Annotated in this window: 101 protein-coding genes, 2 tRNA genes and 1 pseudogene (1 of these 104 only partly in view); 51 read left to right on the top strand and 53 right to left on the bottom strand. The window is 71.2% G+C overall.

All coding sequences use genetic code 11. The features are described from left to right. The first annotated feature begins 177 nt into the window (after positions 1 to 177). Positions 178 to 492: a hypothetical protein gene (locus ACF09E_RS30640; protein WP_392208825.1), complete on the top strand. Its 315-nt coding sequence runs from the start codon at positions 178 to 180 to the stop codon at positions 490 to 492. A gap of 155 nt (positions 493 to 647) precedes the next feature. Here ACF09E_RS30640 and ACF09E_RS30645 read toward each other — a convergent pair whose 3' ends face one another. The 3 genes from ACF09E_RS30645 to ACF09E_RS30655 all read right to left on the bottom strand — a co-directional run bounded on the left by ACF09E_RS30645 (position 648) and on the right by ACF09E_RS30655 (position 2,797). After that, on the bottom strand, positions 648 to 1,439 hold the full coding sequence (locus ACF09E_RS30645) for a hypothetical protein (protein WP_392208827.1): 792 nt from the start codon (positions 1,437 to 1,439) through the stop codon (positions 648 to 650). Beyond that, positions 1,436 to 1,993, bottom strand: coding sequence for a hypothetical protein (locus ACF09E_RS30650; RefSeq protein WP_356543042.1), 558 nt, complete (start codon positions 1,991 to 1,993; stop codon positions 1,436 to 1,438). The genes ACF09E_RS30645 and ACF09E_RS30650 overlap by 4 nt, the downstream gene beginning before the upstream one ends. A gap of 728 nt (positions 1,994 to 2,721) precedes the next feature. After that, positions 2,722 to 2,797, bottom strand: a tRNA-Arg gene (locus ACF09E_RS30655). 412 nt (positions 2,798 to 3,209) lie between these two features. On the opposite strand from ACF09E_RS30655, the gene ACF09E_RS30660 reads away from it, so the two are divergent. Beyond that, entirely contained in the window at positions 3,210 to 4,469 is a 1,260-nt protein-coding gene (locus tag ACF09E_RS30660) for a hypothetical protein (protein ID WP_392208829.1), read from the top strand. Here ACF09E_RS30660 and ACF09E_RS30665 read toward each other — a convergent pair. From ACF09E_RS30665 to ACF09E_RS30680, 4 genes are all read right to left on the bottom strand, one after another. Continuing rightward, positions 4,437 to 5,984 (bottom strand): hypothetical protein, encoded by a 1,548-nt coding sequence (locus tag ACF09E_RS30665; protein ID WP_392208831.1) that lies wholly within the window; start codon positions 5,982 to 5,984, stop codon positions 4,437 to 4,439. The two genes, ACF09E_RS30660 and ACF09E_RS30665, sit on opposite strands and share 33 nt — an antisense overlap. Continuing rightward, positions 5,977 to 6,930, bottom strand: coding sequence for a hypothetical protein (locus ACF09E_RS30670; RefSeq protein ID WP_392208832.1), 954 nt, complete (start codon positions 6,928 to 6,930; stop codon positions 5,977 to 5,979). Before ACF09E_RS30670 ends, ACF09E_RS30665 begins: the two co-directional genes overlap by 8 nt. 335 nt (positions 6,931 to 7,265) lie before the next feature. Further along, positions 7,266 to 7,943: a hypothetical protein gene (locus tag ACF09E_RS30675; RefSeq protein WP_392208834.1), complete on the bottom strand. Its 678-nt coding sequence runs from the start codon at positions 7,941 to 7,943 to the stop codon at positions 7,266 to 7,268. A 287-nt stretch (positions 7,944 to 8,230) separates the two neighbouring features. Further along, on the bottom strand, positions 8,231 to 8,755 hold the full coding sequence (locus tag ACF09E_RS30680; RefSeq protein ID WP_392208836.1) for a hypothetical protein: 525 nt from the start codon (positions 8,753 to 8,755) through the stop codon (positions 8,231 to 8,233). 364 nt (positions 8,756 to 9,119) lie between these two features. On the opposite strand from ACF09E_RS30680, the gene ACF09E_RS30685 reads away from it, so the two are divergent. Further along, positions 9,120 to 10,949 (top strand): zinc-ribbon domain-containing protein, encoded by a 1,830-nt coding sequence (locus ACF09E_RS30685; protein WP_392208838.1) that lies wholly within the window; start codon positions 9,120 to 9,122, stop codon positions 10,947 to 10,949. Here ACF09E_RS30685 and ACF09E_RS30690 read toward each other — a convergent pair. From ACF09E_RS30690 to metG, 13 genes and pseudogenes are all read right to left on the bottom strand, one after another. Then, on the bottom strand, positions 10,933 to 11,469 hold the full coding sequence (locus tag ACF09E_RS30690; RefSeq protein ID WP_392208840.1) for an HAD domain-containing protein: 537 nt from the start codon (positions 11,467 to 11,469) through the stop codon (positions 10,933 to 10,935). The genes ACF09E_RS30685 and ACF09E_RS30690 overlap by 17 nt on opposite strands. 15 nt (positions 11,470 to 11,484) lie before the next feature. Beyond that, a complete protein-coding gene (locus ACF09E_RS30695) occupies positions 11,485 to 12,180 on the bottom strand; it encodes a class I SAM-dependent methyltransferase (protein ID WP_392208842.1) in 696 nt (231 codons plus the stop codon). After that, positions 12,181 to 12,801: pseudogene (locus ACF09E_RS30700) on the bottom strand (phosphotransferase); the annotation flags it as partial. Between the two features lie 198 nt (positions 12,802 to 12,999). Next, a complete protein-coding gene (locus ACF09E_RS30705) occupies positions 13,000 to 13,947 on the bottom strand; it encodes a cupin-like domain-containing protein (protein WP_392208844.1) in 948 nt (315 codons plus the stop codon). A 32-nt stretch (positions 13,948 to 13,979) separates the two neighbouring features. Next, positions 13,980 to 15,179 (bottom strand): GNAT family N-acetyltransferase, encoded by a 1,200-nt coding sequence (locus ACF09E_RS30710; protein WP_392208846.1) that lies wholly within the window; start codon positions 15,177 to 15,179, stop codon positions 13,980 to 13,982. Between the two features lie 16 nt (positions 15,180 to 15,195). Beyond that, positions 15,196 to 16,113, bottom strand: a complete 918-nt coding sequence (locus tag ACF09E_RS30715; RefSeq protein WP_392208849.1) for a class I SAM-dependent methyltransferase — start codon at positions 16,111 to 16,113, stop codon at positions 15,196 to 15,198. Further along, positions 16,110 to 17,222: an LLM class flavin-dependent oxidoreductase gene (locus tag ACF09E_RS30720; protein ID WP_392208851.1), complete on the bottom strand. Its 1,113-nt coding sequence runs from the start codon at positions 17,220 to 17,222 to the stop codon at positions 16,110 to 16,112. The genes ACF09E_RS30715 and ACF09E_RS30720 overlap by 4 nt, the downstream gene beginning before the upstream one ends. Then, positions 17,219 to 18,112, bottom strand: coding sequence for a phytanoyl-CoA dioxygenase family protein (locus ACF09E_RS30725; RefSeq protein ID WP_392208853.1), 894 nt, complete (start codon positions 18,110 to 18,112; stop codon positions 17,219 to 17,221). Before ACF09E_RS30725 ends, ACF09E_RS30720 begins: the two co-directional genes overlap by 4 nt. A 15-nt stretch (positions 18,113 to 18,127) precedes the next feature. Beyond that, positions 18,128 to 19,420, bottom strand: a complete 1,293-nt coding sequence (locus ACF09E_RS30730; RefSeq protein ID WP_392209144.1) for an MFS transporter — start codon at positions 19,418 to 19,420, stop codon at positions 18,128 to 18,130. After that, on the bottom strand, positions 19,417 to 20,388 hold the full coding sequence (locus ACF09E_RS30735; RefSeq protein WP_392208855.1) for a YcaO-like family protein: 972 nt from the start codon (positions 20,386 to 20,388) through the stop codon (positions 19,417 to 19,419). The genes ACF09E_RS30730 and ACF09E_RS30735 overlap by 4 nt, the downstream gene beginning before the upstream one ends. Next, positions 20,385 to 21,635, bottom strand: a complete 1,251-nt coding sequence (locus tag ACF09E_RS30740; protein ID WP_392208857.1) for an aKG-HExxH-type peptide beta-hydroxylase — start codon at positions 21,633 to 21,635, stop codon at positions 20,385 to 20,387. Before ACF09E_RS30740 ends, ACF09E_RS30735 begins: the two co-directional genes overlap by 4 nt. 263 nt (positions 21,636 to 21,898) lie before the next feature. Next, a complete protein-coding gene (locus ACF09E_RS30745) occupies positions 21,899 to 22,030 on the bottom strand; it encodes a hypothetical protein (RefSeq protein WP_386569160.1) in 132 nt (43 codons plus the stop codon). A gap of 229 nt (positions 22,031 to 22,259) precedes the next feature. Then, the gene (metG, locus tag ACF09E_RS30750; RefSeq protein WP_392208859.1) at positions 22,260 to 23,978 is read right to left on the bottom strand and encodes a methionine--tRNA ligase; all 1,719 of its coding nucleotides are present in this window, start codon (positions 23,976 to 23,978) and stop codon (positions 22,260 to 22,262) included. Positions 23,979 to 24,913: 935 nt separating this feature from the next. On the opposite strand from metG, the gene ACF09E_RS30755 reads away from it, so the two are divergent. Continuing rightward, positions 24,914 to 25,894 carry a LuxR C-terminal-related transcriptional regulator gene (locus tag ACF09E_RS30755; protein WP_392208861.1) on the top strand — a complete coding sequence of 327 codons (981 nt, stop codon included), beginning with the start codon at positions 24,914 to 24,916 and terminating at the stop codon, positions 25,892 to 25,894. A 481-nt stretch (positions 25,895 to 26,375) separates the two neighbouring features. Here ACF09E_RS30755 and ACF09E_RS30760 read toward each other — a convergent pair whose 3' ends face one another. Both ACF09E_RS30760 and ACF09E_RS30765 read right to left on the bottom strand, forming a co-directional pair. After that, positions 26,376 to 27,203: an IS630 family transposase gene (locus ACF09E_RS30760; protein WP_392209146.1), complete on the bottom strand. Its 828-nt coding sequence runs from the start codon at positions 27,201 to 27,203 to the stop codon at positions 26,376 to 26,378. Positions 27,204 to 27,488: 285 nt separating this feature from the next. Beyond that, positions 27,489 to 27,998, bottom strand: a complete 510-nt coding sequence (locus ACF09E_RS30765; protein WP_392208863.1) for an endonuclease domain-containing protein — start codon at positions 27,996 to 27,998, stop codon at positions 27,489 to 27,491. Between the two features lie 899 nt (positions 27,999 to 28,897). Here ACF09E_RS30765 and ACF09E_RS30770 point away from each other — a divergent pair. Then, complete coding sequence (locus ACF09E_RS30770) at positions 28,898 to 29,215, top strand: helix-turn-helix domain-containing protein (protein WP_392209148.1); 318 nt, start codon at positions 28,898 to 28,900, stop codon at positions 29,213 to 29,215. A 69-nt stretch (positions 29,216 to 29,284) separates the two neighbouring features. On the opposite strand, the gene ACF09E_RS30775 is transcribed toward ACF09E_RS30770, so the two are convergent. From ACF09E_RS30775 to ACF09E_RS30800, 6 genes are all read right to left on the bottom strand, one after another. Next, complete coding sequence (locus ACF09E_RS30775) at positions 29,285 to 29,704, bottom strand: hypothetical protein (RefSeq protein ID WP_392208865.1); 420 nt, start codon at positions 29,702 to 29,704, stop codon at positions 29,285 to 29,287. A 325-nt stretch (positions 29,705 to 30,029) separates the two neighbouring features. Continuing rightward, a complete protein-coding gene (locus ACF09E_RS30780) occupies positions 30,030 to 30,845 on the bottom strand; it encodes an ABC transporter permease (RefSeq protein WP_392208867.1) in 816 nt (271 codons plus the stop codon). Next, complete coding sequence (locus tag ACF09E_RS30785) at positions 30,842 to 31,873, bottom strand: ATP-binding cassette domain-containing protein (RefSeq protein ID WP_392208869.1); 1,032 nt, start codon at positions 31,871 to 31,873, stop codon at positions 30,842 to 30,844. The genes ACF09E_RS30780 and ACF09E_RS30785 overlap by 4 nt, the downstream gene beginning before the upstream one ends. A gap of 345 nt (positions 31,874 to 32,218) precedes the next feature. Further along, entirely contained in the window at positions 32,219 to 33,088 is an 870-nt protein-coding gene (locus tag ACF09E_RS30790) for a hypothetical protein (protein WP_392208871.1), read from the bottom strand. A 68-nt stretch (positions 33,089 to 33,156) separates the two neighbouring features. After that, entirely contained in the window at positions 33,157 to 33,993 is an 837-nt protein-coding gene (locus tag ACF09E_RS30795; RefSeq protein WP_392208873.1) for a DUF4097 domain-containing protein, read from the bottom strand. A 120-nt stretch (positions 33,994 to 34,113) separates the two neighbouring features. Further along, positions 34,114 to 34,656: a hypothetical protein gene (locus ACF09E_RS30800; RefSeq protein ID WP_392208875.1), complete on the bottom strand. Its 543-nt coding sequence runs from the start codon at positions 34,654 to 34,656 to the stop codon at positions 34,114 to 34,116. A 211-nt stretch (positions 34,657 to 34,867) separates the two neighbouring features. Between ACF09E_RS30800 and ACF09E_RS30805 the strand changes: the two genes are divergently transcribed. Continuing rightward, entirely contained in the window at positions 34,868 to 36,607 is a 1,740-nt protein-coding gene (locus ACF09E_RS30805) for an AMP-binding protein (RefSeq protein ID WP_392208877.1), read from the top strand. Positions 36,608 to 36,689: 82 nt separating this feature from the next. On the opposite strand, the gene ACF09E_RS30810 is transcribed toward ACF09E_RS30805, so the two are convergent. Beyond that, on the bottom strand, positions 36,690 to 37,961 hold the full coding sequence (locus ACF09E_RS30810) for a M6 family metalloprotease domain-containing protein (protein WP_392208879.1): 1,272 nt from the start codon (positions 37,959 to 37,961) through the stop codon (positions 36,690 to 36,692). Between the two features lie 267 nt (positions 37,962 to 38,228). Here ACF09E_RS30810 and ACF09E_RS30815 point away from each other — a divergent pair, with 267 nt between their 5' ends. Next, entirely contained in the window at positions 38,229 to 38,891 is a 663-nt protein-coding gene (locus ACF09E_RS30815; RefSeq protein WP_392208880.1) for a TetR/AcrR family transcriptional regulator, read from the top strand. Between the two features lie 160 nt (positions 38,892 to 39,051). Next, entirely contained in the window at positions 39,052 to 40,581 is a 1,530-nt protein-coding gene (locus ACF09E_RS30820) for an MFS transporter (RefSeq protein WP_392208882.1), read from the top strand. Positions 40,582 to 40,789: 208 nt separating this feature from the next. On the opposite strand, the gene ACF09E_RS30825 is transcribed toward ACF09E_RS30820, so the two are convergent. Next, the gene (locus tag ACF09E_RS30825; RefSeq protein WP_392208884.1) at positions 40,790 to 41,278 is read right to left on the bottom strand and encodes a MarR family winged helix-turn-helix transcriptional regulator; all 489 of its coding nucleotides are present in this window, start codon (positions 41,276 to 41,278) and stop codon (positions 40,790 to 40,792) included. 124 nt (positions 41,279 to 41,402) lie between these two features. Between ACF09E_RS30825 and ACF09E_RS30830 the strand changes: the two genes are divergently transcribed. Beyond that, positions 41,403 to 42,209 (top strand): dioxygenase, encoded by an 807-nt coding sequence (locus ACF09E_RS30830; protein ID WP_392208886.1) that lies wholly within the window; start codon positions 41,403 to 41,405, stop codon positions 42,207 to 42,209. A 100-nt stretch (positions 42,210 to 42,309) separates the two neighbouring features. On the opposite strand, the gene ACF09E_RS30835 is transcribed toward ACF09E_RS30830, so the two are convergent. Next, positions 42,310 to 43,353 carry a questin oxidase family protein gene (locus ACF09E_RS30835; protein WP_392208888.1) on the bottom strand — a complete coding sequence of 348 codons (1,044 nt, stop codon included), beginning with the start codon at positions 43,351 to 43,353 and terminating at the stop codon, positions 42,310 to 42,312. Positions 43,354 to 43,849: 496 nt separating this feature from the next. On the opposite strand from ACF09E_RS30835, the gene ACF09E_RS30840 reads away from it, so the two are divergent. Beyond that, positions 43,850 to 44,851: an RNA polymerase sigma factor RpoD/SigA gene (locus tag ACF09E_RS30840; protein ID WP_148003791.1), complete on the top strand. Its 1,002-nt coding sequence runs from the start codon at positions 43,850 to 43,852 to the stop codon at positions 44,849 to 44,851. Positions 44,852 to 45,012: 161 nt separating this feature from the next. Here ACF09E_RS30840 and ACF09E_RS30845 read toward each other — a convergent pair whose 3' ends face one another. Then, positions 45,013 to 45,972 carry a helix-turn-helix transcriptional regulator gene (locus ACF09E_RS30845; RefSeq protein ID WP_392209150.1) on the bottom strand — a complete coding sequence of 320 codons (960 nt, stop codon included), beginning with the start codon at positions 45,970 to 45,972 and terminating at the stop codon, positions 45,013 to 45,015. 62 nt (positions 45,973 to 46,034) lie between these two features. On the opposite strand from ACF09E_RS30845, the gene ACF09E_RS30850 reads away from it, so the two are divergent. Further along, on the top strand, positions 46,035 to 47,567 hold the full coding sequence (locus ACF09E_RS30850) for an MFS transporter (protein ID WP_392208890.1): 1,533 nt from the start codon (positions 46,035 to 46,037) through the stop codon (positions 47,565 to 47,567). An 89-nt stretch (positions 47,568 to 47,656) separates the two neighbouring features. Here ACF09E_RS30850 and ACF09E_RS30855 read toward each other — a convergent pair whose 3' ends face one another. The 4 genes from ACF09E_RS30855 to ACF09E_RS30870 form a co-directional block, all read right to left on the bottom strand. After that, positions 47,657 to 48,499, bottom strand: coding sequence for a DUF6227 family protein (locus ACF09E_RS30855; RefSeq protein ID WP_392208892.1), 843 nt, complete (start codon positions 48,497 to 48,499; stop codon positions 47,657 to 47,659). 83 nt (positions 48,500 to 48,582) lie between these two features. After that, a complete protein-coding gene (locus ACF09E_RS30860; RefSeq protein ID WP_392208894.1) occupies positions 48,583 to 49,668 on the bottom strand; it encodes a P1 family peptidase in 1,086 nt (361 codons plus the stop codon). A gap of 26 nt (positions 49,669 to 49,694) precedes the next feature. Further along, on the bottom strand, positions 49,695 to 50,900 hold the full coding sequence (locus ACF09E_RS30865; protein WP_392208896.1) for a low temperature requirement protein A: 1,206 nt from the start codon (positions 50,898 to 50,900) through the stop codon (positions 49,695 to 49,697). A 12-nt stretch (positions 50,901 to 50,912) separates the two neighbouring features. Then, positions 50,913 to 51,632 (bottom strand): sirohydrochlorin chelatase, encoded by a 720-nt coding sequence (locus tag ACF09E_RS30870; protein WP_392208898.1) that lies wholly within the window; start codon positions 51,630 to 51,632, stop codon positions 50,913 to 50,915. A 658-nt stretch (positions 51,633 to 52,290) separates the two neighbouring features. On the opposite strand from ACF09E_RS30870, the gene nirB reads away from it, so the two are divergent. The 10 genes from nirB (at position 52,291) to ACF09E_RS30920 (ending at position 65,581) form a co-directional block, all read left to right on the top strand. After that, positions 52,291 to 55,068, top strand: coding sequence for a nitrite reductase large subunit NirB (gene nirB / locus ACF09E_RS30875; protein WP_392208900.1), 2,778 nt, complete (start codon positions 52,291 to 52,293; stop codon positions 55,066 to 55,068). A 149-nt stretch (positions 55,069 to 55,217) separates the two neighbouring features. Next, positions 55,218 to 56,642 (top strand): NarK family nitrate/nitrite MFS transporter, encoded by a 1,425-nt coding sequence (locus ACF09E_RS30880; protein ID WP_392208902.1) that lies wholly within the window; start codon positions 55,218 to 55,220, stop codon positions 56,640 to 56,642. A 166-nt stretch (positions 56,643 to 56,808) separates the two neighbouring features. Next, positions 56,809 to 59,079: a formate C-acetyltransferase gene (gene pflB, locus ACF09E_RS30885; protein WP_392208904.1), complete on the top strand. Its 2,271-nt coding sequence runs from the start codon at positions 56,809 to 56,811 to the stop codon at positions 59,077 to 59,079. Between the two features lie 98 nt (positions 59,080 to 59,177). Continuing rightward, positions 59,178 to 60,020, top strand: a complete 843-nt coding sequence (gene pflA, locus ACF09E_RS30890) for a pyruvate formate-lyase-activating protein (RefSeq protein WP_392208905.1) — start codon at positions 59,178 to 59,180, stop codon at positions 60,018 to 60,020. 100 nt (positions 60,021 to 60,120) lie between these two features. Continuing rightward, a complete protein-coding gene (locus ACF09E_RS30895) occupies positions 60,121 to 61,269 on the top strand; it encodes an MFS transporter (protein WP_392208907.1) in 1,149 nt (382 codons plus the stop codon). Next, positions 61,266 to 63,578, top strand: coding sequence for a molybdopterin oxidoreductase family protein (locus ACF09E_RS30900; protein ID WP_392208909.1), 2,313 nt, complete (start codon positions 61,266 to 61,268; stop codon positions 63,576 to 63,578). The genes ACF09E_RS30895 and ACF09E_RS30900 overlap by 4 nt, the downstream gene beginning before the upstream one ends. A gap of 7 nt (positions 63,579 to 63,585) precedes the next feature. Next, positions 63,586 to 64,185: a 4Fe-4S dicluster domain-containing protein gene (locus tag ACF09E_RS30905; protein WP_361857161.1), complete on the top strand. Its 600-nt coding sequence runs from the start codon at positions 63,586 to 63,588 to the stop codon at positions 64,183 to 64,185. Further along, entirely contained in the window at positions 64,182 to 64,841 is a 660-nt protein-coding gene (locus ACF09E_RS30910; protein WP_392208911.1) for a ubiquinol-cytochrome c reductase iron-sulfur subunit, read from the top strand. The genes ACF09E_RS30905 and ACF09E_RS30910 overlap by 4 nt, the downstream gene beginning before the upstream one ends. Next, positions 64,838 to 65,284, top strand: a complete 447-nt coding sequence (locus tag ACF09E_RS30915; protein WP_392208912.1) for a hypothetical protein — start codon at positions 64,838 to 64,840, stop codon at positions 65,282 to 65,284. The genes ACF09E_RS30910 and ACF09E_RS30915 overlap by 4 nt, the downstream gene beginning before the upstream one ends. Before the next feature lie 78 nt (positions 65,285 to 65,362). Next, positions 65,363 to 65,581: a hypothetical protein gene (locus ACF09E_RS30920; RefSeq protein WP_392208914.1), complete on the top strand. Its 219-nt coding sequence runs from the start codon at positions 65,363 to 65,365 to the stop codon at positions 65,579 to 65,581. 19 nt (positions 65,582 to 65,600) lie between these two features. On the opposite strand, the gene mscL is transcribed toward ACF09E_RS30920, so the two are convergent. The 6 genes from mscL to ACF09E_RS30950 all read right to left on the bottom strand — a co-directional run bounded on the left by mscL (position 65,601) and on the right by ACF09E_RS30950 (position 71,343). Then, on the bottom strand, positions 65,601 to 66,149 hold the full coding sequence (gene mscL / locus ACF09E_RS30925) for a large conductance mechanosensitive channel protein MscL (RefSeq protein ID WP_392208916.1): 549 nt from the start codon (positions 66,147 to 66,149) through the stop codon (positions 65,601 to 65,603). Positions 66,150 to 66,263: 114 nt separating this feature from the next. Then, positions 66,264 to 66,797, bottom strand: coding sequence for a hypothetical protein (locus ACF09E_RS30930; RefSeq protein ID WP_392208918.1), 534 nt, complete (start codon positions 66,795 to 66,797; stop codon positions 66,264 to 66,266). A 147-nt stretch (positions 66,798 to 66,944) separates the two neighbouring features. Then, a complete protein-coding gene (locus ACF09E_RS30935; protein WP_392208920.1) occupies positions 66,945 to 67,790 on the bottom strand; it encodes an S-methyl-5'-thioadenosine phosphorylase in 846 nt (281 codons plus the stop codon). A gap of 108 nt (positions 67,791 to 67,898) precedes the next feature. Next, complete coding sequence (locus ACF09E_RS30940) at positions 67,899 to 68,231, bottom strand: FmdB family zinc ribbon protein (protein WP_392208922.1); 333 nt, start codon at positions 68,229 to 68,231, stop codon at positions 67,899 to 67,901. 68 nt (positions 68,232 to 68,299) lie between these two features. Next, positions 68,300 to 69,571, bottom strand: coding sequence for an MFS transporter (locus ACF09E_RS30945; protein WP_392208923.1), 1,272 nt, complete (start codon positions 69,569 to 69,571; stop codon positions 68,300 to 68,302). A gap of 251 nt (positions 69,572 to 69,822) precedes the next feature. Then, positions 69,823 to 71,343, bottom strand: coding sequence for a potassium/proton antiporter (locus ACF09E_RS30950; protein ID WP_392208925.1), 1,521 nt, complete (start codon positions 71,341 to 71,343; stop codon positions 69,823 to 69,825). 292 nt (positions 71,344 to 71,635) lie between these two features. Here ACF09E_RS30950 and ACF09E_RS30955 point away from each other — a divergent pair, with 292 nt between their 5' ends. Further along, positions 71,636 to 74,395 (top strand): penicillin acylase family protein, encoded by a 2,760-nt coding sequence (locus tag ACF09E_RS30955; RefSeq protein ID WP_392208927.1) that lies wholly within the window; start codon positions 71,636 to 71,638, stop codon positions 74,393 to 74,395. Here ACF09E_RS30955 and ACF09E_RS30960 read toward each other — a convergent pair. Then, entirely contained in the window at positions 74,385 to 74,990 is a 606-nt protein-coding gene (locus ACF09E_RS30960) for a 5-formyltetrahydrofolate cyclo-ligase (RefSeq protein WP_392208929.1), read from the bottom strand. The two genes, ACF09E_RS30955 and ACF09E_RS30960, sit on opposite strands and share 11 nt — an antisense overlap. Positions 74,991 to 75,105: 115 nt before the next feature. On the opposite strand from ACF09E_RS30960, the gene galU reads away from it, so the two are divergent. The 7 genes from galU to ACF09E_RS30995 all read left to right on the top strand — a co-directional run bounded on the left by galU (position 75,106) and on the right by ACF09E_RS30995 (position 80,530). After that, positions 75,106 to 76,017 (top strand): UTP--glucose-1-phosphate uridylyltransferase GalU, encoded by a 912-nt coding sequence (gene galU, locus ACF09E_RS30965; RefSeq protein WP_392208931.1) that lies wholly within the window; start codon positions 75,106 to 75,108, stop codon positions 76,015 to 76,017. A gap of 199 nt (positions 76,018 to 76,216) precedes the next feature. Continuing rightward, positions 76,217 to 77,476 (top strand): gephyrin-like molybdotransferase Glp, encoded by a 1,260-nt coding sequence (glp, locus tag ACF09E_RS30970; protein ID WP_392209152.1) that lies wholly within the window; start codon positions 76,217 to 76,219, stop codon positions 77,474 to 77,476. Positions 77,477 to 77,533: 57 nt separating this feature from the next. Continuing rightward, entirely contained in the window at positions 77,534 to 78,019 is a 486-nt protein-coding gene (gene moaC / locus ACF09E_RS30975; RefSeq protein WP_361848628.1) for a cyclic pyranopterin monophosphate synthase MoaC, read from the top strand. Further along, positions 78,016 to 78,588 (top strand): molybdenum cofactor biosynthesis protein B, encoded by a 573-nt coding sequence (locus ACF09E_RS30980; RefSeq protein ID WP_392208933.1) that lies wholly within the window; start codon positions 78,016 to 78,018, stop codon positions 78,586 to 78,588. The genes moaC and ACF09E_RS30980 overlap by 4 nt, the downstream gene beginning before the upstream one ends. Before the next feature lie 14 nt (positions 78,589 to 78,602). After that, positions 78,603 to 79,196 carry a GNAT family protein gene (locus tag ACF09E_RS30985; RefSeq protein WP_361848713.1) on the top strand — a complete coding sequence of 198 codons (594 nt, stop codon included), beginning with the start codon at positions 78,603 to 78,605 and terminating at the stop codon, positions 79,194 to 79,196. 137 nt (positions 79,197 to 79,333) lie between these two features. Further along, positions 79,334 to 80,362: a gephyrin-like molybdotransferase receptor GlpR gene (gene glpR / locus ACF09E_RS30990; RefSeq protein ID WP_392208935.1), complete on the top strand. Its 1,029-nt coding sequence runs from the start codon at positions 79,334 to 79,336 to the stop codon at positions 80,360 to 80,362. Positions 80,363 to 80,456: 94 nt separating this feature from the next. After that, positions 80,457 to 80,530, top strand: a tRNA-Ala gene (locus tag ACF09E_RS30995). 164 nt (positions 80,531 to 80,694) lie between these two features. On the opposite strand, the gene ACF09E_RS31000 is transcribed toward ACF09E_RS30995, so the two are convergent. Then, positions 80,695 to 81,174 carry a GNAT family N-acetyltransferase gene (locus tag ACF09E_RS31000; protein ID WP_392208937.1) on the bottom strand — a complete coding sequence of 160 codons (480 nt, stop codon included), beginning with the start codon at positions 81,172 to 81,174 and terminating at the stop codon, positions 80,695 to 80,697. Positions 81,175 to 81,224: 50 nt separating this feature from the next. On the opposite strand from ACF09E_RS31000, the gene ACF09E_RS31005 reads away from it, so the two are divergent. Beyond that, on the top strand, positions 81,225 to 82,028 hold the full coding sequence (locus ACF09E_RS31005) for an exodeoxyribonuclease III (protein ID WP_392208939.1): 804 nt from the start codon (positions 81,225 to 81,227) through the stop codon (positions 82,026 to 82,028). Positions 82,029 to 82,047: 19 nt separating this feature from the next. Here ACF09E_RS31005 and ACF09E_RS31010 read toward each other — a convergent pair whose 3' ends face one another. Then, complete coding sequence (locus ACF09E_RS31010; RefSeq protein WP_392209155.1) at positions 82,048 to 82,683, bottom strand: MerR family transcriptional regulator; 636 nt, start codon at positions 82,681 to 82,683, stop codon at positions 82,048 to 82,050. A 377-nt stretch (positions 82,684 to 83,060) separates the two neighbouring features. Between ACF09E_RS31010 and ACF09E_RS31015 the strand changes: the two genes are divergently transcribed. The 5 genes from ACF09E_RS31015 to ACF09E_RS31035 all read left to right on the top strand — a co-directional run bounded on the left by ACF09E_RS31015 (position 83,061) and on the right by ACF09E_RS31035 (position 87,370). After that, positions 83,061 to 84,593 carry a flavin-containing monooxygenase gene (locus tag ACF09E_RS31015; RefSeq protein ID WP_392208941.1) on the top strand — a complete coding sequence of 511 codons (1,533 nt, stop codon included), beginning with the start codon at positions 83,061 to 83,063 and terminating at the stop codon, positions 84,591 to 84,593. Between the two features lie 8 nt (positions 84,594 to 84,601). After that, positions 84,602 to 85,495 carry an alpha/beta fold hydrolase gene (locus ACF09E_RS31020; RefSeq protein WP_392209157.1) on the top strand — a complete coding sequence of 298 codons (894 nt, stop codon included), beginning with the start codon at positions 84,602 to 84,604 and terminating at the stop codon, positions 85,493 to 85,495. Next, positions 85,492 to 86,382, top strand: coding sequence for an SDR family oxidoreductase (locus ACF09E_RS31025; RefSeq protein ID WP_392208943.1), 891 nt, complete (start codon positions 85,492 to 85,494; stop codon positions 86,380 to 86,382). The genes ACF09E_RS31020 and ACF09E_RS31025 overlap by 4 nt, the downstream gene beginning before the upstream one ends. 176 nt (positions 86,383 to 86,558) lie before the next feature. Continuing rightward, positions 86,559 to 86,735: a hypothetical protein gene (locus tag ACF09E_RS31030; protein ID WP_388806225.1), complete on the top strand. Its 177-nt coding sequence runs from the start codon at positions 86,559 to 86,561 to the stop codon at positions 86,733 to 86,735. A 128-nt stretch (positions 86,736 to 86,863) separates the two neighbouring features. Beyond that, a complete protein-coding gene (locus tag ACF09E_RS31035; RefSeq protein WP_392208946.1) occupies positions 86,864 to 87,370 on the top strand; it encodes a GNAT family N-acetyltransferase in 507 nt (168 codons plus the stop codon). Between the two features lie 18 nt (positions 87,371 to 87,388). Here the strand turns inward: ACF09E_RS31035 and ACF09E_RS31040 are convergent, their stop codons facing one another. After that, positions 87,389 to 90,700 carry a S41 family peptidase gene (locus ACF09E_RS31040; protein ID WP_392208948.1) on the bottom strand — a complete coding sequence of 1,104 codons (3,312 nt, stop codon included), beginning with the start codon at positions 90,698 to 90,700 and terminating at the stop codon, positions 87,389 to 87,391. A 181-nt stretch (positions 90,701 to 90,881) separates the two neighbouring features. On the opposite strand from ACF09E_RS31040, the gene ACF09E_RS31045 reads away from it, so the two are divergent. Together ACF09E_RS31045 and ACF09E_RS31050 are read left to right on the top strand one after the other, a co-directional pair. Continuing rightward, positions 90,882 to 91,454: a TetR/AcrR family transcriptional regulator gene (locus tag ACF09E_RS31045; RefSeq protein ID WP_388806219.1), complete on the top strand. Its 573-nt coding sequence runs from the start codon at positions 90,882 to 90,884 to the stop codon at positions 91,452 to 91,454. Positions 91,455 to 91,576: 122 nt separating this feature from the next. After that, a complete protein-coding gene (locus tag ACF09E_RS31050) occupies positions 91,577 to 93,763 on the top strand; it encodes an MMPL family transporter (protein ID WP_392208951.1) in 2,187 nt (728 codons plus the stop codon). A 55-nt stretch (positions 93,764 to 93,818) separates the two neighbouring features. Here ACF09E_RS31050 and ACF09E_RS31055 read toward each other — a convergent pair whose 3' ends face one another. Beyond that, positions 93,819 to 94,196: an SsgA family sporulation/cell division regulator gene (locus tag ACF09E_RS31055; protein WP_388806215.1), complete on the bottom strand. Its 378-nt coding sequence runs from the start codon at positions 94,194 to 94,196 to the stop codon at positions 93,819 to 93,821. 145 nt (positions 94,197 to 94,341) lie between these two features. Between ACF09E_RS31055 and ACF09E_RS31060 the strand changes: the two genes are divergently transcribed. The 6 genes from ACF09E_RS31060 (at position 94,342) to ACF09E_RS31085 (ending at position 100,058) form a co-directional block, all read left to right on the top strand. After that, positions 94,342 to 95,394 carry an energy-coupling factor ABC transporter permease gene (locus ACF09E_RS31060; RefSeq protein ID WP_392208953.1) on the top strand — a complete coding sequence of 351 codons (1,053 nt, stop codon included), beginning with the start codon at positions 94,342 to 94,344 and terminating at the stop codon, positions 95,392 to 95,394. Positions 95,395 to 95,426: 32 nt separating this feature from the next. Next, positions 95,427 to 96,188, top strand: coding sequence for a cobalt ECF transporter T component CbiQ (gene cbiQ / locus ACF09E_RS31065; protein ID WP_392208955.1), 762 nt, complete (start codon positions 95,427 to 95,429; stop codon positions 96,186 to 96,188). Then, positions 96,176 to 96,943: an energy-coupling factor ABC transporter ATP-binding protein gene (locus tag ACF09E_RS31070; protein ID WP_392208957.1), complete on the top strand. Its 768-nt coding sequence runs from the start codon at positions 96,176 to 96,178 to the stop codon at positions 96,941 to 96,943. The genes cbiQ and ACF09E_RS31070 overlap by 13 nt, the downstream gene beginning before the upstream one ends. A gap of 39 nt (positions 96,944 to 96,982) precedes the next feature. Continuing rightward, positions 96,983 to 98,218, top strand: coding sequence for a serine hydrolase domain-containing protein (locus ACF09E_RS31075; protein ID WP_392208959.1), 1,236 nt, complete (start codon positions 96,983 to 96,985; stop codon positions 98,216 to 98,218). A 233-nt stretch (positions 98,219 to 98,451) separates the two neighbouring features. Further along, a complete protein-coding gene (locus ACF09E_RS31080) occupies positions 98,452 to 99,516 on the top strand; it encodes an ArsR family transcriptional regulator (protein WP_392208961.1) in 1,065 nt (354 codons plus the stop codon). A 26-nt stretch (positions 99,517 to 99,542) separates the two neighbouring features. Further along, positions 99,543 to 100,058: a YbaK/EbsC family protein gene (locus ACF09E_RS31085; RefSeq protein WP_392208963.1), complete on the top strand. Its 516-nt coding sequence runs from the start codon at positions 99,543 to 99,545 to the stop codon at positions 100,056 to 100,058. Between the two features lie 29 nt (positions 100,059 to 100,087). Here the strand turns inward: ACF09E_RS31085 and ACF09E_RS31090 are convergent, their stop codons facing one another. Together ACF09E_RS31090 and ACF09E_RS31095 are read right to left on the bottom strand one after the other, a co-directional pair. Then, positions 100,088 to 100,705, bottom strand: coding sequence for a LysE family translocator (locus ACF09E_RS31090; protein ID WP_392208965.1), 618 nt, complete (start codon positions 100,703 to 100,705; stop codon positions 100,088 to 100,090). Positions 100,706 to 100,809: 104 nt separating this feature from the next. Next, positions 100,810 to 101,547, bottom strand: a complete 738-nt coding sequence (locus ACF09E_RS31095) for a 2OG-Fe dioxygenase family protein (protein ID WP_361846553.1) — start codon at positions 101,545 to 101,547, stop codon at positions 100,810 to 100,812. A 194-nt stretch (positions 101,548 to 101,741) separates the two neighbouring features. Here ACF09E_RS31095 and ACF09E_RS31100 point away from each other — a divergent pair, with 194 nt between their 5' ends. Together ACF09E_RS31100 and ACF09E_RS31105 are read left to right on the top strand one after the other, a co-directional pair. Further along, on the top strand, positions 101,742 to 102,524 hold the full coding sequence (locus ACF09E_RS31100) for an SDR family NAD(P)-dependent oxidoreductase (protein ID WP_392208967.1): 783 nt from the start codon (positions 101,742 to 101,744) through the stop codon (positions 102,522 to 102,524). Positions 102,525 to 102,834: 310 nt separating this feature from the next. Further along, the gene (locus tag ACF09E_RS31105) at positions 102,835 to 103,110 is read left to right on the top strand and encodes a hypothetical protein (RefSeq protein ID WP_392208969.1); all 276 of its coding nucleotides are present in this window, start codon (positions 102,835 to 102,837) and stop codon (positions 103,108 to 103,110) included. 4 nt (positions 103,111 to 103,114) lie between these two features. Here the strand turns inward: ACF09E_RS31105 and ACF09E_RS31110 are convergent, their stop codons facing one another. The 3 genes from ACF09E_RS31110 to ACF09E_RS31120 all read right to left on the bottom strand — a co-directional run bounded on the left by ACF09E_RS31110 (position 103,115) and on the right by ACF09E_RS31120 (position 107,636). Next, a complete protein-coding gene (locus tag ACF09E_RS31110) occupies positions 103,115 to 103,966 on the bottom strand; it encodes an EamA family transporter (protein WP_392208971.1) in 852 nt (283 codons plus the stop codon). A gap of 157 nt (positions 103,967 to 104,123) precedes the next feature. Further along, positions 104,124 to 105,776: a penicillin-binding transpeptidase domain-containing protein gene (locus tag ACF09E_RS31115; protein WP_392208973.1), complete on the bottom strand. Its 1,653-nt coding sequence runs from the start codon at positions 105,774 to 105,776 to the stop codon at positions 104,124 to 104,126. Positions 105,777 to 105,881: 105 nt separating this feature from the next. Continuing rightward, a complete protein-coding gene (locus ACF09E_RS31120; RefSeq protein WP_392208975.1) occupies positions 105,882 to 107,636 on the bottom strand; it encodes a dolichyl-phosphate-mannose--protein mannosyltransferase in 1,755 nt (584 codons plus the stop codon). A gap of 52 nt (positions 107,637 to 107,688) precedes the next feature. Here ACF09E_RS31120 and rsmI point away from each other — a divergent pair, with 52 nt between their 5' ends. The 6 genes from rsmI (at position 107,689) to ACF09E_RS31150 (ending at position 113,322) form a co-directional block, all read left to right on the top strand. Continuing rightward, positions 107,689 to 108,576 (top strand): 16S rRNA (cytidine(1402)-2'-O)-methyltransferase, encoded by an 888-nt coding sequence (rsmI, locus tag ACF09E_RS31125; protein WP_361846565.1) that lies wholly within the window; start codon positions 107,689 to 107,691, stop codon positions 108,574 to 108,576. Between the two features lie 139 nt (positions 108,577 to 108,715). Beyond that, positions 108,716 to 109,135, top strand: a complete 420-nt coding sequence (locus tag ACF09E_RS31130; RefSeq protein ID WP_361846567.1) for a hypothetical protein — start codon at positions 108,716 to 108,718, stop codon at positions 109,133 to 109,135. Between the two features lie 97 nt (positions 109,136 to 109,232). Further along, positions 109,233 to 110,105: a TatD family hydrolase gene (locus ACF09E_RS31135; RefSeq protein ID WP_392208977.1), complete on the top strand. Its 873-nt coding sequence runs from the start codon at positions 109,233 to 109,235 to the stop codon at positions 110,103 to 110,105. Positions 110,106 to 110,176: 71 nt separating this feature from the next. Continuing rightward, a complete protein-coding gene (locus tag ACF09E_RS31140) occupies positions 110,177 to 111,463 on the top strand; it encodes a ubiquitin-like domain-containing protein (RefSeq protein ID WP_392208979.1) in 1,287 nt (428 codons plus the stop codon). 72 nt (positions 111,464 to 111,535) lie between these two features. Further along, a complete protein-coding gene (gene rsmA / locus ACF09E_RS31145; protein ID WP_388806185.1) occupies positions 111,536 to 112,408 on the top strand; it encodes a 16S rRNA (adenine(1518)-N(6)/adenine(1519)-N(6))-dimethyltransferase RsmA in 873 nt (290 codons plus the stop codon). Next, entirely contained in the window at positions 112,405 to 113,322 is a 918-nt protein-coding gene (locus ACF09E_RS31150) for a 4-(cytidine 5'-diphospho)-2-C-methyl-D-erythritol kinase (protein ID WP_392208982.1), read from the top strand. The genes rsmA and ACF09E_RS31150 overlap by 4 nt, the downstream gene beginning before the upstream one ends. Positions 113,323 to 113,391: 69 nt before the next feature. Here ACF09E_RS31150 and ACF09E_RS31155 read toward each other — a convergent pair whose 3' ends face one another. Then, positions 113,392 to 113,775, bottom strand: the 3' portion of a protein-coding gene (locus tag ACF09E_RS31155; protein WP_392208984.1) for a Uma2 family endonuclease. Its footprint extends 243 nt past the window's final position; the window shows 384 of its 627 coding nt (coding positions 244-627); its start codon lies off the right edge, out of view — the gene reads right to left on this strand; the stop codon is at positions 113,392 to 113,394.

Genomic DNA, 113,775 nt, shown 5'->3' on the forward strand with positions numbered 1-113,775 from the left:
AGCGGCTCGATCCGGTCCCACATCGCATCAGTGATCACTAATCGGACAGACACATCCGATCAACTGATCAACTGATCAAAGAGACACGCTCTAGGGGTGCTGGCGTCCAGGGCCGTTGATGTCACCTCTGGATGTCAGAACGGTGCAACCATGCGCGCTCGCTGGCACGATGATCCCATGGTTGACCTGGAGCGAATCAAGGCGGAGAGCGTGGCGTACTTCCGATCCCTTGACGAAGGGGCCACCATGCGACACCACTTCCGCCACGTCGACGAGGAAGGCGGCTTGTGGTACTTCGAGGCCGTACCCGACCGTGGCGAGTTGGTCGCCATCAAGCAGGCCGAGCTGACTCCGGCCGGCATGCTTCATCGGTACAGCTGGGAGTGCCTGGAGGACGCACACGGCTTCCTGACGGACCAAGCGATTGACCCGGAAGAGGACCCGGTGGAAGCCATCCCGGCCCAAGAGTTCCAACGGGTGTGGAGTCGGTGAGTGCGCTGGACAACCACTTTAGGAGAGCGGGAGGGCGAGCCTGCACCTGACCTGCACCGATGCTGCGAGAGCTGACCGAGGTTCAGGGCCCGTAAACGCCCCTCGTTCCCCGTGGCTCCCCGCGCGTTTTGGCACGAAAGTGGCACGGCCACACCTCATTCAGCAGCAGCCTGAGCCCAAAGTCGCGGCGGCTCCTTGCCTTCCTTCAAGAAGAGATCCACCATCCGCATGTCTGAGGCGAAGCCCACGGGCGTGTTGTCTGCTAGAAGATCCAACTGATCTGGACTCCAGTCGTCGGCACTGCCGCTGAGCAAAACAAACCTCTGATCCGGCGAATAACGAGCGCGCGAGAGCTGCTGCACAAGTACGAGAGCGTGCTCGGCTGCCTGCTTACTAGCTGCCGCCTGCACGAGGACCTCGCGCCTGGGGGCGGTCACGCGTGCTGTCGGACGTACCTCTCCCCCTCGGGGAAGCCTTACAGACGGCCGTTTCTGGTACTTGAGGTGAGCAGAACTGAGGAAGGCGTAAAGAGACCTTTCCAGTGGGCTCTCACGGCCTCCTTGCGCCAACCACTTCAGGCTGTCTGTCGACAGAACAGCGCCCGCGATGTCGGCCACCAGAGCGCTAGCGCAGTGGATGGAACGTCGGCCTGTGATCCGCCCGTGGATCTCCTTGAGGTGGTAGCCGTCCAGGATCTCGTCCCATGCCTTGCCAGCACGTCCGGAACTCAGATCGACACCTGCGTCCATCAGACGCATGGCGGCTACGCCGGCATCACTCGCAAGGATCTCCTGGCCGACCACCCTCACCAGCACAGTGACCCCGTCCCCGTCACTCAAGAAGAGTCCACCAGTTAGTGCGACGGTTCCGGGCTTCCCGCCAGGTGCTATCGACCACCCAGGAAGTTGATCACGGACCTCAGAGGGCAGTAGGTCGTCCCTGATCACGGGTACTCCTCCAATCCCTCTAGCGGTAGCGTCTCGGGTGACGCTGGGGGGCTAACCCAGTTGTACCCGGCCTCGACGGTGATGTTGCACTCACCCATGAAATCGAGCAGTACCCGACGGTACTCCTCTTCCAAAGCCTCGAGCGTCGCATCAGCCGGGACCGCCGGATCGTGACGTATGTCCGTGGGCTCGTACACATCCTTGTTGCCTCTAGCCTCGCTCCAGCGATGCTTGTGAGTACGACAGATGTAGTCCTCACCCGTCCGATCCCTGTGGGTTCCTCGGACATCCAATCGCCGGACGTTCACACCGCTGGGCAGATGGCGCAAGATCAGCGTGTACTCCCACGCTAGATCGACTTTAATGCGAAAGAGCAGGTCAAAGCGGTCCGATAGATCGCTGCGCACAGGGACGTTGCCTTCGAGTTGCGATGCTCGGCCATCCTTGCGCACGCTCTTGGGCTTCCAGCGGATAGGTGCATTGAGCTGCGCGTTCACGGTCGCGCTCAAGATCTTTTCCGCAGCCTCGTCAGTGCAATCGCCCGCCCCCAGCATGTCGTGATCATAGAAGTAGACCGGACGTAAGGGAATGGCTTCGTTCAGTTACACCTTCCAGCCTTGACGCCAGACGGCATGGCCACCTTTCGCGACTACGGCTTCCGCCAACTCCCATCCCGTCTGCCGTCGACCCACACACCGTGGAGCAGGCCCGGTGCCGTGTCTGCTCGGCTCTGCCTGGGTCGACGGCAGGCGGGATGGGAGTCCCCACCACTACACCCCCACCGGCCGGCACCCGCGTACGGTCCTCTCCCATCCCGGAGCCTGAGCGCCCCCGCCGGAGGCATCGTCCTGAGCCGCGCTCGCGTACCACCTCGGCCGCATCGTGGGTTCGTCGCCCATCAACCCGAGCTGTCAGGCGTGCGGACGGCGGCCGGGCTGGAGCGGGGCGGAGACAGGAGCGCAGGCCCGGGCGACGGGCCGCGCGCGCCGCGCCGTGCGCGGCGGGTGCCTTGATGAAGTAGGGAAACTCTTACCGCGCCCCAGGGGCGTACTCGGCCTTGAACTCATCCAGAAGGGCGAAGAACAGCTCCACGGCGATCCTGTCTGTCGCCTCTGCTGCCTTCGTGATCTCGACGGCCCAGCCGAGCGGGCTGCCAGCGCGAGGCCCTCAGTCACATGGATCGGCTGCTCAAGAGGCGTCCCGGCCGTCCCTGACCGTTGCCGTTGATGTCAGGCGTGGATGTCAAAGGCCACCTACGGAGATCCGTAGGTGGCCTTTTCCCTGGTGCCCCCGGCAGGATTCGAACCTGCGACACCCGCTTTAGGAGAGCGGTGCTCTATCCCCTGAGCTACGAAGGCGGAGGCTTGGAGAAAACCTTGGAGAAAACCCAGCTAGTGGATCTTCGGCGAGGAAACCAAGCCTGCTGGTCAGATGCGGTGCAGACCCTGCTGGGCAACATTGCTGCCCGACAGGAGCGACGCCAACGGCCGACCAGGGAACAGGGTAGCGGATGGGCGTCCGTATGGGCTCTTGAACAGCCCCTGCAAGGTAGGGCGGGGTGAGGAGCACCCCGCTGACCTGTGGAGTTTTAGGGTTGGTGCTCGCTGAGCTCGTGCAGGGCGGGGTGCTGACAGCAGTCGTTTTGACCGTTCCGTTCCAAGGCGGGTCGGCGGGTACACGACCGCGAGCGGTTTCGGGCCTCTGGCGTCGCCTGAGGGCTTCGTGGGTTACGCGCCGTGCCGTGTCAGTGGCGGGAGCCAGAATGCCGGTATGGCGATCAGAGACATGTCCTTCTGGCGGCCCACGCTCTTCGGTGAGGCGGACCTCCGGCAGGTCCTCCATACGGAGATGGCCGCGCTGAAGAACGCGGTGCTCGACTGGCCGGCCGAAGCGTTCCTCCGTACATCGGTGACCGAGGTCGTCGACTACCTCGTCGACCGCCACGCTGTGTCCATGCCACGGCTGGACCGCGAGGCCATCCAGCAGCTGCCCGTCGATGAGACGACAACCCTCGTCGAGGACATAGCAGGGCGTCCCTACGAGCGCCGTCTCACGGTGTTGCAGATCACTGTTCCCTTCGAGGGCGAGTACCGCGTCTTCATGTTCCGGCCGAGTCGATGGACGATGCGTGATTGGTACACCACGGTCCTGGAGGACGAGCTCCGGATCGGCTGGACAGGGGCATCGGGCGACATCGCCGCCGCCCGCAGGCGGTTCGAGGAAGAGCTCGACGAGATCGAGAAGCACCTCGGCTGGGCCAGGGAGCTGATCGACCCCCACAACGCTGGGTTGAGGGAGAGGGCTCAGCGGCTCGTTGCGGAGCGCAGGGACAAGCTGGTCGCCGACAGGGACATGGAAGCGGCGCTGGGTTTCCCGGTCCGTAAACGGGACGGAGCGCCGCTGCACGGCGTTCCCGTTGCCCGGCGGAGGATCATCGCCCGTCCCCGGCCACAGGCAGCCGGGCCCTTCGCGTTGGAGCCGGAACTGTTGTCCGCGGACTATGAAGCGGCGCTGGAGATCATCGGACGCTTCCGCAACGGATTGGAACGGAGCCTGCCCACCGCCGCCAAGATGAGCGAGGAGGACATCCGCAACCAGCTGCTGTTCACGCTCAACACCCACTTCGAGGGGCAGGCGGCCGGAGAGGTTTTCAACGGGGGCGGCAAGACCGACATCCTTATCCGCGCAGGCGACCGGAACGTCTTCATCGCGGAATGCAAGAACTGGAAGGGGGCCAAGGCGATCACCAAGGCGCTGGACGAACAGCTCCTGGGCCGGTATCTCGTGTGGCGGGACACTAAAGCGGCCTTCCTGCTGTTCATCCGTGACGGGAACCCGGGCGAGATCATCCGTAAGGCGGCGGAAGAGATCGGCCGGTACCCCCACTGCCTTCGCGGGATGCCGGTCGAGGGTGACGGACGGTACGACTTCGTCTTCAGCTCAGCGCATGACGATGGCCGGGAGATCCGTCTGGCGTTTCTTCCCTTCGTGCTGCCGTCAGCACCTGGCGGCAGCGACGGGCCTGCCTGAGCGCTCCTTCGTGACGGCCCGTGTCAGGAGCGCGGGCGGCCGCTGTTGCGCCCGCCTGCCACCGGGTGGGGCTGATGGCGGTTCCTGGTGGATGCGGCGGCTCGTGGCGTTCTGAGCGAGGGCGAAGCCGAGCATGAAGACGTTCTGGCGTTCGAGGCCGTAAGAGATCATGCGTTCGTTCCACAGGCTCTTGTCGAGTTGGTTGTGGACGGACTCCGCATCGCTTCGGTACGGGTAGACCCTCTGGTGGGCGAGGGTGGGTTCCGGGATCTGCTGGAGGTGCTCGGCGCGGTGGAAGTCGCGTTCGACGTCGCTCTTGAGGCGGCGGCCGGTGTCGGGGTCGGTGCCGAGGCGGTCGTCGGGGGTGGTCGTGATGCCGACGGGGACGCGGTGGCTGTGGGTGCCGTGGCAGCAGGGGATGGCCAGCAGGTGGTACCAGCGTGACTTTCTGAGCCCTTGGCGGTGTTCGAGGCGGGTGACGGGTACGGGGATGAGGGTGCTGGTGCCGTCGTCGAGGAGGACGCGTTCGGCGATGCGGCCCTGGTCGCACCACAGATCGTGACGGCAGCGTCCGAAGCGGAGGAGCTCGTAGGAGCGGGGCTTGACCGAGCCGTGCTGCTTGTTGACGACGAGAAGGCCGAGGCGGGCGAGAGCGTCGCGGTGCGTGCCGCGGAACGCGCCGTCGTACACGACTCCCATGCAGCCGGGCAGGTCGCGGCTGAGTTCGCTGAAGGTCCGTACGGCGACGGCGGCTTCGTCTTCGTATTCGCCGCCGGCGACGTGGCGGACGGAGAGGATGACGCGCTTCCAGTAGCCGTCGTCGCGGGCTGAGGCGAAGAACCATTTGGTGCCGCGGGCGATACGTTTCTCCTTCTCGCCGTTCTCGTAGTAGATGCGGGCCGCGGGGTCGAAGTGGCGCCGGCGCATCTCGCCGGTGACGGTATCGGCGGTGTAGGCGTGTTCGGCTTTGGACGGCGCTTTGGGGACCGTGGCGTCGCCGACGAGCAGCTGTCGCCGCTCAGGCCTGGACCAGATGTGTGGGGCGTCTGGCGGGAAGAGGCCTTGATGGAGTGCTTGCCGGGTGGCGTACTGCTCGAAAAGCTCCTGGAGCGGCGCGATGCTGGGGGCCAGGAGATTCAGCTCGGCGTACTCGTACTGCTTGCGGCTGGGCGGGGTGACGGGCAGGAGCGCGGCGGCCGTCCGTCCGGCATGACGCCGGACGGAAGCGCGGACGGAGCGCCACTGCTTTCCGTCGAGGGTGCCGATGACGGAGCGCTTGGAGCGGGTCACGGTCATCAGCGTCGACATGATGAGGTAGATGAGGGGCGGGTACTGGCGGGGACAGCCGACGCGGCTCGGCGGGGGCAGCAACTCGGCCATCTCGTAGAGCAGCGGGTAGTCGAGGCAGTCCGTGATGCGCTGGTCCTGGTTGCGCTGGTTCTTGTCGCTGAGCTGGCGTTTCTTGCTGGTGCGCAGTTCCTGGGGCAGAGGATCGCCGAAGATGTCCTCAGGCACAGTCCGCCTCCTGGCCGTCCTCGCCGCCGGGGTGCGCTGTGCGCCAGGAGTAGTCGATCAGGGCGGCGACGCGGTCTAGTGAGCGCAGCCCGAGGAGCCGGGCGGCGTCCTCGACGCGACCGGTGCGTTCGTACTCGGCGACTGCGGCCCACGCGGTGATGGAGGCCGGTTTGACGTCTTCGTCGCCGCCGAGCCCGATGCGCTTGAGGAGGTCGGCCAGCGCGACGCAGGCCCGGGCCTGCAAAGAGGCGTCGGAGGCGTGGCGGTCGGAGACGGCGAGACGGGCGTTGGGGGCGGAGTCGGGCCGAACCTGGCGGGCGGTGACGAACGCCGCGCGGCTGGTCAGGACGTTGAGGCCCCAGGCGTCCAGCGGGCACCAGCGAGGATCGGTCTTGGTCGAGCCGTGCATCCACACGCGCCGCCCCGGCACATCGAGGTCCTTCACGCGGATGTGGCCGATCTCGCCGCTGTGTCCGCCGACGAGGGCGAGCGCGGCGGCGGCGCCGTGCCGGCTGGGACGGGTGATGAAGGCGGAATGGTGGCGCAGATCGATCACCTCGTCATCGGACAGCGGACGCACGCCGCCGACAGCGCGGGCCGGGAGTTCGATGTCCCGGGCCGGATCGGCGTCGGTCAGCTTCAGTTCGCGCAGCGTGCGGTAGGCAGTACGCAGGACGGAGCGCCGAAGGCGCATCGTGGCCGCGGCGGCGTTGCTCACATGGCCGTGACGACTGCGCCCGGGTGCGGTGACGAAGTCCTCCGCGAGGTCGGGCGTGATGTCTTCCAGGATCACGGCGCCGCGTAGCTGGGTGTAACGCTCGAAGCGCTTCAGGAGCAGCTCGAACTTGTCGAGCGTCTGCTCGGTGAACTCGCCGTGGGCGGCCATGGACTGCCAGGAGTCCTGGACGCGGTCGAGCGCGTGGGTGAGGGAGAGGTCACTGCCCACTATGAGATCCCTTCGCTGAGGAGGCGTCAGCGTGACGGGGGCGCACCTTCCTTCTGCAGGGCCTGAGCGCGGGCAGGGAGGGGTGACCGAAACGCTGATGTTCCATACATGCAACACCTTGGGCATGGGAGATCTCCTCGGCAACAGCAGAAGGGTGGAAGAGTGACGACGCCCAGGCAGGGCGGAGCAGCGCCACGGGCCGGCGCGCTGCGGCGCTCACGGGGCGATGGGTGTGGGAACGCGCGGCAGGGCCCTTGGCCGGCCGGAGCGTGGGCCGCGGACGCCTCAGGCGTCCGCGGCCACTTCGACGGCTCGGGAAGGGTGAGCGGCGCGCGTCAGGGCTGGGATGTCAGGGCCGCGAAGACGGTCCTGTAGGCGCCCATCAGGGCGATGAAGTCGTCGTCGGGCAGGGCCGCGATCTGCTCGTCGGGGGTCGTGAGCAGGGGATCGAGGACGCTGAAGGCCGTGACCTGTTCAGACTGGGGCGCGCGCGGAGGCGTGTCCCGTTCGACGGGGAGGACGAACCGCTGGTTCTCGTCCCGGTCCAGCAGGAGGGCGTAGGTCATCCACTCCGTCAGGAACAGCCCGCGCTCGACGGGGCCGGGCAGTCCGGCGGCCAGGGCGCTGGCCAGCTTCTGGTCCTCCATGGGACCTGACGACAGCTGCTGGAGGGCGAGCGTGTGGAACCAGCGCCCCTGCCAGTGGTCCCGCAGGAGGAGCCGGGCGCGGGCCGTATCGGCGATACGCAGCCTGGCCAGCTCGTGGCCGAGCTCGGTCAGCGCCCAGGACCGGTGCTCTGCTCGCAGCAGTCCGGTGTGCTGGAGGAACGAGGTCGACCGCGTGACGGTCTTGGTCGAGACCCCGACGAGGCCGGCGATGTCCTGCGGCGGCATGGCGGGCAGCGTGGTGCCGCCGGCCTGCGCCATCGCGTCGATCATCAGAAGCTGACGGCGCGGGATGAGCCGCTCGGAGGGGAGTATGCGTTCGGTGTCGCGCTGCGCGGAGGAACTCATCGCGTGCCCCCGTACGGTGCGGGTCGCGAAGCGGCGAGGCTCTCGCGGCCGGAGGCTGAGAAAAACATCATGGTGGGCCCTCGGTTTCATAGGGAAATCTGCTGAAATAGCCCCAGAGAGCCGACACATGGGCGAGGGCATGACGATGCGTGAGCGGTACGTCATGCTCTATGGTTTTGCCCGATGCGTGGGCCCTCAGCTGACGCGTCGCGGGCGCCGCAGGAAGACCGCCAAGTTATTCCTGCGGTGCCCCATTCGCGCGTCAAGAGGCTGATGCGTCTGATGGTTTACGTCGGCGCCTGGTAGCCCTCCGGGATCACGAGCAGTCGGTAGACGCCGCGGCTGACGATCTCCACGACGCCACGCCGGTTCAGGTTCGTCAGCTGCCCACGGATCGCGCCGCCCGACGTTCCGGGGCGCACGCGCTGCACTCCCTCGTAGATCGAGGCGAGAGGCGTGACCTGTCCCAGCTCCAGCACGTCGAGAATCAGATCGTTGACGGGACGTGCAGACGCGTCCGCGTTCCTGTCCCATTCCGTCGCCGACTCGGTAGCGCGGGCGTCGGACGGGGTGTCCTCCGCCGTGGTGCCGGCGGTGGCGGCGAGCTGAGTGAAGTAGTCCTCCGCGGCGGTGACCGCGGCTTCCGCGGCAAGGTGCCGTGTGGCCCTCACGCGCTGAGCCTCGCGAGCGTCCGCAAGGGCGCGCTCCAATTGGAGTGCCCGGGCGTCGGCCTGCTCCTTGCCGGCCTTCTCCGCGGCCGCCAGGTTCTTCAGCTTGGACAGGATCGGCTGGGCTTCGGTGCTGGTACTCAACACACCCTCCCCGGCCTGTGTTTGTCCACGGTTGCTGGCATCCGGCCTACGCGAAACGAGTGCCAGAAGGATCATGGCAGCAAGCGAAGCCGAAGCGCAATCGGCCAGCAAAATCGGCTTGTTGGGTGGCCACTTCGCGTCCGAAAGCTAGCGGAAGGTCCGAATGGCCGTGCCCGTGACGCAAGTTGTGTACAGGCAAGTTGCTTCGAACCGAGGAAAGTTAGCCAGCGAATAGCTCGGTAGCGTTGCGCTGCTGAAGCGGAAGCAACGAGCTTCGAGTGTCGTTCCGGCGGCGCGGGCGCGAGGCATCTGCACGGGTGCTCCGTATCGGAGCGAGGGATTCCTCGCATGGGAGGATTCGTACGTGAGTTCTCTTTCGCCCCGCACGCCGGTTCAGCTCTGCTCCGAACCGGACTGCCCGCAGCCGGCCGCCTACCGGACCCGTTCACGAGACGCCTGGTGCGACGCACACATCACGGCGATGCTGCGCACGGGCGGCCTGGAGCCCCTGGAGCCGTTCACCAAGCCGACCGCGTGGCGCGGTACGCGCTGCCTGGCCTGCGGGGTGGAGGCGCACTACCGGTTCGCGTACACCGTGGAGAAGAACGCGATCGGGGAGGCGACGTGCAGGGCCTGCTACTGGAGGCGGTGGGCCGAGGAGGACCGCCTGGTCAGGGGCGCGTACGCCGATCTGACCCCCGTACCGGAGGCGGTGGCGCGTGAGATCGCCGAGAAGAACGGGTACGACTACCTCGCGCCGTTGACCGTGCCGTCACTGGCAGAGGATCCGCATCACGTCCGGTGCCGGTACTGCGAGCGCCTGAGTGCCGAGCGCCTCGGGGACATCGCCTTCGGATGCCGGTGCCAGACCAATCCGAACCGCGCCCGGCAGACGACGAAGCCGGCCTCGACGCCGGCGCGCGATCTGCTGAAGGACTCCGGGCTTTCGGCCGTCGAGTGGTGGGACCACGAGCGCAACGCGTCCGCGGACTGGGAGACCGTCACGGTCAGGGCCCGCCGGGAGGTGTCATGGCGCTGCCCCGACTGCGGGCTGCGGTTCACCAAGAGGGTCCTGGACATGGCCGGAACCTGCGAGTGTCCCGACTGCGAGCTGAAGCGCCGTGCCGAGTGGCAGGCCGAGTACGAGCGGTACGAGGTGACGCCGGTCGCGGACATCCCGGAGCTGCTCGCTGCGTGGGCCGACGAGGCGGACCCGAGGATGGTGACGGTCGCCGGCTCCGGCCCGCTCCGCCGGTTCCGCTGCCCGCAGGGGCACCATCCCCGGCTGTCCCCGCACACCTACCTGTCGGCGGGCTGTCCGTCCTGCCGCGCCCAGGACACGCGCGAGACGCGGCTGGCCGCCGCCGAGGCGGATCCGACCGTCTACGGCATGGGTGCGGAGATCGCCTCGCAGTGGCACCCGTCGAAGAACGGGCGCGTCCAGCTGGCGAAGACGTCTCCCCGGTCGAGGAAGACCGTGTGGTGGCTCGATCCGGACTGCGGGCATGAGTGGCAGGAAACTCCGGCGCAGCGTGACAAGGGGCAGCGGCTGCGCTGCCCGGACTGCCGCACGATCCTGGACTCCCTGGGCTACCACTTCCCGGAGATGGCCGCCGAGTGGTCCCCGGCGAACCCGCTCTCCGCGTGGCACGTCCGCCCGACCGGGCAGACGCCGTTCGTGCCGGCCTGGATCTGCTCGACGAACCCCGAGCACGTCTGGACCGCCTCGCTGGCCTCGCGGACCGGCGGCAGCGGGTGTCCCGAGTGCCGGGAGCACGGCAAGTCACAGGTCGAGCTGGACCATCACGCCGCCGCGGTCCTCGCCTTCGGTGCGGCGGCTTCCGGGCGGTCCCTGCGGCACGACGCCTTCGTCCGGCGTACGCACTGGCTGGTCGACATCACCGTCGAACTCGACGCCGGACGGTCGCTCGTCATCGAGTACGACGGCTCCTACTGGCACGCCGACAAGCACGACATCGACATCGACAAGTCCCGCGACCTGCTCGCCGCCGGGTACCTCGTGGCCCGACTGCGCGAGCACCCGCTCGCCGCGCTGCCGATCGACCATCCGGCCTACGCGGAGTTCGTCGTGCATGCGACCGCGCCATCGCCGGACGCCACGATCGACCGCGTGAGGCAGTGGGCGATGGCCGAAGACCTCGCCGCCCAGGGGTTCGTCACGCGGCCTTCGTGACCACGAGCCGGGTGGCCCATGCGGCCGCCTGCTCCAGGTGCTCGGGCTCCAGACCGGCGTGCGGGTCCGGCTGGACGAGCAGCGTGGGGTAGCCGCGGGCGGTCCGCTCCGCGGCCCAGGCGTGGTCGAGAGGGGTGAAGTCGTCGTCGATCCACACGGCAGGGGCTTCACCGAGCCAGGCGTCGACGTGGTCGCGTTTCCAGAGGTAGCCGTCGGGGTGACTGGTGGTGATCTGGGGACGGGGAAGGTCGAGGTACGGGAACGCGGGTAGCGCGAGGAGCGGGCCGACGATGGCGGGGGCGTCCTGGCGCCAGCTGGTGCACCACATCGAGGTGACGAGGCCGGCGGCGAGGAGGCCGGTGAGCATCGGGCCGTGGGCGGGATTGAGCCAGACGGGCACGGGAGTGTGTCCGGTGGGCTGGACGGTGTGGCGGACGTGCGTGGGCGGGGTGGTGCCGTCGGCAGCCGGGAAGGGTATGAGGACGCCGTCGATGTCCAGCAGGAGGTAGGGCAGGGCCATCGGTGTCTCCGTCGGTCAGCTCTTGCGGGCGGTGATCAGGAGGGTGGTCGGCCACGCGTCGAGCAGTGGATGGCGCAGCTCGACGGCGGAGTCGATCCGCAGGCCGGTCCGTGACAGATGCGCAGCCCAGCGGGCGGCGTCGAACTCCCAGCGGGCGATCGGCATGTGGGTTCGGTCGGGCATGGTGACGTAGTCCTCGCGCGGCTGGTCGTCCGCGACTGGATGTCTTCCTGCCCGTGCCGGGTGAGGCACGGAGAAGGCCAGGACGCCACCAGGGACCAGGCGGCGGGAGACTTCGGCGAGCAGGAGTTCCGGGGCGGTCAGACCGACGGCGCCGAAGACCGAGTAGATGGCGTCGAAGCTCCCGCTCGCGGCCTGGAGGTGGTGCAGGGCATGCCCGGCGGCGAACGCGGCGCCGTCGATGTGGCCGTAGTGCGAGCGTGCGCGCTGTATCTGGAGTCCGACCAGGTCGATGCCGGTGACGTGGGCCTGGTGACGCTGGGCGAGGTGGGCGGCGTTGTGGCCGGGGCCGCAGCCCAGTTCCATCAAGCGTTTGCCGCTCAGGCAGTGGCCGAGGATCTCCGCGCCGGGGCCGAGGCCGCGGTGGGTGCTCCACTCCATCCGGCCGGGAGGTGCGAGGACCTGGGCGGGGTCGGTGGCGGCCAGGCGCTGGGCCGCGTGGGCGTACCAGGGGGAGACCTGGGCGTGCACCTAGACCTCCAGGAGATGAACCACGTCGTCCAGGTGGCGGTGGACGACGGCGATGTAGGCGGGGTCCTTGACGGGGGCGTTGATCCAGCGGATTGCTTGCTCCATGAACCACTCCACAGCCCACAGGCGGTGCCAGCCCAGGGCCCACGCCTCGGCGGCAAGGCCGTCGCGGGTGGCGAGGGTGTCCTTGTGCCCGCCGGCGCTGACGTACTGCTCCAGCAGTGCCCTCAGCCGGGCGGGGTCCGGGTCGCCGGTGGTGCCGTGGTACGAGGCGAGGTCGATCAGGCCGGGGCCGGTGAAGGCGCAGGCGAAGTCGAGGAGATGGAGGCCCTCTTCCGCGATGTGGATGCTCGTGGGGTGGAACTCGGAGTGGACCCAGCCGAACGGGCCGAGCGTGGCGCCCTGAGCCCGGGCCTCGGTGGCTGCGGAGACCTTCCCCAGAGCGGTCTCGATGTCGTCGCAGTCGGTCCACCGGCCGGCCTTCCGCAGCCGCCGCAGGTGATCGAGAGCCCGGCCGGGAAGAGCGGCTAGGCCCGTGCCGTCGAGGATCGGCAGACCGCCGACCGGGCGGACGGCGTGAAGCATGACGGCGGCGGCGACGCCGTCGAGGTCGTCGGCATCGCCGCGCCGATCACCACGCCCAGATGGTGTTGTGCGTCGCCGTGATCAGGCTGTCATGGCGCGTGGCTGGGGACGCCCCGCGCTGGCCGGAGAAACGCCCCGACCGACAAACCCGGGCCCCGGCTCGGGTGTGAACCGGCCGCTCTCCTCCCGCACCAGCCAGCCCCGCCTCTCCAGCGCGTAGGCACGGTGTTCTCGCTAGACCGTTCGGTCGACAAAGTCTTGGGGTGTCGTGATGACGGGCTCGAGGCCTGAGAGTTCGAGGATGTGCCGGGCACCCTCACGTGGGTCGGAGCTCAGAATCTTGTCGAGCTCGTCCCGGAGGCCAGGGAGAAGCCCAGCGAGTGTGTCGAGGGCTTTCTCCTGCCTGCCGTCTGTGGCGAAGACGTCGAGAGCGTAGGCGCGCCAGTCCGGCTGCGCGAGCAGGGTATTACGAATAGCCCTGGTCAGAACGGTCAGCCACATGGAGCGCTTGACGACGAAGTTGACTTGGAGGCACTCTCCGCGAGATTCAGTCTCATGCCACCAGCCTCGTGGTACGAAGACCAGGCCGCCCGCTGTCACCTCGATCTCCTCGGCGTCCTTGGGCATGGAGGAGGGGAACGGCAGGCGGTCCGCGAGCCTCCGACTGATGCTGTCGGGCTCCTCGAAGCCTTCAGGGAAACACTGCCCGACCTGGTTTCGTATGTGGTGGTTGGGAGCGAGTCGCCAGCGCTTGTTTCCTCGCACAAGCAGGGCGAAGTTGACGTCGTAGTCGCTGTGCATGGTGGCGCCGCTGTCGCCCTTGGAGCAGAAGATCTCGGTGTGCATGGATCCCTGGGGCAGGCCCAGGTCGGCGGTGATCTGATCGGTGTAGGCGGCGAGCTGCGGAATGTAGTCGCTGCGGATGAAGCAGGTGCGGCCGGCTTCGTAGTGGCTGATCGCCGTCTTGCCGCTCGGGACCGTTTGCACGTCGCCGTTCCCGAAGAAGACGCGGACAGATCCTGCGGACGTCAGCACATTGTGCGCGTGGGCAAGCTCTGGGATGTCTTCGAAGACTGCGGCTTGTGTCGGTGAGCTGTTCCTCCACCAGGCCTGCTCGGGCCATGGGCCTGCGAGAAATTCGCTGGTTGCGAGCGGTGTCACGAGATCAGCCAGATTGAACATATTTGTGTTGTCCGTTCTTGAGGGCAGGGCGGTCAGAACCAGGTGATGCCCCAGGGGGCGCGGCTTGAGCCGAGGGCGGTGGCGAGCCCGTCGAGTGCCCCTGCGGTGTGCTCTGTGACGCGGCCGGCTTGGGACAGGGCGTGCAGTCGTCCGGCGCCGAGGTAGCACGCCGCTACGTCGGCGGTGTCAAGCGTGATGTCCGGGCTCCCAGAGGTTCGGCTGAAGCCCTGTGGACCAAAAGCCCAGGTTCCCTCGTTCCAGGGACAGAGTTCATCGGTGATGGCGATCTTGAGATCGAGGCCGGGGCTGGACTGCCAGGTTCGTTTGCTGAAGGCTGCCTCGATGTCCACCACGCGCAGCCACAAGCCGTCTCGAGTAGTGAGCTGGGCTTGTCGGATGTCGGCCAGCATCCACGGCAGTGCGTCGTCAGTCGGGCGACGCTTCGCGATCACTGTGGATGTGAGATCGAAGTCGAGTGCGAAGCGCCAGAGGCTCGCTTCCGCATAGGCAGTGTTTGCAACGAGTTCTACGACGTGCAGCCGGTGGGACGGGCCCTTATCGGTCCATCCTTCCGCTTCGGTCTGGTATCCGAGGTATCCATCGATCCCATTGGGGCCCTCATGAACAACCCATTGGGTGGCTGGGTCTGAGGTGAGATGGCGCCACCAGCCCTCGTGTCGGCTGACCATTCCTGGGCGCTGTTGGCGCAACTGCTCGTAGACCGGTGCCAGTGTTCGTGCCACGAGGTCGTCCTGCGCCATGCTGTCGATGTAGGTCACGGGGCCGTGCTCTACACCCGTCAGGAACGGAGCACGCGGGGTGATGGTGGCGTCGATACTTGTGGTGGCCAGCCCGAATCCGTAGCGGCTGTAGACAGAGGCTTGAGAGGCCCAGAGCACAGCGACGGACTCACCGCGCTGACGGAACTCGTCGAACTGATGGCGGACCATTGCAGACAACACTCCGCGGCGCCGGTGGGTGGGCAGAGTGCTGACCCACCGGATGCCTCCGCAGGAAGTCTGGGAGCCTCCGGGAAGCGTGAGGTCGAATCCTGCCGCAGCGGCTGTTCCGACGACCTGCTCTCCGTCGAAGGCAAGGTGCATGCGGTCGAGTTCCATCGTCGGTCCGGGTTTGACCGACCGCCGCAATGGATGACCGAAGGCAAGCGCACGTGCCTGGTCGAAGGCGACCAGCTCGTCCGGGCCCGTAAGGGGCCTGATGGTGAAACCCATGTGTAGGCCAGCCTTTCTACACCAGGGTGGTGGCGCGGTCAGCTGCCAGGCCCGTCAGCGCGAAGGAGCGCAGGAGCTCGTTGCCGCACTCTTCCTCGACGTAGGCGCGGATCTCGTCCGCCAGCTGGCGTGCGGTGTCCTGCTCGAGGCCGCGGAAGCCGCCGTATGAGGAGAGGGCGGCGACGATGCCCTCTCCGGTGTAGCGGCGATCGTGCCGGTCGACGAGGACCGTGGCAGGCCCGAACCAGCGACCTATAGGAAGTTCGGTCACATGCTCGGGTGTGCCGAACTCGAGGTACTCCAGAGCTTGGGCGATGGATTTGCTGTTGCCCTTCAGCCGCGAGCGCAGTTCGTCCAACCGGCGGGTGCCGAACGGAGGAGTGAGCTGCGGGGCCAGGCGCCGGTAGATGACTCGGATGCGTTCGGCTTGCTCCTCCCAGATGTCGCTGCCGATGACATCGCTGTAAGAAACGAAGACCAGCCGGCCTGACGGCTTCAGCAGCGCGGCGGCCTTTTCGTAGGAGACCCGGGGGTCGGCCCAGTGAAACGCGGAGGCCGAGAAAACGCAGTCATGGCGGTCGGTGCCGCTCCAGTCTTCGAAGGTTGACTGATGTACTGCGACATGGGGATCGGAGACGTGCCGCTGGCTGGCTTCTTCGCACAGCTTGCGGCCCGGTTCCATGGAGGTGACCTGGGCGAAGAACTGCGGCAGAAGTTGAGTCGCCTGTCCGGTCCCTGCTCCCACCTCCAGGACTGTGCGATGTGTGTCTGTGCGGTCAAGCAGAGGCTGCAGCAGGGTCTGGACGAACTCGGCCGGGTAGGTGGGGCGGCCCGCCGTGTAGTACTCGGCAAGCGTGTCGAAGGACGCACCGAGCCGCTGGCGCCGGGCCGGGGCATGTACGGGGACCGGCGGTGCCTGGCGGGTTTGGCTCATGCGCTGATGTCCTTGTCCATATCGTCGAGTCGGGGCAGCAACAGATTTCCTGTGTGACGGGCTTCTTCTCGTAGTGGCCAGCCAGTGAGGACGAGCGCCGATATGCCCGTCTCGGCCTTCATGCTCTTGATGTCGTCGGCAATGTCGTCGGGAGAGCCGACAAAGTACACAGCGGCGGCTCCGTCTCCGAAGACATCAAGCGGTGCCCATGCGGCAAACCCCGCGTAGTGCGCACCGTGCAGATGCAGTTCGGTGAGTGTGGGAAGCCGCCCGGCGCTGAGTGCGTCCACCCACGACTGGCGTTTTGCGTCCGGGGCCACGAAGGTTTTGAGGGACTCGCGGCCTTGTGTTCGGCGTGCGATCGCCTTCTGTAGCTGCTCGGCCAGGATCTGCGGGCCGAGGTCCTCGAACATGCCGTAGAAGTGCGCCTGTGCTTCCTCACGGCGCCGACGCACGGTCACACCGGCCATGACGCCTGTCTCGGCGAAGGCCCTGCCGTGCTCGGCGGCCGCCCGGTGGGCGCGGGCAAGGCTGTCCCGGGTGCGTTGGAAGTCCTTGAGCATGGTCAGATACCCGTCGAGGACTGCTCCTGCGTGCGCGCTGCCGGCCGGGGAGTCACCCGCACCCCAGAGGGGCACGCCTTCTTCAGAGCGGGAATCGTGAAGGTCCGGAGTTCGCCCGAAGAAGTCATCTGCCTGGTAGTGCTGGCGGAAGTCCGCCCAGTACTGCTCGGCTGCCGTATAGCGCTCGTCGTGGGACAGGTTCAGACCGTAGGTACGCAGGATGTCGTCGCGGCCGTTGACGAGGTTGAACAGCAGTCGGCCGCCAGTGAGTGCGTTGTATGCGCGGGCCTGTTCTGCAAGGAGCTTAGCGGGGACGAGATTGGCGTACACCGCGGTCAGGACGCGCAGTCGAGTGGTGGCGGCGGCCACAAACGTGGAAGTCACCATGGCGTCGCTCGACCATGTGGCGACGAGGGCACCGTAGAAGCCGGCGTTTTCGACCTCGCGTGCGAGGGCCTCGATGCGCGTGCGGTCCAGAGAGGCCATGCCTTGGGGGTTCCATGGCATGGGTCCGTCGGCACGGGAGATATACCAGAGCGTCTTCACTCCTGCTCCTCCTTGGCACCGTCCCAGCTGTTCCAGTCTTCGTGGACTGCGAAGAACCTGGAGGGGTTGGGGCGGATGATCTGGTCCCACATGCCTTCGATCAGCTGCACTTCGGCCGGCACGGGGCGCCACCATGCCTCGTTGTGGAACCTGCGGGCGAAGAGTTCATCCGTGCGGTCGCCCTGGCCGAGGATGAACTCGCGACGCACCGGTTCATCGGTTCGCTGCCATCGGAAGTCGGCCGATCGCCTGAGCCCGTCGGTCTTGTTGGGCAGTGCGGCGTGTGCGGTCAGACAGTGGAAGATCACGACGTCGCCAAGTCGGTAGTCGGTCGTCGCCCAGCCCGGTTCGTCGTCATTGAGTACGCGCAGCGGTCGCGGCGGGCCGATCTGGCTGCCGGGCAGCAGGGCGAGTCCGCCCAGTTCGCGGGGGATGTCCATCAAGGGCATCCATGAGGTGAGCATGTCGTTGACGCCCCAGTACGAGAAGTCCTGGTGCACGTACCGGCCCGATTCCGTGATCCACGCGGCGGGGGGCGTGGCGCGCAGGACTTTTGAGGGAAGACTGAAGACGTCGTGTTCCAGAAGGTTCTGGATCAGACCGTGCAGCTGGTCGAGGTAGGGGATCCGGTTGAACGCCGGTGCTTGTGCTGCTGCACGGTATGCCGGGTCGCGCTCCTGGTACGGCGTTGATGCCGGCTCATGCTGCGCGTTGCCCTTCTCGTCGATCCAGCCGCCGTCCGTGAGAATCCTTTCCACGGCGTCGGCAGCTTCTCGGATTTCCACGGCGGGCAGGGCGGACCGCAACAGGAGGTAGCCGTCCCGGGCCATACGCTCTCGCAGCTGGTGGGGGTCTTTGAGCAAGGGAGTTGAGTCGAGCAGCTCTTCCATGTTTCGCCTCACTGTCTACTGGGTGGCCATTGCGGGCTGGGATCCGGAGCGTTCGCGCAGCAGGCTCCATCGGCCGAGCAGGCCGGCGATGATCGCTGCGGCGGCTCCGGCAGCCAGAGACCAGCGCGCTCCCAGAGCGGCGGCCACGTAGCCGATGGCGGGGCCGCCGATGAGCGTGCTCCCCTGGAAGCAGATGTGCCACAAGGACATGATCCGTCCCCGGAACTGGGGGGGTGCGTTCTCGAGGACTGCCGCGTTGGCCAGGGCCATGAACCTCACCGACGCTGCGCCGACGAGTACGAACGAGGCGACTGCTGCGATCGGGACCGGCATCCATGCCGTGATGAGCAGGAAAGCGCCGAGAACCATGGCCGCATTGGTCAGTGCTGTTCGGCCGTGATCTTTCTGGCCCGCGAGTCGGAGCCCCCATACTGTGGCTCCGACCCCTGCCGCAGCGAAGAAGAGGCCGTAGAGCGTGGGGCCGGCTTCAAAGCTCTCCCGGGCGAGCAGTGGCAGCGTGACGGGGAACTCATAAGTGAAGGTGCCCACCAGCGCCATCATCAGCAGGGCGTCGCGGATGATCGGTGTGCGGGCCACTTGGTGCAGCACCACGCCGAATCGCGCCGTGGAATCGTCTTGCGGCGATGTTTGCGGGTCGGTTTGCGCGATTCGCCCCTGCGGGCGCAGGGCGAGCAGAGCGCCAGCGACCACGGCGAATGAGATTCCGTTGAGGACGAAGCACCATGCAGCGCCGGCCCAGGCGACGATCAGGCCGCCGAGGGCGGGGCCGAGAAGCGAGCTGCCGTTCAGTGAGACGGCGTTCATGGCGATGGCATTGCTGATGTTGCGCGCGTCTACGATCTCGGGGAGCAAGGACTGTCGCGCAGGACTGTCGACTGCCAGCAGGGCGCCGAAAAGGAAGGACAGGATGAGGGTGGTGAGGTAGTCCAGTCTTCCGGTGAGCTGGAGCACGGCGAGCAGGACCACGATGGCTGCGAGTCCGCTCTGCGTGGCGACGGTGAGTCGTCGTACGTCGTAGCGGTCGACGACAGAGCCGGCGAACGGGCCCAGCAGCAGAACGGGAAGTGTCTCGACTGCGAGCACGAGGCCAAGCTTCGATGCTGAGCCGGTCATGTCTAGCACGACCCACGACAGCCCGGTGATCTGCATCCAGGTGCCGATGTTGGAGCCGAACTGGGCGAGGAAGAAGATGCGGAAGTCACGGCTGCGGCGCAGCGACGCAAACATGGCCGCGAACCGTTCTTTGGTGGTCGAGGTGTCCTGCCTCATCGGTTTCATCGCCGTCATCCGACTGGCCACGGCTGGCGCTTTGCCTGGGCCGGGTTGAGGGCGCCAGGGACCAGGACCCGCCACACCTCGGTTGCTGAGACTCGGGAGTGCTTGAGGGGGAAGTGCACCGCGATCGGCTCACTGCCCAGAGCCGACCGGACGCCCGCCGCAAGCGCGGACAGGTCCTCAGGGATGTGCGTGGGAGCGGTGTCTCGGGTCGCTTGCTTGGCGCGCAGTTCCTCTCGCAGGGCGGTGCTGTGGTTCGACGCCCACAGGATCCCGTCCATCTGCGGCGGTGGGGTGTCCATGCGCAGTGTGTGCCTGACCGTGGTTAGCATCATCACCCCTTCCAGTACGGCTCTGCTGATGGCGTCGTGCTCGGTGTATTTGCAGGCGGTTCCCACCGCTGCCGCGCCGGTGGACTGGCAGCGGACAAGGGCGACAGCAGTGGGGGGCAGCCCTGGCCGCTGGACGATCCATGCTTCTGCGGCGGCTTTCTGCCCGCGCAGAAGGCAGTGCAGTGCCTCGGGGATGGAGGACGTGCTGTCAAAAAGGGAGACTTCATGGCAGTCGAACAGGCGGACGACGCTGTCGCGTTCGATGACCTCCATCAGGCCATGAGCCACAATGTGGTGCTTGTCCGTCGCCGGTCCTGCGCAGTAGCCGCTGCCGTCTGGATCCTCCCCTGCTACTGCCATACCGGGCTGGAGGAGGCCGGTGTACGTCTGCCCGGTGCTTGTCCCCCGCCCGGTCAGCTCTGGTGAACCGGCGAGTTCCCATTCAAGGTGTGCCCAGCGCTCCAGTAGCTCCGAACGGCACCTTCGCCGGCTGAGCTCTTCGCCGAATCCGAGACTCGATCCCCGCAGGGAGATTTTGCGCCGGTTGATCGTGACGCTTACTTCTGCGTCGGCGAAGTAGATCCCTTGCTTTTTGCAGAAGGCGAAGACTGAGGTGGCGGCGGCCACGTGGGCGTCGTCGAGGCTCATACCTTGAGCAGCGGCAGATCGCCGTTGGCCTGGTCGTAGTCCCAGTTGAGGCGGTTGTAGAGCTTCGGGTCGGGCAGGCCGGCGAAGGCTACGAACTCTCGAGCGGTTTCGATCCAGCCGTCCAGTTCCTGGCGGCCCTCAGGCGAGTACACGCCGTGCTCGTCGATGATCGCGAGGCCCTGAAGCAGGCCGAGGAGGTGGCGGTGGAAACGGATTTCTGCCTCTTCGTGCCACTGGGTGTCAGAAGAGCGCAACACCGCGGCCATCAGCCGAGTCAGACGCAGAAAGACGAAGGTGGCGTGATACGTGCCGTACAGGGGCCGCGGGTCGGTCCGGATAGGCGAGCTCAGGCCCGTTTCGTCACGGTTGAGCAGCAGCGGATGGACTTCCTGCTTGGCGTGCAGCAGCTGGTGCGTCGACTCGTGTGTCAGGTGGTCGGCGAAGCAGAGAGGACTCCACGTGGGCTCCAGGCACAGGAACGAGGCGCCGAAGAGAACGATGTCGGAGCCGCCCACGAAATGCTCGCCTCGCAGGGGGGCGACGTACTCGGTGAGGGTGCGGATCTCCGCAGCCTGTTCCGGGAGCACCTGTTCGATGAGACGCAGCCCGGCGTCGTAGTTGCGTATGAGCGTCTGTGTGTCGTCGTCCGTGCCCGCGGCCACGGTCAGACCTGGATCGAGCTGTGAGATGTCCTTGGTCTGGTCGCTGTACTTGGCGATTTCCGTACGGACGACATCGGTTTCGGCACGCAGGCGGACTGTGCCGGGCTCGCTGGTAATCCACGAGGCGGCGGCAGCCTCGAGGATGGTGTGCTTCTCGTCAGCGAGGTGCTGCGGGTCGAGTACATCTGTGTCCGCAGGCAGCAGCCATGCGGAGTCGACCGGCGTGAAAGGCAGACGCACCGAACCGTGTCGGGCCGACCGCGATATGGGGAGGGGAGTCTGCACGCGGCCGTGGGCGGCGTCTTCCACCAGCACATTGCCGAGTCCCAGCACTGCTCGGGTCGCTGCATCGCGATCCTTCGCGGCGAACGCGTCGAGTGCCGCGAAGTAGGACGCGTAGAACTCGCTGCGGCGAGGGGCCTCAGCGGTGCTCTCCAGGGCCTGGCGCAGCAGCGCGATCTTCTCCGGCGCCACGATCTGCACCGACTGGGCAGCGTCGAGGACCTTCTGCCAGTCTGCGGTGATGGCTTCACCGAGGGAGCGGCGCAGCGCGGCTGCGTCTGCTCCATTGGGATCTGCGAGCAAGATGCTCTCCTTGTCGTCTGTCAGGCCCCCTTCGGCGAAGCAGTCCGGTTGCACGGCTGTGGTGCCCAGGGGGCGCCGATAAGCCCGGTAAACCGATGGCGCGACGGGAGTCATGGGTTGCATCACGCGCGGCGGATAAAAGCCGGCGGGGATATCCAGCTTTTCGGCTTCAGGTTTATGATCTGCGCTGAAAGTGGATGAGTGAAGGCCTGTGCACGGCCGAGAAGATCAAGCTTCTCGGCCGTGCACCAGGTGCGGCGGGTTTAGCGCTCGCCGTCGAACGAGGTGAAGGCGTCGTCGTCGAGCTCGGTGCTCACGCGGCCCTTCATCTGCATCATCGCGGAGCCGACAGCGCCACGGCCAACCTGGATGTCCAGCTCGTCGATCTCGGGCATGATTCCTCCTGAAGGTTTCTCTGATTCGAAAGGATTGAGCGCCTTAGCGCCCCTTCCGAGAATTATTCTGGCACGGCTGAAGGACGCATGAAATGCTTCTGGGGTGGCACAAGTTGACGTTGGCACAGTTATGTCACTCCTGCAGCCGAGTCAATTGGGAACGCATAGCAAAGGGGCCAGGAACCGTGTCGGTCCTGGCCCCTTTACGGGCGTCTGTGCGTCTGGCTGGTCAGATACCGGCGCCGAAGCGCCCGCGGTAGGACTCCAGGTCTTCCTCGGTGATCTTCGCGAAGAGCACCGGAGGCACCGTGAACGCGGTGCTGGCCGGGACTGTGTCCAGGGACTTGGCCTGCTCTGCGGTCACCCAGGTCGCGGTGTCGTTCTCCAGGGCGAAGGCCCTGCGCATGGCGGCCGACGAGGAGGGGATGAACGGCTCGGAGACGACCGCGTACAGGTGGATCAGGTTCATCGCGGTACGCAGGGTCAGCGCGGCGCCGTCGGCATCGGTCTTGATCTCCAGCCAGGGGGCCTTCTCCTCCAGGTAGGAGTTGCCTGCGGACCACAGCGCCCGCAGAGCGGCGGCGGCCTTGCGGAACTGCAGGGCCTCCATCTGCTCCTCGTACTCGCCGAGCAGTCGTGCGATCTCCTCGCCCAGCTTGGCCTCCGCCTCGCCGGCGGCGTGCCCGGCCGGGACCTCGTCGCCGAACCGCTTGCGGGAGAACGACAGCACGCGGTTGACGAAGTTGCCGAGGGTGTCCGCCAGGTCCTTGTTCACCGTGGCGGTGAAGTGCTCCCACGTGAAGGAGGAGTCGTCCGACTCGGGGGCGTTGGCGATCAGGAAGTAGCGCCAGTAGTCGCCGGGCAGGATCTCCAGGGCTGCGTCGGTGAAGACACCGCGCTTCTGGGAGGTGGAGAACTTGCCGCCGTAGAACGTCAGCCAGTTGAAGCCCTTGACGACGTCGACCTTCTTCCAGGGCTCGCGCACGCCGAGCTCGGTGGCCGGGAACATCACCGTGTGGAAGGGGACGTTGTCCTTGGCCATGAACTGCGTGTACCGGACAGTGTCGTCGGCCTCGTACCACCACGACTTCCAGTCTCGGGTCTCGCCGTCGGAGGCGGCGTCCGCCCATTCCTTTGTCGCGCCGATGTACTCGATCGGGGCATCGAACCAGACGTAGAAGACCTTGCCTTCGGCCGCGAGCTCCGGCCAGGTGTCGGCCGGGACCGGCACGCCCCAGTCGAGGTCGCGGGTGATGGCGCGGTCGTTCAGGCCCTCGGTCAGCCACTTGCGGGCGATGGACGTGGACAGGTGCGGCCACTGGTCGCTGACGGTGGCGATCCACTCCTCGACCTCGTGCTGGAGCCTCGACTGCAGCAGGAAGAGGTGCTTGGTCTCGCGGACCTCCAGGTCCGTGGAGCCGCTGATCGCCGAACGCGGGTCGATCAGGTCGGTCGGGTCAAGGACGCGGGTGCAGTTCTCGCACTGGTCGCCGCGGGCCTTGTCGTAGCCGCAGTGCGGGCAGGTGCCCTCGACGTACCGGTCCGGCAGGAAGCGGCCGTCGACCGGCGAGTACACCTGGCGGATCGCCCGCTCCTCGATGAAGCCGTTCTCGTTCAGCTTCCGCGCGAAGTGCTGGGTGATCTCGACGTTCTGCTGCGAGGAGCTGCGCCCGAAGTAGTCGAAGGCCAGCTCGAAGCCGTCGTACACGGCCTTCTGCGCGTCGTGGGCCTGCGCGCAGAACTCGGCGACGGTCAGCCCGGCCTCCTTGGCGGCCAGCTCGGCCGGCGTGCCGTGCTCGTCGGTGGCGCAGATGTAGAGGACGTCGTGGCCGCGCTGGCGGAGGTACCGGGAGTACACGTCCGCCGGAAGCATCGACCCGACCATGTTGCCCAGGTGCTTGATCCCGTTGATGTAGGGAAGCGCGCTGGTTACCAGGTGTCGAGCCATCCTTGGATGCTCCATTTCGTGTGTACGGCGCCGCCGGCGAGGCCGAAGCGGTCTTGAAAGTGCCAAAGCACGATCGGCCGCCCGAGGACAGGCGGCCAAGCGAGTCCACGAAGACGGCCGATCGTTGTTCATCCTACGTGAACGGGGTGTGGTGATCGGCTCGCTTACAGCAGGGGCCGATCACTGTCGCGCGGTCGTCTCTACTGCCAGCCGACATCGTCGTTGAGGGCCGAGGACGTAGTTGCGTGCGCGGTGACCGAGTCGGCCGCGAGGTCGTCGGCCGGCACAGGAGCACCGTGACCGACTCCAAGGAGCATGCTGACTCCCAGGACCGCTGCAGCAAGAAATCGAAGACCGAAACGCACGACAAGTGCTCCCATCTGGGCAGATCCATGTTGACGGATCCATGTTTTCCTTGCCGGCACGACACATCCAGAGGTCTTCGGTGGCACAAACAGACCGTGGCACAACCATGCCTGCGGGATGCTCGGTCGGAGTCATGCCATCGGCAGAGGGCTGCACTGCGAGAGCGCCCATGTGGACAGCATGGGTTCGTTGCGTATGGCTCGCTCAAAGAGGGCCTGGCCGTACTGCTGCGCCTGGTGCAAGTCAGGACCACTGAGAAAGAGCACGGCTACCGCTCCCCCACGCGATGGGTGGATCCGGGCGTGTTCCAGCCGCTTCTGCCCCATATCGGCCTGCTGCAGTGCTTTTACCAGCAGCTCCGGGTCTCTGAGTGATTGCCTCGTGGCGCATGTGGCCACGACGTGAAGCATGTACATAGGGAACCTTAGACTTGAATCCCATTTCTTGGACAACTTGGACTTGCGAAGTTCGGATCACCCGTCAAGAATCGATGCCCGATGCACATTGATTGAAGTCCCGTGGGGGGATCTACGTTGAAAACCGGAAAACTGGATAAATCAATCGAACCGGTGTATCTGCTCCTGCTGCGCCGACCAGGGATCACTGTCAGCGAGATCTCAACGACCTTGGCAATCTCAGAAGCCAGGGTCAAAGAGTGCCTCGATGCACTTGCCGATCTGGCCCTCATACGACGGTCATGGCAAGAGCCTGACGCCCTCATGCCCATGAACCCCGAGAAGGTATTCGAAGCCTTCCTGGCCCAACGGCAGGCGGACCTGGTCAAGCAACAGCAGGAGATGGAAGAACTCCGCGCGCTAGGAGCGCGTCTGGTCAATGAGTACGCAGTCGAGTACTCATACGGCCAGGGAGGACCGTTTGAGCGGCTGACCAGCCTCGAAGCAGTCCGGGCGCGCATGGACGAACTCGTCGCGGCAACCACCACGGAGACCCTGGCTTTCGCCCCCGGCGGCCCGCAGACCCCGGAGAACAGGGCAGCCAGCCGGCCCTTGGCGCAGTCTCTTCTTGCACGCTCGGTAGCCATGAAGACCATCTACCTGGACAGCGTCAGGAACGACCCGGGGAGCATGGGGCACGCCCACTGGCTCGCCGAGAACGGCGGCGAAACCCGCACCACGCCCGTGCTTCCGCTCAGAATCCAGATCTTCGACCGGCGCGCGGCTCTCATTCCCATCAACCCCGAGGACAGCTCACAAGGCGCAATCCTCGTAGAAGAACCTGGCATCGTAGCCGCTCTGTGCGCGTTCTTCGACCTCGTCTGGGAGATGGCTGTGCCGATCGCCGAGCCGAAGCGGAACCGAGGCGTGGACAGCGTCTCCCCCCAGGAGAGAGAACTCCTTCGGCTCCTTGCCCAGGGGCTCACCGACGAAGCTGCGGCTCGCAAAATGGGCATTTCCCTCCGAACTGAACGCCGCATAATTACCGAAGTGTCCGCACGCCTAGGGGCGAACAGTCGATTCCAACTAGGCCAGCGAGCTTCGGAAAGTGGACTGATCTCGCTGGATACAAGCTCCACGGCCAGTCTGACATGACATAGAGGCCATACCGTACTGGACAGGGTGGCAAGAATGTGGCAAAGGCGTAAACGTGTCAGGCGTGAAGCGAGAAACCACGAAAGCTGATGGACAACAAGGTCTGTCAGACCAGTCCCGTAAACGGAGCGACACACCACTACCGTGACGCCCCAATGTGTTGTGCTCGTACTGTCGGCGGAAGGCATCCAGCTCGATTGCCTCCAGCGGCAACAGCGGCTCCTCGGAGTTCGCGCTGCCCAGAACCGCCATCTGAGTGCGTTGTGGCGAACCGGATCTCGTACGAGGTGTGCGGCACGGGTGTCCATCTGGACAGAGGTACGGGTGCGGCCGCGGGCATGAAAGAACGGGCCCCTTGGTAGTGACGCGGTTACGACACCCAATACGACCAAAGAAGCCCGCTACCCGATCGGTTGAGCAGTACCTCTGTGCCTGCGTCCACCACGGTCACCCCTGGGTGCGTCACCTATTGATCAGAAACTCATGGGGTTCGCTCGTCGAGGGTGTAGCGGACGTGTGGGCCGCCGAAGTAGCCGCGGATGATGTGTGGCTGACGTTGTCGGCGGTGAAAGAACCTGCGGGTTTCGGCGGCGAGTTCGGCCTGGTTCCTGGCCTGATGGGTGTGGGGCAGGCTGCGTTTGAGGTCGGCGTTGACCAGCTCGTCCGGGTTCAGCTCGGGTGAGTACGAGGGCAGGAAGTGCAGCTCAATCTGGTCTTGGTGGTCGGCGAGCCAGGACCGGACGGTCTTCGAGCGGTGGGCCGAGTGCCGGTCGAAGACCAGGTGGACCTTGTGGTCGAAGTGCCCGACGAGCCGGGCGAAGAAGCGGCACATGACCTTCGCGTCGAAGGACTCGGCGAAGACCATGAAGTGCATCCGGCCGCGGGTGCTGATCGCGGACATTGCGTTCACGGAGAACCGGTTGCCGGTGCGGCGGATGACCGGCGTCACGCCTTCGGTACCCCAGGTGCGGCCGGTGACCTGGTCCGAGCGGATCCCGACCTGGTCGCCGAAGAGAACCTCGCCGTTCTCCGCCTTCGCCCTGGCCCGGATCGCCGGCCAGGTCTCCTCGTGCCAGACACGGACCGCTTCCGGGTCCTGCTCGACAGCCCGCTTGTCCGGCCTCTGAAAGGTCAGGCCCCACCGCCTGAGGTACTTGCCCACGCCGGGCTCGGTGAACCGGACCCGGTACAGCTTGAAGATCAGTTCATCTATCTGCCTCCGCGTCCACAGCTGACCCGAAAGTCCCAGGTCGGAGGGGATGTGATCGAGGACGGCCTGCCGGATGGCGGCCTGCTCGGCCTCGGACAGGACCTGATGCTAGGGCGGCGACCTCTACCCGGTCCCGGCTCTCCACCAGCGCGGACACCGCCAGCAACCGCACGGCCGCCTGCGCATCCGGCGACCACGCCCGCGCATCCCCCACCAGATCACTCACACACCATCAACGAGCCTGAGCTCAAAGAGTTTCGGATCAATACGCCGCCCTCGAAGTCGTCGCGGACGACAACTACTCCTAGGCGGGACGAGTGATGGGCGGAATAGCGGGCGCAGGGCTGTTTACCTGCCAGCAGCCCTGCCTTGCTGTCTCGGCCGTTACCGGCCCGGCTCTGCCGCTCCGAGGCGGGTGGCTGGCGGGTTGTCCAAGTAGTCGTCGAGCAGCGGGTACGCCGGCACGGTGCCGCGAAGACGCTCGTACCAGGTCACGACTCCCGCGTTGCAGCTCCAGCAGAGCAGGCCGCGTACGCACTTGCCGCACGACGTGCCGTTGTCGGAACAGCAGTTGTGGTAATGATCGAGATTGAGCCCGTCGACATCAGCGTGCTCGGTTCCACACAATGCGCACCGCTGATCCTGAAGAGCGAACAGCCGGTCCACGTCGGCGAAGGAGATGTTGAACTTCTTCGCCCGGGTCAGCTTGCCGCTACATGATCGGCACCGGCTCCGTGGGATGCCGTCGCGCTGGTTGTCGCGGACGAACCGGTCGACTGGGAGTTCCTGCTGGCAGACGGTGCACCAGTAGACGCCGCGGGCCAGCAGTACGGGCACCCGCTCGGTGGGTGTGCGAGTGATCAGCGGCGCCAGTTCCGATCCACGCCGCTGCATGACCCCATGAGACAGACACAGATCGTCTCCACGAGCCGCGTCCTCGGCCGTCTTGTGGCAGCCGGCCACCCGGCATGAGCCATCGGGCGCGGGGCGCGGAGCAGGAAGCAACGTCAAGGGTCGGCCTTCACTCTGCTGCTGGTAGTGCGTCCGACAAAGGGTCAAGCTGTACTGGGGACGATCGCACTCCAATGCCGTGCAGACCGCGCCCTCGGGGATCTTCCAGGCGTCCACTTCGGCGAGCGTCGATCCGCGCCTCGCCTGCTGGTAGTGCGCGTTGCACAGCCCCTTCGCGTAGACCTTCGTTGGGCACCCGTCGAACTCGCAGGGCCCATCCGTGGCCTGGCGCTGCTGAAGCGGCGGAAGCTGGCCCCTCCGCCGCAAGTAGTCGTAGTGGTACTGGCAGTACCCGCGCGTGTAGACACCCCTCGTACAGTCGGCAACCACACAGCGACCCTCCATCGGAATACGTCTCCATCTATTGGCTTGAGCGCCTGGCAAGTCGAGACAGTGTCATGTTCTGGCGTAGCGGTCTAAGTGGCATGAGGTCCTCCGGATCCATCCCCGGTGTACCGGCCTGCCCGAGGGTGCCGTACCGCTGGCCCTCGTCGCCCACGGTGTCGGCTCCCTTGCGGTGCGAACACCAGTGGCCGCCCCACTGGGCACCGCGCTGACCGCACGCCTCGCTGGGGCCGCCTCCCTCGGAGGCGTGGCTTGTGACTCCGGCATCGCGGCCGGCGTCTGGACCGGAGGGGACGTCGCTGGGAGGGGTGTCCAGGGGAAACGAACTTGATCGAGGCGTCGAACCGCTATCCTATGTTCCATACTTGCAACACCCTGCTAGTCGGAACTCGGTCGGGGAAAGGTGCGGGCCCATGGGTGCGTGGGATGATCTCGGCATGCCCCGGAGCAGTAACGACCAGGTCCCGCGACACTATGTAGTCGATGGCGCCTGGCCGCATGCCGCTCTGGCGCCGGATGCCCCGGTTAGTGCCTACTACGGGCAAGCGCTCGCTCGGAACCTCGAACGAGCCATGGCTTCCACGCCACACACGCTGAGGACCCTCGCAGATGCGACCGGGGTCACCCACTCGACAATCAGCAGGGTCCTTAACGGCAAGGTCATGCCGGACCTGGGGACGATTGCCCGGCTTGAGGTCGCCGTCGGTTTCCAGCTCTGGCCAGGGCCAGCCGCCCTCGACGGCCCCGCGGCCTGATTCCGACCGGACCGAACCTGCCGACGGCCGACGGGGAGGGGCTCGCGGGAGCCCCGTTCCGTAAGGGCGTCAGGCGTTCAGGGTGATCGGTCCGTCGGGAATCCACCCCTGGACGTAACCGGTCATCAGGAAGCCCAGCTCCTGAGGGAACACCGGGAGTGTTTCGAGATCCGAGATGGGCCACCAGCGGGCCTGAGGTGAGAAGCGAGCAGAGCGTGCTGGCTGAGGCAGCTTGAAGATGACCACCCGATAATCCGAGCGGACATGGCCGACCCTTGTCGCCATCCGAGCCGTCACGGACGCTCGGCGCATCCTGGGCTGCCGCCAGCGATGAACGACCTGTGCATACGAACGGTGTGACGGTACGTCGATGCTCAGCGGGAGCCAGGTGGACGCATCGGGCCCCCGCTCAAGGAGGATCGTTCTGCTGTCGTGCGACAGTAGAACGATCAGCAAGGTTCGACGTACTTCCGTGGCGGCGGCGTTCATGCGCTCACCGTTGCCCGCGAGTCCTTCAACGGCACAGTGGGAGCAGCCGCACGGGCGGTGCGCTGAGTGTCAGGGTGGATGCTTAACCGGTGGCATGAGGTCCTCGCTGACCAGCAGCGTTGTGCGGAGCGTTCCCGGATCGGCGGCCAAGCGTTTCAGGCTGGATTCGTAACCGCTCGCTGACCTGCGGTGATGGGGTTTTCTCCAAGCCCCACGAAGGCGGACGGGGACAGCGTAGCGGACGGGTGTGGGGGCTTGCTGCGGTGATGGGGCGTTGCGGCGGGCGGGCCCGGAGATTGCCGGGCCCGCCCGCCGCTCGTGGCGGTCAGCGGGTGACCTCGCGGTTGAAGACCGAGCGGGACCAGAAGTAGCCGAGGGCCGAGAGGCCCGTGCACCAGGCCAGGGCGATCCAGCCGGCGTTGCCGATGTCCGTGCCGAGCAGCAGGCCGCGCAGGGTCTCGTTGATCGGGGTGAAGGGCTGGTACTCGGCGAACCAGCGCAGGGCCGTCGGCATGGACTCCGGCGGGACGACCGCGCTGCCGAGGAAGGGGAGGAAGGTCAGCGGCAGCGGGGCGTTGCTCGCGGACTCGACGGTCTTGGCGCCCATGCCCATCGCGGCGGACAGCCAGGCCATGCCGAAGGCGAGGAAGAGGAGGAGGCCCGCGGCGGCCGCCCACTCCACGACCGAGGCGTTCGGCCGGAAGCCGATCGCGAGGGCGACGCCGGTGACCAGGACCAGGACCGCCGCGACCTGGAGGACGCTGCCCATGACGTGGCCCGTCAGGATGGAGCCGCGGGAGATCGACATGGTGCGGAAGCGGTTGACGATGCCCTCCGTCATGTCGGTGCAGACCGACACCGCCGTCGCGACGGCCCCCGAGGTCGCGGCCATCAGGATGATGCCGGGCACCAGGTAGTTGACGTAGTCGCCGCGGTCGCCGCCCGCTCCGATGCCGGCGCCGAGCGCGCCGCCGAAGACGTACACGAACAGCAGCAGCATCAGGAGCGGCATGACGAGGATCGAGATCGTCATCGACGGGTAGCGCTGCATGTGCTTGATGTTGCGGCGCAGCATCGTCAGGGAGTCGCGCAGGGCGTACGAGCGGGTGGGCTTGGCCGGGGTGAGGGTCGCGGTGCTCATCGGGCGGACTCCTTCTGCGTGGTGGTGGCGGGGGCGGGGACGGTGGGGGCGTTCTGCTTGCCCGTGAGGGTGAGGAAGACGTCGTCCAGGTCGGGGGTGTGCACGGTGAGCGACTCCGCCCGGGCCCCGGTGCCGTCCAGGGCGTCGAGGATGGCGCGGAGGTTGGCGACGGAGCCGTCGCTGGGGATCTGCAGCGCGAGCGCCTCGTCGTCCCTGGTCGCGACGCCGAAGACCGCGGCCGCCGCGGCGAGGTCGGCCTCGCCGGCGAACCGCACGCGCACGTGGCCGCCGGGGATCAGCCGCTTCAGCTCCTCCGCCGTGCCTTCGGCGACGAGCCTGCCGTGGTCGAGCACCGCGATGCGGTCCGCGAGGTGGTCGGCCTCCTCCAGGTACTGCGTGGTGAGGAAGATCGTGACGCCCTGGTCGGTGACCAGGTCCCGGATCAGCTCCCACATGTCGCGGCGGCTGCGCGGGTCGAGGCCGGTGGTGGGCTCGTCGAGGAAGATGATTCGCGGCCGGCCGACCAGCGTCATCGCCAGGTCGAGCTTGCGGCGCATGCCGCCGGAGAAGGTGGCGACGTTCTTGCGGGCCGCCTCGGTCAGGTCGAACCGCTCCAGGAGCTCGGCGGTGCGGCGCCGCCCCTCGCTGCGGTCCAGGTGGTAGAGGTCCGCCATCAGGAGCAGGTTCTCCTCGGCGGTCAGCAGGCCGTCGACGGCGGCGAACTGTCCGGTGACACCGATCAGGGTGCGTACGGAGCCGGCGTCGGCCCGCACGTCGTGGCCCGCGATCCGGGCCTCCCCGCCGTCGGCCGTGATCAGGGTGGAGAGGATCTCGACGGTCGTCGTCTTGCCGGCGCCGTTGGGGCCGAGCAGGGCGAAGATCGTGCCCTCGGGGATCCGCAGGTCGATGCCGTCGAGCACCACCTTGTCGCCGTACGACTTGCGCAGGCCGGTCGCGGAGATGGCCGTGGCGCGCTGGTCGGCGGCCGCTGTGGTCGCCGTGTGCGTGGGGTGGTTCGTGGTGCTCATGGTCTGCGGGCCTTTCTCTTCTGGGACGGATCGGGGAGAGCGGCGGACGGGGGCGGTGCGGTGAGCGGGGCTCATGGGCGGTGCGTCCGACTGTCTGGCGCTGAAGTGGCCCTGCTTGGCGCCACTCCGTGCCGTGCTTGCGCCATCATCGTGGCACAGGAGTGGCGCCATGTCGAGTCATTGTGGCGCCATGAATGGTTCGGTGGGGGAGTTGCGCGGCGATTCGAGCCTGTGAGCTGCGCTTTCATTGCGTAAAAGAATGTGGCGCCTCGTGGCGCCAGCCCTCTGGGGGGCGGTGCCAGGAGGCGCCGGTCTTCAGCCCTCGTATCCGAGGGCTCGGCTCCGTCAGGACGCGGTGGTGAGGGACTCGCGGCGGGTCCGGGCGCCCTGGAGGCCGAGGCCGAGGTCTACGGCGGGAGAGAGTGCGGCCGGGGGCGCGGGGCGCCTGCGGGTCGTGGTGAAGACGTACAGCCGCAGCGCCAGGAAGCGGCCGATGCCGGCCAGGCCCGAGGCCGCGAGGTACACGGTCTGCTCGACGGCGAGACCGGGCGTGCGCGCGACCAGGTGCAGGACGAGCACCGCGAGGGTGGTCGCGGAGTAGGCCGCCGCGGCCGTTCCGGCGGACTGCAGGTGATGGCGGAGGCCGCAGCGCAGCAGGCCCCGCCCGGTGGCGGGCCGGAGCCCCGAGCCGAAGGTGAAGCGGGCGTGCAGCTCGGTCGCGAGGATCGTCGAGACCACGCTGACCAGCGCGTTGGCGAGGGCGAACGGCAGGGCGCCGGCGAGCAGGGCGACGGCCGCGCCGGACGCGAGCCCTACCCCGCCCCCGATCCCGACGAAGCGGAGGAAGGAGGCCAGGGCGCCCGGGGTGGGGTCGTCGGGGGCGGGAGCGTCGGGGGTGGTGCCCGGGGTGGGGTCGTCAGGGGCCGGGACGTCGGGGGTGGCGCCAGGGGTGGGGTCAGGGGCCGGGGTGTCGGGGATGGCGCCAGGAGTGGGGTCAGGGGCCGGGGCGTCGGGGGTGGTGCCCCGGGTCGGGGCGTGAGCGTCCGGGGCGTTGCCCGGTGCGGGTGCGGGTGCGGGTGCGGGCGCCGGTGGCGCCAGTGGTGCCTCCGGTGCACCCGGGGCGGGGGGCCGGGCGGTGTCCGGTGCGCCCGTGGTGGCGTCGGGGGCGGCGCCGGGGCCGTCCGCGGTGGTGCCGGGCTGTGGGCTGCGTCTCATCGGGCTTCCGTCCCCCTTTCGCGTCGTCGGCTCGGACCGGGCGCCACCCGGCCCGGCCCGGCCGGTGCCTACGCGCGGCGGACCACGATGTCGCCGACGCTGGTGCGGCCGCGGACCTCGACCGTCTCCTCGGACTGGCCCGGACCCTCCGCCGCGCCCAGCTCGTTGCGTACGCGGCCGGCCGTGGACCGCACGTCGAGCCAGGCCGCGGTTCCCTCCGCGATGCCGACTTCGAGGCCGCCCGCGGCGGATTCGAGCGTGATGCGGCCGCGTACGACCTCGCCGAGGCGGATGGCGCCACTGGCGGTCTTCGCCGTGACCGAGGCCTCCGTCCGGCCCACGCCGATGGGGCCGTTGGACGAGTTCACCTTCAGCTCGCCGGTGATCTCGCCGACCGTGGTCTCGCCGTTCAGGTTCCGGATCGTCGCCGGACCGTCGATCCGGCCGATCCGGACCCGGCCGGAGCCGTGGATCTCGGTCTCGCCGCTCGTGCTGTCGACGAGGATGTCGCCGTGGGAGGTCTTGAGCCGTACGGACGCGGCCTCGTCCAGCTGGATGTCGCCGGCGGCGGTGGTGAGCCGGCAGTTCCCGAACACGCCCTCGCCGATCAGTTCGCCGAGGCCCGTCCGGCAGGTCAGCTCCGAGCCGGCGGGCAGCTCGACGGTGACGTCGACCGAGCCGGTCTTGCCGAAGAGCGAACGCTTCCTGGGGCCCTTGACCAGCAGCTTTCCACCCGTGCAGGTGACGTTGGTCTCCGCGGCGGCCTGGACGTCGAGCTTGTCGCCGGGGTCGCTCGGGGTCACCTCCACGACGGTGTCGGTGCGCTTGCCCGCGACGATCCGGGCCCGGCCGATCTCGATCTCGACGGTGGCGGAGAGGGGTTCGGGAGTGTCGAACGTAGGCATGGCTGTGCCGTCCTTTGAGTGAGGAGAGGTGAGTGCCGGGCTGACTGACGTGCCTCGGTGCGGCAGGGAGGGAGGGGCGCGGTCCCCCGGGAGCCAGGGCCCCCGGGACGTGCGGGCGGGCTAGCGGACCCAGCCGGTGAAGCCCTGGCCGACGGAGGGGCCCGTGCTCGTCGTGCCCTTCCGGGTCCGGCCCGGGGCGGCGCCCGGTTCGAGGGCCGCGGCCACGGCCCGGACCAGCCAGGCGTTGACCGAGAGCCCCTCGCGGCTCGCGGCCTCCTCGACCCGGATCTTGAGCTGGGCCGGGGGCCGGAAGTTGATGCGGGAGGTGGCGCCGTCCTCGCCCTCCACGGGGGGCGCGACCGGCGGCGGCGGGGCCGGCAGCGCGGCCTCGGTCTCGTCGGAGCCGAAGGGCTCGGCGGTGGGCGGCGCCGTGACCACGAACTCGGGGTTCAGGCCGCGCAGCCGCAGGTCGACCGAGCCGGGGGCGAGGTCACGGGTGATCTCGTCCATCGCGTCGGACAGGGCGTTGAGCAGGGTCAGCCGGGCGGCCGACTCCAGCTGCCCGGTGAGTCGGTCCGCCAGGGCGCGGGCTTCGTCGCCGCCCGCCTGGGCGGCCACGCCGAGCTCATGGCGGAGATTGTCCACGTACGGGGTGAGGTCCATGACGCAATAGTGGCACCATCATGGCGCCATGGCAAGTCATCTGGCGCCACGTTGCGCCATGCTGCGCCATCGTGCGCCACGGTGTGCCATCCGGTGCCGAGGTGTGCCACGCGGTGGCCCGGTGGCCGGTGACCCGCCGCTTGACCCGTTCCGGGGGTGCGCATAGCGTCGCCGCGCTGGGACGACGGGCGGATGCTCAGGGGGTTGTGCGGTGGCGGTGCCAGACGGATACGAGCGGCTCACCGCGGACGGGGCCCCCTTCGCCGTCGACGGCGGGGTGTACGCCTCCGGCCCGCGCACGCTGAGGGAGTTCGTCGAGGTCGTCTGGGGCTACGGCGACCAGGTCTTCCTCGTGTCCGAGGACGGGCGGACGACCTACCGCGAGTTCTTCGACGCCGCCTGCGGGCTCGCCCGGCGGCTCGTCGCGGAGTACGGGCTGCGGCCGGGAGACCGGGCCGTGGTCGCCATGCGGAACCATCCCGAGTGGCACGTCGCCTTCTGGGCCGCCCAGCTCGCCGGGCTCGTCGCCGTACCACTCAACGCCTGGTGGACCGAGGACGAGTTCGCGTACGCCCTCGACGACTGTTCTCCCGGCGTGCTGCTCGTCGACGGGGAGCGGGTCGGGCGGGTGCGGGAGTGGGCCGCCCGGAACCGCGTGCCCGGGATCGTCTTCCACGGGGAGGGGGAGTACGCCGCCGCTCCCGGTACGGACTCCGCGCAGCCCGCGTCCGACGCGGCCCCCGACGGCGCCCCCGTGCCGCGCGCCTCCGCCCACGATGCCCCCGCGTCCGCCTCCGCCTTCGTGCCGTACGTCCCCGACACCGATCCGTACCTCGGGCCGCCGCTCGTCGACGTCCTGCCCGAGCACGACGCCACCATCGTCTACACCTCCGGCACCACCGGCCGCCCCAAGGGCGCCGTCGCCACCCACCTCGCGCAGGCCGGTGCCGCCATGAACCCCCGGTTCTTCGCCGCCGCGGCCGCCCTCGCCCGCGGGGACATGCCCGGCGCCGGGCCCGTCCCGGTGTCGCTGACCACGTTCCCGTTCTTCCACGTGGCCGCGTTCACGTCCTTCTACGGGGTGATGGCGGCCGGCGGCACCCTCGTCATGATGCGGAAGTGGGACGCCGCCCGGGCCCTGGAGCTGATCCGGGAGCACCGCGTCACCCACTACGCGGGCGTTCCCACCACCGCTCTCCAGCTGCTCGACCTGGCCCGCGCCACCGGCGACCCGCTCGACAGCCTCACCCTGCTGAGCACCGGGGGCGCCGCCGCCCCGCCCGGCATCGTCGGCGGGATCACCGCCGCGTACGGGGATCGGCTGGAGCCCCGCAACGGCTACGGGCTCACCGAGACCAGCGGCGGTGTCCTCGCCAACGTCGGCGCCGAGTACCGCGCCCACCCGGGCAGCGTCGGCCGGCCCACGCCCGTCACCGAGGTGCGGATCGACCGGCCCGACGCCGAGGGCGTGGGCGAGCTGTGGCTCCGCGGGCAGTCCCTCGTCCGCGGCTACTGGCGCGACGAGGAGGCGACCCGCGCCGCCTTCGCCGAGGACGGGTGGTTCCGGACCGGGGACCTCGCGCGCGTGGACGCGGACGGGCGGGTCAGCATCGTCGACCGGCTCACCGACATGGTGGTCCGCGGCGGCGAGAACGTGTACTGCGTCGAGGTCGAGGACGTGCTCCAGCAGCACCCGGACGTCGTGGACGCCGCCGTCCTCGGGGTCCCGCACCCGCTGCTCGGCGAGGAGGTCGCGGCCGTCGTCCGGCTGCGGCCCGGTGCCGCGGCCGGCGCCGACGAGCTGCGCGCGCACGTGGGCGGCCGGCTCGCCGCCTTCAAGGTGCCCGCCCATGTCCTCGTACGCGAGGAGGAGCTGCCGCGGAACCCGACCGGGAAACTCCTCAAGCGGGAGCTGCGGGAATCCCTGACCGTCGGACCGCGGAGCGCCTGAGCCCCCCCCGCGAGCCTCCCGCGCCGCCCCCCGCAAGCCCCCTGCGCCGACCCCCGCGAGCCTCCCGCGCCGCCCCCGGCGCTCAGCTCCGGGTGATCCGTACCCGGTACGTTCCGCTCTCGTCCTCGTCCAGCACGCTGATCCGTATGCCGTTGGCCCGGTCCGTGAACGTCTCCCCGGGCTGGTACGGCGCGTCCGACAGCTCCGCGTGGACGTTGGCGCGGCGGGTGCAGCCGCCGCTCGCGTGCTCGCTGTCGGAGACGGTCACCGGTCCGTGGCCGGTGTCCACGTCGGCCTCCACCCGGTAGACCAGGACGCCGTGTTCGCAGACGGCCTCGTCGTTGCCGTCCTTGCTGCGGACCTCCAGCGCGTACCCCGACGTCTCGGAGAGCGGGACGAACGCGAGCTTGGGGCCGCCGGCGACGGCCAGCGGGGTGAGGGTGTAGTCGCCGGTGCCCGGGGCGGAGGCGCAGCCGATCTGGTCGTTGTCGAGCCAGCCCAGCTTCCACTTGTGCCAGCCGAGCAGGTCGTTGTTGGCGCCCCAGTCCTCGGACATGATGTCCCAGTGCCCGACGGTCCCGCCGCCGTCCGAGGTGTACAGGTCGGGCAGGCCGAAGACGTGCCCGTTCTCGTGGGGCAGGACGCGGTAGCCGGTCTCGGCGAAGCTGCCGGACCCGTCGTCCTGGCGGCTGTAGACGAAGGACGTGTTGGCCAGCGGCACGCCGTCCGCGTAGGGGGCGTCGTCGTTCCCGGAGAAGGTGACGGACAGGACGGTGTCGAGGGCGGACGGGCCGGCGTTCGGCGTGACCAGGATGTTGACCAGGTCGTAGGCGCTGAAGTCCACCTTCTGGTCGGCCGCCTTGATGATGTCCTCGACGAGGGTGCGGTAGCCCGGCTCGTACGGGGAGCCGCGCTCGATCCCGTACGCCGAGAAGGCCTTCGGCATCCGCAGCCAGTCGGGTATCGGGGCCTCGGCCTGGTAGTGCAGCCGGCCGTACGAGCTGACGCGGAACCATTCGGCGGTCTGCGGGAAGAACTCGCGGAAGCGGCCCATCGCGGTGCCGTCACCGGTCGCGTCGGGAAAGTCGATCATCAGGTTCAGGGCCCGGACCAGGCCGGTGGAGCGCACGTACCCGGGGGCCGTGGGGAGTCCCTCCGACATCTGCACGCCCATCGTGGTGGCGATGCGGCAGGGCCCCAGCTGCGCGCCGTCGGGCGCGGCGGCGACGGGTCCAGCCGAGGCGGGGGCGGGCCCGGGCAGCGTGCTGCTCGCGGAGGCGAGCAGCGTGAGGGAGAGCGCCGTGGTCGCGGCCATGGCGACGGGTCTGCGTATCCGTCGTCGGGGGTGCTGCATACGGTCGCCTCTCCGGTGGGGGCAGGTCGGCGGCGCGGCCCTCCCGTCGGCACGGGGTCGCGCTGTGCGATCAGCCTGTGACGAGAGGTCCTGGTACGCGCGTCGGGTGGCCCGATCGTGGGATTCCGCGACGGTGGGGGGCGATCCCGCCGTGCGTGACCGGGGTCACACGAGGGGCGGGAAATAACCGGGGACCGTGTCCCCGTTTACGACTGTGTTCGACGAAGTGGGGACTCGGTCCCCGGATGACTGTGAGGAGGTCGTGGCGTGACCAGCACCCCCGCCCCCGCGCCCGCCCGTCGCGTGCCCCGCCCGCGGGCCGACGCGCTGCGCAACCGCGAGCGGATCGTGACGGCGGCCCGCGAGATGTTCGTCGAGTTCGGGTCCCAGGTGCCCTACGACGAGATCGCGCGCCGGGCCGGCGTCGGGAACGCCACCCTCTACCGCAACTTCCCCGAGCGCACCGACCTCGTCCACGAGGTCGTCCTCTCGCTCATGGCCCGCGTCACCGAGGTCGCCGAACGGGCCGCCGAGGAGGAGGGCGACACCTTCGCCGCCCTCCGCCGGTTCACCCTCGGCGCCGCCGACGAGCGCGTCGGCGCCCTGTGCCCGATGCTCGACGGCGCCTTCGACAAGGACCACCCCGACCTGATCGCCGAGCGCGACCGCCTGGAGGAGGCCGTCCAGGGCCTCGTCCACCGGGCGCAGCAGGCCGGCCGGCTGCGCACCGACGTGGGTGTCGGGGACCTGATGGTGGCGCTCTCCCAGCTGACCCGCCCGCTGCCCGGATCGGGCTGCGCGGCCTTCGACCAGTTCGTCCGCCGTCACCTGCTGCTGTTCCTCGACGGCCTGGAGGCGCCCGCCCGCTCCGAGCTGCCCGGGAAGGCCGCGACCCTGGAGGACCTGCGACGCGACTCCTGCTCTTCCTGACCCCGAGGCCCTGAGCCTCCGCCGGGCCTCCCGCCCGGCACCACGACCTGCCCGTCGTGCCTGACCGGCACGCACCCACGATCTGCCCGTCGTGCCTGACCGGCACGCACCCACGTACGTCCCACTTTTCACCAGTACGCGCCAAGAGGTGGCTACCCCCATGCCGAAAGTCCCCGACAACACCCTGACCCCGCCCGACCCGGGCCGCTGGAAGGCACTCGTCTTCATCGCGCTCGCCCAGCTGATGGTCGTGCTCGACGCGACGATCGTGAACATCGCGCTGCCCTCCGCCCAGCAGGACCTGGGGATCTCGGACGGCAACCGGCAGTGGGTCATCACCGCCTACGCCCTCGCCTTCGGCGGCCTGCTCCTCTTCGGCGGCCGCATCGCCGACCTGTGGGGCCGCAAGCGCACCTTCGTCGTCGGCCTGATCGGCTTCGCGCTCGCGTCCGCCCTCGGCGGCGCCGCGACCGGCGAGGCCATGATGCTCGGTGCCCGCGCGCTCCAGGGCGCCTTCGGCGCGCTTCTCGCGCCCGCCGCGCTCTCCCTGCTCGCCGTGACCTTCACCGACGCCAAGGAGCGCGCCAAGGCCTTCGGCATCTACGGTGCGATCGCCGGCGGCGGCGGCGCCGTGGGCCTGATCCTCGGCGGCTTCCTCACCGAGTACCTGAACTGGCGCTGGACCTTCTTCGTCAACATCCCGTTCGCGATCGTCGCCGCCGTCGGCGCGTACCTCGTCATCCGCGAGCCCGCCGGCAGCCGCAACCGCTCCACGCTCGACATCCCCGGCGTGATCCTCTCCACCCTGGGCCTCGTGGCGCTCGTGTACGGCTTCACCCGCGCCGAGTCCGAGGGCTGGAGCGACGCCGGCACGATCGGCATGTTCGTCGGCTCCGCCGTGCTGCTCGCCGCCTTCGTGTTCACCGAGGCGCGGGTCAAGTCCCCGCTGCTGCCGCTGCGCGTCCTGACCGACCGCAACCGCGGCGGTGTCTACCTGTCGCTCGGCCTCGCCGTCATCGCGATGTTCGGCCTGTTCCTCTTCCTGACCTACTACCTCCAGGTCGTGAAGGGCTACTCCCCGGTCATGACGGGCTTCGCGTTCCTCCCGATGATCGCCGGCATGATCATCGGCTCGACGCAGATCGGCACCCGGCTGATGACCCGCGTCCCGCCGCGGCTGCTGATGGCCCCGGGCTTCCTGACCGCCGGCGTCGGCATGCTGCTGCTCACCCAGCTGGAGATCGGCACCTCGTACGCCGGTCTGATCCTGCCCGCGCAGCTGCTGCTCGGTCTGGGCATGGGCACGGCGTTCATGCCGGCCATGTCGCTCGCCACGCACGGCGTCGACCCGCGCGACGCCGGTGTCGCCTCCGCCATGGTCAACACCTCGCAGCAGGTGGGCGGCGCCATCGGTACGGCCCTGCTGAACACGATCGCCGCCTCGGCCACCACCGCGTACCTCACGGACAACGCGGCGGGCGCGACCACTCCGGCCGCGCAGAAGCTGCTCCAGCTCCAGGGCATGGTCGAGGGCTACACCGCGGCCATCTGGTGGGCCGTCGGCATCCTGGTCGCCTCGGCCGTGATCGCCTTCACCCTGATCAACACGGGGAAGCCGGACACCGGGATCGTCGCCGGCTCCGGCGAGGGCGCGGAGGACGAGCTGAGGGTTCCGGTCATCGCGCACTGACCCGCTGAGGCCGCACGCCGTGCTGTGCGCACCCTGCCCCGGTCCCGCCGTTCGTCGGCGGGCCCGGGGCAGGGGCGTGTCCGGGGGCTTCCGGGGTGCCGCGGAAGGCTGCCGGGGTGCCCCGGTGTGTCGTGTCTGTCGGTCGTCAGCGGGGCCGGGGTGGGCGTGCGGCCTCCGGCGGGTCGCCGGCGAGTGTCTCCGTCGTCCGTCAGCGGAGCCAGGGCAGGTCGGCGTCCGCGCCGGCGGGTTCGAGGCCCTCGGCCATGACGCGCATGATCGCGCCGAGCTGCTTCACCTGATCGGGGGACAGGCGGTCGAAGAGGGCCTGGCGTACGGCCGTCACGTGGCCGGGAGCGTTCCGCCGGAGGACCTCCATCCCCTCGTCCGTGAGCCGGGCGAACTGGCCCCGCTTGTCGGAGGGGCAGTTCTCGCGCCGCACCCAGCCGCTCTTCTCCAGGCGCGCGATCGCGTGGGAGAGGCGGGAGCGGGTGATCTTGGCGCTCTTGGCCAGCTCGGTCATGCGCAGCCGGCGGCGCGGGGCCTGGGAGAGCTGGACGAGGAGCCCGTAGTAGATGTGCGGCATCCCGGCGTCGCGCTGCAGCTGGCGGTCGAGGTGGTCCTCGAGGAGCGTGGTGGCGTGCAGGTACGCGCGCCAGACGTGCTGTTCCTCGTCGGTGAGCCAGCGGGGTTCGGTCATGTCTCCCATGGTGCCCAATCGTACGACTCGTTCTTGAAAGTTGAACTACATGGGTCTACGGTGTACGGCATAACGCTTGAAGTTTCAAGGACCTGCTGCGATCGAGAAACCGGAGGTGGCCGCCATGGACACCACGCTGGAAACAGGGGCCACACGCGCGCGGATGCCCGCCCTCTACCTCTCCCACGGCGCCCCGCCGCTCGCCGACGACCCGGTCTGGCCCGGTGAGCTCGCCGCCTGGTCCGCGGACCTCCCGCGCCCCACGGCCGTCCTCATGGTCTCCGCCCACTGGGAGGAGGCCCCCCTGGCCCTCGGCGCCACCGTGACCGTCCCGCTCGTCTACGACTTCTGGGGCTTCCCCGAGCACTACTACCGCGTCCAGTACGCGGCCCCCGGCGCGCCGCAGCTCGCCGAGGCCGTCCGCAAGCTGCTCCGCGCGCCCGGCACGCCCGTCCAGGACATCCCCGACCGGGGCCTCGACCACGGCGCGTACGTGCCGCTCGTCGAGATGTTCCCCGGCGCCGACGTCCCCGTGCTCCAGATCTCCATGCCCACGCTCGACCCGCGCCGCCTCATGGACATCGGCCGCAGGCTCGCCCCGCTCCGCGACGAGGGCGTCCTGATCGTGGGCAGCGGATTCTTCACCCACAACCTGGCCGCCCTCCGCCACACCGGCGGCGGGGTGCCGGGCTGGTCGGCCGAGTTCGACGCCTGGGGGCACGAGGCCCTGGCCGCGCAGGACGTGGACGCGCTCCTCGACTTCGAGCACAAGTCGCCGGCCGGCCGGCTCGCCCACCCGCGTACGGAGCACTTCGCCCCCCTCTTCGTCACGATGGGCGCGGCGGACGCGGCGGGCGACCTCGACACCGAGCGGTCCGTGATCGACGGGTTCTGGATGGGGCTCGCCAAGCGGTCCGTGCAGTTCGGCTGACCGGCCGGGCGGCCGGCTTCTCGGCCGGCCGGTCGACGGGACCGGTCCGCGAGCGGGCGTGCCAGGCCCCGCGAGCCCGGCCTGATCGGCAGGACACCCCCTAGAACGCCGGCGGGTTCAGTTCGATCGAGCGGGCGGCGGCGGCCAGCGCGAGCGGGTCGCCGACGTCCAGGGCCGTGTCGGTGAACTTGATCGTGTGGTCGTCGCCGTGGGCCGCGGCCCGCTCGAAGACCTCCTCGGGGGTGAGGCGGGTCGGCGTCCACACGGCGGCCTCCCGCGGGGTGTACGCCGCCGTCACCGCGGCCGCCGCGGCCCAGGCCGCCGCCAGGCTCGGCGCCCACAGCTCGCGGGGGAGCGCGGGCAGGGTGCGCAGCACCGCGTTGGGCGCCGTCGCCGCGTGGACCAGCATGACCGGCTCGCCGTGGCCGTGGGTCGCGTACCGGTGCGTGGCCGCCGTGACCAGCTCGACGAGCCGGTCCCTCGCGGTGTCGGGGTCCGGGGCCGCACCCCAGACGGGGAACGCCGTCAGCTGCGGGAGCCGGTCGCGGATCCCGCCCTTCTGCACCGGCACCGGCGGTACGGCGTCGAGCGCGGCGGCCGCCGACGGCGCCGGGGCCAGTGCGCCGAGCGGCGGCAGCGGTGCGCTGCGGGCCGCCCAGTAGCCGAGGGCGTGGGCGAGCTCGGCGACGCGGGGCGCGGTCGCCCCGCCGGCCCCGGATGTCTCCTCGGATTCCAGGAGGGTGCGTACGGCGTGACCGGTGCGGATGACGGGGTGCGTCGCCGAGGCCGAGATCCCCGGCAGCAGGCGGGGCCACCAGACGGCCAGGACCTCCCGCCAGGGGTGCTCGTCGAGCTCGCGGCCGAAGAAGCGGGTCCAGTCGGTGATCCGGGCCGGGTCGCCGAGCGCCTCGCGCCAGCCGGCGGCCGTCACCGGCCGGGACGGCGGGGGGAGCTCCTCCAGCTTGGGCGCGTAGTGGTCGAGCCAGCGGTGCACGGTCGGGGCCTGGCCGTTGCGGACGAGGGCCTCGACGGCCATCGGGGCGTGGTTGGTGAGCCAGCCTCTGCGCTCGGGGCCCGTGGTGTGGAGGCGTTCGAGGGCTTCGTCGAGGGTGCCGGATGCGTCGGTGCCGGATGCGTCGCTCATGAGGCGACGCTAGGGCGGGGGAGGGGCGCGGCGGAACGGCCCCGGGACCTAGTCCGGGAGGCCGAGCGGGACTCCGTCCCCGGCAGTCCGTCCGGCCCGGTCGGCCCTCTCTCCCGTGCCGTCCGCCGCCGCTCGCCGCCGGCCGATGCCGGTCGATGCCGGTCTGTGCCGTCCGGTGTCACCCGCTGTCACGGCGTGCGCAACCCGATGGCCCGTGCGTGCGTCTTGAGGGGTGACGCCGCATGTGATCGCGGTCTCACCGACGGTGTGGTCGGAGACCCCGCGAGCGACGTCGGATCACCCCCCCGTGCCCGGTCTGACCTGCACCTCCGTGGGTTTCGGAAGCATGTCCGCAGGGGCGGCGGCCGCGCAGGATACTGCATGATCGCGAAAATCCATGAGCCGGGTGGGAATTCTGTCCTGATTCCAGTCGTTGTTTCCGTCGGATGCAGGGCACCCGAAAAGGTGTCGCGACCTACTCAGCAAGGGAGCACGCATGGCAACCCGTGCCGTCGCCCGTCGTCAGACCTCCGCCCAGAGCGGGGCCGCACGGGCAAGCAGCGTTCGCGCCGTGGGCGGGGAGATCGCCGACCGCGACCTGGTCGGCATGTACCTCGACGAGATCGCGCGCACGCCCCTGCTCGACGCCGCCAAGGAGGTCGAGCTCTCGCAGACGATCGAGGCGGGCGTGTACGCCCGGCAGATACTCGACGGTGAGGTGGAGTCCGAGGCGGGAGGCGCGTCCCGCGAGGAGCTCGAAGCGCTCTACGAGGCGGGCGAGCGCGCCAAGGACCTCTTCATCAAGTCCAACCTGCGGCTCGTCGTGGCCGTCGCCCGGCGCTACCCGCGCAGCGGGCTGCCGCTGCTCGACCTGATCCAGGAAGGGAACGCGGGCCTGGTGCGCGCGGTCGAGAAGTTCGACTACGCGAAGGGCTTCAAGTTCTCCACGTACGCCACGTGGTGGATCCGCCAGGCCATCACCCGGTCCATCGCCGACCAGTCCCGCACGATCCGGCTCCCCGTCCACCTCGTGGAGGAGCTGGGCAGGATCCGCCGGGTGCAGCGCGAGTTCAACCGGGAGCACGGCCGCGAGCCGGAGCCCGCGGAGATCGCGGCCGAGCTGGACACGAAGCCCGAGCGCGTGGTGGACGTGCTCGACTGGGCGCGTGACCCGGTCTCGCTGAACATGTCGGTGGACGACGAGGGCGAGACGCAGTTCGGCGACCTCCTGGAGGACACGTCGGCGATCTCCCCCGAGCAGTCGGTGCTCACGCTGCTGCGCAGCGAGGAGCTCGACGACCTCATCGACAAGCTCGACCACCGGACCGCGTCGATCATCCGCATGCGGTACGGGATCGAGGACGGGCGCGAGCGGACGCTGACGGAGGTCGGCAAGCAGCACGGTCTGACGCGCGAGCGGATCCGCCAGATCGAGAAGCACGCCCTGCTGGAACTGAAGAAGATGGCGCACGACACGGGCTTCGACGCGGTGGCCTAGAGCGGCCGGCGACCGGGACCGGCTCTGCGGGCCGGGGTGAAGCCCCCGTCCCGCAGAGCCCGGTGGCCCGCGGCCACCCGACCGTGTGCGGCCGGGAGCCGGCGGACTTGGCCGGTCACGGCTCTACCGGGTCACGGCCCTCCCCGGTCATGGGCCTGCGGTCACGTGCGTGTCGCCGCCGTCAGGCGGGTCGCCAGGTCCTCCGTGTAGGCGCGGAGGGTCGGTGGGCTCTGGATAGTGAAGGGGGCGTCCACCAGGGCCAGGCGGATGGCCAGCCATTCGACCGAGTCCGCCGACCGTGCGCGGAGGCGGCAGGTCGTCGGTCCCGTCGGGGCCGGGACCAGGTGCGAGGGGAGCCGGGCCGTGACGAAGTCGGCCGGCGCCTCGAAGGTGACGTCCAGGTCGAGTTCCGGCTGCGCCCGCGACATCGAGCGGGCCAGGAGCTGCGCCGCGTCGCCCGCGGGAAGCTCCCGCGGGGTGAAGCGCGCCCCCGTGGCGAGCGGGTCGGTCACCCGGTCCACCCGGAACGTGCGCCAGTCCTCGCGCCCCAGGTCGTACGCCACCAGGTACCACCGGTGTCCGGTGGAGACCAGCCGGTAGGGCTCGACCAGGCGCTTCGACTCGGCTCCGTCGCCCGCCCGGTAGCCGAAGCGGAGCCTCTCCCGGCCGGTGACCGTGCCCGCCAGGGCGGTCAGGGTGGCGGGGGTGACCGTCGCGCCGTCTCCCCGGGTCAGCGGGATCGTCGCGTTCTGGAGGGTGGAGACCCGGTGCCGGAGCCGGGCGGGCAGGACCTGCTCCAGCTTCGCCAGAGCCCGTACGGAGGCCTCCTCCACCCCCTCGATGGCGTGCCCCGCCCCCGCCCGCAGGCCGACCGCGATGGCGACGGCCTCCTCGTCGTCGAGGAGCAGCGGCGGCATGGCCGTTCCGGCGACGAGCCGGTAGCCGCCGACGGCGCCGAGCGTCGCCTCCACCGGGTACCCGAGGTCCCGGAGCCGGTCGATGTCCCTGCGGATGGTGCGGGGGGAGACCGCGAGCCGTTCGGCGAGTTCGCTTCCGGGCCACTCGCGCGGGGTCTGGAGGAGCGAGAGCAGATTCAGGAGTCGTGCCGGGGTGTCCGTCATGTCGTCCAGGATGCGGGCCATCTAGGACATGTGCTGACCTAGATGACCTCTATCTTCTTCGTATGAGTGCACACGACCTCGACGCCGCCACGGACGCGGCCCCCACCGACACCGGTGACAAGCGGCGCTGGATAGCCCTCGCCATCGTCATGACGGCCGCCTTCATGGATCTGGTCGACGCCACGATCGTCAACATCGCGATCCCCAGCATCGAGCGGGACCTCGGCGCCAGCATCGGGGCCATCCAGTGGATCACCGCCGGGTACGCGCTCGCGTTCGCCGCCGGTCTGATCACCGGTGGCCGTCTCGGCGACATCTACGGCCGCAAGCGGCTCTTCCTCCTCGGCACCGCCGGCTTCACGCTCGCCTCCGCGCTCTGCGGGTTCGCGGCCAACCAGGAGATGCTCATCGCCTCCCGCCTCCTCCAGGGAGTGGCGGCCGCGATGATGGTGCCGCAGGTCCTGTCGATCGTCCACGCCACCTTCCCGGCGCACGAGCGCGGCAAGGTCTTCGGCCTGTTCGGCGCGATCGTCGGCCTGGGCGCGGTCTCCGGGCCGCTGCTCGGCGCACTGCTCACCCAGTGGAACATCGCCGGACTGGAGTGGCGCCCGATCTTCCTCATCAACCTGCCGGTCGGCATCGCGGGCCTGCTCCTGGGCCGGAAGTTCATCACCGAGTCCAAGGCGCCCAAGGCGCTCCGCCTCGACCTGGTCGGCGTGCTCCTGGTGACGACCGCGCTGCTCATGCTGATCTACCCGCTGACGCGCGGCCGCGAGCTGGACTGGCCGCTGTGGGGCTACCTGATGATGGCCGGCAGCCTGCCCGTCTTCGGCGTCCTCGTCGCGTACGAGAAGTACAAGACCCGCAAGGACGGTTCGCCGCTCGTCGAACTGTCGCTGTTCCGGGTGAAGAGCTTCGCGGCCGGCATCGCGGTCCAGCTCACCTTCGGCGTCGTGATGGGCATCTTCTTCCTGGTCTGGACGCTCTACATGCAGATCGGGCTCGGCTGGACCCCGCTGCGGGCGGGCCTCACCGGGGTGCCGTTCTCGATCGCGGTCTCGGTGGCCGCCGGCCTCTCGGTGCAGAAGCTGGTGCCGCGCTTCGGCCGCAAGGTGCTCCAGGCGGGCGCCCTGACGATGACGGCGGGCGTCCTGCTCTACATCGTCGAGGCAGGCCGGTACGGGACGGACATCGCGTCCTGGCAGATGATCCCGCCGCTGGTCGTCATGGGTCTCGGCATGGGCCTGATCGTGGCCCCGCTGACGGACGCGGTCCTCTCCGAGGTGCCGCGCGAGCACGCCGGTTCGGCCTCGGGCCTCATCAACACGACCACGCAGATGGGCAACGCGCTCGGGCTCGGCCTGGTGTCGGTGGTCTTCTTCGGTGTGATCGACGGGAAGCCCGCCCCCACGTCCCCGACCGAGGCGGGGCTGGCGTTCGCGGACGCCTTCCAGAACGCCATGGGCTGGGTCGCGGTCGTGCTGGCCGTGATCTTCCTGGTGATGTTCGCGCTCCCCGCGAAGCCCAAGCAGCACCTGGAGGGCGGCGGCGAGGAGCCGGAGCCCGTCGGGAAGGAGCCGGCGCTCACGCACTGAGCCGCCGGTCCTGACGGAGGGCCCCGCCCCGGACATCGTCCCGGAGCGGGGCCCTTCCCCCTGGGTCGGCGGGCCCCGGAGCCCGCGTGTCAGCGGACCCTGGAGCGGGACTCCATCGCGTCCCGGGCCGCGCGCTCGTCCTCGTAGACCTCGCACATGTGGCGTCCGTCCGGAGTCGCCGTGTGCTCGACCTCCCAGAGGCTGGCCTCGCTGCCGTCGAGCAGCAGGAACTGGTGCTCGTAGAGGGTGAAGCCGGCGTCCCGGCCCCCCTCCGCCGCGCCGTGGCGACCGAAGGCCTGGGTGATGTGGTGGGCGAAGGCCAGCCGGAGTCGGCGGGCCGTCGCCTCGCCCGGCCGGTCCGCGTTCTCCGCGCGGCGCAGGACGCGGCGCGCGTGGTCGGCGGAGTTGTCCGGCACGTACATCCGGGGCTGGGCGGGTATCGGGCGGGCGAGCAGCGCGCTCAGCAGGGCCAGGTCGTCGTCCTCGTCGAAGGCGCGGCCGTCGGCGTGCTCGGCCGTCCAGCCCGGCAGGGGACCGGCGGGGAGGCGGGAGGCGGCGAGCCGCGCCTCCGACTCCTCCGCGTACAGCTCGTGGTGCTCGGTGCCGTCCCGCCCGGCGTTGTGCGTGAGCTCCCAGAGACTGAGCGCGGAGCCGTCGCTCAGCAGGTACGTGTGGCGGTGGGTGGAGCGGCGCAGCGACGCGCTGTGGTGCGAGGAGTGCAGCGCGCTGGAGTGGGCGAGCGCCGTACCGAGGCGCTCGACGGTCGAGTCGGGCAGGTCGAAGGAGTTGAGCGCCCGGCCGAGGAGCCGCTCAAGGTGCGTCTCGGTCGTCTCGTACGGATCGTGAGGATCCTGCGGATCGTTCAAGAGGGTCTCCAGGCCGTCGCCGCATGTCACTTGGTGCTTGCTTAACGTAGTCCCTGGGTCCGACATCGCGTCCGGGGTTCGGGAAAACGAAGGGCGCCGGCGAGAAGTTCCCGGCCCGTCCGAGGGCGTCCCGCCCAACTCCCCTGCCGTTACCGGGAGTACGGGTCCGTGGTCCGTGTCTCGCCGTAGAGCTCGCGGTACGAGGGGAAGTCCCTGCCCGGCCCGCGCAGGCCGCCGGGGGCCGCCAGCACCGCCCGGACGATCGCCCGCGTCACCAGCTCCGCGCCGGCCGCCAGGACCTCGTTCAGGGCCAGCGGACCCGGCTCGTGGGGCAGTTCGCGGTCCCCGGTGGCGAGGGTGAAGACGGTGTCGCCGTCGTTCATCAGGTGCACCGGACGCAGGGCGCGCGCGATCCCGTCGTGCGCCGTGCCCGCGACCTTCTGCGCCTGCGCGCGGGTCAGCGCGGCGTCGGTCGCGACGACGGCCAGCGTGGTGTTCAGCGGGGGCGGGGCGGCCGCCTCCCGCGCCTCGGCGAGGCGCCGCACCGCGGCCTCGTGCACCGCCCGGTCCGGGAACACGGGCGGGCCGCCGGACTCTCCGTACGCCCCGTACAGCGCACCCGTGGCCGGGTCGACGGCGGAACCCACCGCGTTCACGACCACGAGCACGCCGACCGTGATCCCGGACTCCAGGACGGTGCTCGCCGTGCCCACCCCGCCCCGGAGGCCGCCGACGACCGCGCCCGTGCCCGCGCCGACCGCGCCCGTCTCCACGCGCGCGTGGTCCCCGCCCGCCTCGGCCGCCTCCACCGCGGCCCGCCCCGTCGCCGGTCCGGGCCGGGCGCCGAAGTCGCCGCCCCGGCCCAGGTCGAAGACGCACGCGGCGGGCACGACCGGCACCACGTGCGCGGGGTCGGGACCGACCCGCACGCCCCGCCGCCGCTCCTCCAGCCAGGCCATCACCCCGGCCGCGGCGTCCAGGCCGTAGGCGCTGCCGCCGGTGAGGACCACGGCGTCGATGCGCTGGACGACGTTGCGCGGATCGAGCGCGTCGGTCTCCCGCGTCCCCGGCCCGCCTCCCCGCACGTCCACGGCCGCGACCGCCCCGCCGGCCGGGGCGAGCACCACCGTCGTACCGCTCAGCGCCCTCTCCCCGGCCACGCGCGCGTGGCCCACGCGCAGACCGCGCACATCGGTGATCGAGTCCGTCGTCCCGTGCTGTTCGGGCTGTGTCATGACCCCTGCCTACCACGTGGACCGGCTCAGCCGGCCGCGGTGCCCGGCCCCGTCCCCGGGCCGGCCCCCGCGCGGGTCGCCGGGTTCCGCGCCGTCAGGGTCACGCCGACCGCGACCGTCGCCGCCGCGACGACTCCGGCGGCGAGGACCGCCCAGTGGCCCGCGAAGGAGCACATCAGGATCGCGAGTGCCGAGACCGGCAGGACGAGCTGCTGCGCGATGCCGACCTTGAAGTAGCGGGCGTGCAGGAGCCACACGGACAGCAGGAACACGGCGGACGGGATCGTCACCGCCGACGCGGCGGCGAGGGTCGAGATGTGGGCCTTGCCCACGGCCTGCTCCACGGCGATCTCCAGGCCCGCGCCGACGGCCGCCGCGGCCGCGAAGATCACGTAGTGGCCGTACCCCCACCGGAACGCCGCGCGGCTGGACGTCAGCCGGTCGTGGGCGGGGACGACGAAGTAGATCCACCAGGCGGCGAAGACGAGCAGCAGCCCGCCCGCGGCGATCGGCAGCACCTCGCCGAGGGCGTCGTTCTCGGCGATGCCGGTCTTCACCGCCACGGTCGCCGCGGCGACCGTCTCGCCCAGCACGATGATGGTGAACAGCCCGTACCGCTCGGCGATGTGGTGCGGGTGCCAGGTGCTGGGCGCGTTCCGCTCCGCGAACAGGGGGACGGACATCTCGGCCAGCGCCATCACGAGGAAGACCCACGGCCGGGCCGCCTCCGGCACCACCAGCAGGGCGATCCAGCCGATCTGCACGGCGACGACCCCGCCCGCGTACCGACGGCACATGCTCCGCTCGGCGGGGTCGGTGGCGTGGTGCGCCGCCCGCAGCCACTGCGTGGCGAGCGCGAGCCGCATCACGACGTAGCCGATGTAGACCACGAGGAAGTCGTGGTCGGCGAAGGCGCGCGTGACCCCGGCCGCGAGGACGAGGACGCCGGCGATCTGGATGAGGGTGACGACCCGGTACAGCACGTCGTCGTTGTCGTAGGCCGAGGCGAACCACGTGAAGTTCATCCACGCCCACCAGATCGCGAAGAAGATCATCGCGTAGTCGAGGATCCCCTCGCCCGCGTGGCCCTCGGCGACCGCGTGCACGAGCTCCGCGCCGGCCTGGGCGACGGCGACGACGAAACACAGGTCGAAGAACAACTCCAGCGGCGTGGCCGCCCGGTGCGACTCCTTGCGGGAGCGCGCGGTGAGGGGGAGGAACGGTTGTGTCATGCCCCCAGCACATCAGAGCGGAAGGGCCTCCGGCCCGCATGCCACGCGCAACGGGACCCGCGCCGCCTCCGCGTACCGCCCGGCCACGAGCCGCGCCACGCGCGCGTGGTCGGCGATCGGGTCGGCGACCGCCCACGTGCCGGGGACCGCGGCCAGCGCGCGCGTGAACCGGCCCGGCGCGAGGAGGTGGGCGGCCACCGAGACCCGGCGGAAGCCGCGGGCGCGCAGCAGCGCGACCGCCTCCGCCGGCGCCGGGGTGCTCGCCGAGCAGTACGCGGCCGTCACCGGCACCGGCAGGAGCAGGCCCAGCTGCCGGACCGCCGTCAGGGTGCCGTCGTCCCCGCCCGGCCGCGACGACCCCGCGCCGGCGACGACCACCGCGTCCGCCGCGCCCCCGGCCGCCCGTTCGGCGGCCCGCAGCCGGTCGTACAGGGCGAGCGCGACCGCGGGCTCGCCGCTCAGCCCGCGCGTCACCGTGCAGTCGAGGGGGCGGGCGACGGCCGGGATGTCGACGGTGCGGTGGTAGCCGTCGCCGAGGAGCAGCGGCACGACCACCGCACCCGGCCGCTCCGCGAGGACGCACGCGAGGGAGGGCGCCTGGTGGTCGAGGTGCCCGACGGCGACGGGCCCGCCGGTCAGCCCGCGCACGGACGCGGCGAGCCGGGCGATCGTCGCGCCCGCCGCCGGAACGGTGCTCCCGTGCACCGCGAGGACCAGGTCGCGTGCCGTCATCCGTGCCTCCACCCGCCCCCGGTCGTGCGGTCGGTGAGTGTCCCGTGCCCGTCGGGGCCGTGCGACGGATCGGGGTGTGTCTCGTGCCCGTCGGGGCCGTGCGACGGTTCGGGGTGTCCCGTGCCTGTCGGGGGCCGTGCGACGGTCGGGGTGTGTCCGGTCCCTGTCGGGGGCCGCGCGACGGTGTCGTGCGTCGGCGCGGCCCCACCCGTTCACGCTAAGCCCGCGCCGACGCCCTGCGGCCGCGCCGTTCGGCCCCGGCGGCAGGGTCCCAAGTCCCGGATCCTCGGGCCCTTCACGGCCCGACACGCCCGCCCGCCGCCCCTACGGTCGGAGGAGAACACACCCGGACGCGATCCGGACGCGAGCCGGTCGCGCCCGGGAGGAGACCAGTGAGCGAGCCGGTCGCCCGCCTCGGGAGGGACCCGGTCGCCCGCCTCGTAAAGACATTCGTAAGCGAGCCGGTCGCCCGGACGCGTCCCGGGCCCGTCCCCGGGCAGCCGCCCGTGAGCCGACCGTCGGCCCGCCGGGCAGCCGCCCGCACGCGAGCCGACCGCCCGTCCCCGGGCAGCCGCCCCCCCGCCCGTCCCCGTACCGCCCCGCCCGCCCCGCGCACCCACCCACCCGAACCCACCCCCACCCCCCCCCGGAGACCGCCATGGCCGCCCAGCGGACGCAGAACCTCGTGCTCATCGGCCACGGCATGGTCGGCCACCGCCTCCTGGAGGCGCTGGCCGAGCGCGGCGCGCTCGCCGACCCGGCCGCTCCCGGCGGTCCCGGCTGGCGGGTCACGGTGCTCGCCGAGGAGGACGTGCCCGCCTACGACCGGGTCCACCTGTCATCCGTCTTCACCGGCACCGACCCCGGCCGACTCGGCCTCTCCACCCCCGAGTTCCTCACCGGCCACGGCATCGACCTGCGGCTCGGCGACCCCGCCGAGCACATCGACCCGGCCGCCCGCACGGTCGCCACCACCTCCGGCGCGATCGTCCCCTACGACGCCCTGGTCCTGGCGACCGGCTCGTACCCCTTCGTGCCGCCGATCCCCGGCGCCGACGCCCACGGCTGCTTCACGTACCGCACGCTGTACGACGTCGACGCCCTCAGCCGGTACGCCGAGCAGGCCGGGACCGGTGTCGTCATCGGCGGCGGCCTCCTCGGCCTGGAGGCCGCCGGGGCGCTGCGCACCCTCGGACTCGCCACGCACGTCGTCGAGTTCGCGCCCCGGCTCATGCCGCTCCAGGTCGACGACGGAGGCGCGGCGGCCCTGCGCGCGACCATCGAGTCCCTGGGGGTGTCCGTGCACACCGGCGTCGGAGCCGCCGAGGTCGAGACGGACGCCGACGGGAGGGCCCGCCGGCTGAGGCTTTCGGACGGCGCACGGCTCCCCGCCGACGTCGTCGTCTTCTCCGCCGGGGTGCGGCCGCGCGACCGGCTCGCCCGCGAGGCGGGACTCGCGGTCGGCGACCGCGGGGGAGTGGCCGTGGACGAACGCTGCCGGACCACCGACCCGTACGTGTACGCGATCGGCGAGTGCGCGCAGACCTCCGACGGCCGGGTGTACGGCCTGGTCGCCCCCGGCTACCAGATGGCGGAGACGGTCGCCGACCAGCTCGCGGGCTCCGGTGCGACGCTCTTCACCGGCGCCGACACCTCCACCAAGCTGAAACTGCTCGGCGCGGACGTGGCCTCCTTCGGCGACCCCTTCGCCGACGGCCGGGACGGCGGGCCGCGGGCCACCGAGATCGTGTTCTCGGACGGACGCGAGGGCGTCTACAAGAAACTGCTGCTCGGCCCCGAAGGACAGCTCCTCGGCGGCATCCTCGTGGGCGACGCCGAGGCGTACGGGTCCCTCAAGCCGCACGCCGGCCGCCGACTGCCCGGCCCGCCCGAGGCGTTCCTGCTCCCCGCCGGCGCGGCGGGTGCGGAGCCGCCCGGCGCCGAGGCCCTGCCCGACGACGCCGTCGTCTGCTCCTGCCACAACGTGACCAAGGGAGCGGTGGCCGAGGCCATCGCCGGGCACGGGCTGACCGACGTCGGCGGCGTCAAGCGCTGCACCAGGGCCGGCACGGGCTGCGGCGGCTGCGTGAACACCCTCCAGGCCGTCCTCGACGCCTCGGGAGTGGCCCGGCCCCGCGGCCTGTGCGAGCACTTCCCCGAGCTGTCCCGACCCGAGATCTACGCACTGATCCGCGCCGAGCACATCCGCTCGTACACCGAGCTGGCGGAGCGGTACGGCTCCGGCGGCGCGGGCTGCGCCGTCTGCAAGCCCGTCGTCGCCAACGTCCTCGGCACCCTCGCCCCCGAACTGGGCCTGCGGCACGTCCTCGACGGCGAGCAGGCCGCGCTCCAGGACTCCAACGACCTCTTCCTCGCCAACCTGCAGAAGGACGGCACCTATTCGGTCGTGCCGCGCGTCCCGGGCGGCGAGATCACCGCCGGCCAGCTCATCGCGATCGGCGAGGTGGCCCGCGACCACGGCCTCTACAGCAAGATCACCGGAGGGCAGCGGATCGACCTCTTCGGCGCGCGGAAGGAGGAGCTCCCCGTCATCTGGCGCCGGCTGCTCGCGGCGGGCTTCGAGTCCGGGCAGGCCTACGGGAAGTCCCTGCGCACGGTCAAGTCCTGTGTCGGCTCCCGGTTCTGCCGCTTCGGGCAGGGCGACTCGGTGCAGCTCGCGATCGACCTGGAGCTCCGCTACCGGGGCCTGCGCGCCCCGCACAAGATCAAGGGCGGGGTCTCCGGCTGCCTGCGCGAGTGCGCGGAGGCACGCGGCAAGGACATCGGCGTGATCGCCACCGCCGGCGGCTGGAACCTGTACGTCTGCGGCAACGGCGGCACCCGCCCCCGGCACGCCGACCTCCTCGCCTCCGACCTGACGGCCGCCGCGCTCTTCACGCTGGTCGACCGGTTCCTCATGTACTACGTACGGACCGGGGAGCGCCTGGAGCGCACCTCGGCCTGGCTGGAGCGGATCGCCGACGGGGGCGACGGCCCGGCGCACCTCCGGGACGTCCTGGTCGAGGACTCGCTCGGGATCTGCGCGGAGCTGGAGGCGCAGCTGGACCGGCACGTGGCGGCGTACCGCGACGAGTGGCGGGCCGTCCTCGACGACCCGGCGGCCCTGGCGCGCTTCGAGCCGCACGTGGCCGGGGTGGAGTTCCTGGAGCCCGGCCGCGGCCGCGCCGCGGTCCTCGCGGACGGCACGGAGGCCGCGCTGTTCCGGGACGGGGACGGCACGGTGTACGCGGTGGGCAACCGGGACCCGTTCTCGGGCGCCGACGTCATCGCGGACGGGATCATGGGCAGCCGGGACGGGGTGCCGGTGGTGGCATCGCCCCTGCACAAGCAGGAGTTCGACCTGCGGACCGGTGCCTGCCTCGACGATCCGGCGGTGGCCCTCCCGGTCCTTCCGCTGCCCACGAGCCGGCCCTGACGGGCCCCGGGCCCTGTCGTAGGGCCCGTGCGCGGCCCGACCTTGGCCCTCCGGTCCGGCGACCATCGGCACTGACCCGGCCCGGGTGGCGCGGCGCAGCCTGGAAGGGCAAGGAAGTCCCCGAACGCCAGGGAAGTCAGGGAAGCGCCATGAGTTCCGTAGTCCAGGACAGCAGAAGGACGGGCGGCGACCCCGCCGTCTCGTACGACACGGAGCAGTACCGTCCCGGCAGGCCGATCACGGACTGGGAGCCGGAGAACGAGCTCTTCTGGAAGTCGATCGGACGGAAGGTCGCGAACCGCAACCTGTGGATCGCCGTGCCGGCGCTGCTGGTGGCCTTCGTCGTCTGGCAGGTCTGGTCGGTCACCGCGACGAACCTGAAGGACGTCGGCTTCGGCTTCTCCACCTCCCAGCTGTTCTGGCTGACGGCCATCCCCGGTCTGACCGGCGGCACGGCCCGGATCCTCTACACCTTCCTCGGCCCGATGGTCGGGCAGCGCCGCTTCACCGCCCTGTCGACGGTCGTGCTGATCGTGCCGCTGATCTGGCTCGGCGTCGCCATCCAGGACCCGACGACCCCGTACGCCGTGATGGTCGCCATCGCCGCCCTCTGCGGCATCGGCGGCGCGAACTTCGCCTCCTCCCTCGCCAACATCGGCTTCTTCTTCCCCAAGGCGAAGAAGGGCAGCGCGACCGGCATCAACGGCGGCCTGGGCAACCTCGGCGTCTCCGTGGTGCAGCTGCTGACCCCGATCGTCATCACCTGGTCGACCATCGCGATCGGCTCGGCCCAGCACAAGGCCGACGGCACCCCCGTGTACTTGCAGAACGCCGCCTTCCTCTGGGTCCCGGTCCTGCTGGTCCTCGCGGCCGTCGCCTGGTTCGGGCAGAACGACCTGAAGGTCGCCTCGACCCCGTTCAAGCAGCAGAAGGTCATCTTCAGGCGGAAGCACAACTGGCTGATGACCTGGCTGTACGTCGGCACCTTCGGCTCCTTCATCGGCTTCGCCGCCGCCCTGCCGATGCTGATCAAGACCACCTTCCCGGACTATTCGATCGCCACCTACGCCTGGATGGGCCCCGCCGTGGGCGCGCTCGCCCGCTGGGGCGGCGGCTGGATCGCCGACCGGTGGGGCGGTGCCCGGGTCACCATCCTGTCCTTCGTGGGCATGGCCGCGGCGATCATCGGCGTGATCGAGTTCCTGCCCTCGGGCAGTGACGGCGGCTCGTTCTACGGCTTCTTCCTCTGCTTCCTCGCCGCCTTCTTCTTCTCCGGAATCGGCAACGGCTCGACCTTCCGCCAGATCCCGGTCATCTTCCGGGGGACCCACCTCAAGGGCCTCGAGGAAGGCACCCCGGAATACGACAGGGCGCTGAAGCAGGCGGAGATGGAGTCCGGCGCCGTCACCGGATTCACCTCGGCCATCGCGGCCTACGGCTTCTTCTTCATCCCGGCCCTGTTCGGCTCGGTGGCCGTGACCAGCGCGATGTGGGGATTCGTCGCCTTCTACGTCAGCTGCATGGTCGTGACCTGGTGGTTCTACGCACGGAAGAGCGCCGAGGCCCCCAGCTGAGACACCCCGGAAAAAGACCCCGCGCGGCGGGGTCTTTTTGCGTACCCGGAACAGGACCTAAGGCCGCCCGGAGGTGACCATTGCCGACCGAGATGATCGATCGGAAGCGGTGCAATGGAAGCAGGCAGAAACGCGACCGAATGAATCGAAGAAGGCGGTGCGGGCAGTGACTGCGACCCCTGCTGAAGCAACGGTGAACGAGCGGGCCTGGAAGGGCTTCAAGGGCGGACTGTGGCGCGACGCCGTCGACGTCCGCGACTTCATCCAGCAGAACTACACGCCGTACGAGGGCGACGACTCCTTCCTGGCCGGACCCACCGAGCGGACCACCGCCGTGTGGAAGGCCATCACCGACCGGTTCCCCGAGGAGCGCGCCAAGGGCGTCTACGACGTCTCGTACGACGTGCCGTCCACCATCACCGCCCACGCCCCCGGATACATCGACCGGGACCGGGAGCTGATCGTCGGCCTCCAGACCGACGCCCCGCTCAAGCGCGCGATCATGCCCTACGGCGGCTGGCGCATGGTCGCCGGAGCCCTGGAGACCTACGGCTACCCGGTCTCCGAGGACCTCGAGAAGATCTTCACCGAGTACCGCAAGACCCACAACGCCGGCGTCTTCGACGCCTACACCCCGGAGATCCGCGCCGCCCGCAAGGCCGGCGTCGTCACCGGCCTCCCCGACGCCTACGGACGCGGCCGCATCATCGGCGACTACCGCCGCGTCGCCCTCTACGGCGTCGACCGGCTCGTCGAGGTCAAGCGGGAGGAGAAGGCGGAACTCGACGCGCTCCCCGCCGGGCACCGCTCGATCGAGGAGACGATCCGGCTCCGCGAGGAACTCGCCGAGCAGATCCGCGCCCTGGGCGAACTCAAGGCGATGGCCGCCTCCTACGGCCACGACCTCTCCGGCCCCGCCACCACCGGCCACGAGGCCGTCCAGTGGCTCTACCTGGCCTACCTCGCCGCCGTGAAGGAGCAGAACGGCGCCGCGATGTCCCTCGGCCGCACCTCCACCTTCCTCGACGTCTACCTCCAGCGCGACATCGAGTCCGGCCTCCTCACCGAGGAGCAGGCGCAGGAGCTCGTCGACGACTTCATCATCAAGCTCCGCATCGTCCGCTTCCTGCGCACCCCGGAGTACGACCAGGGCTTCTCCGGCGACCCGACCTGGGTCACCGAGTCCCTCGCCGGCATGGGCGAGGACGGCCGCCCGCTCGTCACCCGGACCTCCTTCCGGTACCTCCAGACCCTCTACAACCTCGGCCCGGCCCCCGAGCCGAACATGACCGTCTTCTGGTCGCCGCGCCTCCCGCGGGGCTTCAAGGAGTTCTGCGCGAGGGTCTCCATCGACACCTCCTCCGTCCAGTACGAGTCGGACGAGCTGATGCGCCCCCGCTTCGGCGACGACACCGCCATCGCCTGCTGCGTCTCCGCGATGCCGGTCGGCAAGCAGATGCAGTTCTTCGGCGCCCGCGTGAACCTCGCCAAGACCCTCCTGTACGCGATCAACGGCGGCCGGGACGAGAAGTCCGGCGCCCAGGTCGGCCCCGACACCGGCGCCCTCACCTCCGACGTCCTCGACCACGACGAGGTGATGGCCAGGTTCGACGAGCAGATGGAGTGGCTCGCGCGGGTCTACGTCCACTCGCTGAACGTCATCCACTTCATGCACGACAAGTACGCCTACGAGCGCATCGAGATGGCGCTCCACGACCGCGACGTGCGCCGCACCATGGCCTTCGGCATCGCCGGCCTCTCGGTCGCCGTCGACTCGCTGGCCGCCATCAAGTACGCCAGGGTCACGGTCCACCGCGACGAGACCGGCCTCGCCACCGACTACACCGTCGAGGGCGACTACCCGGCCTACGGCAACAACGACGACCGGGCGGACGAGATCGCGGTCTGGCTGGTCGAGGAGTTCATGAGGAAGGTGCGCAAGCACCCGACCTACCGCGGCGCCGAGCACACCCAGTCCGTCCTGACCATCACCTCCAACGTCGTCTACGGCAAGAAGACCGGCAACACCCCCGACGGGCGCCGCGCCGGAGAGCCCTTCGCCCCGGGCGCCAACCCGATGAACGGCCGCGACACCCACGGCTACGTGGCCTCGGCCCTGTCGGTCGCCAAGCTCCCCTACGAGGACGCCGAGGACGGCATCTCGCTGACCAACACCGTCACCCCCGACGGCCTGGGCCGCACCCCCGAGGAGCGGATCGGGAACCTCGCGGGCATCCTCGACGGCTACATGGCCAGCGACGGCTTCCACATGAACGTCAACGTCCTCAACCGCGACACGCTCATGGACGCCATGGAGCACCCGGAGGACTACCCGCAGCTGACCATCCGGGTCTCCGGCTACGCGGTCAACTTCGTCCGGCTCACCCGCGAGCAGCAGCTCGACGTCCTGAACCGCACCTTCCACGGCTCGCTGTAGACGGCCCCTCCCCGCGCCCGGGGCCGGTGGCCCTCACCGCCGGCCCCGGGGCCGCACCCCTCCGCACCGCCCTAAGGCCCTCCTGAGGAGGCCCCGCCATGACAAGCCCCGCCCTCGCGTCCACCCCGGCCGCACCCCCCGCCCACGCGACCGCCGCCGCGACCCCGACGACCCCCGCGGCCACCCCCGCCGCCGCCGCGAGCCGGCGCCCCTCCGAGGGCTCGGTCCACTCCTGGGACCTGTCCACCGGCGTCGACGGACCCGGCACCCGCTTCGTCACCTTCCTCTCCGGCTGCCCCCTCACCTGCCTCTACTGCCACAACCCCGACACCTGGCGGATGCGCAACGGCCGGCGCACCTCCGCCGACGCCGTGATCGCCGAGGCGGGCAAGTACGTCCGCTTCATCTCCGCCTCCGGGGGAGGCACCACCGTCTCCGGCGGCGAACCCCTCCTCCAGCCCGTCTTCACCGGCGAGCTGCTGCACCGGCTCAAGCACGAGCTCGGCCTCCACACCGCCCTCGACACCTCGGGCTTCCTGGGCGTCCGCGCCACCGACGCGCTGCTGCGCGACACCGACCTGGTGCTGCTCGACATCAAGGCCTGGAACCCCGACACGTACCGGAAGGTCACCGGCCGGCCGCTCGCGCCGACCCTCGACTTCGCCAGGCGTCTCGCCGACCTCGGCCAGGAGGTCCACGTCCGCTTCGTCCTCGTCCCGGGCCTCACCGACGACCCGGCCGACGTGGAGGGGATCGCCGCCTTCGCCGGGGGCCTCGGCAACGTCTCCCGCGTGGACGTCCTCCCCTTCCACAAGCTCGGCGAAGCGAAGTGGCAGGCACTCGCCATGCCGTTCACCCTGCACGACACGCCGTCCCCGGCACCCGAGCGGGTCGCCGAGGTGCGCGAGGTCTTCCGCGCCCACGGCCTGAACGCGGTCTGAGGCGACCGGACCCCACCGGCCCGACCCGTCCGGGCGACGCCCTCACTCCAGAGCAGTGCAAAACAGGGCAGAACGTCGCATAGGGCCTTACCGTGGCCGCGTGACCGAGCCACCGCAGACCGCCGAGCCGACACCACCCCCGGGCGATCCCACACCAGGCGCCCCCGTCCCCGGCGACCCCGCCCCGGGAGAACCGGCCGGCGGCCTCCCCCCGCAGACCCCGGCCGCCGTGCGCCGCCGGGCCTCCCTCGCGGGCGCCGTCGTCTCCGTCCTGCTGATCCTCGCGATCGTCTTCGGCAGCCGCCTGCTCCGCGACTTCGACTCGGCCCTGCTGCCCTACGCCGTCGCCACCGTCTTCCTCGCCTTCGGCGTCGCCTACCGCTACACCGTCTGGATCTCGGCCCCCGGCGCCCGCCGCCTCTTCCACAAGGGCTGGGGCTCCTTCTTCTCCGTCGCCAACTTCCGCCGGGCACCCACCGCACTGCCGAAGATGATCGCCACCTACCTCGGCTTCCAGAAGTTCCTCGGCGCCCGCTCACACGCCCGCTGGGCCGCCCACCAGCTCATCTTCTGGGGCTGCCTGCTCGCCGCCGCGATCACCTTCCCCCTCACCTGGGGCTGGTTCACCTTCACCTCCGCCACCGGCTCCGGCCCCGGCTACGAGATGCGGATCTGGGGATTCAAGGTCATCGGCTTCGACGCGCTCGACATCGTCGGCTGGCTGATGTTCCACGGCCTCGACATCGCCGCCGTCCTCGTCATCCCCGGCGCCGGCTACTTCCTCTGGCGCCGCATGAAGGACCGCGGAGCCGTCACCGGCCAGCGCTTCGCCTACGACCTCGTCCCGCTGCTCGCCCTCATCGTCATCTCGGTGACCGGGCTGCTGCTCACCTTCTCGTCGATCTTCCTGCACGGCGGAGGCTACGAGTTCCTCGCGATCCTCCACATGGTGTCGGTCGTCTTCACCCTCATCTACATCCCCTTCGGGAAGTTCTTCCACATCGTCCAGCGGCCCGCCGCCGTCGGCATGCAGCTCTTCAAGTACACCGCCCGCCGCAAGGACGAGGAGGTGCTCGCCTGCCGCCGCTGCCACGAGCCCATCGACACCGCCCCGTACGTGGAGAACCTCAAGGGCACCATGCGCGACCTCGACCTCGGCTTCGACGACTGGGCCGAGTACTGCCCCCGCTGCAAGCGCGTCCTGCGCGGCAACGCCTACCTCGACCACGTGAAGAAGGGGTTCAAGTGACCGCGACCGACCCCCGCCGGGAGCTGCCGCTCGATCCCTCCCTCGCCCCGCCCGGCACCCGTAACTTCCGCGACGCCGGCGGCATCCCCGCCGACCGCTGGCACGCCGACCAGAACGGCGAGACCCTCGTCCCCACGCACTGCTGCTTCTGCGGCGTCCAGTGCGGCATGTACCTCCGCGTCGACCACGCCGGCAAGGTCTTCGGCGTCGAACCCCGCAACCACGACATCAACCGGATGCGGCTCTGCCCCAAGGGCATCAACGCCTACCAGCAGGTCAACCACCCCGACCGGCTCACCGCGCCCCTCATGCGCCGCAACCGCGACGAGGAGTTCCGCGAGGTCAGCTGGGACGAGGCGCTCGACCACACCGTCGCCGAGATCCGCCGCATCCAGGGCGAGTACGGCAACGACGCCTTCGGGCTCCTCGGCGGCGCGAGCCTCTTCTCCGAGAAGACCTATCTCGTCGGCAAGTTCGCCAGGACCGCGCTCCGGACCCGGCACGTCGACTACAACGGCCGCCTCTGCATGGTCTCCGCCGCCGGTGCCAACAAGCTCGCCTTCGGCATCGACCGGGCCGGCAACCCCTTCTCCGACATCCTCCTCACCCAGTGCCTCCTCATCGCCGGGTCCAACGTCGGCGAATGCTTCCCCGTCATGACCCAGTACCTCTGGGGAGCCCGCGACCGGGGCGCCACCCTCATCGTCGTCGACCCGCGCGAGACCGCGATCGCCCGCACCGCCGACGTCCACGTCGCCCTCAAGCCGGGCACCGACTCCGCCTTCTTCAACGCGGTCCTCCACGTCGTCGTCGCCGAGGGACTCGCCGACGAGGCCTACCTCGCCGCCCACGCCACCGGCTGGGAGGCGGTCAAGGAGACCGTCGCCGCGTACCCGCCGGCCAGGTCCGCCGAGATCTGCGGCGTCCCCGCGGAGCAGATCGTCCAGGTCGCCCGGATGTTCGCCGGCGCGGACCGGGCCATGGCCTGGCACGCCCGCGGCGTCGAGCACCACTCCCAGGGCGTCGAGAACTGCCTCAGCATCATCAACCTGTGCGTCGCCGCCGGGCACATCGGCCGGCCCGGCGCCGGATACGGCACCATCACCGGCCAGGGCAACGGCCAGGGCGGCCGCGAGCACGGCCAGAAGTCCGACCTCCTCCCCGGCGGCCGCTCCATCACCAACCCCGAGCACCGCCGCCAGATCTGCGAGATCTGGGGCATCGACGAGGCCGATCTCCCGCTCGCCGGCACCTCCATGATGGAGATGGTCTGGCAGATGCAGCGCAAGGAGATCCGCGGACTGATCGGGATCTGCAACAACCCCTTCGTCTCCCTCCCGAACTACGCCACCGTCAAGGACGGCTACGACACCCTCGAATTCCACGCCCAGTTCGACTTCTTCCTCTCCGAGACCGCCGCCAACGCGCACGTGGTCTTCCCCGTCACCGTGTGGGCCGAGGACGACGGCGTCATGGCCAACGCCGAGGCCCGGGTCGTCAAGCACAACAAGGCCCAGGAACCCCCGGCCGGGGTCCGCACCGACACCTGGGTGATCTGCGAACTCGCCCGGCGGCTCGGCGCGGGGGACAAGTTCGACTTCGCCGACTCCCGCTCCGTCTTCGAGGAACTCCGCATCGCCTCCGCCGGCACCGTCAACGACTACTACGGCATCACCTACGAGCGCCTGGAGGAGACCGGCGGCATCGCCTGGCCCTGCCCCGGCACCGACCACCCGGGCACCCCCCGTCTCTTCGAGGACGGACGCACCTACCACCCCGACGGCAAGATCCACCTCCAGGTCGTCGAGTGGCACCCGCCCATGGACCCGTACAGCGAGGAGTTCCCGCTCTCGCTGACCACCGGCCGCACCGTCGCCCACTTCCTCTCCGGCAACCAGACCCGCCGACTGGGCGCCCTCGTCGAGCAGACCCCCCGCCCCTGGGTCGAGGTCCACCCCTCCCACGGCTTCCGCAACGGAGACCCCGTCCGGGTCGTCACCCGCCGCGGCAGCGAGGTCTTCCCCGCCCTCGTCACCGAGGCCATCCGCCCGGACACCGTCTTCGTCCCGTACCACTGGCCGGTCCCCACCGCGGCCAACGCCCTCACCATCGACGCCCTCGACCCCCGCTCCAAGATCCCGGAGTACAAGGTCTGCGCCGCCCGCATCGAGGCCGCCCCGCAGATCGACGAGGTGCCCGCACCCCCCACCGCACCCGGCCACCAGGCCTACCCCGAGACCCAGGTGTCCCGTACCGACCCGCTGCCCCCCACCTCCCCCCAGGGGCGCGGCACCGCGGAGAGGAGCTGACCCGCACATGATGGGCCGCACGATCTTCATCGACCCGGGCCGCTGCATCGGCTGCCAGGCCTGCGTCTCCGCCTGCCGTGAATGCGACTCCCACCGCGGCAAGTCGATGATCCACCTCGACTACCCCGACGAGGGCCACTCCGTCGCCTCCCTCCCCACCGTCTGCATGCACTGCGAGGACCCCGTCGCCCCCTGCGCCGAGGTGTGCCCCGCCGACGCGATCCTCGTCACCGCCGACGGCGTCGTGCAGCAGGCCGACACCACCCGCTGCATCGGCTGCGCCAACTGCGTCAACGCCTGCCCCTTCGGCGTCCCCAAGATCGACCTCCAGGCGAAGCTCCAGATGAAGTGCAACCTCTGCTACGACCGCACCGCCTACGGCCTCGCCCCGATGTGCGCCACGGTCTGCCCGACCGGCGCCCTCTTCTACGGAACGCTCGAAGAGCTGCGGGCCGAGCGCCCCGGCGTCCAGGTCGCCGACTCCTTCACCTTCGGCTCCACGACCGTCTCCACCGGTGTGGCGATGGTCGTCCCCGCGGACAAGGTCCAGTGGCCGGTCCCCGGCGGCCTTCCCGTCGTCGAGATCAATGGAAGGGATGTCCGTTGAGCGTCACCGACCCCGAGCGGCCCGCGTCGGACCCCCACTCCGACGCGGCCCAGGAAGCGCTCCACGACCGGATCGCCGCCGACTCCCTCACCACCCGCCGCGACTACCTGCGGATCGTCGCCACCGTCTCCGGCGGCCTCGCCGTCGGCGGTGTCGCCGTCGCCGCCGGCATCCTGCACCGGCACGGCGACGGTGCAGGGGCCCCCGAGCCCAAGAAGATCGCGGACGGGCTCCTGCCCGGGGAGTCCCTCGCCTTCCGCTACCCCGGCTCCGAGGACCGCGCGGTCGCCGTCCGCCTGGAGGACGGCACGCTCGCCGGCTACTCCGCGGTCTGCACCCATCTGGCCTGCGCCGTGCTCTGGCGCAAGGAGCGCGGCAGCGAGGGCGAGCTGTACTGCCCCTGCCACGAGGGCGTGTTCGACGCCCGTACGGGGGAGGTCACGGCCGGTCCGCCGCCGCGGGGCCTGCCCAAGGTGGTGCTGGTGGAGGAGACCGACGGAAGCGTCTGGGCGATCGGCACGGCCCGCTCGGGCGAGAGCGCCCGCGAGGGCCTCTGCCGTCAGCTGGCCGACGACCGTCCCGAACTCGCCGACCGGCTGGGCTGTCCCGGCGCCTCGGCGCGGGGCACGGCACCGCAGAGGAGTGAGCGCACATGACCGAGGAGGCCTTCCCCCGCGACCCGGAGGCCCCGGAGCCGCCGAAGCACCCCGCCGCCCCCGGCTCCGGCTCCCCGACCGCGCCCGACGCCCCGCGGCCGCCGGCGTACACCCCGGGCAGTGCGCAGCGGCGGCTGAACCGCCCGGTGCGTGAGCGGTATCCGCAGATCCGTCCCACCAGCGGGTACGGAGACCCCCGGATCACCCGCACCGGGCCGGGGCCGGGAGCCGGCACGGAGCAGGAGCCGGAGCGCTCCTCGAAGCTGACGGCCCGCCTCACGCTGGCGCTCACGGTCGTCATCGGCCAGCTCTGGGGGCTCACGATCGTGGTGGACGAGTGGATGGCGGGGGACACCGGGACCGCGTGGTGGGGCGCGGGCTTCCTCTGCCTGTCGTTCCTGGTGGTGCTCGGTCTCTGGATGCTCGACCCGAAGGACCGCTGAGCGGGACGCGGCCGCGCGGGGCGGTGGGACCGCGGATCAGCGGGGTTCGGGGCGGGAGGTCGGGCGTACCCTGGGGGTATGAGCACCGCCCCCGCCCATGGACCGCGAGACGCGAAGCGGCCCGGTGTAGGTCCCAGCCCCGAGAACAGTCCCCAGCCGGCACTCGTCTTCGACGATCCGCTGGACCAGCAGTCCGCGGACGACACGGACCGTGGATGGGGCGAGCGGCCTCCCGGCGGCGACAGCGCCGCCGACCTCGCGCGCTTCCTCGACGAGAAGCCGCCGCACCACCTCTGACTCCGGCACGGGGTGCCGGTCAGGAGGTGGGGTGCGTCCCCGTACCGCCGGAACCCGTACCGCCGGAACCCGTGCCCGTCCCGGGGCCCGTGCCCGTGCCCGTCCCGGGGCCCGCGACGGGGCCGCGCTGGGCGACCAGGTGGTCGCGGATCTCCTTGAGGACCTCCAGCTCGCTGATCTCCATGGTCTCGGCGACGCCCTCCTTGGCCTTCTCGTGCGCCGCGCGCTTCGCGAGGATCTTCGCCATCGGCAGGACCATGAGGAAGTAGACGACGGCCGCGGTGATCAGGAAGCTGAGGATCGCGCTGAGGACCAGGCCCCACTGGAGCTGGATGCCCTGCACCTCGCCGTTGACGACGGCGCAGGTGTCCTTGATGCAGGTCGAGTAGCTCTCCAGGTCCTTGGTGCCGAAGGCACCGACGATCGGGTTGATGATGCCCTTGACCACCGAGTTCACGATGTTGGTGAAGGCGGCACCGATGACGACGGCCACGGCCAGGTCGATCACGTTGCCACGCATCAGGAAGGCCTTGAAGCCCGCCAGCAAACTTTCCTTCTTCTCGGCCACCAAGGTGCCTTTCGTCGCTTGTGCTGCTGTGTGCCGTGCCATTAGGCCGCGAACGGAACAGAATCGTCCAATCCGTACACACGGAACGGTGAATTGACAGGGTGTCAGTGCGAATCAGCACAATGCCACCGCGAGTTGCGAGGTGACACCGGCTCCTGCCAGCGCGGTGGCCGTGGCGCGCGGCACGGACAGGACGACGAGCGCCCCTCCGTCGGCGCCGGTCGCGTCCGGCCGGGGGACCTCGGCGACCAGGGCGCCCGCGGCCACGACCCGGGCCCGGCCGTCCCCGCCGAGGTGCGGGCCGGGCGCGGCGATCACGTCGACCCGGTCGCCGGGGCGGAGCAGCCGCACGGTCGCGGCGTCGGCGATCCGCACCGGCGCGGACACCAGCCGGACGGCGACGGACGGCCGGACGGGCGCGGTGCCGGAGGCGGTCCGGTCGCCCGGGGGTGCCGCGGCGGCGCCGGGCGGCGGGCCGCCGCCCGCCACGGCGAGGGCGGCCGCCACGAGGGCGAGGACGGTGGCGGGGGCCCACCGGCCGCGGCGCAGTGCCCTGCGCAGCCGGAGGCGGGGGCCGTGCACCCGCAGGGGCTCGAAGGGCGGCACCACGCACGGTGCCGGAACGGGGGAGGGGAGGGTGCGGTTCATCGGAGGGTGCCGCCGTCCTGGTCGGGAAAGGGATCGGCTCCCACTCTCCGGTCCGCTCCGCTTCCCCGCTCCGGCCTGGGGACCGCCCACCGTCTGTGGACGACTCCCTCACCCTTCCGGGGGGTTGCGGTCCTCCGGCGGGCCGGGTCAGGGCAGTTCGATCCCCAGGTTCCAGCCGTCGTGGGCGTGGGTGCACAGGCAGTCCCGGTCGACGGTCGCGGGCAGCGCGGCCACCGCGTCGAACAGCACCTCCCGCAGTCGGCCGACGTTCTCGCCGAACACCCGCAGCACCTCGGTGTGGGAGACGCCCTCGCCGGTCTCGGCGCCCGCGTCCAGGTCGGTGACGAGCGCGAGCGAGGTGTAGCAGAGGCCCAGTTCCCGGGCGAGGACGGCCTCGGGGTGGCCCGTCATGCCGACGACCGACCAGCCGGCCGCGGCGTGCCAGCGGGACTCGGCCCGGGTGGAGAAGCGGGGCCCCTCGATCACGACCATGGTGCCGCCGTCGACCGGCTCCCAGCCCTGCCCGCGGGCGGCCTTGACCGCGACCCGCCGCCCGTCGGGGCAGTAGGGGTCGGCGAAGGTCACGTGGACGACGCGGGGCACGGCCCCGTCGGCCCGCCGCTCCCCGTCGAAGTAGGTCTGCGCGCGGGCCTTCGTGCGGTCGAAGAGCTGGTCGGGGACGACGAGGGTGCCCGGTCCGTACTCCTCGCGGAGTCCGCCGACGGCGCAGGGTCCGAGGATCTGCCGGACGCCCACGGACCGCAGGGCCCAGAGGTTGGCGCGGTAGTTGATGCGGTGCGGCGGGACGCTGTGGCTCCGGCCGTGGCGGGGGAGGAAGGCGACCTGCCGGCCGGCGATCTCGCCGAGGAAGAGGGAGTCGCTGGGGCTGCCGTACGGGGTGTCGACGGTGACCTCCGTGACGTCCTCCAGGAAGGAGTAGAAGCCGGAGCCGCCGATCACGCCGATGTCCGCGTACGCGTGTGGGTTCGCCATGCCGGTCACCCTATGCGGGGTTCCGGGGAACGCCGAGGGCCCCGTCGTGAACGACGGGGCCCTGGCGAGGAACGTGCGGACCCGCCCTGAGACGGGGCGGGCGCAGGGTCAGGCGGCCGAGCTTCCGGTGCTCGACGAGGACGTCGAGGCGGAGGAGGTCGACGCGGCCGGCTTGGCGTCCGACGTCGAGGACGACGACGAGGAGGCGGCGGGGGTCGACGGGGTCGAGGACTTCGACGCGGCCGGCGAGCTGCTGGACGACGAGCCACGGCTGTCGTTCCGGTAGAAGCCGGACCCCTTGAAGACGATGCCGACGGCCGAGAACACCTTCTTCAGGCGGCCCTTGCACTGGGGGCACTCGGTCAGCGCGTCATCGGTGAACTTCTGCACCGCCTCGAGGCCTTCGCCGCACTCGGTGCACTGGTACTGGTAGGTCGGCACTTGTCTTCCTCCTGGCACTCACACTCATCGAGTGCTAACGACAATCCATACTGACGTATTCCGCCGGTTCAGTCCACCGCCACCGCGACGCGGTGACCGATACCACGCGCCGCGACGCGGCTCGCCTCGCGCGGCTTGAGGCGCGAGCGCAGGGCGAGGAGCGTGGCCAGGGCGAGCGCGGTGCCCACCATCGGGACCAGGAATCCGGTGCTCGCGCCGTGGGCGTCGGCGAGTCGGCCGGCGACCGTGACGGCCGCGGCCTGGCCGAGCGCGACGGCGCCGGTGAGCCAGGTGAAGGCCTCGGTGCGGGCGGAGGCCGGGATCAGGGTCTCGACGATGGTGTAGCCGGTGATCAGGGCCGGGGCGATGAACAGGCCGACGACGAGGCCGAGGGCGCCGAGGAGCAGCACCGAGTGCGTGGTCCAGAGCAGGGAGGCGGCGACGGTGAGGCCGGCGTAGCCCAGGATCAGGCGACGGCGGGGGCCGGTCTTCCAGGCGACGGCGCCCATGGCGATGCCCGCGAGCATGTTGCCGGCGGCGAAGACGCCGTACAGCAGGCCGTTGGCGCCGGGGTTGCCGATCTCCTCGGTGAAGGCGGTGAGCGAGACCTGCATGCCGCCGAAGACGGAGCCGATGCCGAGGAAGGCGACGACGAGGACGCGGACGCCGGGGATGGAGAGTGCCGAGCGGTGGGGCTCGGAGGCGGCGGCCGCGGAGATGCCGAACGCGGGCTGGGTGGCGCGCTGGGCGGCGAAGAAGAGTCCGCCGAAGAGGGTGAGGGCGGCCTCGGCGATCAGGCCGGCGGCGGGGTGGACGCCGGTGCAGAGGGCGGTCGCGAGGACGGGTCCGACGACGAAGGTGAACTCGTCGGTGACGGACTCGAAGGCCGCGGCCGTCGGCATCAGCGGGGTCCCGTCGAGCTTGGCGGCCCAGCGGGCCCGGACCATCGGCCCGACCTGCGGCACGGAGGCGCCGGCGGGCACGGCGGCGAGGAACAGCGCCCACAGCGGGGCGCCGCTCAGCGCGAGCACCACGAGCAGGGAGACGGACGCGGCGTGCACGAGGACGCCGGGGACCAGGACGGCGCGCTGGCCGAAGCGGTCGGCGAGCTTGCCGCTCTGCGGGGCGAACAGCGCCATCGAGACGCCGGTGACGGCGGCGACCGCGCCGGCGCTGCCGAAGGAGCCGGTGGTGTGCTGGACGAGCAGGACGATGCCGATGGTCAGCATCGCGAAGGGCTGCCGGGCGGCGAAGCCGGGGAGCAGGAAGGACAGCGCACCGGGGGTGCGCAGCAGCTGCCCGTAGCCGGGCCGCTTGTCCGAGATGACCGTGGACGCCACGGTCCTGGCCTTTCTGCCGCCTGGTAGCGCGTCCCGGCACGGTGGTGCGGGTGTCGCCGAGAGCTGTCCTCATGCGCGTCACTGCGGTAGATACCGGGCCGGCCCCACTGCGGAGGGGCGCCACGGCCGCCATACGGTCGCGCCAGCTCTGCGTCAGGCAGAGTTGGTTCGATCAGGTGTGCCTTCATGGTACAGGGAGGAGCGTCCTCCCGCCTGGGAAAACGCCCCCGACCCCGAAATAATGCCTGGGATTAACCGGATGTTCGCTTGTGGTGCTCCGGTCGGTGGAAGCGCATCTCGGTGCCGTGCGGCCGGCTGACCGCCGTGGCGCCTCCGGTGCCGAGCCAGCCGGCGAGCTTGCCGCCCTGGCCGACGGCGCGCAGCCGTCGTTCGGTGGCGTCCCGCACCGGGTCGGTCGCGACGACGAGGAGCTCGTCGCCGCGCCGCAGGACGGTCGCCGGCCCCGGGACGAAGCTCGACTCCTCCCGTACGACGAGGGTGACGGCCGCTCCGGCCGGCAGCCGCAGCTCGGCGACCTCGACGCCGTGCATCCGGGAGTGCTCCGGGATGGCGACGGAGAGCAGGTGGCCGCGGAGCCGCTCCAGGGGCGCGGACTCGACGCCGAGGTCGGCGGCCTCCCCGGAGTCGCCGAGCTTGAGGGCCTTCGCCAGCCAGGGCAGGGTCGGTCCCTGGACGAGGGTGTAGACGACCACGAGCACGAAGACGATGTTGAAGATCCGCTCGCTGCCGGCGATGTCGGACACCATCGGGATGGTGGCCAGGATGATAGGGACGGCTCCGCGCAGGCCCGCCCAGGACATCAGGGCCTGCTCCTGCCAGGGGATGCGGAAGGGCAGCAGGCTGACCAGCACCTCCATGGGGCGGGCGACCACGGTCAGGACCAGGCCGATGACGACGGCGGGCCAGAAGTCGTGGACGAGCTCGTGCGGGGTGACGAGCAGGCCGAGCAGGACGAACATGCCGATCTGGGCGATCCAGCCGAGGCCCTCGGCGAAGCCGCGGTTCGCGGGCGCGTGGGGCAGCTTGGCGTTGCCGAGGACCATCGAGGCCAGGTAGACGGCGAGGAAGCCGGAGCCGTGGGCCATGGCGCCGGCCGCGTACGCGACGACGGCGATGGCCATGACGGCGATCGGGTAGAGGCCGGAGGCGGGCAGGGCGACGTGCCGCAGCCCGTACGCGCCGAGGAAGCCGACGGCGAGGCCCACGGCGGCGCCGATGGCGAGTTCGAGGATGATCGTGCCGACGAGGACGTACCAGTCGTCGATCGGTCCCGCGGTGGAGAAGGCGATGACGAGGATGACGACGGGGGCGTCGTTGAAGCCGGACTCGGCCTCCAGGACGCCGGTGACCCGTGACGGCAGGGGCACCTTGCGCAGGACGGAGAAGACCGCGGCGGCGTCGGTCGAGGAGACGACGGCGCCGATGATCAGGGCCTGCCGCCAGTCCAGGCCCACGAGGTAGTGGGCGGCGGCGGCCGTGATGCCCACGCTCACCGCGACGCCGACGGTGGAGAGGACGACCGCGGCGGGCAGGGCCGGCTTGATCTCCTTCCACTTCGTGCCGAGGCCGCCCTCGGCGAGGATCACGACGAGGGCCGCGTAGCCGATGACCTGCGTCAGTTCCGCGTTGTCGAAGGCGACGTTGCCGATGCCGTCCTGGCCGATGGCGATGCCGATGCCGAGGTAGAGCAGCAGGCTGGGGAGCCCGCTCCGGGACGAGATCCGTACGGCCGCGACCGCGATCAGCAGCACGAGGGAGCTGATGAGCAGGAGTGCGTTGAGCTCGTGGACAGTCAGTGGCCGTTCCTTCCCCTCACAGGCGGCTGGAGCGGTCTTCCAGCGGCCGTCGCGTGCGGCTGGATCGTTCCTCCAGCGGCCGACACTTCGTTACCTTACCTAATCTTTAACGTTTTCTTGACGCCTCCTTTGCACCTCCTCGCTCGCCCGTACGGTTCTGTTCCGGACACCGCGTCCGGGGCCTCCGGACGCTGCGCCTAAGGTTGCTCCCGTACTCCAGGACCACCCTGCCCCTCGAAGGACAGCGATGCCCTCCAACACGACCGCGCCTCCCGCCAAGAAGAAAGGGCGGCGCGCCCGCCTGATCCTCCTCGTCCTGGTCCTCGCCCTGGTCGCGGGCGTCGGATACGGCGGGTACTGGGGTGTGAGCACCGTCCGGGCCTCGTTCCCGCAGACCACGGGCGAGATCCGGCTCGACAGTCTGTCCGGCGAGGTCGAGGTGAAGCGCGACGCGAACGGCGTCCCGCAGATCTACGCCGACAACGAGGCGGACCTCTTCCGCGCCCAGGGCTACGTCCAGGCGCAGGACCGCTTCTACGAGATGGACGTCCGGCGGCACGTGACCGCGGGACGGCTCTCCGAGATGTTCGGCGAGACCCAGGTCGAGACGGACTCCTTCCTGCGCACGCTCGGCTGGCGCCGGGTCGCGCAGCAGGAGTACGACAAGGTCCTGTCGCCGGAGACGAAGAAGTACCTCCAGGCCTACGCGGAGGGCGTCAACGCCTATCTGAAGGACCGGGACCCCGCGGACGTCTCCGTCGAGTACGCGGCCCTGGCCCTCACCAACGACTACGCGATCGAGCCGTGGACGCCGGTCGACTCGGTGGCCTGGCTCAAGGCGATGGCCTGGGACCTGCGCGGCAACATGCAGGACGAGATCGACCGCTCGCTGATGACGAGCCGGATGAGCGCGAGCCAGATCAAGCAGCTCTACCCGGAGTACCCGTACGCGCTCCACCAGCCGATCGTCGGGCAGGGTGCGGTGGACGGGTCCAGCGGGAAGTTCGACCCGAAGGCGAAGGCCGGCGAGGACGACGACCTGAGCACCGGCGAGACCCCGGCCGCCGACTCTCCCGGCTCCTCCGGCTCCTCCTCCGGCTCCTCGCAGGGGATCGGCACCCAGCTCGGCGCGCTCTCCGAGGTCCTGGACGGCATCCCCGCCCTCCTCGGCCCCAACGGCAACGGCATCGGCTCGAACTCCTGGGTCGTCTCGGGGCAGTACACGACCTCCGGCAAGCCGCTGCTCGCCAACGACCCGCACCTCGCGCCCCAGCTGCCGTCCCTCTGGTACCAGATGGGCCTGCACTGCCGCTCGGTCTCGGCGACCTGCCGCTACGGCGTGTCCGGCTACACCTTCTCCGGCATGCCCGGTGTGATCATCGGACACAATGACAAGATCGCCTGGGGTCTCACCAACCTCGGTGCCGACGTCACCGACCTCTACCTGGAGAAGATCGGCCCCGACGGCTACCTCGTCGACGGCAAGGTCAAGCCCTTCACGGTCCGCGAGGAGACCATCAAGGTCGCCGGCGGCAGCGACCGGACGATCACCGTCCGCTCCACCGACCGCGGCCCGCTCGTCTCGGACCGCTCCTCCGAGCTGGAGAAGGTCGGCCAGAAGGCCCCCGTCGGCAACGCCGCCCCCGACCGCGGCACCGGCTACGGCGTCTCCCTCCAGTGGACCGCGCTCCAGCCGGGCCGCTCGATGGACGCGATCTTCGCCCTCGACCGCGCCAAGGACTTCGACCAGTTCCGCGCCGCCGCGAAGAACTTCGAGGTCCCCTCGCAGAACCTGGTCTACGCCGACACCGAGGGCCACATCGGCTACCAGTCCCCGGGCAAGATCCCGCAGCGCGCCAAGGGCGACGGCACCCTGCCCGCGCCCGGCTGGGACTCCTCGTACCGCTGGAAGGGCTACATCCCCTTCGAGCAGCTGCCCTACGAGTACGACCCCGAGCGCGGCTACATCGTCACCGCCAACCAGGCCGTGATCGACCCCGAGGGCTACCCCGACCTGCTCACCAAGGACTGGGGCTACGGCTCCCGCAGCCAGCGGATCAACGACCTCATCGAGTCGAAGACCAAGGACGGCGGCAAGATCTCGCCGGACGACATGCGGACCATGCAGACGGACAACCGCAGCGAGATCGCCACGCTGCTCAACCCGCTCCTGCTGAAGATCGACATCTCGGACCCGCACGTCCGCGAGGCGCAGAAGCTGCTGGAGGGCTGGGACTACACCCAGGAGCCCGACTCGGCCGCCGCCGCCTACTTCAACGCGGTCTGGCGCAACGTCCTCAAGCTGGCCTTCGGCAACAAGCTCCCCAAGGAGCTCCGCGCCGAGGGCGACTGCATCAACGTGCTCCCGGCCGACGCCACCGGCCCGGTCGACGAGCAGAACAAGCTCGTCCGCGAGTGCGGCCAGCGCGACCCCGACTCCGCCCAGCCGGACGGCGGCGACCGCTGGTACGAGGTGGTCCGCCCGCTGCTCAAGCAGGAGAAGAGCGAGTGGTGGGTCACCCCGGGCAACCGCACCGACCAGGCCACCGAGACCCGTGACCAGCTGCTCGCCCGCGCCATGAAGGACGCGCGCTGGGAGCTGACCGCGAAGCTCGGCAAGGACGTCTCCACCTGGAGCTGGGGCCGGCTGCACCAGCTGACCCTGAAGAACCAGACCCTCGGCACCGCCGGTCCCGGCGTCGTCCAGCGGCTCCTCAACCGCGGCCCGTGGAACCTGGGCGGCGGCGAGGCGGCCGTCGACGCCACCGGCTGGAACGCCGCGGGCGGCTACGAGGTCATCTGGGTCCCGTCGATGCGGATGGTCGTCAACGTCGGCGACTGGGACAAGTCCCGGTGGATCAACCTCACCGGCGCCTCCGGCCACGCCTTCAACTCGCACTACACCGACCAGACGGACGCGTGGGCGAGGGGCGACCTGTACGACTGGGCCTACGGCAGGGCGGCCGTCGACGCGGCGACGAAGGACACGCTCAAGCTCAGGCCGTAGCGCCTGCCGGGAAGCGGGTGATCCCCTCCGGGGTCACCACCGCGTGCACGGGGTGGTCGTGCGGTTCCTCCGGGACCCGCGCGACCACCTCGTCCGCGTAGAGGAGCACCACCAGCGACGGATCGGCGCCCGCGCGCCCCAGCCGGGCGAGCACCCGGTCGTACGAGCCGCCGCCCCGTCCCAGCCGCATCCCGCGGCCGTCGACCGCGAGGCCCGGCAGCAGGACGGCGTCGGCGCCGCACACTGCCCCGGGACCCAGCCGGGGTCCCGCCGGTTCGAGCAGGCCCCGCCCGGCCTTCACGAGCCGCTCGGGGCCCTCGTACGCCGCCCAGTCCAGGTCGTTGTCCGGGAGCAGCACCGGGAGCAGGACCCGCACCCCGCGCGCGTGGAGCGCGTCGAGCAGGGCGCGGGTGCCCGGTTCGCGGCCCACGGACACGTACGCGGCGACGGTGGACGCCTCCGCGAGTTCGGGGAGTTCGAGTCCCCGGCGGGCGAGGGACGCGGCGGTGCGTGCCAGGGCGTCGGCGTCCAGTGCGGCGCGGGCGCCGAGAAGTCGGCTGCGCAGCACGGTCTTTTCGGACATCTCAGGTGTCATGTCGTTCCCTGTGTCGTTCCCTGTGAATTCACGAAAGTCTCGAACCTGCCTTTATGTGGAGGAAGTTAATCGGAGCACCATCTTTCTCTCATTCCTAACGACTAAAGTGCTCGGCATGAATCACTCGCTCCCCAGGTCGGGCCGGATCAGCAAGGCTGTCATCCCGGCCGCCGGCCTCGGCACCCGCTTCCTCCCGGCGACCAAGGCGACGCCTAAGGAGATGCTGCCGGTCGTCGACAAGCCGGCCATCCAGTACGTCGTCGAGGAGGCCGTCGCGGCCGGCCTCTCCGACGTGCTGATGATCACCGGCCGGAACAAGCGTCCCCTGGAGGACCACTTCGACCGGAACTACGAGCTGGAGGAGGCCCTGACCCGGAAGGGCGACGCCGAGCGCCTCTCCAAGGTCCAGGAGTCCAGCGACCTCGCCACCATGCACTACGTGCGCCAGGGTGCCCCGCGCGGCCTCGGTCACGCGGTGCTCTGCGCCGCCCCGCACGTCGGCGACCAGCCCTTCGCGGTGCTCCTCGGCGACGACCTGATCGACCCGCGCGACCCGCTGCTGGCGCGGATGGTGGAGATCCAGGAGCGGGAGGGCGGCAGTGTGATCGCCCTCATGGAGGTCGACCCCTCGCAGATCCATCTGTACGGCTGCGCGGCGGTCGAGGCCACGGGCGACGCGGACGTCGTGAAGGTGACGGACCTGGTCGAGAAGCCGGACCCGGACGAGGCCCCCAGCAACTACGCGATCATCGGCCGGTACGTGCTGGATCCGGCCGTCTTCGGGACCCTGCGGGAGACCGAGCCGGGCCGCGGCGGGGAGATCCAGCTGACGGACGCCCTGCAGACCCTCGCCTCGGACGAGAAGATCGGCGGCCCGGTGCACGGAGTCGTCTTCAAGGGCCGCCGCTATGACACCGGCGACCGCGGCGACTATCTGCGTGCCATTGTCAGACTCGCGTGCGAACGTGAAGATCTGGGACCGGACTTCCGGGCCTGGCTCCGGAGATACGTCAGCGAGGAGATGTAGCACCTTGAGCAGCAGCGCGACCCCGTCGCCGTCCCACGACGACCACGACGACCACGATCGCGGAGACCACGCTCACGAGCACGGCGGCCACGGGCCCTCCGGCCGTGCGCCCGGCGCCGAGGCGCACGGCGGGCACGGGCACGGCGGGGAGACGGGCGCCGCGGACCCCTGCGCGGGGCCCGCGCGCGGTCTCTGGTCGGTGGACGAGCACCTCGCCGACATCCTCGCGACGGTCGGCCCGCTCGAACCCATCGAGCTGCAGCTCCTGGACGCGCAGGGCTGCGTCCTCGTCGAGGACGTGACGGTGCCCGTCGCGCTGCCGCCCTTCGACAACAGCTCGATGGACGGGTACGCGGTCCGGGTCGCCGATGTCGCGGGCGCCACCGAGGAGTTCCCCGCCGTCCTCACCGTCGTCGGCGACGTCGCGGCGGGCGCCGGCGGACTGCCCGAGGTCGGCCCCGGCCAGGCCGCCCGGATCATGACCGGAGCCCCGCTGCCGCCCGGCGCCGAGGCCGTCGTCCCGGTCGAGTGGACCGACGGCGGTACGGGCGGGGGCGCGGCCACCGGCATGACCGCCGCGAGCGCCGCCCCCGAGGGCGCGTCGGGCGAGGTCCGGGTGCACCGCGCCGCGGCGGCCGGCGCCCACGTCCGCGAGCGGGGGAGCGACGTGCGGGCCGGTGAGCTGGCCCTGTCGGCCGGCACGGTGCTCGGGCCGCCGCAGATCGGGCTGCTCGCCGCGATCGGCCGCGGCACCGTCCGGGTGCGGCCGCGCCCCCGGGTGGTCGTCATGTCCACCGGCAGCGAGCTGGTCCAGCCGGGCGAGCCGCTGGCCGAGGGGCAGATCCACGACTCCAACAGCTTCGCGCTCGCCGCGGCCGCGCGGGACGCGGGCGCCCTCGCCTACCGGGTGGGGGCCGTCGCCGACGACGCCGAGTCGCTGCGCGCCACCATCGAGGACCAGCTGATCCGGGCCGATCTGATCGTGACCACGGGCGGGGTGAGCGTCGGCGCGTACGACGTGGTCAAGGAGGCGCTGACGGCCGACGGGCAGGTCGACTTCCGCAAGCTGGCCATGCAGCCCGGCAAGCCCCAGGGCTTCGGAGCGATCGGCGCCGAGCAGATCCCGCTCCTCGCGCTGCCGGGCAACCCGGTCTCCTCGTACGTCTCCTTCGAGCTGTTCGTCCGGCCCGCGATCCGCGCCCTGATGGGGGTGGAGGACCTGCACCGGCCCGTGGTGCGGGCGGAGCTGGCGGGTTCCGCGGCGCTGTCGTCGCCCGCCGGGCGCCGGCAGTTCCTGCGCGGGACGTACGACCCGGAGGCGGGCACCGTCACTCCGGTGGGCGGTGCCGGATCCCATCTGATCGCCGCCCTCGCGCACGCGGACTGCCTGCTCGTGGTCCCGGAGGAGACGGAGAGCGTGGAGCCGGGCGCCGAGCTGGAAGTGGTCCTCCTCGGCTGAGAGGGCGAGGGTGGGGGTACGGTGTCGTCCCACACAGCGACCGGGAGTGTCACGGCGATGAGCACGCAGCAAGGTCTCACCCACATCGACGAGGCGGGCGCGGCCCGCATGGTCGACGTCTCGGCGAAGGACGTCACGTCCCGCACGGCGCGGGCCAGCGGGCGGGTCCTCGTCTCGCCGCGCGTGATCGAGCTGCTGCGCGGCGAGGGCGTCCCCAAGGGCGACGCGCTCGCCACGGCCCGGATCGCCGGGATCATGGGAGCGAAGAGGACCCCGGACCTCATCCCGCTCTGCCATCCGCTGGCCGTGTCGGGCGTGACCCTGGACCTGGCGGTCGCCGACGACGCGGTGGAGATCCTGGCGACCGTGAAGACCACGGACCGGACGGGCGTCGAGATGGAGGCCCTGACCGCGGTCTCGGTGGCGGCCCTCACGGTGGTCGACATGGTGAAGGCGGTCGACAAGGGCGCTGTCATCTCCGACGTACGGGTGGAGGAGAAGACGGGCGGCAAGTCGGGCCACTGGACGCGGAGCGGGTCGTGACGCGCGCGGGCCGGGAGCCGGGCGGGAACGACCACGCGGATCCGCCGGCGGCGCTCGGCGACGACGTCGGCGGGGCTCCGGCCTCCCCGTACGCGGCGCTCGTCGTCACGGCGTCGAACCGGGCGGCCGCCGGGGTCTACGAGGACAAGGGCGGCCCGCTGATCGCGGAGGCCCTGCGCCGGACCGGCTTCGCCGTGGACGGCCCGCAGGTCGTCCCCGACGGGGCGCCGGTGGAGGCCGCGCTCCGGGCCGGGGTCGCCGCCGGGTACGACGTGATCGTGACCACCGGCGGTACGGGCATCTCGCCCACCGACGAGACGCCCGAGGTGACCCGGCGGGTCCTGGAGCGGGAGATCCCGGGCATCCCGGAGGCGATCCGGGCGTACGGCCGGGAGAAGGTGCCGACGGCGGCGCTCTCGCGGGGCCTGGCCGGGGTCGCGGGCGGCACGCTGATCGTGAACCTGCCGGGCTCCTCCGGCGGTGTGCGGGACGGGCTGACCGTCCTGGAGCCGATCCTGCGTCACGCCGTCGACCAGATCCGCGGCGGCGACCACCCGAGACCGTCGTGATCCCGAGCTGGCCGGTGGTCCTGGTGGACGGAGACGTGCTGCTCCGTCCGATAAAGATGCGCGACCACGCGGCCTGGCGCGAGGTGAACCGGCGCAACCGGGAATGGCTGAGGCCCTGGGAGGCGACGGTTCCGCCGCCGCCCCCGGGCGGGCCGCCGGCCCAGCGGCCGACCTACCGTCAGATGGTCCGCCATCTGCGGTCGGAGGCGAACGCGGGGCGGATGCTGCCGTTCGTGATCGAGTACCGGGGGCGGCTGGTCGGGCAGTTGACCGTCGCGGGCATCACCTGGGGCTCCATGTGCTCCGGGCACGTGGGCTACTGGGTGGACAGCGAGGTGGCCGGTCGGGGCGTCATGCCGACGGCGGTCGCGCTGGCGGTCGACCACTGCTTCCGCGCGGTCGGCCTGCACCGCATGGAGGTCTGCATCCGTCCGGAGAACGGGCCTTCGCGCCGGGTCGTCGAGAAGCTGGGATTCCGCGAGGAGGGGCTGCGGCCCCGCTATCTCCACATCGACGGCGCGTGGCGGGACCATCTGGTCTTCGCGCTGACGGCGGAGGAGGTGCCGGAAGGACTGTTGAAACGCTGGCACCACGCGAGAATAAGATAAGTGTTCGAATTCAATCGGTAGTTGGCGGTCAATCGATCTGAACAATCACAAAAAAGTTCAGTGATATCAGCCAGATCGTGCGACACACCGGGCCAATTGGCCGATGCCTTCGCGCGAACCCCTCTACCGTGTGAGGCGTGAGCAGCAGCGGCCTCATCTACGCAGTCATCGTCGGGGCCTGGGCCGCCTACTTGGTACCGATGTGGCTCCGCAGGCAGGACGAGCTCAACGAAGCGCGTCCGACGGAACGCTTCAGCACCGCCATCCGGCTGCTTTCCGGACGGGCGGGCATGGAGCGCCGTTATGCCAGGGAGCTGAAGGAGCGGGACCGTACGGCGGAGGGTCCGACGCCCGACGTGGACCCGGACGTGGAGACCGAGCACCTCAGCTCGGTCGACGTCCGGGCGTTCTCCGCGCCCGCGGCCAGAACGGAAGCACGTCTGGAACTCCCCGAACGGGAGCCGAGGGACCCGGCGGCGCACGCCGCGCCGGCCCGCCCCGCGTCCGGAGCCGCCGAGCGCGCCCGCCGCGGGAAGGTACTCGCCCGCCGCCGGCGCACCACGACGCTGCTCTTCGCGGCCTTCACCCTCGGCGCGGTCGTCGCCGCCGTCGGCGGGGTCCCCTTCCTCTGGGCGCCGGCCGTGCCCGCCCTCCTCCTCAGCGCGTACATCGTGCACCTGCGGATCCAGGAGCGGCGCCGCTTCGTGTACGTGATGGACCGGCGGCGCGCGGAGGCGGCGGCGGCCCGGCTGCGGGAGAGCCGGCGCCCGGCCCCCACGCCCGAGCCCTCGCCCGAGTCCGCCCAGCCCCCCTCCCCGCAGGAGGCGGACCGGCGGGCCCTGGTGGAGCAGACCGACCACGCGGAGTGGGTCGACCAGCAGCGCGAGCGCGGCCCGGCCCGCGGCGACAGCTGGGACCCGGTCCCGGTGCCGCTGCCCACGTACGTCACCGCCCCGGTCGCCCCGCGCGCCACGAGCGGCGTCGACGTCACGGACCCGGAGACCTGGAGCGCGGCGCGCTCCTCCACGGCGGCCGACCCGACCCCCGCCCCGTCCCCGGCCCCGCGCCAGCGGACCACCCCGCCGCGCCGGGACCGCGACCACGGCCGGACCCCGCTCTTCGACCAGTACGCGGACGACGACCGCCCCCGGGCGGCCAACGAGTGACCCCGCCGGGGGCCCGCGACGGCCCCCGGCTGACCTGCGGGGCAATGGATTTTTGTCTGAGCCGGTCGGGGTGCTAATGTTTCACACGTCGCAAGGGCCTGTGGCGCAGTCTGGTAGCGCACCTCGTTCGCATCGAGGGGGTCTGGGGTTCAAATCCCCACAGGTCCACAAACGACAGTTCGCGAGTAGCTCTCGGGAACGGTGACGAGATCCCGTCCGATCGAAAGATCGGACGGGATCTCGTCGTTGTGGGTCCCGACACGTCTCCGCCCCGGCCGTGGGATCCTGCGGGACCGGCCGGCGGCCGGTCCCGGGTGCGGGATGAGGGGACGTCAGGTCAGCGGCTTGGCGAAGCAGCGGCTGTTGTCGTGGGTGCGGTACAGGCCGAACTTGGTGCAGGGTTCGTAGCCGCTCGACGTGTAGAGGGCGATGGCCTCCGGCTGGGCCGTGCCCGTCTCCAGGACCATCCGGGTGCGGCCGGCGTCGCGGGCGTCGGACTCCAGGGCGGAGAGGATGCGGCGGGCCAGGCCCAGGCCGCGGGCCTCGGGGATCACGTACATGCGCTTGAGCTCGGCCTCGCCGTTCTCGTAGCCCTCGTCGTTCTCGTCCTGGGTCCGCCAGCCGCCGGTGGCGAGCGGGGCGCCGTCGGGGTCGTAGGCGAGCAGGTAGAGGCCCCGCGGCGGGGCGAACATCCCGGCGTCCAGCGGTGTGGCGTCGCCCTCGTCGCCGTAGCGGACGGCGTACTCCGCCTGGACCGCGTCGTTGAGCGCGACGGCGTCGGGGTGGTCGTAGGGCGTGGGCTGGATGTTCATGCGTTTCATCGTACATGTATGCGACGGTGGGGTGTCGGTATTCTCCCGGGATGCTCACTGTGACGTCCGTGAATGTCAACGGCCTCCGTGCCGCCGCGAAGAAGGGCTTCGTCGAGTGGCTCGGCGAGACCAACGCCGACGCCGTCTGCCTCCAGGAGGTGCGCGCCGAGGAGGCCCAGCTGCCGCCCGAGGTGCGCGCCCCCGAGGGCTGGTTCACCGTCCACGCGCCCGCCGCCGCCAAGGGCCGGGCCGGGGTCGCCCTCTACACCCGCCGCGAGCCCGACCGGGTCCGCGTCGGCTTCGGGTCGAGCGAGTTCGACACCGCCGGCCGTTATGTCGAGGCGGACCTGCCCGGCGTGACCGTCGCCAGCCTCTACCTGCCCTCCGGCGAGGTCGGGACCGAGCGCCAGGACGAGAAGTACCGGTTCATGGGGGAGTTCCTGCCGTACCTGAAGGAGCTCCGGGAGCGGTCCGCCGCCGACGGCCGCGAGGTCGTCGTCTGCGGCGACTGGAACATCGCGCACCGGGAGGCCGACCTCAAGAACTGGAAGGCCAACAAGAAGAACGCCGGCTTCCTGCCCGAGGAGCGGGAGTGGTTCGGGCAGGTGCTCGACGAGGGCGACGGCGGGTACGTGGACGTCGTCCGCGCCCTGCACCCCGAGCAGGAGGGGCCCTACTCCTGGTGGTCCTACCGGGGGCGCGCCTTCGACAACGACAGCGGCTGGCGCATCGACTACCAGCTCGCCACCCCCGGGCTCGCCGCCAGGGCCGTCAAGGCGTACGTCGAGCGGGCCGCCACCCACACCGAGCGGTGGAGCGACCACGCGCCCGTGACGGCGGTCTACCAGCCGTAGGGGTCCGCCGGGACGCCCTCTAGGGGGTGTCCCGCGGCGTTCCCGGGCCGAGCCGGCGGTCGAGCGCCATCGACAGCTCCGCCTCGACCACGCTCTTCGCGAGCGGGCGCAGCCGCCGCAGGTCGTCCTCGGCCGCGTGGGTGCGCAGCAGGTCGGTGAAGAGTTCGGCGAGGGCGTCCGCGTGCTCGCGGACGCGGGCTCCGGCCTTGAGGACCTCGGCGAGCGGGACGCCCTCCCGGACGAGCGCGGCGGAGACGTCGAGCAGCCGGCGGCTGATGTGGATGATCTCCTCGCCGTCGGTGACGAGGTAGCCGAGGTCGAGGGCGGCGGCGAGGTTCTCCGGGGTGACCTCGCCGGCGAAGTGGTCGGCGAGCTCCTCGGGGGTCAGCCGGACCGGCTCCTCCTCGCTGGGGGAGCCGAGGGCCAGGACCTCCCGGACGTTGCGGCCGCTCTCGAAGGCGGTGGTGAGGTCGGCGATGCCGTTGAGGGTGTGGCCGCGCTCCAGGAGGGCGGCGATCGTGCGCAGCCGGGCCAGGTGCTGCTCGTCGTACCAGGCGATCCGGCCCTCGCGGCGGGGCGGCGGGATCAGGCCGCGCTCGCGGTAGAAGCGCAGGGTGCGGACGGTGATGCCCGCGGCGGCGGCGAGCTCCTCCATGCGGTACTCGCGCAGGCCCTCGGGTTCAGGGGTGGTCTCGGGCGCGTGCGTCCCGGTCCCCGGCGCGGCCTGGGGCGCGGCCCCGGTCTCGGGCGCGGCCCCGGGCCCCGGTGCGGCCCCGGCGTCGGGCGAGGCCCGCCGCGGGTCCGCGCCCGTGCCGGCCCGCGGGTCCGCGGAGCCGCCCGCGTGCGTCACCGGGCCGGGTCCTGATCCGTCGCCTGTCCCTTTGCCTGATCCTTCAGCCACGGACGCCAGCCTATGTTGTACCGCCGGTAACTTTCCCTCGTCCGACCCCTACCGCTCGGTATGGAGCTGCTCTACAGTCCCGACTGTGCCAGTGATTGCTGGCGCGATCGGCTGGGCGCTCGGGAGGCGGCATGGCGAAGCACGAGCAGGTACGTGTGGCGGTGATCGGATCGGGATTCGGCGGCCTCGGCGCCGCCGTCCGGCTGCGCCGCGAAGGGATCACCGACTTCGTCGTCCTGGAGCGGGCCGACTCCGTCGGCGGCACGTGGCGGGACAACAGCTACCCCGGCTGCGCCTGCGACGTCCCCTCCCACCTCTACTCCTTCTCGTTCGCGCCCAACCCCGACTGGCCGCGGACCTTCTCCGGGCAGCGCCACATCCGCGCCTACCTGGAACACGTCACGGACACCTTCGGCATCCGCCCCCACCTGCGGCTCGACCACGAGGTCGTGCGGATGGAGTGGGACGCCGAGGCGCTCCGCTGGGAGATCGAGACCGGCCGGGGCTCCTTCAGCGCCGAGGTCGTCGTCTCCGCCACCGGGCCGCTCTCCGACCCCAAGATCCCGGACGTCCCCGGCCTCGCCGACTTCCCCGGCAAGGTCTTCCACTCGGCCCGCTGGGACCACGACTACGACCTGACCGGCAAGCGCGTGGCCATGGTCGGCACCGGCGCCTCCGCCATCCAGATCGTGCCCGCGATCCAGCCGCAGGTCGGCCGGCTGACCCTCTTCCAGCGGACGCCCCCGTGGGTCATGCCCCGCATGGACCGCGCCATCTCCGGCCCCGAGCGCTGGCTCCACCGCGCCCTGCCCGTGACCGGAACCCTCCGCCGCGGCCTGCTCTGGGGCATCCGCGAACTCCAGGTCGGCGCCTTCACCAAGCACCCGGGCGAGCTCGGGATCGTCGAGAGGCTCGCCAAGGCCAACATCGCCAAGTCCGTCAAGGACCCGGCCCTGCGGGCCAAGCTGACCCCCTCGTACCGCATCGGGTGCAAGCGCATCCTGCTCTCCAGCACGTACTACCCGGCGATCGCCCGGCCCAACGTCGACGTCGTCGCCTCCGGTCTGCGCGAGGTCCGCGGCTCCACCGTGGTCGCCGCAGACGGCACCGAGACCGAGGTCGACGCGATCGTCTTCGGCACCGGCTTCCACGTCACCGACATGCCGATCGCCGAGCGGATCGTCGGCTCCGAGGGCAAGACCCTCGCCGAGTCCTGGAAGGGCGGCATGGAGGCGCTGCGCGGCGCCACCGCCGCCGGATTCCCCAACTTCATGACGGTCATCGGCCCCAACACCGGCCTCGGCAACTCCTCGATGATCCTCATGATCGAGTCCCAGCTGAACTACATGGCCGACTACCTGCGCCAGCTGAACGTGCTCGGCGGCCGCGCCGCCCTCGCCGTCCGGCCCTCCGCCGTCGGCGCCTGGAACCGCAAGGTGCAGGCCCGGATGGAGCGGACCGTCTGGAAGGCGGGCGGCTGCGACAGCTGGTACCTCGACGCCAACGGGCGCAACACCACCCTGTGGCCCGGCACCACCGGGGAGTTCCGCCGCGAGACGCGGCAGGTCGACCTCTCCGAGTACGAGGTCGTCCGCGCCCCGAAGCCGGCGAAGCCCGCCGCCGCCAAGACCCGCGGCACCCGCGCGAAGGAGACCGCCAAGTGAGCCGGCACCTGACCCCGCTGCCCACCTCCCGCGAACTCACCGCCGTCTCCGCCGACGGAGCCCGCGTCCACGTCGAGGTGTACGGCCCCGAGGGCGCACCCGCCGTCGTCCTCGCCCACGGCTGGACCTGCTCGATCGCCTTCTGGGCCGAGCAGATACGGGCCCTCGCCACCGACCACCGGGTCATCGCCTACGACCAGCGCGGCCACGGCCGGTCCCCGGTCCCCGCCGGACCCTCCGGCTACGCCACCCGGGCCCTCGCCGACGACCTCGAAGCGGTCCTCGCGAGCACCCTGGCCCCCGGCGAGAAGGCCGTCCTCGCCGGCCACTCCATGGGCGGCATGACCGTGATGGCGGCGGCGGACCGGCCGGGCTTCCGGGAGCACGCGGCGGCCGTGCTGCTCTGCTCCACCGGACCCTCGCGGCTGACCGCCGAGGCCACCGTCGTGCCGGGCCGGGCCGGGGCCCGGCGCACCCGGCTCACCCGGGGCGTCCTCGGCGCGAAGGCGCCGCTCGGGCCGGTCAACGCCGTCTCGAAGAGGATCCTCAAGTACGCCACGATGGGCCCCGGGTCGACGCCCGAGCGGGTGGACGCCTGCGCCCGGATCGTGCACGCCTGCCCGCGCGGCGCCCGCGTCGGCTGGTCCAGGGTGCTCTCCGAGCTCGACCTGGAGGCCGGCCTGCGGTCGCTCGACCTGCCCGTCGCCGTCGTCGTCGGCACCGCCGACCGGCTCACCCCGCCCGTCCACTCCCGCGCCATGGCCGAGGCGCTCCCGCAGTGCGTGGGGCTGCTCGAACTGGCGGGTATGGGACACATGACACCGGTGGAGGCCCCCGAGGCCGTCACCGCGCGGATCCGCGAACTGACCGACACGTACCTGGAAGTGAAGGAGAAGGCATGAGCCGGGTGAGCCTGGAAGGACAGGTCGCGGTCGTCACCGGCGGCGCCCGCGGCGTCGGGGAGCTCCTCGCCCGCAAGCTGTCCGCGCGCGGTGCGCGGATCGCGCTGGTCGGCCTGGAGCCCGAGCAGCTCAAGGAGGTCGCCGGCCGGCTGCACACCGAGGCCGAATGGTGGCACGCCGACGTCACCGACCACGAGGCGATGGCGAAGGTCGCGGCCGAGGTCAAGGAGCGCTTCGGCAAGGTCGACATCGTCGTCGCCAACGCCGGTGTCGCGGCGGGCGGTCCCTTCGTGGAGTCCGACCCGGCCGCCTGGCGGCGGGTCATCGAGGTCAACCTGATCGGCGGCGCGGTGACGGGCCGGGCCTTCCTGCCCGTCCTCATGGAGTCCCGCGGCTACTTCCTCCAGATCGCCTCGCTCGCCGCGATCACCCCCGCGCCGATGATGACCGCGTACTGCGCCTCCAAGTCGGGCGTGGAGGCCTTCGCGCACAGCCTGCGCGCCGAGGTGGCCCACAAGGGCGTGCGGGTCGGCGTCGGCTACCTCTCCTGGACGGACACCGACATGGTGCGGGGCGCCGACCAGGACGACGTGATGAAGGAGCTGCGGCAGCGGCTGCCGTGGCCGTCGAACCGCACGTACCCGCTCGGCCCGGCCGTCGACCGGATCGTCGCCGGCATCGAGCGGCGCTCCCCCCACGTCTACGCGCAGTGGTGGCTGCGTGGGATGCAGTCGGTCCGCGGCTACCTGCCGGGCCTGATCGCGACGGTGGGACAGCGCGAGATGCGGCGCTTCGAGCCGCGTCTCGGCACGGTCTCCAAGGGCCTGGTGGGCGCGGGCGGGGCGGCCGACGAGGAGGAGCGGACGGGCCGTTCGGCGGCGCGCTGACCCCGGCGCGGCGGCCCGGCGGGAGGGGACCCCGCCGCGCCGCCGCCGGGCCGCTCCGGGCCCGGTAGCCGTCCGTGATCGATCGACATGCGTGGAATGTGCGCCCGTGCAAGGCTGGTCGAGGCCCGGCAGGCACCTCGCCCCGGCCCCTCCCACCCTTCGAGGAGTGAACGTTCATGGGCAAGGCAGAGCAGTTCGAGGACAGGTCGGAGCAGCTGAGGCGGCAGGCCATGGGCAAGGCGAGGGACGAGGCGTCCGAGCGCGCATCCCGGGGCCGCGGCCGTCCCGACGAGGAGACGCGCAGGGCCCAGCAGGAGGCCCAGGACCGTCTCGACCAGGACTACGACGCCTGACACGCCCCCGCGCGTGCCGTGTCGAGCGAGGCGCACCCGGTCCGCCGGGTGCGCCTCCGCGTGTGTGTGATCACGACGGGCCGAAAAGTCGTACGCACCCGGCGCCGGTTCTTCGTACGGTGGCGCCCATGGCCGTACTTGAGCGACTGCGATCCGACCACGCCCCCGCCCTGCTCGTCTTCGAGCGGGAGAACCGGGGGTACTTCGCCGCGTCCGTGCCCGACCGGGGGGACGCGTACTTCACCGACTTCGAGGAGCGGCACCGGGCGCTGCTCGACGAGCAGGAGGCCGGGGGCATCCACTTCCACGTGCTCGTGGGGGAGGACGGCGAGATCCTGGGGCGCTTCAACCTCGTCGACGTCGGCGACGGTTCCGCGGAGCTGGGGTACCGGGTCGCCGAGCGGGCGACCGGGCGCGGGGTGGCGACGGCCGGGGTGCGGGAGGTGTGCCGGCGGGCGCGGGAGGAGTACGGGCTGAGCCGGCTGACCGCCGTGACGACCCTCGACAACGACGGTTCGAGGGCCGTGCTGGGGCGCGTCGGCTTCGGCGCGGTCGGGAGCGTGACGCTCGACGGGCGGGCGGGGACGTCGTACGAACTGGACCTCGCCGACTCCCTCGGACGGAGCGCCGCCTGAGGGAGCCGGCGGCCCCCCCTACGGGGCATCCTCCGGGCGCGGGGGCAGTTTCGGGCGGGAGCGGTCGGGGAGGTCCGTGTAGCCCGGGGGGCTCGACGCCGGGGTCTCGGCGAGGAGGGCGAGGGCCACCTCGACCGCGTCGTCGAGCTGGGCGTGCCGGCCCTCCGCCCAGTCGAGGGGGGTGCGCAGGACCGCGAGGTCCGGCTCGACGCCCTGGTTCTCCAGGGACCAGCCGTACTCGGGGAACCAGGCCGCGTTCATCGGGACGGTGATCTGGGTGCCGTCGCCGAGCCGGTGGCGGCCGGTCATGCCGACGACCCCGCCCCAGGTGCGCTGGCCGACGACGGGACCCAGGCCGAGGAGCTTGAACGCGGCGGTGATCATGTCGCCGTCGGAGGAGGTGGCCTCGTCGGCGAGGGCGACGACGGGGCCGCGCGGGGCGTTGGAGGCGTACGAGACGGGCTGGGCGTTCCGGGTGAGGTCCCAGCCGAGGATCCGGCGGGTGAGCTTCTCCATCACGAGCTCGCTGATGTTGCCGCCGGCGTTGCCGCGGACGTCGACGATCAGGGCGGGCCGGGAGACCTCCATGCGCAGGTCCCGGTTGAACTGGGCCCAGCCGGAGCCGCCCATGTCGGGGATGTGGAGGTAGCCGCAGCGGCCGCCGCTGAGCTCGCGGACCACGGCCCGGCGCTTGGCGACCCAGTCCTGGTAGCGCAGCGGACGTTCGTCGACGAGCGGGACGACGGCCACGCGGCGGGCCCGGCCCTCGCCCTCGGCGGGGGTGAAGGTCAGCTCGACGGTGGTGCCGCCGGTGCCGGAGAACAGCGGGTACGGCCCGGCGACCGGGTCGACGGGACGGCCGTCGACGTGGGTGAGGACGGCGCCCTCGCGGATGCCGGTGCCGGCCAGCGGCGAGCGGGCCTTGGAGTCGGAGGACTCGCCGGGGAGGATCCGCTTGACGGTCCAGCCGGCCTCCCGGTGCACGAGGTTGGCGCCGAGCAGGCCCATCGGACGCTGGTAGTGCGGGGGGCCCTCGTTGCGCCGGGCGGGGGTGACGTACGCGTGGGAGGTGCCCAGTTCGCCCATGACCTCGCGGAGCAGGTCGGCGAACTCGTCGGGGGAGGAGACCCGTTCGACGAGGGGCCGGTACTGGTCGAGGACGGCCGTCCAGTCGACCCCGCCCATGTCGGGCTCCCAGAAGTAGGCGCGGACGATCCGCCCGGCCTCGTCGAAGGCCTGCCGCCACTCGGCGCCCGGCTCGACCTCGTGGAGGATGCGCCGCAGGTCCAGGTAGACCGTGGAGTCGCCGTCCCCGGACTCGGTGGAGGGCACGGCCCGCAGGTCGCCCTCGTCGGCGACGACGAGCCGGGTGCCGTCGCCGCTGACGGCGAACCAGTCGAGGTCCTTGGCGAGTTCGCTCTTGCGGGCCTTGACGATGGAGAAGTGCTCCAGGGTGGGCCGGCCGGAGGTGTCGGTGGGGTTGGCGAAGGTCTCGCCGAGCGCCCCCGAGATGGGCCACCGCAGCCAGACCAGGCCGCCGCCGCTCACCGGGTGCAGGGCGGAGTACTTGGAGGCGGAGACCGGGAAGGGGGTGACCCGGTCGGCGAGCCCCTCGATCTCGACGGTGACCGTGCCGTCGGTGGTGGCCTCCGTGTCGTCGTCGGCCGGGTCGAGGCCGCCGGCGGCCGGGCGGCCGTCGGGGAGCAGCGCGAAGGGGGACGGGGTCGCGGAGGAGAGCGGGACCAGGTAGGGGCGGCAGCCCAGCGGGAAGGACAGGTCGCCGGTGTGCACGTCGTACACCGGGTCGAAGCCCCGCCAGGAGAGGAAGGCGAGGTAGCGGCCGTCGCGGGTGAAGACGGGGTTCTCGTCCTCGAAGCGGCCGTTGGTGACGTCGACGACGGTCCGTGCTCCGGGGCCGGAGATCCGGGCCATCTTGATCGAGCGCAGCGAGCGGCCGATGCCCGGGTGCGACCAGGTGAGCCAGGCGCCGTCGGGGGAGAAGGCCAGGTCGCGGACGGGCCCGTTGACGGACCGGATCAGTTCGGTGACCTCGCCGTCGGCGTCCTCGGCGGTGTCGACGAGGAGCAGCCGGCCGTCGTGGGAGGCGAGGGCGAGCCGCTCGCCGTCCGGGTCGGCGATCAGCTCCTCGACCCGTCCGAGGTCGCCGGAGGCGAGCCGGCGCGGCGGCCGGTCGCCGCTGGCCCGCGGCAGGTAGGCGACCTCGACGGCGTCCTCGCCCGCGGCGTCGGTGACGTACGCGACCTGGCCGCCGCTGCCGAGCATCTCGGGCAGCCTGACCCGGACGCCGGGGGTGTCGACGATGGTGCGGGCCGGGCCGTCGCGGTGGGTCAGCCAGTAGAGGCTGCCGCGCACGGAGACGGCGCTGGCCCGGCCGGTCTCGTCGACGGAGACGGCGTCGATGTGGTGGGCCGCGGGGACCTGGTAGGGGCGCCGGCCGACGCGCTGGCCGCCGAGCCGCACCTCCAGCCGCCGGGGGCGGGAGTCGGGGGTGAGGGCGTCGACGATCCACAGGTCACCGGCGCACTGGTAGACGACGCGGTGGCCGTCGCTGGAGGCGTGGCGGGCGTAGAACTCGTCGTGGTCGGTGTGCCGGAGCAGTCCGGTGCCGTCGGGCAGGCAGGAGTAGAGGTTGCCGACGCCCTCGTGGTCGGAGAGGAACGCGACCCGGCCGCCGACGGCCATCGGGCAGTCGAGGTGGCCGCCGATGTCGGGGAGCAGCCGTTCGCCGTGCAGCCAGAGGCGGCCGGTGGCGCCGCCGAGGTAGCGCTTCCAGGCGGCGGGCTCGTGCGGCGGCTTCCCGGTGAGGAGGAGGGTGCGGCGCTCGGCCTCCTGCCCGTCCGCGGCGCCGTGCTCGGTGACGGCGATGTCGGAGACGGGGCCCCAGGGCAGCCGGCCGCCGGGGGAGCCGTCGGTGGGGACGTTGTAGGCCCAGGAGAAGTAGGAGAAGGGCTGGCCGTGGGAGGAGACGGCGAGGATGTCGGAGCGGCCGTCCCGGTCGGGGGGAGTCCAGCCGCAGACGCGGGTGTCGGTCGAGCCCCAGTAGGTGAGCCGCCGGGCGGGCCCGCCGTCGATGGGGACGAGGTGGATCTCTGGGTCGAGGCTGCGCCAGTTCGTGTACGCGATCTGCCGGCCGTCGGGGGAGAAGCGCGGGTGCCCGACCCGCGTCCGGTCGACGGTGAGCCGCCAGGCCCGGCCGGGGCGTCGGCCCTCGGGGACGAGCGGGGCGATCCAGAGATCGTCCTCGGCGGCGAAGCACAGCAGGTCGTCGTGGAGGTGGGGAAAGCGGAGATACGCGACGTCGTCACTCACCTCTTCATGCTTTCCGCGCGGAGGGGGTGCGGCAACTCGTACGTACTTGCGGGCGTCTTCGAGGTCGGGGCGGCGCTGCTCCGGTGTGGCCCAGGACACGTACGAAACGGTTTCGTTTCGTTGAGGGCGGGGGTATCTTCGTACTGTACGAAACCGTTTCGTTCGGTCCGGAGGTTCGGCCATGGCCCGCAGCAGACTCACCCCGGAGCGGGAGTCCGAGCTGTACGGAGCCGTGCTCGACCTCCTCCGCGAGGTCGGATACGACGCCCTCACCATGGACGCCGTCGCCGCCCGCACCCACTCCAGCAAGGCCACCCTCTACCGCCAGTGGGGGAGCAAGCCCGAGCTGGTCGCCAGGGCGCTGCGCGCCAACAAGCCGGCCGACCTCTCCGAGATCGACACCGGCTCGCTGCGCGGCGACTTCCACGAACTGATGGCACGGACCGACGACTGTCAGATGGAGAAGGACTCCGCGCTGATGCGGGGCCTGGCCCATGCCGTCCACGCCAACCCCGAACTGCACCGGGCGCTTCGCGAACTGCTCATCGAACCCGAGATGAACGGCCTCGACGAAGTGCTGCGCAGAGCGGTCCGCAGGGGTGAGGTCGACGCCGGGAACCCGGCGCTCAAGCTCATCCCGCACATGCTGATCGGTGCGTTCGTCGCCCGGCCGCTGATCGACGATCAGCCGGTCGACCGCGCGTTCCTCAGCGCGTACGTCGACGCCGTCGTGCTCCCCTCACTCGGCGTCTGAACCCCGCAGTACCCGCACAGCCCCTCACCACCTTCCCCACCCTCTCCACCTGACGTCGAACCGCTCACGCCGTCGGGCCGGCTCCCCATGCCCTGTCCCACCAAGAATGGGAGTACGCCCCCGTGGCCACGTTCCTGTACAAGCTGGGCCGTTCCGCCTTCCGGCGCCGACGGCTCGTCGCCCTCCTGTGGGTGGCCCTCCTGGCGGTCGCCGGGATCGGTGCCGCCACCGCACCCGTCGCGACCTCCAGTTCCTTCTCGATCCCCGGCACCGAGGCCCAGCGCGCCTTCGACCTCCTGGAGGAGCGCTTCCCGGGCGCGGGCGCCGACGGAGCCACCGCCCGCGTCGTCTTCAAGGCCCCCGAGGGCCAGAAGATGACCGACCCGGCGCACAAGGCCGTCGTCGAGGACACCGTCGCCGCCCTGAAGTCCGGCTCGGACCAGATCGTCTCGGTCACCGACCCGTACACCGGTCAGGCCGTCTCCCGGGACGGCTCCACCGCCTACGTCTCCGTCGCCTACAAGGTCAACGCGATGGAGCTGACCGACGGGACGCGCGAGGCGCTCACCGAGGCCGGTCACGACGCGCAGGGCAAGGGGCTGACCGTCGAGGTCGGCGGCGACGCCCTCCAGACCATGCCCGAGACCGGCGCGGGCGAGATCGTCGGCGTGGTCATCGCCGGCATCGTGCTCGTCATCACCTTCGGCTCGCTCGTCGCCGCCGGACTGCCGCTGCTCACCGCGATCATCGGCGTCGGCATCGGCGTCTCCTCGATCACGGCGCTCGCCAACGTCCTGGACCTCGGCTCCACCACCTCCACCCTCGCGATGATGATCGGCCTCGCGGTCGGCATCGACTACGCGCTCTTCATCGTCTCCCGCTACCGCGCGGAGCTGGCCGAGGGCCGTGAGAAGGAGGACGCGGCCGGCCGCGCCGTCGGCACGGCGGGCTCCGCCGTCGTCTTCGCCGGTCTCACCGTCGTCATCGCCCTGGTCGGCCTGGCCGTCGTCAACATCCCGATGCTGACGAAGATGGGCTTCGCCGCCGCCGGCACGGTCGTGATCGCCGTCCTGATCGCGCTCACCCTGATCCCGGCCCTGCTCGGCTTCGCCGGCGACAAGGTCGTCGGGCGCAAGCAGCGCAAGGCCGCCGCGGCCGGTGCCGGCGACGGCGCCGCCGACGGCGGGAAGGGCGCCAGGCCGAACGGCGGCACCCGCTGGGCCCGCTTCGTCATCCGCCGCCCCGTCATGGTGCTGCTGGTCGGCGTCCTCGGCCTCGGCGCGATCGCGCTGCCCGCCGCCTCCCTGGAGATGGGCCTCCCGGACGACGGCGTGAAGCCGACCTCCACCACCGAGCGCCGGGCCTACGACACCCTCTCCGACGGCTTCGGCCCCGGCTTCAACGGCCCGCTGCTCGTCGTCGTGGACGGCGACAAGGCGACCGCCGACCGCACGGTCTCCACCATCAAGCGCCTCGACGGCTGGGCCGCCGTGACCCCGGCGACCCCGAACAAGGCCGGCGACGCCGCGATGATCACGGTCGTCCCCAAGGACCGCCCGTCCTCGGCCGCGACCGAGACCCTCGTGCACGACATCCGGGGCGCCACCGGCGACGACGTCCTCGTGACCGGCGCCACCGCGATGAACATCGACTTCTCGCAGAAGATGAACGACGCCCTGGTGCCGTACCTGGCCCTCGTCGTCGGCCTGGCCTTCCTGCTCCTGACCGTGGTCTTCCGCTCGGTCCTCGTCCCGCTGAAGGCGGCCCTCGGCTTCCTGCTCTCGGTGGTCGCGGCCCTCGGCGCCGTCGTCGCGGTCTTCCAGTGGGGCTGGCTCGGCAGCCTCTTCGGGGTGGAGCAGACCGGCCCGATCATGTCGATGATGCCGATCTTCATGGTGGGTGTCGTCTTCGGCCTCGCGATGGACTACGAGGTCTTCCTCGTGACCCGCATGCGGGAGGCGTACGTCCACGGCGAGCGCCCCGGCGAGGCCATCGTCACCGGCTTCCGGCACAGCGCCCGGGTGGTCACCGCCGCCGCGGTGATCATGATCGCGGTGTTCTCCGGCTTCATCGGCATGACCGACCAGATGATCAAGATGATCGGCTTCGGCCTGGCCGTCGCGGTCCTCTTCGACGCCTTCGTGGTCCGCATGGCGATCGTCCCGGCCGTCCTCGCGCTGCTCGGCCACAAGGCCTGGTGGCTGCCCAGGTGGCTGGACCGGATCCTGCCCAACGTGGACGTGGAGGGCGAAGGACTCGCCGCCGACACCAGCGGCGGCACCCCGAAGCCGGACCTCGTGAAGGTCTGACCCGAGGGCCGGGCCTCAGGGCATATGCCCTGAGGCCCGGCCCGTCCGTACGCCGTCAGCCCGTCGTCACCGATGCGCCGGCGGCGTACGTGTGCTTCAGGAACCGGGTCAGCGCCGTGGTGTCGAACTGGACGACGGTCACCACGCCGTCGTCCTTGTGGAGCTCCACGACCGTCTGGACGCGGCCGCAGGGCCAGACGCCGATGTCGCCGCGGCGGGTCGGCGCGCGCAGCCCGGTCTCCAGCAGGACGCGGGGGAAGGACCACTCGACGTCGCCGGGGAAGACGAAGCGGACGGTGGCGGGCGAGAACTCCGGATCGAAGCGGAGGTCGACGGGGACGGGCCGCGAGAGCGGGGCGTCGCTGATGATGCGTCCCTTGGCGTGGTCCTCGACCGCGTGGTCGAGGTCCGAGTCGTCTGCGGCGGTGGCCATCGTGGGCTCCTTCACAGTTTGTCCTCTTGTCGACTTTATCGGCTCATGCACCCCTCCTGCCCGGCGAGAGCGGGAACCATGCGCCGCCGTTCTGTGACCTGTGCGCTCTTGCGAGCACTTTGCAGGAGCGCTCATCATTCAGGACGTGCATGTACCTGACGGATTCATCAACGCCCCCGTATCGGTCGCCGCCGGTGTCGTCGCCGCCGGCGCCGTCGCCGTGAGCCTGCGCGGGGCACGGCGGGAACTCGGCGAGGGCCACGGGGGGGAGCGCACGGCCCCGCTCGCCGGGCTCGTCGCGGCCTTCATCTTCGCCGTGCAGATGCTGAACTTCCCGGTCGCCGCCGGGACCAGCGGACACCTCCTCGGCGGCGCGCTCGCCGCGATCCTCGTCGGACCGTGGACGGGCGTGCTCTGCATCGCCGTCGTCCTGCTCATGCAGGGCATCCTCTTCGCCGACGGCGGCCTCACCGCGCTCGGCGTGAACATCACGGTCATGGGCGTCGTCACCGTCCTCGTCGCGTACGGCCTCTTCCGCGGCCTCGTCCTGCTGCTGCCCCGCACCCGGGCCTCGGTGACCGCGGCCTCCTTCGTCGCCGCCCTGGTCTCCGTACCGGCCGCGGCCACCGCCTTCACCGCCCTCTACGCCGTCGGCGGCACCACCGACGTCCCCGTCTCCAAGGTCCTCACGGCCATGGTCGGCGTGCACATCCTCATCGGCATCGGCGAGGCCGTCATCACCGCGCTGACCGTCGGCGCGGTCATCGCCGTCCGCCCCGACCTCGTCCACGGCGCCCGCGGCCTCGCCGCCCCGCTCAAGCTGCGCGTCGGCGGCGAGCTGGTCGACGCGGCCCCGGCCGACCGTCCCGCGCCCGCCCGCTCCCCGAGGAAGCTGTGGATCGGCGGCCTCGTCACCGCGCTCGTCCTCGCCGGGTTCGTCTCCTTCTACGCCTCCGCCGACCCCGACGGCCTGGAGAAGGTCGCCGCCGACAAGGGCATCGACAGCAAGGTCGAGGACCACGCCGCCGCCGACTCCCCGCTCGCCGACTACGGCGTCAAGGGCATCGAGGCGCCCCGCCTCTCCGGCGGACTGGCCGGCGCGATCGGCGTGGGCGCGACCCTGGCCGTCGGCACCGGGACCTTCTGGGTCGTCCGCCGCCGCCGCGCGCACGCGGAGACCGCGGAGACCGCGGCCTGACATGGGTCCCGCGACCACGGCAGGCGCCTGACATGGGCGCCGGGCACGCCCACAAGCTCTACCGGCACGCACGGTCGCCGGTCCACGAGCTGCCCCCGCACACCAAGCTCGCCGCGGTCCTCGGCTTCGTGGTGGTCGTCGTCTCGACGCCCCGCGAGGCCGTCTGGGCGTTCGGCCTCTACGCCCTGCTCCTCGCGGCCGTGGCGGCGAAGGCCCGCGTCCCGGCCGGCTTCCTGCTGAGGCGGCTCCTCATCGAGGTCCCGTTCGTCGCGTTCGCGCTGCTCATGCCCTTCGTGGTGCCCGGCGAGCAGACGACCGTCCTCGGGGTGTCGCTGAGCGTCCCCGGACTGTGGGGCGCCTGGAACGTCCTCGCCAAGGGCACCCTCGGCGTCGCCGCCTCCGTGCTCCTCGCCTCCACCACCGAGCTGCGCGCCCTGCTCCTCGGCCTCCAGCGGCTCAGGCTGCCCCCGATGCTCGTCCAGATCGCCTCGTTCATGATCCGGTACGGCGACGTCATCACCGACGAGATGCGCCGGATGTCCGTCGCCCGCCGCTCGCGCGGCTTCGAGGCGCGGGGCGTCCGCCACTGGGGCGTCCTCGCCAAGTCGGCGGGCGCCCTCTTCATCCGCTCGTACGAGCGCGGGGAGCGGGTCCACCTCGCCATGGTCAGCCGTGGCTACACCGGCACGATGCCGGTCATCGACGAGGTGACCGCGACCCGCGCCCAGTGGGCCCACGCCGCGACGCTCCCGCTCACCGCACTGCTGATCTGCCTCCTGGGATGGACCCTGTGACCGCCGCCCCGACGCCCGCCCCCTCGCTCGACGTGCGCGGTCTGGCCTACGCGTACCCCGACGGCCACCAGGCCCTCTTCGGCGTCGACCTGACCGTCGCGCGCGGCGAACGGGTCGCCCTCCTCGGCCCCAACGGCGCCGGCAAGACCACCCTCGTCCTCCACCTCAACGGCATCCTCACCGGCGGCGCGGGCGGTGTCACCGTGGCCGGGCTGCCCGTCGGCAGGAAGCACCTCGCCGAGATCCGCCGCAAGGTCGGCATCGTCTTCCAGGACCCCGACGACCAGCTGTTCATGCCGACCGTGCGCGAGGACGTGGCCTTCGGGCCCGCGGCGGCCGGCCTCCGCGGCGACGCGCTGGAGGCCGTCGTCCGCGAGGCCCTCGACCGGGTCGGGATGGCGGAGTACGCGGACCGGCCCCCGCACCACCTGTCCTTCGGGCAGCGCCGCCGGGTCGCCGTCGCGACCGTCCTCGCCATGGAGCCGGAGATCCTCGTCCTCGACGAGCCCTCGTCGAACCTGGACCCCGCCTCGCGCCGCGAGCTCGCCGACATCCTCCGCTCGCTCGACGTCACCGTCCTCATGGTCACCCACGACCTGCCGTACGCCCTGGAGCTCTGCCCGCGCGCGGTCATCCTCAGCGAGGGCGTCATCGCCGCCGACGGGCCGACCGGCGACATCCTCGCCGACGCGGAGCTGATGGCCCGGCACCGCCTGGAGCTGCCGTTCGGCTTCGTACCGCAGTCGGTGGCCTGACCGACCCCGGAATCGGCCCTCCCCCCTCCGCGTTGCACCATGGGGGTCGGATCGACGACGGAGGAGTGGGACGTGGACGTCCAGGGCACGGTGGCGGCGGGCTGGGAGCCGGTCAGGGACGCGTTCCTGCGCAACTTCGAGCAGCGCGGCGAGCGCGGCGCGGCCGTCGCCGTCCACCACGACGGAGCCCGGGTCGTCGACCTCTGGGCCGGCACCAGGGACGTCGACGCCGGGGCGGCCCACGGCGAGGCCGACGGCCCGGCGCCCTGGCGCGAGGAGACCGCCCAGGTCGTCCGCTCGGCCACCAAGGGCGTCGCCGCCGCCGTCCCCCTGCTGCTGCACCAGCGCGGGCTCCTCGACCTGGACGCCCCGGTCGCCGCGTACTGGCCCGAGTTCAAGGCCGCCGGCAAGGACGGCGTGACCGTGCGACAGCTCCTCGCGCACCGCGCCGGCGTCCCCGTCCTCGACCGCCCGCTCACCCTCGCCGAGGCCGTCGACCTGGAGACCGCGACCGGCGCGATCGCCGCGCAGGCCCCCGTCTGGGAGCCAGGCACGGCCCACGGCTACCACGCCCACACCTTCAGCTGGCTGCTCTCCGGACTGGTCCACCGGACCACCGGCCGCACCATCGGCCGCTGGGTCGCCGAGGAGATCGCCGACCCCCTCGGCCTCGACCTGTGGATCGGACTCCCCGACGCCGAGGCCCACCGGGTCGGCCGCCTCGGCCCCGTCGAGGAGATCGAACCGCCCGGCAGCGGCGCCCTCCGGCTCCGCCCCAAGCGCTCCGTCACCGAGGCCTACCAGGACCCGGACTCCCTGACCCGGCGCGCCTTCGGGGTCATCGACCCCAAGCCCGACGAGAACGACCCGGTCTACCGGGCGGCCGAACTGCCCGGATCCGCCGGAGTGGCCACGGCCCGCGCCCTCTCCCGCTTCTACGCGGCCACCCTCGGCCCGGTGGACGGCGCCGAGCGCCTCTTCGCCCCCGACACCCTCGCCCTCGCCGGGACCGAGCAGTCGGCGGGCGCGGACCGGGTGCTGCTCGTCGGCACCCGCTTCGGCCTCGGCCACATGCTCCACGGCCCGGCCTCCCCGCTCCTCGGCCCGTCCTCCTTCGGCCACCCCGGCCGGGGCGGCTCCCTCGGCTTCGCCGACCCCGACTCCGGCATCGCCTTCGGCTATGTGACGAACGGCATGCGCAAGACGGTGACGGCCGATCCACGGGCCCAGTCCCTGGTGCGGGCCGTCGGATCGGTGCTGGCCCGGACGGGGTGAACCGCTCCTCTACAGGGCGGACGGCGGATCTTCCCGCCGGTCCCGCGCGGGAGGCCCGGCGGGCCTCGCGGCGGCCCCGCAGCCCGGGTCCTCCCCGACCTGACATTCCTCCGCGCGCGACCTGACATTCTGCGCTTCCGGGCCGCGGAGGGGTGATCATCCGAGCGCTAGCGTGTGCCCGCTCCACCGCCCGGTGGACCGGGCGCACGGGGGCGCATGTGATCGAGATTTCGTTGACGACGTCCGAACACGGGATCCACGCCGGAGCCCTCAGGATCGCCGACAGCCGGCTCTGGGAGGCGTTCGGCAGCATCGGCCTGCTGTCCGCACACCGTGGGCTCGCGCCCTGGCCGTACACCAACTGGGGCCGGGCGGCCCGCCGTTCCCTGCTGCGGTCCGCGGTGACCCTGCCGGGCTGGCTCGTCCACCTCTTCCGGGCCGGCGGCGGCACCCTGCCGTCGTTCCTCCTCCCCGTCCCCTCCTCGGCCCGGCAGCCCGACCTCGCCGACGAGATCGCGCTGCTCCGCACGGTGTCCCCGGCGCGGGTGCGCGAGGAGCTGGAGCGCTGGTTCCCGCAGGGCGTCCCGGCCGAGGTCCGCCCGCTGTACGCGGATCCCGCCGCGCGGATCGCCGACCTGTGCGCCTTCCTGCCGCGCTACGTGCGCGCCGCGCTCGCCCCGTACGAGGCGTCGCTGCGGACCGTGACCGACGACGACGTCCTGCTGCGCGCCCGGGTGCTCGCCACCCAGGGCCCCGACCGCATGCTCGGCACCCTGAACGGGGGCGTCTCGCGCCGCGGCGACGTGCTGCGGCTGCACGCCGGGCCCCCGGGCCGGATCGCGGCGCGGACCGACGTGTCCCGCATCGTGCTCGTCCCCCTGGTGTTCGGCCGGGGCGCCTCGCTCCTGGGCTTCGCCCCGCACGGGGTGACGGCCGTGTCGTACCAGGCGGAGGGGGCCGCCGTGCTGGCCTGCGAGACCCGTCCCGGGCGGCGGGCCGGCGCCGGGGCGGACGAACCCGCGCGCGGCGACCGGCTGGAGATCCTGCTCGGCCGCAGCCGGGCCGGCGTCGTCCGCGGACTCGTCGCCCCGACCACCACCTCGGACCTGGCGGCGCTGCTCGGACTCGCGCCGAGCACCGTCTCCGAGCACCTCACCTCCCTGGTGGCCGCGGGCGTGGTGCGCCGGCGCCGGGCGGGCGTCCGGGTGCTGTACGAACTCGACGCCTCGGGTGTCGCGCTGCTCAGGCACCTGGACAACAGGCGTAGGGTCAACGCGCCGTCATACGAAACCACTTGAAACATGCCGCAACGAGGAGGAACCCCATGACCGCCGACGCCGTCACCGACGCCGCGACCGACCGCGGGACGTACGAGAAGCTGCTCGCCCTGCTGGACGAGCGCGGGGCCGCCTACCGGGTCGTCGAGCACGCCCCGGAGGGCGGCACCGAGGCGGTCAGCGCGCTGCGCGGGCACTCGCTCGCCGAGGCGGCCAAGTGCATCATCGCCATGGTCAAGATCGGCAAGAAGGAGAAGCGGTTCGCGCTGGTCGTCGTCCCCGGTGACCGGCGGATCGACCTGAACGCGGTGAAGGCGCTGTACGGCGGCACCTACGTCTCCTTCGCCTCCCCGGAGATCGCCGAGGACCTCGCGGGGTCGCCGAGCGGCACCATCCTGCCGTTCGCCTTCGACGAGCGGCTCGAACTCCTCGTGGACCCCGCTCTGCTGACGCACCGGGAGTTCTGGTTCAACGCCGCGCGGCTCGACCGCTCGATCGCTCTGTCGTCCGAGGACTACCGGGCGATCGCGGAGCCGCGCGTGGAGCGGGTCTCCACGGACTGACCCGCGGCGGGCGGGGCCGGAAGGGCGGATCAGGCCATGGCGGGGGTCAGCGCGAGCAGCATCCCCAGGCCCACCAGGACGGCCCCGATCACCTTGTTGAGCACGGTCTGCCGCTGCAGCAGCCGGGACCTCAGGGCCTGGTTGGAGAAGAGGACCGCGGCGAGGGCGAACCAGACCAGGTGGGCGAAGGACATGAAGAGTCCGTAGCCGACCTGCTGGAAGACGGGGGTGTCCGCGCTGACCACCTGGGTGTAGGTGCTGAGCACGAACAGCATCGTCTTGGGGTTGAGCGCGTTCGTCAGGAAGCCGGTGCGCAGCGCGCCGGCCTTCGAGAGGCCGCCGTCCTCCGAGAGGTCGATGTCGACCTGGGCCTTGGTGACGAACGTCTTGTAGCCGATGTACACCAGATATGCGGCGCCGATGAGTTTCATCGCCGTGAAGAGCATGGGGGTCCGGGAGACCAGAAGTCCCACGCCGAGCATGGTGTAGGTGACGTGGACGAGAACACCGAGTGCAATTCCGGCGGCCGCGAGAACTCCGGCGGTTCTTCCGTACAGATAACTATTGCGGACGGTCATCGCGAAATCCGCGCCGGGGCTGATGACAGCCAGAATGGTGATGACCGCCACGGCGATGAGCTGACCCATGTTCCCGACTTCCCGCCTTCTCGCTCACGTGCTCACTCAAGGGGTGGGCGGGTGGGAGGGCCCGGGCTCCCGCGGAGCCCGTCCCCTCCCACCCGCCCCTGGCATCACGGCTTGTGACGGTAGGTGATGACCAGCACGTCGCGCGAGGCCGGGGCGGCGGGGTCGATCTGCTCGATCGGCGAGACGCCGTGGTAGACCCGCTCGTCGTTGACGAGGGCCACGTCCAGCGGGTCGGTCAGGGAGAACTTCTCGACCGGCTGCTTGTCCAGGTTGAACACGGTGCTCTCGCCGCCGGTGGCGTTCGCGCGCCCGACCATCGCCATCAGGACGAACGTGACGCCGTCGCGGTGCACGCCCTCCGGCGTGGGCAGGCCGACCTCCTCGCCGTTCACCTCGATGCGGAACTGGTGGGCCTCGATGTGCCAGCCCGAGTACGGGGCGAGGCGGCCGAAGATGTCGCAGCCGAGGGTGAGCAGGCTGTCCATGGTCCGGCCGCGCAGGATCTGGTCCTCGAACGGCTCGTAGTGCCGGGCCACGCCGCCGTTGAGGGTGTTGTAGTCGAGCCCCTGGTAGTGCGGCTGGTGCTCCTCGACGCGGTAGTCGGTGCTCGCGCGGGGCGCGCTGAGGGTGGCGTGCCGGCGGCGGCGGTAGCGGCCGCCGTCCGCCATGTAGCTGTCGAGCGGCATCCGCGACCAGCTGTCGCGGAACGCCTCCAGGTCGTCCAGCGCGTCCTCGGAGCGCAGCCGGAGAAGCTGCTGCACCTTCTCGCCGGAGATCAGGTCGTAGCTCCGGGAGGAAAGAGCACCGGCGATTTCCTCGACACCCGACTGATATGTGGACATGGTTTTCCCCCTGATGAATGCGTGGTCGTCGGCGAGGTAGATCGTGGTATTCACGCCGGGGGTGTGTCAAAGTCTTTCGGCTCTGGCCGAATTGCCGAGGGGCGTCATTATCCGGGTAAAGGGGCGGGGAATCGGTGAACGGGATGTTACGAAGGGCTGGCGCGTCCCCGCGGCCGGGTGCTGAGATCGGACGCATGGACCTCAGGGAACGCTTCGGCGGATACGCGGTACTGATCACGGGCGCGGCGCGCGGCATCGGCGCGGCGACGGCGCGGCGGCTCGCCGCCGAGGGGGCGAGGGTCCTGGTCACGGACGTGGACGAGGCGGAGGCGCGGCGCACGGCGGAGACGATCCCGGGCGCCGGACACCGCTACTGCGACGTGGGCGACCAGGCCTCGGTGGACGCGGCGACGGCGTACGCGGTGGAGGCCTTCGGCGGACTCGACGTCCTCGTCAACAACGCCCTCGGTCCGGTGACGGCCGACCGGGACCGGTTCGAGGACGAGCCGGACGCGGTGTTCGGCGTCCAGCACGACCTCACCTTCATGGGCGCGGTCCGCTGCTCCCGGGCGGCACTGCCGCACCTGGCGGCGGCCGGCGGGCGGGGCGCGATCGTGAACATCGGCTCGGTCAACGCCGAGACGGACTTCGGGAACCACGCCTACAGCGCCGCGAAGGCGGGGCTGGCGTCGCTGACCCGGACGCTCGCGGGCGACGCGGCGGCGCGCGGGGTGCGGGTGAACCAGGTCAACCCCGGGACGATCGCGACGACGGCGTGGTCGGGCCGGGACCGGGACCTGGAGAGCCTGGGCGACCGGGTCTACCCCCTGGCGCGGGTGGGCGCCCCGGAGGACGTGGCGGCGGCGGTGGCGTTCCTGGCCTCGGCGGACGCGGCCTGGATCACGGGCACCGTCCTGCGGGTGGACGGCGGCCTCCTGGCGGTCAACCGGCACTTCGCCGAGGTCCTCGGGGAGTGAGGCGGGAGGGGCGCCCGAAGGTGCCCGAAGGTGCCCGGACAGCCTTGCGTTCTTCTGATGCGCGTGGGCATGCTGTGACGGCGATCACGTGCCGTATCCCGACCGCAACGGTGAGTTGATCTTGCTGGTCCGTACGAGAAGCAGCAAGTCCCCCGCGACCGCGCGAACGGTCCGGGGCGTGGCCACCGCTTCGAAGGAGCGTCGACGTGAGCGATCCTGGCGTCCGCCGGGCCGACCGGATCCCCCGGCACTTACCGCCGCCGGGGCGCCGCCCCGCCGCGTCCCCGCCGGCACCGGGCGGAGGAGCGAGGTGACCCCGGCGGAGGCCTCCCACCGGACCGCCCGGCGGCCCCGGCTCTGGGCGCTGCGCCCCGACCGGACCGGCAGCGGCACGGTCACCGAGGCCGAGTGCACCACCTGCCTCGACGGCTCCGGCGCGGCGGACGACGGGCGGGGGCCGGCCGTCTGGTGCCTCGCGCACGCGCAGGCCACCGGCCACACCGGCTTCCGGCGCGTCCGCACCGACTTCTTCCGTGCGTCCTGGGACGGCCCGCGGCCGGGCGCCGGTCCGGGCGCCGGGGGCTGAGCCCTCAGCCCGCGTGCAGCATGAGCCCGATCCCGACCGCCATCAGTCCCGCCGCGGCGATCCTCGGCCCGCCGAAGCGCTCCTTGAACAGCACGGCCCCGATGGCCGCGCCCACGATGATCGAGGACTCGCGCAGCGCCGCGACCGGGGCCAGCGGCGCCTTCGTCTGGGCCCAGAGCACCAGGCCGTACGCGATCACCGACAGCAGCGCGCCCAGCAGGCCGCGTCCCGCGTACGGACGGAGCTGCGGGAGCAGCGCCGCCCGCCGGGTCCAGAGGGCGTACGCCGGGATCGCCAGGCCCTCCAGCACCATCAGCCACGCGATGTAGCCCAGCGGGGTGCCCGAGGCGCGGACTCCGACCCCGTCCACCACCGTGTACCCGGCGATCGCCAGGCCCGTCGCACCGGCCGCGAGGAGCGCCGGCCAGTGGGGGCGCGTCCCCTTGCCGCGGATGCCCCACACGGCGAGGCCGGTCAGGCCCGCGCAGGCCACGGCGACGCCCAGCAGCTGCCAGCCGTCCGGGACCTCGTCCACGAAGACGGCCGCGAGTGCCGTCACGGCCAGCGGGGCCGTACCGCGCGCGATCGGGTACATCTGGCCGAAGTCGCCCAGCGAGAAGGAGCGCATGAGCAGCAGCATGTAGCCGACGTGCAGCAGCGCGGAGGCCGCCAGGTACGGCCATGCCTCCGCCGCGGGCAGCGGCACGAACAGGGCCGTGACCAGGCCGATGAGGGCGCCGCCGCCGGATATGAGGGTGAACGAGAGCAGCTGGTCCCTGATGTGGTGGGCCAGCGCGTTCCAGCTCGCGTGCGTGACGGCGGCGATCAGGACGGCCAGGGTGACGAGCGGCGTCACGCGGTGGCCTCGCGGCGGCGGACCTCGACGTCGGGGGACGGTTCGCGCGGCGCGGCGGCGTATCGGGGGCGGGCGGGGGACGGGGTCTCGGCAGCGGTCATGGCCCGCACGCTAGCGTTGGTTGTACGGGCCACGCGACCGGGTTCCACGAGGTGGATCAGCGGGCGTTCAGCACCTTCGCCACGAGCGGCCCGGCCGCCGTCGCGCCGTGCCCGGCCTCCTCCACGAGGGCCGCCGCCGCGAGGTCGTCCGCGAACGCCGTGAACCAGCTGTCCGAGGTCGCCTGGCCGTCGGCCTCCGCCGAACCGGTCTTCGCGCCCTTGTCGCCGCGCACCGACGCCATCGGACCGACCGCCGTGCCGTAGCCCGCCGTGGCCGTGGTGCGCATCACGTCGCGCAGCTGCCGCGCCACCGCCTGAGGCAGCGCCCGCTCGGCCTCGGCGAAGGTCCGGTCGTCCAGGGCCGCCGGGACCAGGTACGGCTGCCGGAACCGGCCGTCCTTCGCCGTCGCCGTGATCGAGGCGATGTTCAGCGGGTTCATCTGCACGGTGCCCTGGCCGATGTACTGCTCGGCCGCCGCGCCGCCCGTCGCCTCGGGGACGGAGCCGTCGAAGGACTTGATGCCCGTCTTCCATTCGAGGCCGATGCCGAAGACCTCCCTGGCCTCCCGGGCCAGGCCGGAGTCGTCGCCCTCGGTCTTCTCCACGTCGTCGATCTTCTTGATGAACGCGGTGTTGCAGGAGCGGGCGAAGCCCTCCCCGAAGGTGGCGGCCTTCAGCGAGAACCCGTCGAGGTTCGTGATCGTCCGGCCGTAGTACATGGCGCTCGGCGGACACTCGGCGGCCTGGTCGGCCTTGACCAGGCCCTTCTCCAGGAGCAGGGCCGCCGTCACGATCTTCATCGTGGACCCGGGCATCTTCGCCCCCGAGAACGCCGTGTTGAACCCGCCCGCCGGGCTGTTCGCGACCGCCCGCACGGCCCCCGTCGACGGCTGGACTGCGACCACCGAGGCCGAGGAGTGCGCGGCGACCGCCTTCTCCGCCGCCGCCTGCACGCCCGCGTCGATGGTGGTCTGCAGCGTGCCCGGTCTCCCCTTCGACAGGACGAGGAGCGTGGTGTCCGGGACGGTCGAACCGCCCGAGTCGACCCAGGTCTCGACGCCGGTCTCGCCGCCCGCCTTCGCCCCGTACCGCGTCCGCAGTTCCTCCAGGACCGGCCCCAGCGAGGGGTACTTCGCGGCCGTCAGCTCGGTGCCGTCGCGGTCGACGGCCTTCACGGGCGGCGTCTTCGCGACCCCCGTGCGCAGCGTCGCCCCGGCCGTGAGGAGCTTGGGGTGCAGCACGGACGGCGCCCACTTCACCAGCGGCCGGCCGGTCGCCTGCCCGCGCACGACGCTCAGCCGGGACTGGTACGACCAGGACTTCGACACGTCCTCGTACGTGATCGTGGCCTTCACCGTGAACGGCACCGTCGTCCCGACCGGCGTCCCCGGCGTGATCACCGCCTCCGTGACGCGCGCACCCTCGCGGTACGCCGCCACCGCCGGCCCCGCCGCCACCGGGTCGTTCGTCAGCTGCCCGGCCTTCTCCGGCTCACCGGCGGCCCAGGCGGCGAGGAAGTCCCGCGCGACGGTGGTGACCTCCTCGTCCGTGACGGGACCGGTCAGGGGCTGCGCCTCGCCGGAGTTGGTCTTGGGCGTCGTGTCACCGCCCATCACACCGTTCCAGAGGTTGTACCCCCCGTACCCGACCCCGCTCGCCACGACGACGAACACGCCCCCGACGATCGCGACCTTGGTCCCACTGCGCATGGCTGCGCTCCCCTCCCCGTGTGAACCCACGAGTCAAGCAGCGCCCCATGCGTGTGTCGAGCACCTTCCTGCTTCTCCGTCAGAGCGGCAGGTCACATTCCGGTCTCACACCCAGGTGTCGAGCCACATCCGGTTCCGCCATTGGTCCAGCGGAATGGGAGTCCCCGTGTAGATGGGCCAGAAATAGATGAAATTCCAGACGATGAGGAGAACGATGCAGCCGGCCGCCACCGCGCCGAATGTACGGCGCCTTTCCGAGGAACCCGCCGGCCCCACGATCGCACCCAGCATCATCGCCACCGCCAGACACAGGAACGGGACGAAGACCACCGCGTAGAAAAGGAAGATGGTGCGTTCCTGATAGAGGAACCACGGAACCCAGCCGGCCGCGATGCCGCAGGCGATCGCGCCCGCCCGCCAGTCGCGCCGGAAGGCCCAGCGCCACAGCACGTACAGGATCGCGAAGCAGGCCGCCCACCACAGCAGCGGGGTGCCCAGGGCCAGCACCTCCGCCGCGCACTTCTCCTTCGCCGAGGCGGGGCAGCCGCCCGTGCCGGGCGCGGGCGACTCGTAGAAGTAGGAGACCGGCCGGCCGAGGACGATCCACGACCAGGGGTTCGACTCGTACGTGTGGGGCGAGGTGAGCCCCACGTGGAAGCTGTAGACCTCGGACTCGTAGTGCCAGAGGCTGCGCAGCCACTGCGGCAGCCAGCCCCACGTCCCGCCGCCGTCCAGCTTGTCCTGGTCGGCGGCCCAGTTCCGGAAGTACCCCTTGTCGCTGACGATCCAGCCGGTCCACGTCACCAGGTACGTGACGATCGCCACCGGCACCACCGACACGAACGCCGGGACCAGGTCCTTCCTGATCACCGCGAGATAGGGGCGGACCGCACCGGCCGTGCGGCGCCCGCCGACGTCCCACAGCACCGTCAGCAGCCCGAAGCCCACCATGACGTACAGGCCGTTCCACTTGGTCGCCGCCGCCAGGCCCAGCATCACACCGGCCGCGATCCGCCACGGCCGCCACCCCAGGCGCAGCGTCTCCGCGATCTCCGCGTCCGGCCGCAGCACCCCCTCCTCGTCCTCCGGGAGCGCGCCCGCCAGCCGCGCCCGGGTCCGGTCGCGGTCCAGGACCAGGCAGCCGAAGGCCGCCAGGACGAAGAACATCAGCACCTGGTCGAGGAGCGCCGTGCGGCTCATCACGAAGTGCAGGCCGTCGACGGCGAGCAGCAGGCCCGCCAGGCAGCCCAGGAACGTGGAGCGGAAGAGCCGCCGGCCGATCCGGCACAGCATGAGCACCGACAGCGTGCCCAGCAGCGCCACCATGAAGCGCCAGCCGAACGGCTCGAAGCCGATCAGCTTCTCGCCGACCCCGATCACCCACTTGCCCATCGGCGGGTGGACCACATAACCGGGATCGGTCGGCACCAGAACCGACCCGGGATCGCTGAGGACCGTCTTGTCGATGTCCTTGGGCCACGCGCCCTCGTACCCCTGGTTGATCAGGGCCCACGAGTCCTTCGCGTAGTACGTCTCGTCGAATATCACCGCGTTCGGCTTGCCCAGGTTCCAGAACCTGAGCAGCCCCGCGACCGCCGTGACCAGGAGCGGGCCGCCCCAGGCCATCAGCCGCCACAGCCGTTCCGACCGGTCGGGCCCGAGGCCCAGCAGGGACATCACGCGCGGGGACGGGCGGACGTACGAGGGGACGAGCCGCTCGCGCAGCCCGATGGGGGCGGCGCTGCCGGCGGGCGGCGCGTAGCCGAAACGCCGAAGCCGCTGGTGCCACGGAGAGGGCTCTGCCACGGGCTCCGCCATGGGGTGCTGGCCCTCCAGGGCCTCGGGTGCGGTACTGGTCACCGCGCCATCGTAGGGAACGCGCCTGTGCACGTCGCCTCTCCGTGCTGGGAGGATGGGCCGTGTGACAGGAACGCTGGTACTCGCAGGGACCCCCATCGGTGACATCGCGGACGCTCCGCCCCGACTCGCCACCGAACTGGAGAACGCGGACATCGTGGCCGCCGAGGACACCCGGAGGCTGCGCGGACTCACCCGCGCCCTGGGCATCCACACCACGGGGCGCGTCGTCTCCTACTTCGAGGGCAACGAGTCCGCCCGCACGCCGGAGCTGGTCGAGGCCCTGGTCGGCGGCGCCCGTGTGCTGCTCGTCACCGACGCGGGCATGCCGTCCGTGTCGGACCCCGGCTACCGGCTCGTGGCCGCCGCCGTCGAGCAGGACGTCAAGGTGACGGCCGTCCCCGGCCCGTCCGCCGTCCTCACCGCGCTCGCCCTCTCCGGCCTGCCCGTGGACCGCTTCTGCTTCGAGGGCTTCCTGCCGAGGAAGGCGGGCGAGCGCCTCGGCAGGCTCCGCGAGGTCGCCGACGAGCGCCGCACCCTCGTCTACTTCGAGGCCCCGCACCGGCTCGACGACACCCTCGCCGCGATGGCCGAGGTCTTCGGCGCCGAGCGCCGCGCCGCGGTCTGCCGCGAGCTCACCAAGACGTACGAGGAGGTCAAGCGCGGCCCGCTGGCCGAGCTCGCCGCCTGGGCCGCCGAGGGCGTCCGCGGCGAGATCACCGTCGTCGTCGAGGGCGCGCCCGAGACGGGACCCGCCGAACTCGACGCCGAGGAACTGGTGCGCAGGGTGCGGGTGCGCGAGGAGGCGGGGGAGCGGCGCAAGGAGGCGATCGCCGCCGTCGCCGCCGACGCGGGACTTCCCAAGCGGGAGGTCTTCGATGCCGTCGTCGCGGCAAAGAACGCGGCTGGACCGGGCCCCGGAAAGGGTAAAGGACTAATCTGAAAGGCAAAGCCGAACCCGGCGCCGGGACTCTTCGCAGGGCGCTTGGCAAGGGAAGAGCCAAAAGCCTTCCATGGTTCCTCCCGAGCTGATGCGCTCCGGCCCGAAAAGGCGTCCACTGGATCAGTGGAGAGGAGCTGGCATGACCGAGATCACCGGCACCGGCATATCCGTCGCCCATGAGGCGTACGCCTTCGCGTGCATGCGCTGCGGATACGGCTGGGAGCAGGCGTACGACATCGAGCACCACGTCGACGCCGCCGGCCACGAATTCGTCGTCTACAAGGCCGACGGGGAGAAGGTCCCGTCCCCGCTGTCCAGTCCCACCTGCATGAACTGCGGCGGTCACGTCGTCCGCATCATGCGCGCGGGACAGGTGTCGTCGGTGCTCGACCTGATCGCCGCCACCGAGAAGCACCAGCGCGGGGCGCGGGCCACCAAGCCCGTGTCGATGGCCGGGCCGATCGGCCAGGAACTGACCGAGGACGGGCCCGAGGGGCCCCCGGTGCCGCACCACTGGCACCTGTCCGACCTCCTGCACCCCTTCAGGCGCCGCCAGTAGCCCCCCGAGCGGCCCTCCACGGGCCGGGCGCCCGGCCCGCCCCCGGCCCGGGAGGTTCCCGCGCACCGGCGCCCGCGCCCCTCGTACGATCGGGGGCATGAGTGCCAAGGACGCCCCGCCGCCGCTGCCCGAACCCCTCCTCGTGGAGGTCGCGGACTCGCACACCCACCTGGACCTCCAGTCCGGGACCGTCGAGGAGGCGCTGGTCAAGGCGGCCGCCGTGGGAGTGACCACGGTCGTGCAGGTCGGCTGCGACGTGAAGGGCTCCCAGTGGGCCGCGGAGACCGCCGCGGCCCACGAGCACGTCCACGCCGCCGTCGCCCTGCACCCCAACGAGGCCCCGAGGATCGTCCTCGGCGACCCCGGGGGGGACTCGTCCCGCCACGGCCCCCGCCAGGGCGGCGGCGACGCCGCCCTCGACGACGCGCTCAGCGAGATCGACCGCCTCGCCGCCCTCCCGTACGTCCGCGGCGTCGGCGAGACCGGCCTCGACTTCTTCCGCACCGGCCCCGAGGGCATCGCCGCGCAGGAACGCTCCTTCCGGGCCCACATCGAGATCGCCAAGCGCCACGGCAAGGCGCTGGTCATCCACGACCGGGAGGCCCACGCCGACGTGCTGCGCGTCCTCGACGAGGAGGGCGCCCCCGACCGGACCGTCTTCCACTGCTACTCCGGCGACGCCGCCATGGCCGAGATCTGCGCCGCCAAGGGCTACTACATGTCCTTCGCCGGCAACGTCACCTTCAAGAACGCCCAGAACCTGCGCGACGCGCTCGCCGTCGCCCCGCTGGACCTCGTCCTCGTCGAGACCGACGCCCCCTTCCTCACCCCCGCCCCCTACCGCGGCCGCCCCAACGCCCCCTACCTGATCCCCGTCACCCTGCGGGCGATGGCCCAGGTGCGCGGCATCGGCGAGAACGAGATGGCCGAGGCCGTCGCGGTCAACACGGCCCGCGCCTTCGATTACTGATCCATAACGGTTACGTGTCGTAGCCGGGTCGGCGCACCCCGTGACGGAGGGCCGGGTAGGGTCCCGGCCTCGTGAGCACTTCCCAGGGCAGTCACCGCGCCGGACGACGGGCCGCGCCGCTGTCCGTGCACGACCAGCCGACCCAGGCCGCGCCGCTGTCCGTGCACGACCAGCCGACCCAGGCCGCGCCGCTGGTCGTCCCCGGGCAGGCCTCCCGCGCCGGGTCCCGGCGGGCCGCCCGCCGCCGCAGGACCACCGGGCCCGCCGGGGAGGGCCTGCGCAAGCTGGTCCCGCAGGCCCTCGTCGTCGCCTTCCTCGCCGGCGGCACCAGCGCCTTCGTCGCCGACGACAAGGCCGTCCGGCTCTCCGTCGACGGCGTCCCGCGCACCCTCCACACCTTCGCCGACGACGTCGACGAACTCCTCGCCGACGAGGGCCTGACCGTCGGCGCCCACGACATCGTCGCCCCCGCCCCCGCCGAGGCCCTCGCCAGCGGCGACGAGATCGTCGTCCGGTACGGCCGCCCCGTCGCCCTCACCCTCGACGGGCAGCGCCGCCAGGTGTGGACGACCGCCCGGACCGTCGAGGGCGCGCTGCGCCAGCTCGGGGTCCGCGCCGAGGGCGCCTACCTCTCCGTCTCCCGCGGCGCCGCCATCTCCCGCAGCGGCCTCGCCCTCGACGTACGGACCGAGCGGACGGTGACCTTCCTCGCCGACGGCCGCGAGCGGACCGTCCGGACCAACGCCGCGACCGTCCGCGAGGCCCTCGCCGAGGCCGGGATCACCCTCTCCGCGCAGGACGCCACCTCCGTCGTCCCCGAGTCCTTCCCCCGCGACGGCCAGACGGTCACCGTCCTCCGGATCACCGGCTCGAAGCAGACGCGCGAGGAGGCCGTGCCGTACGCCGTCGAGCGCACCCGCGACCCCGGACTCTTCACCGGCACCGAGGTCGTCGACCGACAGGGCCGGGCCGGCGTCCGCCGCGTCACCTACAGCCTGCGGACGGTCAACGGCGTCCGGCAGAAGCCCCGCCGGATCGGCGAGGAGATCGTCCGCGCACCCGTCAGCCGGCAGGTCAGGGTCGGCACCCGGCCGATGCCCACCTCCGTCGCGGGCGCCGACGGCCTCGACTGGGCCGCGCTCGCCGCCTGCGAGTCCGGCGGCCGCCCCGACGCCGTCGACCCCTCCGGGACCTACGGCGGGCTCTACCAGTTCGACCCCGGCACCTGGCGCTCCCTCGGCGGCACCGGCACCGCGCAGAACGCGCCCGCCGCCGAGCAGACCTTCCGGGCGAAGAAGCTGTACGTGCAGCGGGGAGCCGGCCCGTGGCCGCACTGCGGCAGACGCCTGCACGGATGAGCCGGCCCCGCGGCGGGCGGCGCCGCGGGTGAACCGTAGGTCGGGCCCACCCGTGCCCCGTAGGCTGTACCGGTGAGCACCACCACCGGCCCCGAAAGCCCCGACGCCCTCCTCGGCCCCGCCGACATCCGTGAGCTGGCCGCCGCCCTCGGCGTACGCCCCACGAAGCAGAAGGGCCAGAACTTCGTCATCGACGCCAACACCGTCCGGCGGATCGTCCGCACGGCCGAGGTCCGGCCCGACGACGTGGTCGTGGAGGTGGGACCCGGACTCGGCTCCCTCACCCTGGCCCTCCTGGAGGCCGCGGACCGGGTGACGGCCGTCGAGATCGACGACGTGCTCGCCGCCGCGCTCCCCGCCACCATCCAGGCCCGGATGCCGGCGCGCGCCGACCGCTTCGCGCTCGTCCACTCCGACGCCATGCACGTCCAGGAACTGCCCGGCCCCCCGCCGACCGCGCTCGTGGCCAACCTGCCGTACAACGTCGCCGTGCCGGTCCTGCTCCACATGCTGGAGCGGTTCCCGACCATCGAGCGGACCCTCGTCATGGTCCAGGCCGAGGTCGCCGACCGGCTCGCCGCCAAGCCCGGCAACAAGGTCTACGGCGTCCCCTCGGTCAAGGCCAACTGGTACGCCGAGGTCAAGCGCGCCGGATCCATCGGCCGCAACGTCTTCTGGCCCGCGCCGAACGTCGACTCCGGACTCGTCTCCCTGGTCCGCCGCAGCGAGCCGCTCGCCACCAGCGCCACCCGCCAGGAGGTCTTCGCCGTCGTCGACGCCGCCTTCGCCCAGCGCCGCAAGACCCTGCGCGCGGCCCTCGCCACCTGGGCCGGCTCACCCGCCGCGGCGGAGGAGGCCCTGGTCAAGGCCGGGATCTCGCCGCAGGCCCGCGGAGAGGGACTCACCGTCGAGGAGTTCGCCCGGATCGCGGAGGCCAAGGCATGACCACCCCCGCAGGCGTCACCGTCCGCGTCCCCGCCAAGGTCAACGTCCAGCTCGCGGTGGGCGCCGCCCGCCCCGACGGCTTCCACGACCTGGCCAACGTCTTCCTCGCGGTCTCCCTCTACGACGAGGTCACCGCCACCCCCGCCGACACCCTCACGGTCACCTGCGAGGGCCCGGACGCGGACAAGGTCCCGCTCGACCGCACCAACCTGGCCGCGCGGGCCGCCGAACTGCTCGCCGCCCGGCACGGCATCGCCCCGGACGTGCACCTGCACATCGCCAAGGACATCCCCGTCGCCGGCGGCATGGCCGGCGGCAGCGCCGACGGCGCCGGCGCCCTGCTCGCCTGCGACGCGCTCTGGGGCCTCGACTCCTCCCGCGAGGAACTCCTGGAGATCTGCGCCGAACTCGGCAGCGACGTCCCGTTCAGCCTCGTCGGCGGGGCCGCGCTCGGCACCGGCCGCGGCGAGAAGCTGACGGAACTCCCGGTCGGCGGCGGCTTCCACTGGGTCTTCGCCGTCGCCGACGGCGGCCTGTCCACCCCGGTGGTCTTCGGCGAGTTCGACCGCCTCACCGCTGGCACCGACGTCCCCGAACCCGCCGCCTCCCCGGTCCTCCTGGACGCCCTGCGCGCCGGCGACACCACCGCCCTCGCCGCCGCCCTCGCCAACGACCTCCAGCCGGCCGCCCTCTCGCTGCGCCCCTCGCTCGCCGCGACGCTGGCGGCGGGCACCGCGGCGGGCGCACTGGCGGCCCTGGTCTCGGGCTCCGGCCCGACGACCGCGTTCCTGGTGAAGGACGCCGAGTCCGCGGAGGCGGTCGCCACCGCCCTGCTCGCCTCGAACACCTGCCGCACGACCCACACGGCCACCTCACCGGCCCCCGGCGCCCGGCTCGTCCAGGTCCCGTCCTAGGGCGTGTCCTGCCGATCAGGCCAGGCCCCGCGAACCCGATCTGATCGGCAGGACCCCCCTAGATCTCCTCTAGATCTCCTCGAACTCGCTGAGATCGATGTCGAGGGAGAAGGGCACCGCGAGCTTCAGCCGGTCTCGGTGGACACCGGTGCAGGTGTACGTCCTGGTGACGGGGTCGCGCTCGTAGACGCGCACGACCGGGTGGTTGTCCTCGCCTTCCATGTCGACGAGCCAGTAGTGCTCGATTCCCGCCGCCGCGTATTTGGCCGGCTTGGTGTCGTGATCCCTTGACGCGGAGTCGGGCGAGACGACCTCGACAGCCAGGACGACGTCGGCGACCGGGTAGGACGTCTGTGTCGGACTCCGCAGAGCCTCCTTGCGGACGACGAGGACATCGGGCTCGGGAGCGTTGCCGCGATTGATGACGACGGTCATCTCGCTGTCCACCCTGAG

Origin of the sequence: Streptomyces sp. NPDC014891 (assembly GCF_043081085.1) — a bacterium.
In the GTDB taxonomy this organism is placed as follows: Bacteria; Actinomycetota; Actinomycetes; order Streptomycetales; family Streptomycetaceae; genus Streptomyces.

Bases quoted from the DNA above. Each gene is read 5' to 3' on its own strand.
- ACF09E_RS30675 (WP_392208834.1), bottom strand. From the start codon at position 7,943: ATGAGTTCCTCCGCGCAGCGCGACACCGAACGCATACTCCCCTCCGAG.
- ACF09E_RS30935 (WP_392208920.1), bottom strand. From the start codon at position 67,790: ATGGCGAACCCACACGCGTACGCGGACATCGGCGTGATCGGCGGCTCC.
- ACF09E_RS31115 (WP_392208973.1), bottom strand. From the start codon at position 105,776: ATGCGCAGTGGGACCAAGGTCGCGATCGTCGGGGGCGTGTTCGTCGTC.
- pflA (WP_392208905.1), top strand. From the start codon at position 59,178: ATGACAAGCCCCGCCCTCGCGTCCACCCCGGCCGCACCCCCCGCCCAC.
- ACF09E_RS30640 (WP_392208825.1), top strand. From the start codon at position 178: ATGGTTGACCTGGAGCGAATCAAGGCGGAGAGCGTGGCGTACTTCCGA.
- nirB (WP_392208900.1), top strand. From the start codon at position 52,291: ATGGCCGCCCAGCGGACGCAGAACCTCGTGCTCATCGGCCACGGCATG.
- metG (WP_392208859.1), bottom strand. From the start codon at position 23,978: ATGGCTCGACACCTGGTAACCAGCGCGCTTCCCTACATCAACGGGATC.
- ACF09E_RS30880 (WP_392208902.1), top strand. From the start codon at position 55,218: ATGAGTTCCGTAGTCCAGGACAGCAGAAGGACGGGCGGCGACCCCGCC.
- ACF09E_RS31045 (WP_388806219.1), top strand. From the start codon at position 90,882: ATGGCCCGCAGCAGACTCACCCCGGAGCGGGAGTCCGAGCTGTACGGA.
- ACF09E_RS30650 (WP_356543042.1), bottom strand. From the start codon at position 1,993: ATGCTGGGGGCGGGCGATTGCACTGACGAGGCTGCGGAAAAGATCTTG.
- ACF09E_RS30825 (WP_392208884.1), bottom strand. From the start codon at position 41,278: ATGACCGAACCCCGCTGGCTCACCGACGAGGAACAGCACGTCTGGCGC.
- ACF09E_RS30770 (WP_392209148.1), top strand. From the start codon at position 28,898: ATGCCCCGGAGCAGTAACGACCAGGTCCCGCGACACTATGTAGTCGAT.
- ACF09E_RS30955 (WP_392208927.1), top strand. From the start codon at position 71,636: ATGCCCTCCAACACGACCGCGCCTCCCGCCAAGAAGAAAGGGCGGCGC.
- ACF09E_RS30790 (WP_392208871.1), bottom strand. From the start codon at position 33,088: ATGAGACGCAGCCCACAGCCCGGCACCACCGCGGACGGCCCCGGCGCC.
- ACF09E_RS30660 (WP_392208829.1), top strand. From the start codon at position 3,210: ATGGCGATCAGAGACATGTCCTTCTGGCGGCCCACGCTCTTCGGTGAG.
- ACF09E_RS31010 (WP_392209155.1), bottom strand. From the start codon at position 82,683: ATGGAGGAGCTCGCCGCCGCCGCGGGCATCACCGTCCGCACCCTGCGC.
- ACF09E_RS30745 (WP_386569160.1), bottom strand. From the start codon at position 22,030: ATGCCCGAGATCGACGAGCTGGACATCCAGGTTGGCCGTGGCGCTGTC.
- ACF09E_RS30710 (WP_392208846.1), bottom strand. From the start codon at position 15,179: ATGGGTTTCACCATCAGGCCCCTTACGGGCCCGGACGAGCTGGTCGCC.
- ACF09E_RS31035 (WP_392208946.1), top strand. From the start codon at position 86,864: ATGGCCGTACTTGAGCGACTGCGATCCGACCACGCCCCCGCCCTGCTC.
- ACF09E_RS30775 (WP_392208865.1), bottom strand. From the start codon at position 29,704: ATGAACGCCGCCGCCACGGAAGTACGTCGAACCTTGCTGATCGTTCTA.
- ACF09E_RS30915 (WP_392208912.1), top strand. From the start codon at position 64,838: ATGACCGAGGAGGCCTTCCCCCGCGACCCGGAGGCCCCGGAGCCGCCG.
- ACF09E_RS30795 (WP_392208873.1), bottom strand. From the start codon at position 33,993: ATGCCTACGTTCGACACTCCCGAACCCCTCTCCGCCACCGTCGAGATC.
- ACF09E_RS30715 (WP_392208849.1), bottom strand. From the start codon at position 16,113: ATGAGCCAAACCCGCCAGGCACCGCCGGTCCCCGTACATGCCCCGGCC.
- ACF09E_RS30905 (WP_361857161.1), top strand. From the start codon at position 63,586: ATGATGGGCCGCACGATCTTCATCGACCCGGGCCGCTGCATCGGCTGC.
- ACF09E_RS30960 (WP_392208929.1), bottom strand. From the start codon at position 74,990: ATGACACCTGAGATGTCCGAAAAGACCGTGCTGCGCAGCCGACTTCTC.
- ACF09E_RS31150 (WP_392208982.1), top strand. From the start codon at position 112,405: ATGACCACCCCCGCAGGCGTCACCGTCCGCGTCCCCGCCAAGGTCAAC.
- ACF09E_RS31095 (WP_361846553.1), bottom strand. From the start codon at position 101,547: ATGTCCACATATCAGTCGGGTGTCGAGGAAATCGCCGGTGCTCTTTCC.
- ACF09E_RS30765 (WP_392208863.1), bottom strand. From the start codon at position 27,998: ATGCAGCGGCGTGGATCGGAACTGGCGCCGCTGATCACTCGCACACCC.
- ACF09E_RS31100 (WP_392208967.1), top strand. From the start codon at position 101,742: ATGGACCTCAGGGAACGCTTCGGCGGATACGCGGTACTGATCACGGGC.
- rsmI (WP_361846565.1), top strand. From the start codon at position 107,689: ATGGGCCGTGTGACAGGAACGCTGGTACTCGCAGGGACCCCCATCGGT.
- ACF09E_RS31090 (WP_392208965.1), bottom strand. From the start codon at position 100,705: ATGGGTCAGCTCATCGCCGTGGCGGTCATCACCATTCTGGCTGTCATC.
- ACF09E_RS31130 (WP_361846567.1), top strand. From the start codon at position 108,716: ATGACCGAGATCACCGGCACCGGCATATCCGTCGCCCATGAGGCGTAC.
- ACF09E_RS30840 (WP_148003791.1), top strand. From the start codon at position 43,850: ATGGCAACCCGTGCCGTCGCCCGTCGTCAGACCTCCGCCCAGAGCGGG.
- galU (WP_392208931.1), top strand. From the start codon at position 75,106: ATGAATCACTCGCTCCCCAGGTCGGGCCGGATCAGCAAGGCTGTCATC.
- ACF09E_RS30920 (WP_392208914.1), top strand. From the start codon at position 65,363: ATGAGCACCGCCCCCGCCCATGGACCGCGAGACGCGAAGCGGCCCGGT.
- ACF09E_RS30850 (WP_392208890.1), top strand. From the start codon at position 46,035: ATGAGTGCACACGACCTCGACGCCGCCACGGACGCGGCCCCCACCGAC.
- ACF09E_RS31005 (WP_392208939.1), top strand. From the start codon at position 81,225: ATGCTCACTGTGACGTCCGTGAATGTCAACGGCCTCCGTGCCGCCGCG.
- ACF09E_RS31025 (WP_392208943.1), top strand. From the start codon at position 85,492: ATGAGCCGGGTGAGCCTGGAAGGACAGGTCGCGGTCGTCACCGGCGGC.
- ACF09E_RS30810 (WP_392208879.1), bottom strand. From the start codon at position 37,961: ATGCAGCACCCCCGACGACGGATACGCAGACCCGTCGCCATGGCCGCG.
- ACF09E_RS31075 (WP_392208959.1), top strand. From the start codon at position 96,983: ATGGGGGTCGGATCGACGACGGAGGAGTGGGACGTGGACGTCCAGGGC.
- ACF09E_RS31135 (WP_392208977.1), top strand. From the start codon at position 109,233: ATGAGTGCCAAGGACGCCCCGCCGCCGCTGCCCGAACCCCTCCTCGTG.
- ACF09E_RS30705 (WP_392208844.1), bottom strand. From the start codon at position 13,947: ATGTTCAATCTGGCTGATCTCGTGACACCGCTCGCAACCAGCGAATTT.
- ACF09E_RS31055 (WP_388806215.1), bottom strand. From the start codon at position 94,196: ATGGCCACCGCCGCAGACGACTCGGACCTCGACCACGCGGTCGAGGAC.
- ACF09E_RS31085 (WP_392208963.1), top strand. From the start codon at position 99,543: ATGACCGCCGACGCCGTCACCGACGCCGCGACCGACCGCGGGACGTAC.
- ACF09E_RS30835 (WP_392208888.1), bottom strand. From the start codon at position 43,353: ATGAGCGACGCATCCGGCACCGACGCATCCGGCACCCTCGACGAAGCC.
- ACF09E_RS30855 (WP_392208892.1), bottom strand. From the start codon at position 48,499: ATGTCGGACCCAGGGACTACGTTAAGCAAGCACCAAGTGACATGCGGC.
- ACF09E_RS30860 (WP_392208894.1), bottom strand. From the start codon at position 49,668: ATGACACAGCCCGAACAGCACGGGACGACGGACTCGATCACCGATGTG.
- ACF09E_RS30830 (WP_392208886.1), top strand. From the start codon at position 41,403: ATGGACACCACGCTGGAAACAGGGGCCACACGCGCGCGGATGCCCGCC.
- ACF09E_RS30800 (WP_392208875.1), bottom strand. From the start codon at position 34,656: ATGGACCTCACCCCGTACGTGGACAATCTCCGCCATGAGCTCGGCGTG.
- ACF09E_RS30730 (WP_392209144.1), bottom strand. From the start codon at position 19,420: ATGACGGCGATGAAACCGATGAGGCAGGACACCTCGACCACCAAAGAA.
- moaC (WP_361848628.1), top strand. From the start codon at position 77,534: ATGAGCACGCAGCAAGGTCTCACCCACATCGACGAGGCGGGCGCGGCC.
- ACF09E_RS30785 (WP_392208869.1), bottom strand. From the start codon at position 31,873: ATGAGCACCACGAACCACCCCACGCACACGGCGACCACAGCGGCCGCC.
- ACF09E_RS30845 (WP_392209150.1), bottom strand. From the start codon at position 45,972: ATGACGGACACCCCGGCACGACTCCTGAATCTGCTCTCGCTCCTCCAG.
- ACF09E_RS31015 (WP_392208941.1), top strand. From the start codon at position 83,061: ATGGCGAAGCACGAGCAGGTACGTGTGGCGGTGATCGGATCGGGATTC.
- ACF09E_RS30690 (WP_392208840.1), bottom strand. From the start codon at position 11,469: ATGGCCCTGCCCTACCTCCTGCTGGACATCGACGGCGTCCTCATACCC.
- ACF09E_RS31070 (WP_392208957.1), top strand. From the start codon at position 96,176: ATGGACCCTGTGACCGCCGCCCCGACGCCCGCCCCCTCGCTCGACGTG.
- ACF09E_RS30735 (WP_392208855.1), bottom strand. From the start codon at position 20,388: ATGAGCCTCGACGACGCCCACGTGGCCGCCGCCACCTCAGTCTTCGCC.
- ACF09E_RS30865 (WP_392208896.1), bottom strand. From the start codon at position 50,900: ATGACACAACCGTTCCTCCCCCTCACCGCGCGCTCCCGCAAGGAGTCG.
- ACF09E_RS31030 (WP_388806225.1), top strand. From the start codon at position 86,559: ATGGGCAAGGCAGAGCAGTTCGAGGACAGGTCGGAGCAGCTGAGGCGG.
- ACF09E_RS30725 (WP_392208853.1), bottom strand. From the start codon at position 18,112: ATGGAAGAGCTGCTCGACTCAACTCCCTTGCTCAAAGACCCCCACCAG.
- cbiQ (WP_392208955.1), top strand. From the start codon at position 95,427: ATGGGCGCCGGGCACGCCCACAAGCTCTACCGGCACGCACGGTCGCCG.
- ACF09E_RS30780 (WP_392208867.1), bottom strand. From the start codon at position 30,845: ATGAGCACCGCGACCCTCACCCCGGCCAAGCCCACCCGCTCGTACGCC.
- ACF09E_RS30930 (WP_392208918.1), bottom strand. From the start codon at position 66,797: ATGAACCGCACCCTCCCCTCCCCCGTTCCGGCACCGTGCGTGGTGCCG.
- ACF09E_RS31000 (WP_392208937.1), bottom strand. From the start codon at position 81,174: ATGAACATCCAGCCCACGCCCTACGACCACCCCGACGCCGTCGCGCTC.
- ACF09E_RS30870 (WP_392208898.1), bottom strand. From the start codon at position 51,632: ATGACGGCACGCGACCTGGTCCTCGCGGTGCACGGGAGCACCGTTCCG.
- ACF09E_RS30820 (WP_392208882.1), top strand. From the start codon at position 39,052: ATGCCGAAAGTCCCCGACAACACCCTGACCCCGCCCGACCCGGGCCGC.